Annotated in this window: 98 protein-coding genes, 3 pseudogenes and 1 riboswitch (2 of these 102 cut by a window edge); of the genes and pseudogenes, 41 read left to right on the top strand and 60 right to left on the bottom strand. The window is 52.4% G+C overall.

The genetic code is table 11. The features are described from left to right. The 4 genes from lpdA to pdhR form a co-directional block, all read right to left on the bottom strand. Positions 1–695: the 5' portion of a dihydrolipoyl dehydrogenase gene (gene lpdA / locus A1WG_RS08695; protein ID WP_000102487.1), read on the bottom strand. It extends 730 nt beyond the left edge of the window; 695 of the gene's 1425 nt are visible here — the first part of the coding sequence; it begins with the start codon at positions 693–695; the stop codon falls past the left edge of the window. A gap of 207 nt (positions 696–902) precedes the next feature. Further along, positions 903–2795, bottom strand: coding sequence for a pyruvate dehydrogenase complex dihydrolipoyllysine-residue acetyltransferase (gene aceF / locus A1WG_RS08700; protein WP_000963495.1), 1893 nt, complete (start codon positions 2793–2795; stop codon positions 903–905). Between the two features lie 14 nt (positions 2796–2809). Further along, positions 2810–5473, bottom strand: a complete 2664-nt coding sequence (gene aceE, locus A1WG_RS08705; RefSeq protein WP_000003835.1) for a pyruvate dehydrogenase (acetyl-transferring), homodimeric type — start codon at positions 5471–5473, stop codon at positions 2810–2812. A 160-nt stretch (positions 5474–5633) separates the two neighbouring features. Further along, positions 5634–6398 carry a pyruvate dehydrogenase complex transcriptional repressor PdhR gene (gene pdhR / locus A1WG_RS08710; protein ID WP_000331776.1) on the bottom strand — a complete coding sequence of 255 codons (765 nt, stop codon included), beginning with the start codon at positions 6396–6398 and terminating at the stop codon, positions 5634–5636. Between the two features lie 540 nt (positions 6399–6938). Here pdhR and aroP point away from each other — a divergent pair. Further along, on the top strand, positions 6939–8312 hold the full coding sequence (gene aroP / locus A1WG_RS08715) for an aromatic amino acid transporter AroP (RefSeq protein WP_077633378.1): 1374 nt from the start codon (positions 6939–6941) through the stop codon (positions 8310–8312). Between the two features lie 42 nt (positions 8313–8354). On the opposite strand, the gene ampE is transcribed toward aroP, so the two are convergent. Together ampE and ampD are read right to left on the bottom strand one after the other, a co-directional pair. Next, on the bottom strand, positions 8355–9209 hold the full coding sequence (ampE, locus tag A1WG_RS08720) for a beta-lactamase regulator AmpE (protein WP_000171988.1): 855 nt from the start codon (positions 9207–9209) through the stop codon (positions 8355–8357). Continuing rightward, positions 9206–9757: a 1,6-anhydro-N-acetylmuramyl-L-alanine amidase AmpD gene (gene ampD, locus A1WG_RS08725; RefSeq protein ID WP_000923708.1), complete on the bottom strand. Its 552-nt coding sequence runs from the start codon at positions 9755–9757 to the stop codon at positions 9206–9208. The genes ampE and ampD overlap by 4 nt, the downstream gene beginning before the upstream one ends. A gap of 87 nt (positions 9758–9844) precedes the next feature. Between ampD and nadC the strand changes: the two genes are divergently transcribed. From nadC to hofC, 4 genes are all read left to right on the top strand, one after another. After that, positions 9845–10738 (top strand): carboxylating nicotinate-nucleotide diphosphorylase, encoded by an 894-nt coding sequence (nadC, locus tag A1WG_RS08730; RefSeq protein ID WP_001135155.1) that lies wholly within the window; start codon positions 9845–9847, stop codon positions 10736–10738. A gap of 203 nt (positions 10739–10941) precedes the next feature. Further along, positions 10942–11382 (top strand): prepilin peptidase-dependent pilin, encoded by a 441-nt coding sequence (gene ppdD, locus A1WG_RS08735; RefSeq protein WP_000360899.1) that lies wholly within the window; start codon positions 10942–10944, stop codon positions 11380–11382. A 9-nt stretch (positions 11383–11391) separates the two neighbouring features. Next, positions 11392–12777, top strand: coding sequence for a type II secretion system protein GspE (gspE, locus tag A1WG_RS08740; protein WP_001517746.1), 1386 nt, complete (start codon positions 11392–11394; stop codon positions 12775–12777). Then, positions 12767–13969, top strand: a complete 1203-nt coding sequence (hofC, locus tag A1WG_RS08745) for a protein transport protein HofC (protein ID WP_001517745.1) — start codon at positions 12767–12769, stop codon at positions 13967–13969. Before gspE ends, hofC begins: the two co-directional genes overlap by 11 nt. 34 nt (positions 13970–14003) lie before the next feature. On the opposite strand, the gene guaC is transcribed toward hofC, so the two are convergent. Together guaC and A1WG_RS24880 are read right to left on the bottom strand one after the other, a co-directional pair. After that, complete coding sequence (gene guaC, locus A1WG_RS08750; protein WP_001217354.1) at positions 14004–15047, bottom strand: GMP reductase; 1044 nt, start codon at positions 15045–15047, stop codon at positions 14004–14006. Positions 15048–15202: 155 nt separating this feature from the next. Beyond that, positions 15203–15247, bottom strand: a complete 45-nt coding sequence (locus A1WG_RS24880; RefSeq protein ID WP_175419238.1) for a hypothetical protein — start codon at positions 15245–15247, stop codon at positions 15203–15205. Positions 15248–15271: 24 nt separating this feature from the next. Here A1WG_RS24880 and coaE point away from each other — a divergent pair, with 24 nt between their 5' ends. The 3 genes from coaE to yacG are packed head-to-tail and all read left to right on the top strand — an operon-like array spanning position 15272 to position 16839. Then, the gene (coaE, locus tag A1WG_RS08755) at positions 15272–15892 is read left to right on the top strand and encodes a dephospho-CoA kinase (protein ID WP_001270922.1); all 621 of its coding nucleotides are present in this window, start codon (positions 15272–15274) and stop codon (positions 15890–15892) included. Beyond that, positions 15892–16635, top strand: coding sequence for a cell division protein ZapD (gene zapD, locus A1WG_RS08760; protein WP_001194740.1), 744 nt, complete (start codon positions 15892–15894; stop codon positions 16633–16635). Before coaE ends, zapD begins: the two co-directional genes overlap by 1 nt. Positions 16636–16644: 9 nt before the next feature. Continuing rightward, positions 16645–16839, top strand: coding sequence for a DNA gyrase inhibitor YacG (gene yacG / locus A1WG_RS08765; protein ID WP_000005032.1), 195 nt, complete (start codon positions 16645–16647; stop codon positions 16837–16839). A gap of 168 nt (positions 16840–17007) precedes the next feature. On the opposite strand, the gene mutT is transcribed toward yacG, so the two are convergent. From mutT to leuO, 24 genes are all read right to left on the bottom strand, one after another. Next, entirely contained in the window at positions 17008–17397 is a 390-nt protein-coding gene (gene mutT, locus A1WG_RS08770; protein ID WP_001517744.1) for an 8-oxo-dGTP diphosphatase MutT, read from the bottom strand. A 59-nt stretch (positions 17398–17456) separates the two neighbouring features. Next, the gene (secA, locus tag A1WG_RS08775) at positions 17457–20162 is read right to left on the bottom strand and encodes a preprotein translocase subunit SecA (protein WP_000905806.1); all 2706 of its coding nucleotides are present in this window, start codon (positions 20160–20162) and stop codon (positions 17457–17459) included. A gap of 62 nt (positions 20163–20224) precedes the next feature. After that, positions 20225–20737 carry a secA translation cis-regulator SecM gene (gene secM, locus A1WG_RS08780; RefSeq protein ID WP_000014327.1) on the bottom strand — a complete coding sequence of 171 codons (513 nt, stop codon included), beginning with the start codon at positions 20735–20737 and terminating at the stop codon, positions 20225–20227. Between the two features lie 230 nt (positions 20738–20967). Beyond that, the gene (gene lpxC / locus A1WG_RS08785) at positions 20968–21885 is read right to left on the bottom strand and encodes a UDP-3-O-acyl-N-acetylglucosamine deacetylase (protein ID WP_000595484.1); all 918 of its coding nucleotides are present in this window, start codon (positions 21883–21885) and stop codon (positions 20968–20970) included. A 100-nt stretch (positions 21886–21985) separates the two neighbouring features. Then, positions 21986–23137 (bottom strand): cell division protein FtsZ, encoded by a 1152-nt coding sequence (gene ftsZ / locus A1WG_RS08790; protein WP_000462777.1) that lies wholly within the window; start codon positions 23135–23137, stop codon positions 21986–21988. A gap of 60 nt (positions 23138–23197) precedes the next feature. Continuing rightward, the gene (ftsA, locus tag A1WG_RS08795; RefSeq protein WP_000588474.1) at positions 23198–24460 is read right to left on the bottom strand and encodes a cell division protein FtsA; all 1263 of its coding nucleotides are present in this window, start codon (positions 24458–24460) and stop codon (positions 23198–23200) included. Then, a complete protein-coding gene (gene ftsQ / locus A1WG_RS08800) occupies positions 24457–25287 on the bottom strand; it encodes a cell division protein FtsQ (protein ID WP_000075732.1) in 831 nt (276 codons plus the stop codon). Before ftsQ ends, ftsA begins: the two co-directional genes overlap by 4 nt. 1 nt (position 25288) lies before the next feature. Further along, positions 25289–26209, bottom strand: coding sequence for a D-alanine--D-alanine ligase (gene ddlB / locus A1WG_RS08805; protein WP_000130029.1), 921 nt, complete (start codon positions 26207–26209; stop codon positions 25289–25291). Further along, a complete protein-coding gene (gene murC / locus A1WG_RS08810; protein ID WP_001096039.1) occupies positions 26202–27677 on the bottom strand; it encodes a UDP-N-acetylmuramate--L-alanine ligase in 1476 nt (491 codons plus the stop codon). Before murC ends, ddlB begins: the two co-directional genes overlap by 8 nt. Positions 27678–27730: 53 nt before the next feature. After that, positions 27731–28798, bottom strand: coding sequence for an undecaprenyldiphospho-muramoylpentapeptide beta-N-acetylglucosaminyltransferase (gene murG / locus A1WG_RS08815; protein WP_000016580.1), 1068 nt, complete (start codon positions 28796–28798; stop codon positions 27731–27733). Further along, the gene (gene ftsW / locus A1WG_RS08820; protein ID WP_001517743.1) at positions 28795–30039 is read right to left on the bottom strand and encodes a cell division protein FtsW; all 1245 of its coding nucleotides are present in this window, start codon (positions 30037–30039) and stop codon (positions 28795–28797) included. Before ftsW ends, murG begins: the two co-directional genes overlap by 4 nt. Next, positions 30039–31355: a UDP-N-acetylmuramoyl-L-alanine--D-glutamate ligase gene (gene murD / locus A1WG_RS08825; protein ID WP_000796427.1), complete on the bottom strand. Its 1317-nt coding sequence runs from the start codon at positions 31353–31355 to the stop codon at positions 30039–30041. Before murD ends, ftsW begins: the two co-directional genes overlap by 1 nt. 2 nt (positions 31356–31357) lie before the next feature. After that, a complete protein-coding gene (mraY, locus tag A1WG_RS08830; RefSeq protein WP_000964135.1) occupies positions 31358–32440 on the bottom strand; it encodes a phospho-N-acetylmuramoyl-pentapeptide-transferase in 1083 nt (360 codons plus the stop codon). Then, entirely contained in the window at positions 32434–33792 is a 1359-nt protein-coding gene (gene murF, locus A1WG_RS08835; RefSeq protein ID WP_001517742.1) for a UDP-N-acetylmuramoyl-tripeptide--D-alanyl-D-alanine ligase, read from the bottom strand. Before murF ends, mraY begins: the two co-directional genes overlap by 7 nt. After that, the gene (murE, locus tag A1WG_RS08840) at positions 33789–35276 is read right to left on the bottom strand and encodes a UDP-N-acetylmuramoyl-L-alanyl-D-glutamate--2,6-diaminopimelate ligase (RefSeq protein ID WP_000785156.1); all 1488 of its coding nucleotides are present in this window, start codon (positions 35274–35276) and stop codon (positions 33789–33791) included. The genes murF and murE overlap by 4 nt, the downstream gene beginning before the upstream one ends. Then, on the bottom strand, positions 35263–37029 hold the full coding sequence (ftsI, locus tag A1WG_RS08845) for a peptidoglycan glycosyltransferase FtsI (protein WP_000642204.1): 1767 nt from the start codon (positions 37027–37029) through the stop codon (positions 35263–35265). The genes murE and ftsI overlap by 14 nt, the downstream gene beginning before the upstream one ends. 15 nt (positions 37030–37044) lie before the next feature. Beyond that, the gene (gene ftsL / locus A1WG_RS08850) at positions 37045–37410 is read right to left on the bottom strand and encodes a cell division protein FtsL (protein ID WP_000625658.1); all 366 of its coding nucleotides are present in this window, start codon (positions 37408–37410) and stop codon (positions 37045–37047) included. Continuing rightward, positions 37407–38348 carry a 16S rRNA (cytosine(1402)-N(4))-methyltransferase RsmH gene (gene rsmH, locus A1WG_RS08855; protein WP_000970467.1) on the bottom strand — a complete coding sequence of 314 codons (942 nt, stop codon included), beginning with the start codon at positions 38346–38348 and terminating at the stop codon, positions 37407–37409. Before rsmH ends, ftsL begins: the two co-directional genes overlap by 4 nt. Position 38349: 1 nt before the next feature. Further along, on the bottom strand, positions 38350–38808 hold the full coding sequence (gene mraZ / locus A1WG_RS08860; RefSeq protein WP_000488289.1) for a division/cell wall cluster transcriptional repressor MraZ: 459 nt from the start codon (positions 38806–38808) through the stop codon (positions 38350–38352). 601 nt (positions 38809–39409) lie between these two features. Beyond that, entirely contained in the window at positions 39410–40414 is a 1005-nt protein-coding gene (gene cra / locus A1WG_RS08865) for a catabolite repressor/activator (RefSeq protein ID WP_001517741.1), read from the bottom strand. Between the two features lie 81 nt (positions 40415–40495). Further along, positions 40496–40582 carry a hypothetical protein gene (locus tag A1WG_RS24585; RefSeq protein ID WP_032141500.1) on the bottom strand — a complete coding sequence of 29 codons (87 nt, stop codon included), beginning with the start codon at positions 40580–40582 and terminating at the stop codon, positions 40496–40498. An 11-nt stretch (positions 40583–40593) separates the two neighbouring features. Further along, positions 40594–41085, bottom strand: a complete 492-nt coding sequence (ilvN, locus tag A1WG_RS08870; protein ID WP_001252744.1) for an acetolactate synthase small subunit — start codon at positions 41083–41085, stop codon at positions 40594–40596. Positions 41086–41087: 2 nt separating this feature from the next. Continuing rightward, a complete protein-coding gene (gene ilvI / locus A1WG_RS08875) occupies positions 41088–42812 on the bottom strand; it encodes an acetolactate synthase 3 large subunit (protein ID WP_000425629.1) in 1725 nt (574 codons plus the stop codon). Positions 42813–43128: 316 nt separating this feature from the next. Continuing rightward, positions 43129–44082: a transcriptional regulator LeuO gene (leuO, locus tag A1WG_RS08880; RefSeq protein ID WP_001517740.1), complete on the bottom strand. Its 954-nt coding sequence runs from the start codon at positions 44080–44082 to the stop codon at positions 43129–43131. 658 nt (positions 44083–44740) lie between these two features. On the opposite strand from leuO, the gene leuL reads away from it, so the two are divergent. From leuL to thiQ, 9 genes are all read left to right on the top strand, one after another. After that, on the top strand, positions 44741–44827 hold the full coding sequence (gene leuL, locus A1WG_RS0122025; protein ID WP_032159451.1) for a leu operon leader peptide: 87 nt from the start codon (positions 44741–44743) through the stop codon (positions 44825–44827). A gap of 91 nt (positions 44828–44918) precedes the next feature. Then, entirely contained in the window at positions 44919–46490 is a 1572-nt protein-coding gene (gene leuA, locus A1WG_RS08885; protein WP_001517739.1) for a 2-isopropylmalate synthase, read from the top strand. Further along, positions 46490–47581 (top strand): 3-isopropylmalate dehydrogenase, encoded by a 1092-nt coding sequence (leuB, locus tag A1WG_RS08890; RefSeq protein ID WP_000042367.1) that lies wholly within the window; start codon positions 46490–46492, stop codon positions 47579–47581. Before leuA ends, leuB begins: the two co-directional genes overlap by 1 nt. A gap of 2 nt (positions 47582–47583) precedes the next feature. Further along, entirely contained in the window at positions 47584–48984 is a 1401-nt protein-coding gene (gene leuC, locus A1WG_RS08895; RefSeq protein WP_001517738.1) for a 3-isopropylmalate dehydratase large subunit, read from the top strand. Positions 48985–48994: 10 nt separating this feature from the next. After that, on the top strand, positions 48995–49600 hold the full coding sequence (gene leuD, locus A1WG_RS08900) for a 3-isopropylmalate dehydratase small subunit (RefSeq protein ID WP_001517737.1): 606 nt from the start codon (positions 48995–48997) through the stop codon (positions 49598–49600). A gap of 348 nt (positions 49601–49948) precedes the next feature. Beyond that, positions 49949–51604 (top strand): DNA-binding transcriptional regulator SgrR, encoded by a 1656-nt coding sequence (sgrR, locus tag A1WG_RS08905; RefSeq protein WP_001517736.1) that lies wholly within the window; start codon positions 49949–49951, stop codon positions 51602–51604. Positions 51605–51637: 33 nt separating this feature from the next. Continuing rightward, a riboswitch (TPP riboswitch) is annotated at positions 51638–51737 on the top strand. 30 nt (positions 51738–51767) lie between these two features. Next, entirely contained in the window at positions 51768–52751 is a 984-nt protein-coding gene (gene thiB, locus A1WG_RS08910) for a thiamine ABC transporter substrate binding subunit (protein ID WP_001517735.1), read from the top strand. Beyond that, a complete protein-coding gene (gene thiP, locus A1WG_RS08915; protein ID WP_001517734.1) occupies positions 52727–54337 on the top strand; it encodes a thiamine/thiamine pyrophosphate ABC transporter permease ThiP in 1611 nt (536 codons plus the stop codon). Before thiB ends, thiP begins: the two co-directional genes overlap by 25 nt. Next, the gene (thiQ, locus tag A1WG_RS08920; RefSeq protein ID WP_000945249.1) at positions 54321–55019 is read left to right on the top strand and encodes a thiamine ABC transporter ATP-binding protein ThiQ; all 699 of its coding nucleotides are present in this window, start codon (positions 54321–54323) and stop codon (positions 55017–55019) included. The genes thiP and thiQ overlap by 17 nt, the downstream gene beginning before the upstream one ends. A 112-nt stretch (positions 55020–55131) precedes the next feature. On the opposite strand, the gene A1WG_RS08925 is transcribed toward thiQ, so the two are convergent. Both A1WG_RS08925 and araC read right to left on the bottom strand, forming a co-directional pair. Next, the gene (locus A1WG_RS08925) at positions 55132–55896 is read right to left on the bottom strand and encodes a DedA family protein (RefSeq protein ID WP_001148417.1); all 765 of its coding nucleotides are present in this window, start codon (positions 55894–55896) and stop codon (positions 55132–55134) included. An 85-nt stretch (positions 55897–55981) separates the two neighbouring features. After that, complete coding sequence (araC, locus tag A1WG_RS08930; RefSeq protein WP_001517733.1) at positions 55982–56860, bottom strand: arabinose operon transcriptional regulator AraC; 879 nt, start codon at positions 56858–56860, stop codon at positions 55982–55984. Between the two features lie 338 nt (positions 56861–57198). On the opposite strand from araC, the gene araB reads away from it, so the two are divergent. The 6 genes from araB (at position 57199) to rluA (ending at position 67400) form a co-directional block, all read left to right on the top strand. After that, a complete protein-coding gene (araB, locus tag A1WG_RS08935; protein ID WP_000951828.1) occupies positions 57199–58899 on the top strand; it encodes a ribulokinase in 1701 nt (566 codons plus the stop codon). Between the two features lie 10 nt (positions 58900–58909). Next, complete coding sequence (araA, locus tag A1WG_RS08940) at positions 58910–60412, top strand: L-arabinose isomerase (RefSeq protein ID WP_001517732.1); 1503 nt, start codon at positions 58910–58912, stop codon at positions 60410–60412. Positions 60413–60537: 125 nt separating this feature from the next. Beyond that, positions 60538–61233 (top strand): L-ribulose-5-phosphate 4-epimerase, encoded by a 696-nt coding sequence (gene araD, locus A1WG_RS08945; protein ID WP_000888659.1) that lies wholly within the window; start codon positions 60538–60540, stop codon positions 61231–61233. Between the two features lie 74 nt (positions 61234–61307). Further along, the gene (gene polB / locus A1WG_RS08950) at positions 61308–63659 is read left to right on the top strand and encodes a DNA polymerase II (protein ID WP_001517731.1); all 2352 of its coding nucleotides are present in this window, start codon (positions 61308–61310) and stop codon (positions 63657–63659) included. A 163-nt stretch (positions 63660–63822) separates the two neighbouring features. Continuing rightward, complete coding sequence (rapA, locus tag A1WG_RS08955) at positions 63823–66729, top strand: RNA polymerase-associated protein RapA (protein WP_001517730.1); 2907 nt, start codon at positions 63823–63825, stop codon at positions 66727–66729. A gap of 11 nt (positions 66730–66740) precedes the next feature. Next, positions 66741–67400: a bifunctional tRNA pseudouridine(32) synthase/23S rRNA pseudouridine(746) synthase RluA gene (gene rluA, locus A1WG_RS08960; RefSeq protein ID WP_000525208.1), complete on the top strand. Its 660-nt coding sequence runs from the start codon at positions 66741–66743 to the stop codon at positions 67398–67400. 117 nt (positions 67401–67517) lie between these two features. Here the strand turns inward: rluA and djlA are convergent, their stop codons facing one another. Next, positions 67518–68333 carry a co-chaperone DjlA gene (gene djlA / locus A1WG_RS08965; protein ID WP_001200563.1) on the bottom strand — a complete coding sequence of 272 codons (816 nt, stop codon included), beginning with the start codon at positions 68331–68333 and terminating at the stop codon, positions 67518–67520. 254 nt (positions 68334–68587) lie between these two features. Here djlA and lptD point away from each other — a divergent pair, with 254 nt between their 5' ends. From lptD to apaH, 6 genes are read left to right on the top strand one after another with little or no spacing between them, the layout of a single operon-like run. Continuing rightward, complete coding sequence (gene lptD, locus A1WG_RS08970; RefSeq protein WP_001517729.1) at positions 68588–70942, top strand: LPS assembly protein LptD; 2355 nt, start codon at positions 68588–68590, stop codon at positions 70940–70942. Positions 70943–70994: 52 nt separating this feature from the next. Beyond that, positions 70995–72281 (top strand): peptidylprolyl isomerase SurA, encoded by a 1287-nt coding sequence (gene surA / locus A1WG_RS08975; RefSeq protein ID WP_000800488.1) that lies wholly within the window; start codon positions 70995–70997, stop codon positions 72279–72281. Beyond that, complete coding sequence (pdxA, locus tag A1WG_RS08980; RefSeq protein ID WP_000241241.1) at positions 72281–73270, top strand: 4-hydroxythreonine-4-phosphate dehydrogenase PdxA; 990 nt, start codon at positions 72281–72283, stop codon at positions 73268–73270. The genes surA and pdxA overlap by 1 nt, the downstream gene beginning before the upstream one ends. Next, positions 73267–74088, top strand: coding sequence for a 16S rRNA (adenine(1518)-N(6)/adenine(1519)-N(6))-dimethyltransferase RsmA (rsmA, locus tag A1WG_RS08985; RefSeq protein ID WP_001042778.1), 822 nt, complete (start codon positions 73267–73269; stop codon positions 74086–74088). The genes pdxA and rsmA overlap by 4 nt, the downstream gene beginning before the upstream one ends. Positions 74089–74090: 2 nt before the next feature. Next, positions 74091–74468, top strand: a complete 378-nt coding sequence (gene apaG, locus A1WG_RS08990; RefSeq protein ID WP_000610905.1) for a Co2+/Mg2+ efflux protein ApaG — start codon at positions 74091–74093, stop codon at positions 74466–74468. A 6-nt stretch (positions 74469–74474) separates the two neighbouring features. Then, positions 74475–75317, top strand: a complete 843-nt coding sequence (apaH, locus tag A1WG_RS08995) for a bis(5'-nucleosyl)-tetraphosphatase (symmetrical) ApaH (RefSeq protein ID WP_000257165.1) — start codon at positions 74475–74477, stop codon at positions 75315–75317. 77 nt (positions 75318–75394) lie between these two features. Here the strand turns inward: apaH and folA are convergent, their stop codons facing one another. The 8 genes from folA to A1WG_RS09035 all read right to left on the bottom strand — a co-directional run bounded on the left by folA (position 75395) and on the right by A1WG_RS09035 (position 83293). Further along, positions 75395–75874: a type 3 dihydrofolate reductase gene (gene folA, locus A1WG_RS09000; protein WP_000624377.1), complete on the bottom strand. Its 480-nt coding sequence runs from the start codon at positions 75872–75874 to the stop codon at positions 75395–75397. Between the two features lie 193 nt (positions 75875–76067). Continuing rightward, on the bottom strand, positions 76068–77927 hold the full coding sequence (gene kefC, locus A1WG_RS09005; protein ID WP_001517728.1) for a glutathione-regulated potassium-efflux system protein KefC: 1860 nt from the start codon (positions 77925–77927) through the stop codon (positions 76068–76070). After that, entirely contained in the window at positions 77920–78450 is a 531-nt protein-coding gene (gene kefF / locus A1WG_RS09010) for a glutathione-regulated potassium-efflux system oxidoreductase KefF (RefSeq protein WP_000600731.1), read from the bottom strand. The genes kefC and kefF overlap by 8 nt, the downstream gene beginning before the upstream one ends. A 106-nt stretch (positions 78451–78556) precedes the next feature. Then, the gene (locus A1WG_RS09015; RefSeq protein WP_001183182.1) at positions 78557–79888 is read right to left on the bottom strand and encodes an MFS transporter; all 1332 of its coding nucleotides are present in this window, start codon (positions 79886–79888) and stop codon (positions 78557–78559) included. 58 nt (positions 79889–79946) lie between these two features. Next, the gene (gene fixX, locus A1WG_RS09020) at positions 79947–80234 is read right to left on the bottom strand and encodes a ferredoxin-like protein FixX (protein WP_000203750.1); all 288 of its coding nucleotides are present in this window, start codon (positions 80232–80234) and stop codon (positions 79947–79949) included. Next, complete coding sequence (locus tag A1WG_RS09025) at positions 80231–81517, bottom strand: FAD-dependent oxidoreductase (protein ID WP_001517727.1); 1287 nt, start codon at positions 81515–81517, stop codon at positions 80231–80233. The genes fixX and A1WG_RS09025 overlap by 4 nt, the downstream gene beginning before the upstream one ends. 49 nt (positions 81518–81566) lie before the next feature. Continuing rightward, positions 81567–82508, bottom strand: coding sequence for an electron transfer flavoprotein subunit alpha/FixB family protein (locus tag A1WG_RS09030; protein WP_001517726.1), 942 nt, complete (start codon positions 82506–82508; stop codon positions 81567–81569). Between the two features lie 14 nt (positions 82509–82522). Further along, on the bottom strand, positions 82523–83293 hold the full coding sequence (locus A1WG_RS09035) for an electron transfer flavoprotein FixA (protein ID WP_001517725.1): 771 nt from the start codon (positions 83291–83293) through the stop codon (positions 82523–82525). A gap of 472 nt (positions 83294–83765) precedes the next feature. Between A1WG_RS09035 and caiT the strand changes: the two genes are divergently transcribed. From caiT to caiE, 6 genes are all read left to right on the top strand, one after another. Further along, positions 83766–85280 (top strand): L-carnitine/gamma-butyrobetaine antiporter, encoded by a 1515-nt coding sequence (gene caiT / locus A1WG_RS09040; RefSeq protein ID WP_001517724.1) that lies wholly within the window; start codon positions 83766–83768, stop codon positions 85278–85280. A gap of 29 nt (positions 85281–85309) precedes the next feature. Then, positions 85310–86452, top strand: a complete 1143-nt coding sequence (gene caiA, locus A1WG_RS09045) for a crotonobetainyl-CoA dehydrogenase (RefSeq protein ID WP_000347138.1) — start codon at positions 85310–85312, stop codon at positions 86450–86452. 147 nt (positions 86453–86599) lie between these two features. Beyond that, a complete protein-coding gene (gene caiB, locus A1WG_RS09050; protein ID WP_000349948.1) occupies positions 86600–87817 on the top strand; it encodes an L-carnitine CoA-transferase in 1218 nt (405 codons plus the stop codon). Positions 87818–87889: 72 nt separating this feature from the next. Next, a complete protein-coding gene (gene caiC / locus A1WG_RS09055; RefSeq protein ID WP_001517723.1) occupies positions 87890–89443 on the top strand; it encodes a crotonobetaine/carnitine-CoA ligase in 1554 nt (517 codons plus the stop codon). 106 nt (positions 89444–89549) lie between these two features. Continuing rightward, positions 89550–90335, top strand: a complete 786-nt coding sequence (caiD, locus tag A1WG_RS09060; protein ID WP_000004392.1) for a crotonobetainyl-CoA hydratase — start codon at positions 89550–89552, stop codon at positions 90333–90335. Between the two features lie 5 nt (positions 90336–90340). Then, the gene (caiE, locus tag A1WG_RS09065; RefSeq protein WP_000122899.1) at positions 90341–90931 is read left to right on the top strand and encodes a carnitine operon protein CaiE; all 591 of its coding nucleotides are present in this window, start codon (positions 90341–90343) and stop codon (positions 90929–90931) included. 118 nt (positions 90932–91049) lie between these two features. On the opposite strand, the gene caiF is transcribed toward caiE, so the two are convergent. The 11 genes and pseudogenes from caiF to A1WG_RS24580 all read right to left on the bottom strand — a co-directional run bounded on the left by caiF (position 91050) and on the right by A1WG_RS24580 (position 104543). Further along, a complete protein-coding gene (gene caiF, locus A1WG_RS09070; RefSeq protein ID WP_000333133.1) occupies positions 91050–91445 on the bottom strand; it encodes a carnitine metabolism transcriptional regulator CaiF in 396 nt (131 codons plus the stop codon). 259 nt (positions 91446–91704) lie between these two features. Then, positions 91705–94923, bottom strand: coding sequence for a carbamoyl-phosphate synthase large subunit (gene carB, locus A1WG_RS09075; RefSeq protein WP_001126327.1), 3219 nt, complete (start codon positions 94921–94923; stop codon positions 91705–91707). Between the two features lie 17 nt (positions 94924–94940). After that, positions 94941–96089 carry a glutamine-hydrolyzing carbamoyl-phosphate synthase small subunit gene (carA, locus tag A1WG_RS09080; protein ID WP_001517722.1) on the bottom strand — a complete coding sequence of 383 codons (1149 nt, stop codon included), beginning with the start codon at positions 96087–96089 and terminating at the stop codon, positions 94941–94943. Positions 96090–96545: 456 nt separating this feature from the next. Continuing rightward, positions 96546–97367, bottom strand: coding sequence for a 4-hydroxy-tetrahydrodipicolinate reductase (dapB, locus tag A1WG_RS09085; RefSeq protein WP_000543592.1), 822 nt, complete (start codon positions 97365–97367; stop codon positions 96546–96548). A 166-nt stretch (positions 97368–97533) separates the two neighbouring features. Further along, positions 97534–98448, bottom strand: coding sequence for a ribonucleoside hydrolase RihC (rihC, locus tag A1WG_RS09090; protein ID WP_001517721.1), 915 nt, complete (start codon positions 98446–98448; stop codon positions 97534–97536). A 65-nt stretch (positions 98449–98513) separates the two neighbouring features. Beyond that, positions 98514–99464: a 4-hydroxy-3-methylbut-2-enyl diphosphate reductase gene (gene ispH / locus A1WG_RS09095; protein ID WP_001517720.1), complete on the bottom strand. Its 951-nt coding sequence runs from the start codon at positions 99462–99464 to the stop codon at positions 98514–98516. 1 nt (position 99465) lies between these two features. Further along, positions 99466–99915 (bottom strand): FKBP-type peptidyl-prolyl cis-trans isomerase, encoded by a 450-nt coding sequence (gene fkpB, locus A1WG_RS09100; RefSeq protein ID WP_000004655.1) that lies wholly within the window; start codon positions 99913–99915, stop codon positions 99466–99468. A gap of 107 nt (positions 99916–100022) precedes the next feature. Continuing rightward, positions 100023–100517, bottom strand: a complete 495-nt coding sequence (gene lspA, locus A1WG_RS09105; protein WP_000083379.1) for a signal peptidase II — start codon at positions 100515–100517, stop codon at positions 100023–100025. Then, entirely contained in the window at positions 100517–103333 is a 2817-nt protein-coding gene (gene ileS, locus A1WG_RS09110; RefSeq protein ID WP_001286811.1) for an isoleucine--tRNA ligase, read from the bottom strand. The genes lspA and ileS overlap by 1 nt, the downstream gene beginning before the upstream one ends. A gap of 42 nt (positions 103334–103375) precedes the next feature. Then, positions 103376–104317, bottom strand: a complete 942-nt coding sequence (gene ribF, locus A1WG_RS09115; protein WP_001517719.1) for a bifunctional riboflavin kinase/FAD synthetase — start codon at positions 104315–104317, stop codon at positions 103376–103378. Between the two features lie 7 nt (positions 104318–104324). Beyond that, positions 104325–104543: pseudogene (locus A1WG_RS24580) on the bottom strand (DUF2575 domain-containing protein). 102 nt (positions 104544–104645) lie between these two features. Between A1WG_RS24580 and rpsT the strand changes: the two are divergent. Continuing rightward, entirely contained in the window at positions 104646–104909 is a 264-nt protein-coding gene (rpsT, locus tag A1WG_RS09120) for a 30S ribosomal protein S20 (protein ID WP_001274018.1), read from the top strand. A gap of 102 nt (positions 104910–105011) precedes the next feature. Here the strand turns inward: rpsT and nhaR are convergent, their stop codons facing one another. Both nhaR and nhaA read right to left on the bottom strand, forming a co-directional pair. Next, positions 105012–105917, bottom strand: a complete 906-nt coding sequence (gene nhaR, locus A1WG_RS09125) for a transcriptional activator NhaR (protein ID WP_000062876.1) — start codon at positions 105915–105917, stop codon at positions 105012–105014. Between the two features lie 59 nt (positions 105918–105976). Next, positions 105977–107143 carry a Na+/H+ antiporter NhaA gene (nhaA, locus tag A1WG_RS09130; RefSeq protein WP_000681378.1) on the bottom strand — a complete coding sequence of 389 codons (1167 nt, stop codon included), beginning with the start codon at positions 107141–107143 and terminating at the stop codon, positions 105977–105979. A gap of 582 nt (positions 107144–107725) precedes the next feature. Between nhaA and mokC the strand changes: the two genes are divergently transcribed. Next, positions 107726–107878, top strand: a complete 153-nt coding sequence (mokC, locus tag A1WG_RS0122000; protein ID WP_000809168.1) for a type I toxin-antitoxin system toxin MokC — start codon at positions 107726–107728, stop codon at positions 107876–107878. A 104-nt stretch (positions 107879–107982) separates the two neighbouring features. Here mokC and dnaJ read toward each other — a convergent pair whose 3' ends face one another. Together dnaJ and dnaK are read right to left on the bottom strand one after the other, a co-directional pair. Then, positions 107983–109113 (bottom strand): molecular chaperone DnaJ, encoded by a 1131-nt coding sequence (gene dnaJ, locus A1WG_RS09135; RefSeq protein WP_001118463.1) that lies wholly within the window; start codon positions 109111–109113, stop codon positions 107983–107985. A gap of 88 nt (positions 109114–109201) precedes the next feature. Next, the gene (gene dnaK / locus A1WG_RS09140; protein WP_000516135.1) at positions 109202–111118 is read right to left on the bottom strand and encodes a molecular chaperone DnaK; all 1917 of its coding nucleotides are present in this window, start codon (positions 111116–111118) and stop codon (positions 109202–109204) included. Between the two features lie 376 nt (positions 111119–111494). Between dnaK and A1WG_RS09150 the strand changes: the two are divergent. The 3 genes and pseudogenes from A1WG_RS09150 to satP all read left to right on the top strand — a co-directional run. Then, positions 111495–111695, top strand: a pseudogene (locus A1WG_RS09150) (DUF2541 family protein); the annotation flags it as partial. A 29-nt stretch (positions 111696–111724) separates the two neighbouring features. Then, positions 111725–111838: pseudogene (locus A1WG_RS25115) on the top strand (hypothetical protein); the annotation flags it as partial. Positions 111839–111986: 148 nt separating this feature from the next. After that, entirely contained in the window at positions 111987–112553 is a 567-nt protein-coding gene (gene satP, locus A1WG_RS09155; protein ID WP_000528538.1) for an acetate uptake transporter, read from the top strand. A 193-nt stretch (positions 112554–112746) separates the two neighbouring features. Here satP and mog read toward each other — a convergent pair whose 3' ends face one another. Then, on the bottom strand, positions 112747–113334 hold the full coding sequence (gene mog, locus A1WG_RS09160) for a molybdopterin adenylyltransferase (RefSeq protein ID WP_001517716.1): 588 nt from the start codon (positions 113332–113334) through the stop codon (positions 112747–112749). A gap of 114 nt (positions 113335–113448) precedes the next feature. Further along, positions 113449–114402: a transaldolase gene (gene tal / locus A1WG_RS09165; protein ID WP_000130186.1), complete on the bottom strand. Its 954-nt coding sequence runs from the start codon at positions 114400–114402 to the stop codon at positions 113449–113451. Positions 114403–114681: 279 nt separating this feature from the next. Between tal and A1WG_RS09170 the strand changes: the two genes are divergently transcribed. After that, on the top strand, positions 114682–115343 hold the start of the coding sequence (locus A1WG_RS09170) for an alanine/glycine:cation symporter family protein (RefSeq protein ID WP_001517715.1). It continues 769 nt past the right edge of the window; 662 of the gene's 1431 nt are visible here — the first part of the coding sequence; its start codon is at positions 114682–114684; its stop codon lies off the right edge, out of view.

Here is a 115343-nt window from a genome sequence, read left to right as displayed (position 1 = left end):
AGGTTGAATTTCTTGCTGATACGCTTGGTGAAGACTTTAACGATGTCTTTATCTGCTGCCGGGATAACCTGGTCGAACATTTCAACCACGTCAATCTGTGAACCCAGCGCGTGGTATACCGTCCCCATTTCCAGACCGATGATACCGCCACCCATAACCAGCAGGCGTTCTGGCACTTCTTTCAATTCCAGAGCGTCAGTGGAGTCCCAGATACGCGGATCTTCATGCGGAATAAACGGCAGTTGGATCGGGCGAGAACCCGCCGCGATGATCGCATTGTCGAAGTTGATCACAGTCTTACCGTTCTCACCTTCAACTTCCAGGGTGTTCGCCCCGGTGAATTTACCCAGACCGTTGACCACTTTCACTTTACGGCCTTTCGCCATACCAGCCAGACCGCCGGTCAGTTGAGTGATAACTTTCTCTTTCCAGGTACGAATCTTGTCGATATCGGTTTTCGGCTCACCGAAAACGATACCGTGTTCAGCCAGTGCTTTGGCTTCTTCGATAACTTTTGCTACGTGCAGCAGTGCTTTAGAAGGGATACAGCCGACGTTCAGGCAAACACCGCCGAGGGTGTTGTAGCGTTCTACGATTACGGTTTCCAGACCTAAATCAGCGCAGCGGAAGGCAGCGGAGTAACCTGCGGGGCCTGCCCCAAGTACCACGACCTGAGTTTTGATTTCAGTACTCATCATGACCTCTATATATTTATCTCCGGCGGGTCTGACGTTTTTTTTATGACGCCCATTATCCACCGGGTCGTTCTATCCGTCGGTATTTTACAAAATTGTTAACAATTTTTAAACAACAAACGGCAACCGATTTGTCTATTACCTGATAACCTCAATATATTCATAAGATTACCAGAAAAAAGCCGGCCGTTGGGCCGGCTCTTTTATTTACATCACCAGACGGCGAATGTCAGACAGCGTGTTGTTAATGATGGTAATGAAACGCGCACCATCAGCACCGTCGATCACGCGGTGGTCAAAGGAGAGAGAAATCGGCAGCATCAGACGCGGCACGAACTCTTTACCATTCCACACAGGTTCCATCGCGGACTTGGAAACGCCGAGGATAGCCACTTCCGGTGCGTTCACAATCGGCGCGAAGTGGGTAGTACCCAGGCCGCCGATACTGGAGATGGTGAAGCAACCACCCTGCATTTCGCCCGCAGTCAGCTTACCGTCACGCGCTTTCTTGGAAATGGTCATCAGCTCGCGAGACAGCTCGATGATGCCTTTCTTGTTGACGTCTTTGAATACCGGAACAACCAGGCCGTTCGGAGTATCCACCGCCACACCGATGTTGATGTATTTCTTCAGGGTCAGACGCTGACCGTCTTCCGACAGCGAACTGTTGAAGCGAGGCATCTGCTCAAGTGCCGCAGCAACGGCTTTCATGATGAAGACAACCGGGGTGATCTTCACATCCAGCTTACGTTTCGCAGCTTCTTCGTTCTGCTGTTTACGGAACGCTTCCAGCTCGGTGATATCGGTCTTGTCGAAGTGGGTAACGTGCGGGATCATCACCCAGTTACGGCTCAGGTTAGCACCAGAGATTTTCTGAATGCGACCCAGTTCCACTTCTTCGATTTCACCAAACTTGCTGAAGTCCACCTTCGGCCACGGCAACATGCCTGGGATACCGCCGCCAGTCGCTGCCGGAGCCGCTTCTGCACGTTTGATGGCTTCTTTCACATAAGCCTGAACGTCTTCGCGCAGGATACGACCTTTACGGCCTGTGCCCTTCACTTTCGCCAGGTTAACGCCGAACTCGCGAGCCAGACGGCGGATCAGCGGAGTCGCGTGAACATAAGCGTCGTTTTCAGCAAATTCAGATTTGCCTTCCGCTTTTGCAGCCGGTGCTGCTGCCGGAGCTTCAGCTTTTGCAGCCGGAGCCGGAGCAGCCGCTTCCTGTTTCGCCGGAGCTGCCGCAGGCGCTGCGCCTTCAACTTCGAAGATCATAATCAGCGAGCCAGTTTTCACTTTGTCGCCAACATTCACTTTCAGTTCTTTCACCACGCCCGCGAACGGAGCCGGAACTTCCATAGAAGCTTTGTCGCCTTCTACGGTGATCAGTGACTGCTCAGCGGTAACTTTGTCGCCCACTTTCACCATCACTTCGGTCACTTCAACTTCGTCACCGCCGATATCCGGAACGTTAACTTCTTTCACGCCAGTCGCTGCCGCAGGTGCCGGAGCCGCTTCCTGTTTTGCCGCCGGAGCCGGAGCTGCCGCGCTGGCTGCCCCCGCAACTTCGAAGACCATAATCAGTGAGCCGGTAGACACTTTGTCGCCAACGTTCACTTTGATCTCTTTCACGATGCCCGCAAACGGAGCCGGAACTTCCATAGAAGCCTTGTCGCCTTCTACGGTGATCAGCGACTGTTCAGCTTCAACTTTGTCGCCCACTTTCACCAGGATTTCGGTCACTTCAACTTCGTCGCTGCCGATATCCGGAACGTTAACGTCTTTTGCCGCCGCAGCCGCTGGTGCTGCTGCCGGAGCTGCTTCTTTCTTCTCTTCTGCCTGAGCAGGTGCAGCGTCTGCTGCACCGTCGGCGGAATCGAAAATCATAATCAGTGCGCCGGTCTGGGTTTTATCGCCAACAGAGACTTTGATCTCTTTAACGATACCCGCCTGCGGAGACGGAACTTCCATAGAGGCTTTATCGCCTTCTACGGTGATCAGCGACTGTTCGGCTTCAACTTTGTCGCCCACTTTGACCAGGATCTCGGTGATTTCAACTTCATCAGCCCCGATGTCCGGTACTTTGATTTCGATAGCCATTATTCTTTTACCTCTTACGCCAGACGCGGGTTAACTTTATCTGCATCGATGTTGAATTTGGCGATTGCGTCAGCAACCACTTTCTTATCGATTTCGCCACGTTTAGCCAGTTCGCCCAGCGCCGCAACCACGACATAAGAAGCATCAACTTCAAAGTGGTGACGCAGGTTCTCACGGCTGTCGGAACGACCGAAGCCATCAGTACCCAGTACGCGGTAGTCGTCAGCCGGTACGTAAGTACGGACCTGCTCAGCGAACAGTTTCATATAGTCGGTAGATGCCACTGCCGGAGCGTCGTTCATCACCTGAGCGATGTACGGAACGCGCGGAGTTTCCAGCGGATGCAGCATGTTCCAGCGTTCACAATCCTGACCATCACGCGCCAGTTCGGTGAAGGAGGTCACGCTATAAACGTCAGAACCTACGCCGTAATCTTTCGCCAGGATCTGTGCTGCTTCACGGACGTGGCGCAGGATAGAACCGGAGCCCAGCAGTTGAACTTTACCTTTGCTACCTTCAATGGTTTCGAGTTTGTAGATACCTTTACGGATACCTTCCTCAGCACCTTCCGGCATTGCCGGCATGTGGTAGTTTTCGTTCAGCGTGGTGATGTAGTAGTAAACGTTCTCTTGTTTTTCACCGTACATACGCTCCAGACCATCATGCATGATGACAGCAACTTCGTAAGCGTAAGCCGGGTCGTAAGAGATACAGTTCGGGATAGTCAGCGACTGAATGTGGCTGTGACCATCTTCGTGCTGCAGACCTTCGCCGTTCAGGGTGGTACGACCGGAAGTACCGCCGATCAGGAAGCCACGCGCCTGCTGGTCGCCAGCCGCCCAGCACAGATCGCCAATACGCTGGAATCCGAACATCGAGTAATAGATGTAGAACGGAATCATCGGCAGATTGTTGGTGCTGTAAGAGGTCGCCGCAGCCAGCCAGGAACAACCTGCGCCCAGCTCGTTGATCCCTTCCTGCAGAATCTGACCTTTCTCGTCTTCTTTATAGTACGCAACCTGCTCGCGATCCTGCGGGGTGTACTGCTGACCGTTCGGGCTATAGATACCAATCTGACGGAACAGACCTTCCATACCGAAAGTACGCGCTTCGTCAGCGATGATCGGCACAAGTCGGTCTTTGATCGACTTGTTCTTCAGCATCACGTTCAGGGCACGAACAAAAGCGATAGTGGTGGAGATCTCTTTGCTCTGTTCTTCCAGCAGCGCACCGAAGTCTTGCAGGCTCGGCAGCTCCAGCTTCTCGGTAAAGTTCGGCTGGCGGCTTGGCAGATAACCGTGCAGTTTCTGACGCTGAGCGTGCAGATAGGTATGCTCTTCAGAACCTTCCGGGAAGGTGATGTACGGCAGTTTTTCGATATCTGCATCAGACACCGGCACATTGAAACGGTCGCGGATATGGCGCACGCCGTCCATGTTCATTTTCTTAACCTGGTGCGCAATGTTTTTACCTTCAGCCGCATCGCCCATGCCGTAACCTTTAATGGTATGAGCAAGGATTACTGTCGCTTTGCCTTTGGTTTCCTGCGCTTTCTTGAATGCAGCGTAGATTTTCTTCGGATCGTGACCGCCACGGTTCAATGCCCAGATCTGCTCGTCAGTCCAGTCTGCAACCAGTGCTGCGGTTTCCGGATATTTACCGAAGAAGTGTTCACGAACGTACGCACCATCTTTCGATTTGAAGGTCTGGTAGTCGCCGTCAACGGTTTCGTTCATCAGTTGGATCAGTTTACCGCTGGTATCTTTACGCAGCAGCTCATCCCAACGGCTACCCCACATCACTTTGATCACGTTCCAGCCAGCACCTTCGAAGATGCCTTCCAGTTCGTTGATGATCTTGCCGTTACCGGTGACCGGGCCGTCAAGACGCTGCAGGTTACAGTTGATAACGAAGACCAGGTTATCCAGTTTTTCACGGGTAGCGATGGTGATCGCACCTTTGGATTCTGGTTCGTCCATCTCGCCGTCACCAAGGAATGCGTAAACGGTCTGTTTAGAGGTATCTTTCAGGCCACGGTGTTCCAGATATTTCAGGAACTTCGCCTGGTAGATAGCACCGATTGGCCCCAGCCCCATAGATACGGTCGGGAACTGCCAGAATTCCGGCATCAGTTTCGGGTGCGGGTAGGAAGAGAGGCCATTACCGTGGACTTCCTGACGGAAATTATCCAGTTGCTCCTGAGTCAGACGACCTTCCAGGAAAGCTCGTGCGTAAACGCCCGGGGAGATGTGCCCCTGGAAGTAAACCAGGTCGCCGCCATCCTGCTCGTTGCGTGCACGGAAGAAGTGGTTAAAACACACATCATAAATGGTTGCGGAAGACTGGAAAGACGCCATGTGGCCGCCCAGTTCCAGATCTTTTTTGGATGCACGCAGAACCGTCATGATGGCGTTCCAGCGGATAGCTGAACGAATACGGCGTTCCAGTTCCAGATTACCCGGATACTCCGGCTGTTCTTCAACGGGGATGGTGTTGATGTAGTTGCTGACGCCGGTGCCTGCGGCTACGTTGACTCCGCCTTTGCGGGCTTCAGCAAGCAGTTGGTCGATCAGATACTGAGCACGCTCAACACCTTCTTCACGGATGACCGATTCGATCGCCTGGAGCCAGTCGCGAGTTTCGATCGGATCCACGTCATTTGGGAAACGTTCTGACATGGGTTATTCCTTATCTATCTAATAACGTTGAGTTTTCTGGAACCTGTCCCATTGAACTCTCGCTGGAAAGCTCAATAAGACAGGTTCTACGTTTAGTTGCTGCGCTTTTATATGCGCTTGATTTACAACATCTTCTGGCTAATTTTCACCAGAAAAATCACTAATTCTTTCGTTGCTCCAGACGGCGCAGAGAACGCTCACGGCGGCTCTCCTCACGGCTTCTGTCGAGCAAGATTTCTTCGATAAAGGCCAGATGGCGATGCGATGCTTCGCGCGCTTCTTCTGGCTTACCGGCCATAATTGCTTCGAATATGCGAGTGCGGTGACTACTCACCAGCGGCAGCATCTCTCGACGCGAATAGAGCAATTCGAAGTTTTGACGGACATTCTGGGCCAACATCGGCTCCATACACCTTAGCAGATGAAGCAAAACCACATTGTGGGCCGCTTCGGTGACGGCAATCTGATACTGGAGTACGGCGTTTGATTCCGCGTCCAGATCGCCAGACTGCTGCGCCAGCTCTATGGCGTGGTGGAGTTCACGAATGCGTTCCTTGTCTTCATCGGTACTACGCAACGCGGCGTAATAGGCGGCTATGCCTTCCAGGGCGTGTCGTGTTTCGAGCAAGTCGTATTGTGATTCAGGATGGTCGGAGAGCAGCTCCACCAGCGGATCGCTGAAGCTTTGCCAGAGGCTGCTCTGGACAAAAGTGCCGCCACCCTGGCGACGAAGCAACAAGCCCTTCGCTTCGAGACGTTGAATCGCCTCACGCAAGGAGGGACGGGAGACGTCGAACTGTTTCGCCAGTTCGCGTTCCGGTGGGAGTTTTTCACCAGGGCGAAGGGTGCCCTCGAGGATCAAAAACTCCAGTTGCTGCTCAATCACATCGGAAAGTTTTGGTTGGCGGATTTTGCTGTAGGCCATGAGTTCCTGTCTTAAGCCACTTGCCGAAGTCAATTGGTCTTACCAATTTCATGTCTGTGACGCTAAAGTAACAAAGTATTCACCTTATGTCTATACAGGTTTTGATTGAAATCATGAAACTGTGCACATTTTAACAACTTGACATATATAGCGTTTCAAAGTTGTAACTATGCACAAATGTAGGCTTTACGTGAGCAAGGTTTTTTTTAACGATTATTAAACTATAAAAATCCGAATTGAACCGATTCACTTACCAATTTTTCGATTTTTAATTCAATAAAAATGAATTTATATTCTTTGTTATGGGTGGGATTGTTTGAGACTGGTCTTTACAAATGGTTTCTTTTTAGACAACCCATCTTCAACCATGCATAAAGCGGGTGCATTCGCTGCCGCATACCATTATTCTTTATCTGACGGAAGTCTTTTTGTAACAATTCAAACTTCCAAGTTGTAAACAAATTAATACAACAAACGGAATTGCAAACTTACACACGCATCACTGCGTAGATCAAAAAAACAATCACCGCACGAGGTTTCATGATGGAAGGTCAACAGCACGGCGAGCAGCTAAAGCGCGGCCTTAAAAACCGCCATATTCAGCTTATCGCGCTGGGTGGCGCGATAGGGACCGGGCTATTCCTGGGAAGCGCCTCCGTAATACAGTCCGCAGGGCCAGGGATCATTCTGGGTTACGCCATTGCTGGTTTTATCGCCTTTCTGATCATGCGTCAGCTAGGTGAAATGGTGGTCGAAGAACCGGTAGCAGGCTCCTTCAGCCACTTTGCTTATAAATACTGGGGGAGCTTTGCTGGCTTCGCCTCAGGCTGGAACTACTGGGTATTGTACGTATTAGTTGCCATGGCGGAGCTTACTGCCGTCGGCAAATACATTCAGTTCTGGTATCCGGATATCCCAACCTGGGCTTCTGCCGCCGTGTTCTTTGTGGTGATCAACGCCATCAACCTGACCAACGTTAAAGTGTTTGGCGAGATGGAGTTCTGGTTTGCCATTATCAAAGTTATCGCGGTGGTGGCGATGATCATCTTCGGCGGCTGGCTGCTGTTCAGTGGCAACGGCGGTCCGCAAGCGACCGTCCGTAACCTCTGGGAACAGGGCGGATTCCTGCCGCACGGCTTCACCGGGCTGGTGATGATGATGGCGATTATCATGTTCTCGTTTGGTGGTCTGGAGCTAGTGGGGATCACCGCCGCAGAAGCCGATAACCCGGAGCAAAGCATCCCGAAAGCAACCAATCAGGTTATCTACCGCATCCTGATTTTCTACATTGGTTCGTTAGCCGTCCTGCTCTCACTGATGCCGTGGACGCGCGTTACCGCTGATACCAGTCCATTCGTGTTGATCTTCCATGAACTGGGCGACACCTTTGTGGCTAACGCCCTGAATATCGTGGTGTTGACGGCGGCACTTTCCGTGTACAACAGTTGCGTCTACTGCAACAGCCGTATGCTGTTTGGTCTGGCACAACAGGGAAATGCACCGAAAATGCTCGCTTCCGTCGATAAACGCGGCGTACCGGTCAACACCATTCTGGTATCTGCGCTGGTTACGGCATTGTGCGTACTGATTAACTACCTTGCCCCAGAGTCCGCATTCGGACTGTTAATGGCGCTGGTGGTTTCCGCTCTGGTAATCAACTGGGCGATGATAAGTCTTGCGCACATGAAATTCCGTCGTGCCAAACAAGCACAAGGTGTGGCTACCCGCTTCCCTGCCCTGCTCTATCCGCTGGGTAACTGGATCTGCCTGCTGTTTATGGCGGCGGTACTGGTAATTATGCTGATGACGCCGGGGATGGCGATTTCGGTTTACCTGATCCCGATATGGCTGGTGGTGTTAGGCATCGGCTATCTGTTTAAAGAGAAAACCGCAAAAGCAGTAAAAGCGCATTAATCTCTCTACGCCCTCACCCTGTCTGGGTGAGGGCAACAATCTTTACACCAATGTCCCGTAAATCGTCAGTAGCGCAATCACTACCACGACCACAAACGAGGTTTTCTTCGCCATTGAAACTGCTGCTTTCGGTGTCTCCACCTTATCGACATGCGGTTCACGCGCCAGAGAGAACTGCGCCAGACGCGTTAACACCTGATATTGCGAAGTATGGAAATCGGCCAGCGAAGCAAACCAGGCAGGTAACGCTTTCTCACCGTGGCCGATCAAGGCATAAACCACACCCGCAAGGCGAACCGGCACCCAATCCGCGACATGAAGCACTGCATCAATCCCCGACTGTAAACGATGATGCGGCGTCTGGTAACGCGCCAGCCAGTATTGCCATGCGCGCAAAAACGCATACCCCATCAGCGTAACTGGCCCCCAACTTCCCCCCACAATCAACCAGAACAGCGGTGCCAGGTAAAAACGAAAGTTAATCCACAGCAGTGCATTTTGCAGTTCCCGCAAGTATTCACGTTCATCGCAGCCTGCAGGGACGCCGTGAATCATAGTGAGTTCGCCAGCCATTGTGGAACGGGCATGGCTATCATTACGTGAAGCGGCTGCCAGATAAGCATGATAATGAAGACGAACTTTACCTGCGCCAATACACAGCAAACCAATCAGCAGCCACACCAGCAGCGTCGGAACGTTGAACAATAGCCCATGCAACGCGCGCAACAGCAAAAAAGTCACCCCCATCGCAATAATGGTCATACCTAACGTGCGCCCGAGTGAAAAATGTTTCACCCGCCGAAAGAACGCTTCAAGGCGGTGATCAAGCTGCCAGTGCTCGCCCAACTTAAACAGGCGCTCAAAAATTAACACCAGTAAGGTTGTGAATAGCGTCATGTTGTCTCCTTGCTGACCAGCGCGCGAAACCGTGCCCAATCAAATGCAGGACCAGGATCGGTTTTACGATCCGGCGCAATATCGCAATGCCCCGTCATGTTATTAGCAATAGCTGGATAGCGATCAATCAGCGCCCGAGTGACCGCCGCCAGTTGCTGATACTGCGCATCGGTGTAAGCCAGCGTATCGGTGCCTTCCAGCTCAATCCCAATAGAAAAATCATTACAGCGTTCACGACCTTGATACTGAGAGACACCCGCGTGCCAGGCGCGTTTATCGAAAGGAACATACTGGACAATTTCACCATCACGGCGAATCAAACAGTGAGCGGAAACGCGCAAATGAGCTATCTCAGCAAAGAAGGGATGCGCCTGCGGATCAATAGTTCCGGTGAATAATGCGTCGATCCACGGGCCGCCAAACTCACCTGGCGGCAGGCTAATATTGTGCACCACCAGCAGGGTGGGAACTTCGTCATCCGGGCGACAATCGTAATGAGGCGAGGGAACGCGGCGCGCGCCGGTCAGCCACCCCTGTTCTAACAACATGCAGGATCTCCTTATATGTGGTGCTAATATCCGGTTCAGAGTAGCATGTTTCTACCTTATGATTCGTTAGCTATCTGGAGTTTTAACATGCCGCCTCGCCGCTATAACCCTGACACCCGACGTGACGAGCTGCTGGAACGCATTAATCTCGATATACCCGGCGCGGTGGCCCAGGCGCTGCGGGAAGATTTAGGCGGAACAGTCGATGCCAACAATGATATTACGGCAAAACTTTTACCGGAAAATTCTCGCTCTCATGCAACAGTGATCACCCGCGAGAATGGCGTATTTTGCGGCAAACGCTGGGTTGAAGAGGTGTTTATTCAACTGGCTGGTGACGATGTCACCATTATCTGGCATGTGGATGACGGTGATGTCATCAACGCCAATCAACTCCTTTTCGAACTTGAAGGCCCCTCCCGCGTGCTGTTAACGGGTGAACGCACGGCGCTCAATTTTGTACAAACCCTTTCTGGGGTTGCCAGTAAGGTTCGCCACTATGTCAAACTGCTGGAAGGCACCAACACGCAGTTGCTGGATACTCGCAAAACCTTGCCCGGCCTGCGTTCGGCTCTGAAATATGCGGTACTTTGCGGCGGCGGAGCGAATCACCGCCTGGGACTTTCTGACGCCTTCCTGATTAAAGAAAACCATATTATTGCCTCTGGCTCAGTACGTCAGGCGGTCGAAAAAGCGTCCTGGCTGCACCCGGATGCGCCAGTAGAAGTCGAAGTCGAGGATCTGGAAGAACTTGATGAAGCCCTGAAAGCAGGTGCCGATATCATCATGCTGGATAACTTCGAAACAGAACAAATGCGCGAAGCTGTCAAACGTACCAATGGTAAGGCGCTGCTGGAAGTTTCGGGTAACGTCACCGACAAAACTCTGCGCGAATTTGCCGAAACAGGCGTGGACTTTATCTCTGTCGGCGCACTGACCAAACACGTACAGGCACTCGACCTTTCAATGCGTTTTCGCTAATTGCTGACAGATTCATCCGCTCCGTAGCGAGCGGATGAATCTTACCTTCTCCAACTTTCTTCGTAACGCCTCGCAAATATCTTGTCTTTCACTGCAACATAATAAAAAACCTCGGAACCCGCCTTCCCGTTTCGTTTTTTGCCCCTCGCCTGTGCCGATGGCGTTTGCCAAAGTAGCGCCAACGAAATCAAGGAGCGAAACAGATGGACAAACAACGCGGCTTTACACTCATCGAACTAATGGTAGTTATTGGCATTATTGCCATTTTAAGCGCCATTGGTATTCCCGCTTATCAGAACTACCTGCGCAAAGCAGCGCTCACCGACATGCTGCAAACCTTTGTGCCTTACCGCACCGCCGTAGAATTATGCGCACTGGAGCATGGCGGATTAGATACCTGCGACGGCGGCAGTAACGGCATCCCCTCGCCCACCACCACTCGCTATGTCTCTGCTATGAGTGTGGCAAAAGGCGTGGTGTCGCTGACAGGACAAGAGAGCCTCAATGGGTTAAGCGTCATCATGACACCAGGTTGGGATAACGCCAACGGCGTCACCGGCTGGACGCGCAACTGCAATATTCAAAGTGACAGCGCGTTGCAGCAAGCCTGCGAAGATGTCTTCCGCTTTGATGACGCCAACTAAGGAGCGGCAATGAATATTTCACAGCTCACCGCTCTGTGCCTGCGTTACCAGGGCGTCTTGCTGGATGCCAGCGAAGAGGTGGTTCATGTTGCGGTGGTCGATGCGCCCTCACATGAGTTACTTGACGCTTTGCATTTCGCTACTACCAAACGCATTGAGATCACCTGCTGGACGCGCCAGCAGATGGAAGGCCACGCCAGCCGGTCACAACATAGGTTGCCCGTAGCAGCCCCGGAAAAATATCAGCCCAAAACAGAATTGCTGACTCAAACGTTACAATCTGCACTCGAACAACGCGCTTCTGATATTCATATCGAACCAGCGGACAATAGCTACCGCATCCGCTTACGCATCGACGGCGTGTTGCATCCTTTACCAGATGTTCCACTGGATGCCGGAATAGCATTAACCGCCAGATTAAAAGTGCTGGGAAGCCTGGATATTGCGGAACATCGCCTGCCGCAGGATGGGCAATTCACTGTCGAACTGGCGGGTAACACAGTCTCATTTCGCATTGCTACCTTGCCATGTCGGGGCGGTGAAAAAGTGGTATTGCGGCTGTTACAGCAGGTGGACCAGGCGCTGGATGTCAACACGCTGGGAATGCAGCAGTTACAACTGGCGGACTTTGCTCATGCCCTACAGCAACCACAAGGGCTGGTGTTGGTTACCGGTCCTACCGGTAGCGGTAAAACGGTCACACTTTATAGCGCTCTGCAAACGCTGAATACCGCCGATATTAATATTTGCAGCGTCGAAGATCCGGTGGAGATCCCCATCGCAGGGCTTAACCAGACGCAAATCCATCCGCGTGCTGGTCTTACCTTTCAGGGGGTTTTGCGTGCGTTATTACGTCAGGATCCCGATGTCATCATGATCGGAGAGATCCGTGATGGTGAAACGGCAGAAATTGCCATTAAAGCCGCACAAACGGGTCACCTGGTGTTGTCCACGCTACACACCAACTCTACCTGCGAAACACTGGTGCGTTTACAGCAAATGGGTGTTGCCCGCTGGATGCTCTCATCAGCACTCACGCTGGTGGTAGCCCAACGTCTGGTTCGCAAACTTTGCCCGCATTGTCGCCTGCAGCAAGGGGAAGCAATCCGCCTTCCAGGCAATTTATGGTCATCGTCGTTGCCCCGCTGGCAAGCACCTGGTTGTAAACATTGCTACCACGGTTTTTATGGCCGCACGGCCTTATTTGAAGTTCTGCCCATAACACCTGTCATACGCCAGCTCATTTCCGCTAATACCGACGTTGAATCGCTGGAAGCGCACGCCCGACAAACTGGAATGCACACGCTTTTTGAAAACGGCTGCCTGGCCGTGGAACAAGGTTTAACCACCTTTGAAGAGTTAATCCGCGTATTGGGGATGCCACATGGCGAGTAAGCAACTCTGGCGCTGGCATGGCATAACCGGCGACGGCAATGCGCAAGATGGAGTACTGTGGGCAGAGAGCCGTTCTTTGCTACTTATCGCACTACAGCAACAAGCCGTTACCCCACTGCACCTGAAGCGGATATCTATTAATTCAGCCCAGTGGCACGCAGACAAAAGCGCGGAAGTCATTCATCAACTGGCAACATTACTCAAAGCCGGACTAACCCTTTCGGAAGGATTAGCCCTATTGGCAGAGCAACATCCGAGCAGGCAATGGCAGGCGTTATTGCAATCGCTGGCACACGATCTCGAACAGGGTATTACCTTTTCCAATGCCTTATTGCCCTGGTCAGAGGTTTTTCCGCCGCTTTATCAGGCGATGATCCGCACAGGCGAACTGACCGGTAAGCTGGATGAATGCTGCTTTGAACTGGCTCGTCAGCAAAAAGCCCAGCGCCAGTTAGCCGACAAAGTGAAATCAGCATTGCGTTATCCCATTATCATTTTAGCGATGGCGATAACGGTAGTTGTAGCAATGCTGCATTTTGTTCTGCCCGAGTTTGCCGCTATCTATAAAACCTTTAACACCCCGCTACCGACACTTACGCAGGGGATCATGACGCTGGCAGATTTCAGCGGTGAGTGGGGCTGGCTGCTGCTGTTGTTCGGCTTACTGCTGGCAATAGCCAATAAGTTGCTGATGCGCCGCCCGACCTGGCTTATCGTGAGGCAGAAATCGCTGTTACGCATCCCAATTATGGGTTCACTAATGCGGGGACAAAAGCTCACGCAGATCTTTACGATTCTGGCGCTGACACAAAGTGCAGGTATTACTTTTTTGCAAGGGGTAGAGAGCGTCAAAGAGACAATGGGCTGCCCGTACTGGGCACAACTTCTGACACAAATCCAGCACGATATCAGCAACGGTCAGCCCATCTGGCTGGCGTTAAAAAATGCCGGTGAGTTTAGCCCACTCTGTTTGCAGTTAGTGAGAACGGGAGAAGCCTCCGGGTCGCTGGATCTCATGCTGGAGAATCTCGCCCACCATCATCGGGATAACACGTTGGCGCTGGCAGATAATCTTGCTGCTTTACTGGAACCGGCCTTACTGGTCATTACCGGAGGAATTATCGGCACGCTGGTGGTGGCAATGTATTTGCCAATTTTTCATCTGGGCGACGCGATGAGTGGGATGGGGTAACGCTGGCGCAGTGATCCACGCCAGCATTGGGAGATTACAGGTTATTGAAGATGCGGTTTTCTTGTTCCAGTACGCGGATAAACGTGGTGCGCTTGGTCAGTTCTTTCAGGCGAGAAGCCCCAACATATGTACAAGCTGAACGCAGGCCACCCAAAATATCACGCGCCGTGTTTTCAACTGGGCCACGCAGCGGCAGCTTAACGGTTTTACCTTCCGCTGCACGATATTCTGCAACGCCGCCAACGTGACGTTTCATCGCAGACTCGGAGCTCATACCGTAGAACAACATAAATTTTTCGCCGTTCTCTTCGACGATACGACCGCCGCTCTCTTCGTGACCCGCCAGCATACCGCCGAGCATCACGAAATCAGCACCGCCACCAAAGGCTTTAGCTACATCGCCCGGCGTGGTGCAACCGCCATCGCTGACGATCATCCCGCCCAGACCGTGCGCGGCATCAGCACATTCGATTACTGCAGAAAGCTGCGGGTAACCGACGCCCGTCTTGACGCGAGTCGTACAAACAGAACCTGGGCCAATGCCAACTTTAACGATATCGGCACCGGAGAGGATAAGCTCCTCACACATTTCACCTGTCACTACGTTGCCAGCACAAATGGTTTTGGTCGGCCACGCTTCACGCGCTTTCGCAACGAACTGTACGAAGTGCTCGGAATAACCATTCGCCACGTCAATACAAACGAAGTTTAATGCCGGGTTCAGGTCGAGAATCTGTTTAGTTTTTTCGAAATCCGCATCTGACGTGCCGGTAGAAACCATCACATGTTTCAGCACATCAGCGGAAGAATTGTTGATAAACGCTTGCCACTCTTCAACAGAGTAATGTTTATGTACAGCAGTCAGAATATCGAAAGAAGCCAATGCCGTAGCCATGGTAAAAGTGCCTACGGTATCCATATTTGCGGCGATAATCGGCACGCCGGACCAGCTCTGACCTGAATGTTTGAAGGTGAATTGACGTTCCAGTTCAACATCGGAACGGCTTTTAAGAGTGGAGCGTTTAGGACGGATGAGAACGTCTTTAAAACCTAACTTCAGATCTTCTTCAATACGCATGTGCGGATTCCTGGGGTTAATGGCTATAAGGGTAAGAGCACAACTCCAGTGACGCTATCATACGCACTAATCTATGTGGCGCAAGACTGCGAAATTGTCTTTTTTTACGCTACAATCCCATAAATTTACCTGGTAAATAATGGGCGAACGTTTCATTAATCCCGCTTTCGCGTGCTCATTTTTAATGTTTTGATAATCATGATGAATTCCCGGGAATATAAAATATGAGGTATACGGTTGCCTTAACGGGTGGCATTGGCAGTGGCAAGAGTACCGTTGCAAATGCGTTTGCTGACCTCGGAATTAACGTCATTGATGCCGATATTATTGCGCGTCAGGTAGTTGAACCGGGTAGACCTGCACTGCGTGCCATTGCTGAACATTTCGGCGCTGATATGATTGCTGCTGATGGAACATTGCAGCGCCGGGCCTTACGCGAGCGGATCTTCGCCAACCCGGAAGAGAAAAACTGGCTTAATGCCCTGCTACATCCGTTGATTCAGCAGGAGACGCAACATCAGATCCAGCAAGCAACTTCCCCCTATGTACTTTGGGTTGTGCCATTGCTGGTAGAAAACTCGCTGTATAAAAAAGCGAATCGTGTGCTGGTGGTGGATGTCAGCCCAGAAACGCAACTTAAGCGCACCATGCAGCGCGATGATGTTACTCGCGAACATGTCGAACAAATTCTTGCTGCCCAGGCAACGCGCGAAGCCCGCCTTGCCGTGGCAGATGACGTCATTGATAATAACGGCGCACCGGATGCTATTGCATCGGATGTTGCCCGCCTGCACGCAAATTACTTGCAGCTTGCGTCGCAGTTTGTCTCACAGGAAAAACCTTAATGCAGACCCAGGTCCTTTTTGAACATCCACTAAATGAAAAAATGCGTACATGGCTACGCATTGAGTTTTTGATTCAGCAACTCACTGTAAATTTACCCATCGTTGACTACGCTGGCGCTCTGCATTTCTTCCGTAATGTCAGTGACTTGCTGGATGTTTTCGAGCGTGGGGAAGTACGCACCGAATTGTTGAAAGAGCTTGACCGCCAGCAGCGTAAACTCCAGACCTGGATTGACGTGCCAGGCGTGGACCAGAGCCGTATTGAAGCATTAATTCAGCAGTTAAAAGCGGCGGGCAGCGTGCTGATTTCCGCACCGCGTATCGGGCAATTTCTGCGTGAAGATCGTCTGATTGCTTTAGTGCGCCAGCGTCTGAGCATACCCGGCGGTTGTTGTAGCTTTGATTTGCCAACTTTGCATATCTGGCTGCATTTACCCCAGGCGCAGCGCGACAGCCAGGTAGAAACCTGGATTGCCAGCCTGAATCCGCTCACCCAGGCACTTACCATGGTGTTAGATTTAATTCGCCAGTCGGCACCGTTTCGCAAACAAACCAGTCTGAACGGTTTCTATCAGGATAATGGCGAAGACGCTGATCTTCTACGGCTGAATCTGGCCCTTGATTCACAGCTTTATCCGCAAATTTCCGGTCATAAGAGTCGTTTTGCGATTCGTTTTATGCCGCTGGACAGTGAAAATGGTCTGGTGCCAGAGCGCCTGGATTTTGAACTGGCGTGCTGCTAAGGAGTTACGATGTCAGAAACTATTACAGTGAACTGCCCAACTTGCGGGAAAACGGTGGTATGGGGTGAAATCAGCCCGTTTCGGCCATTTTGTTGCAAACGTTGTCAGTTGATCGACCTCGGAGAATGGGCTGCTGAAGAAAAACGCATCCCCAGCAGCGGCGATCTGTCCGAAAGCGATGACTGGAGCGAAGAGCTGAAGTAATTGGGTGTAAGAGGTGAGGCATTGTCGGATGTGGTGTAAACGCCTTATCCGACCTGCAAGATCTTGCATATCAACGGATTACAAAATCCCGCAGGCCTGATAAGACGCGCCTGCGTCGCATCAGGCATCAGGGCAAATGTCGGATGCGGCGTGAACGCCTTATTTGACCTACAGGCGCTTAAGCTTCGCAATTACCGGTTCGTTGGCTGGCGGAAAATCTTCTGCATTGAGGCTGGCCAGCGCCATCCACTCACCAGGTTGCCCTTCTTTCCCCCACGGTTCCCCTTCCCAGCCTTCGACCAGCCAGAACCACAGTGTGATATGCCTGTCAGGGAACTGATATTCCAGCTTTTCAAACAGCGAAAAACGTTGTGGCGTAATCCCGACTTCTTCCTGAAGCTCCCGCACCACCGCCTGTTCTGGCGTTTCGCCCGCTTCAATTTTACCGCCAGGAAACTCCAACTTATTCGCCATGTGCGCATCTGCGGCACGGCGGGTTATAAAGATTTCGTGGTTCTCGTTGCGAATAATACCTACCGCAATTTGCAGTTTTTTCATTGTCTTAAACCTATAAAAAAGGCGCAGATTTCTGCGCCTTTTGTCTTATTGATTAGCTTTTATTGCAGGCGACCATGGCACTGCTTGTATTTTTTACCGGAACCGCACGGGCAAGGATCGTTACGCCCAACTTTACGCTCGCCGGTTTGTGCAGCCAGCGCCGCTGCGGCTGCAGAGTCGTCATCCTGATGGCTAAGCTGCTGCATTTGCGCTAAACGCTCGGCTTCCATACGACGTTGTTGCTCCAGCTCTTCAACTTCTTCCGGCATACGAACCTGAACTTTGCTCAGCGTGCTAACCACTTCATATTTCAATGATTCCAGCATCGCCGCAAACATTGCGAAGGATTCACGTTTGTATTCCTGCTTCGGATCTTTCTGCGCGTAACCACGCAGGTGGATCCCCTGACGCAGGTAATCCATCGCCGCCAGGTGCTCTTTCCACAGGGAGTCCAGCGTTTGCAACATCACACCTTTCTCGAAGTGACGCATCATCTCGGCGCCAACCACTTCTTCTTTACGCTGATACACTTCGATGGACTGCGCCAGAATACGCTCACGCAGCGTCTCTTCATGCAGCTCTGGCTCTTTGTCCAGCCACTCGGCAATCGGCATATCGAGATCGAAATCGTTTTTCAGACGCTCTTGCAGCCCAGGAATGTCCCACATTTCTTCCAGTGATTGTGGCGGAATGTAGGCATCGATGGTCGCTTTGAACACATCTTCACGAATGCTGTTGATGGTTTCGCTCACATCGCTGACATCCAGCAGTTCGTTACGCTGGGAGTAAATGGCGCGACGCTGATCGTTAGCTACGTCATCGTATTCCAGCAACTGTTTACGAATGTCGAAGTTACGGCTTTCAACTTTACGCTGGGCGTTGGCAATTGCTTTGGTTACCCAAGGGTGTTCAATCGCTTCTCCAGGTTTCATACCCAGTTTACGCATCATGCCGGAAACACGGTCGGAGGCAAAAATACGCATCAGCGCATCTTCCATCGACAGGTAGAAACGGGAAGAACCGGCATCGCCCTGGCGACCCGAACGGCCACGCAACTGGTTATCGATACGACGAGATTCGTGACGTTCTGTACCGATGATATGCAAACCACCTGCTGCCAGAACCGCGTCGTGGCGTACCTGCCAGTCAGCTTTAATTTTTTCAATTTGCTCTGCGGTCGGGTTTTCCAGCGCGGCAACTTCTGCCTGCCAGCTACCGCCGAGCACAATGTCAGTACCACGACCCGCCATGTTGGTCGCGATAGTCACAGCCGCCGGATAACCCGCCTGGGCAACAATCGCAGCTTCGTTGGCGTGGAATTTGGCGTTCAGAACGTTATGCTTGATACCCGCTTTGGTCAGCTCGTTTGATACCAGTTCTGATTTTTCGATGGAGATGGTACCAACCAGCACCGGCTGGCCTTTCGCGGTACGCTCTTTGATATCTTCAATGATCGCCTGGATTTTTTCCGCTTCGGTCATGTAGACCAGATCCGGCAGATCTTTACGAATCATCGGACGGTTAGTCGGAACGACGACGGTATCCAGCTTGTAGATTGAGCTAAATTCGAATGCTTCGGTATCAGCCGTACCGGTCATCCCCGCCAGTTTTTCATACAAACGGAAGTAGTTCTGGAAGGTGATAGAAGCCAGCGTCTGGTTTTCGTTCTGGATCTGCACACCTTCTTTCGCTTCCACAGCCTGGTGCAGGCCATCGGACCAGCGACGCCCTTGCATGGTACGACCGGTATGTTCGTCAACGATGATAACTTCACCATCTTTAACGATGTAATCGACGTCGCGGGTAAATAGCGCGTGGGCACGCAGCGCCGCCGTTACGTGGTGCATCAGCATGATATTAGCCGGAGAATACAACGACTCGCCTTCGGCCATGATCCCTTCTTTCACCAACAGCTCTTCAATCAGCACCAAACCACGTTCGGTCAGGTTCACCTGACGAGATTTTTCATCAACCGAGAAGTGACCTTCGCCCTGGAAGGTTTCAGAGTCTTCTTTTTCCTGGCGGATCAGGTGTGGAATGATTTTGTTGACGCGCTTATACATTTCCGAACTGTCTTCTGCCGGACCAGAAATGATCAGCGGTGTACGCGCTTCATCGATCAGGATGGAGTCCACTTCGTCCACCAGCGCATAGTGCAGTTTACGCTGTACACGCTCTTCTGGGCTGAACGCCATGTTGTCGCGCAGGTAGTCGAAACCGTACTCGTTGTTAGTACCGTAAGTAATGTCGGCCGCATAGGCTTCACGTTTCGCTGGCGCAGGCATGCCCGGTAGGTTGATGCCGACGGTCATACCGAGGAATTCAAACAGCGGACGGTTGTTTTCGGCGTCACGCTGCGCCAGGTAATCGTTGACGGTAACAACGTGCACGCCCTTACCGGTTAATGCGTTCAGGTAAGCAGGCAGCGTTGCGGTCAGTGTTTTACCTTCACCAGTACGCATTTCCGCGATACAGCGTTCATTAAGAACCATGCCGCCGAGCAACTGAACGTCGAAGTGACGCATCCCAAAGACACGCTTACTTGCTTCACGCACAACGGCAAAGGCTTCCGGGATCAGGTTTTCCAGCACTTCGCCTTTTTCCAGACGTGCGCGAAACTCTGCAGTTTTTCCCTTCAGTTCTTCGTCGGAGAGTTTTTCCATCTCCGGTTCCATGGCATTGATGAGGTTGACGACTTTGCGCATCCGGCGCAGGGTGCGGTCGTTACGGCTACCGAAAACTTTTGTTAATAATTTGATTAGCATAATAAAATCTCAAACGCCCCGCAGTGCGGAGTTAATAAAATGAAATAAAGGTTTTGTCGTTATTAGCTAAGGCGTTGAGGGCCAGCACGGATACCTTGCGCCTGGCTGATCCAGACGGGCGTGCTGAATGCTGCTTGCGGAGTAAAATGCGCATAATCAATGCGATAACCATTTTCAGGCGGCGTGCCTTCCTGGGTCAGCAGCGCGCTGAGCGTATCCAGTAAAGCAAGATGTTGCGCCTGAAACGGTAAAGACTCTTCAGCAACGGGCAGCGTTTGCGGTGCCATTGCGAAGGAAAGATGACGGATTACCGTGCGAATTGCGTGTTGATGCCAGTAATCAACGGAATAGTTCGAGTTTGGGCGGCGCGTATTCGCTTCCAGCAAGGCCAACTGACTAAAGTTAACTTTGGCGGAAGGCTCGTGGTTGCGGGTTGTCGCTTTTGCGGGCGCATTTGGTTCGGCGGCGTTGCTGAGCGCAGGCAAACCTAAACTCGCCGCGACCATCCCTAATAAGAGATGCGGCCAGAAGTAGCGTTTACCAAACTGTCGCCAGCGCGTCAGTATTCCACTCACGTTATTGCCATCCCAATCGTATTCAAACGTTTTTAGCGCACAAATCTTATCATTAAAGGCCGAAGTCCACAGCAGGAATGAAGATAAGTTGTGCGTAAAAGTGCTTAAGAAAACAGCGTTCGCACCGTTTCTTACGGCCCTGATAACAACTCAAAAAAAACGACTGGTTCACCTGGCCGGAGAGAGTGCCAGATTTGCCAGTCGAATTTTATACGACAGTATAAATGTCGTTATGCCAGTACCGTCGAAGGCGCTTTGAAGGCCAACGGCAGTTCTGCGTCGTCCTGGAAGGTCACATATTCCCAGGCTTCCTGTTTTGCCAGGACAGCCTGCAACAGTTTGTTATTCAGTGCATGACCGGATTTATAGGCGGTAAATGCACCAATAATATTGTGACCACACATGAACAAGTCACCGATCGCGTCAAGCATTTTGTGACGCACAAATTCGTCTTCAAAACGCAAACCGTCTTCGTTCAGTACGCGATAATCGTCAACAACGATGGCACAATCGAAGCTGCCGCCCAGGCACAAACCACGAGACTGCAGATATTCAATATCGCGCATGAAACCGAATGTACGCGCACGGCTGATCTGACGCATAAACGCATCAGCAGAGAAGTTCATCGCATAGCGTTGATTGCTGGAATCGATAGCCGGATGGTTGAAATCGATGGTGAAATCCAGCGAAAAACCATTATATGGCTTAAATTCAGCCCACTTATCGCCATCTTCGACACGAACAGTCTCTTTGATGCGAACAAATTTCTTGGCGCAGTTGAGTTCGTCGATACCAGCATCAAGCAGCAGGTAAACAAACGGAGCAGCGCTGCCGTCCATAATCGGGATTTCCGGTGCGTTAACTTCGATAACGATGTTATCGATGCCTAAGCCCGCGAGCGCAGCGTTCAAGTGCTCAACGGTTGAAATCCGTACATCATGCTCGTTGACCAGACACGTACAGAGCATGGTATCACGCACAGATTTGGCATCGGCCGGGAAATCTACCGGTGGATTCAAGTCGGTGCGACGATAGATGACCCCGGTGTTGGCCGGCGCAGGGCGTAACGTCAGGGTGACTTTCTTGCCGGTATGTAAACCGACACCCGTCGCCTGAACGATACGTTTAAGTGTCCTTTGTTTGATCATCGTATTATCTCGCCAAATTATCTATCCAACCGAAGTGTACTATACATTCGGCAGGCCAGTTTAGCACAAAGAGCCTCGTAACCCAAATTCCAGCTTATTCTTAGTCAGCTTGCTTACGCAAGAATGCAGGGATATCCAGATAATCAGGTTCTTTCGCGGTTTGCGGCGTATTGTCGTTCACCACTTTAGCGACCGGTTTCTGTTCCTGAGTCAGCGGTGCCATACCGTGCTGTTGGTAACGATCCATCACCGGCTGCTGAACTTGTTTATTGGTCACGAGAGTGATTTCAGGACGTTTGTCCATGCCGATGCCTGTTGCAACCACGGTTACACGCAGTTCATCGTTCATATCCGGGTCAAGAGATGTACCGATAACCACAGTCGCGTTATCCGAAGCAAATGCACGGATGGTGTTACCTACGGTTTCGAATTCATCCAGACGCAGGTCGAAGCCCGCCGTGATGTTAACCAGCACGCCGCGCGCGCCAGACAGGTCGATGTCTTCCAGCAGCGGAGAAGAGATAGCCATTTCAGCCGCTTCTTCCGCACGGTCTTCGCCGCTTGCCACACCAGAACCCATCATCGCGTAGCCCATTTCAGACATCACGGTACGAACGTCTGCAAAGTCGACGTTCATCAGACCCGGACGAGTAATCAGTTCAGCGATACCCTGAACAGCACCTTTCAGCACATCATTCGCTGCGCCAAACGCATCAAGCAGGGAAATACCGCGACCGAGCACCTTCAGCAGTTTATCGTTCGGGATGGTAATCAGTGAGTCCACATGCTTGGACAATTCAGTGATCCCCTGCTCCGCGAAGGCCATACGCTTCTTGCCTTCAAAGTTGAAAGGCTTAGTCACGACAGCAACGGTCAGGATCCCCAAATCTTTTGCAACTTCAGCAACGACCGGCGCAGCACCTGTACCAGTACCGCCCCCCATACCTGCTGCAATAAATACCATGTCTGCACCTTCCAGCGCCGCACGCAGTGCATCGCGATCCTCATCAGCCGCATTACGGCCAACTTCTGGATTAGCGCCAGCTCCCAGTCCTTTGGTTATACCACTACCGATCTGAATCGTCTGCCCAACCGCTGTTTTACGCAGCGCCTGTGCATCGGTATTTACCGCGAAGAATTCAACACCTTCAATGCGCTCACGCACCATGTGCTCAACAGCATTACCGCCGCCGCCGCCGACGCCGATGACTTTAATCACCGCGTCGTTGGTAAGTTCCATTGGTTCAAACATAGTTTCTCTCCGATATGTGCCTGTCGCCTGAGGCCGTAATCACCGTCGACCTCATAAAAATTAAAACTCTTTTCGCAGCCAACTATTGAGTCGCTTGATCCACGAGCCAACTGATGCTGTAACACGTTTTTCTACTTCCGCTTCACCGTTAAGATGTGACTCTTTCCCGTAGTGAAGCAATCCCACAGCCGTCGAGTAATACGGCTCCTGAGCATAATCAGTTAAACCAGTGATATTCAGCGGCGCGCCAATACGCACCTGCGTATGAAACACTCGCTGAGCGCAGGCGGCAAGACCTTCGATCTGCGCCGCGCCACCGGTTAATACAATGCCCGCCGCCAGGTGATGTTTCACACCTTGTTGGCGAAGCTTTTCCTGCAACTGCAATATCTCTTCGTTGACCAGATTGAGCAGCTCGGTATACCGTGGCTCAATCACCTCCGCCAGCGTCTGACGTTGCAGACTACGCGGTGGTCGCCCACCTACGCTCGGCACTTCCACACTCTCATCTTTACCAACGATGGAGCCTAACGCGCAGCCATGGCGAACTTTAATCGCTTCGGCGTCGCTTGGCGGCGTGCCAAAGGCATAGGCGATATCACTGGTCACCACATTGCCAGCATAAGGAATTACCTTGGTGTGGCGCAATGCCCCACCGGTATAAACGGCGATATCCATTGTACCACCACCGATATCGACGACGCAGACTCCCAATTCACGTTCGTCTTCCGTCAATACCGAATAACTTGATGCCAGTCCGGCAAATATCAGTTGGTCAACTTTCAGGCCACAACGTTCAACCGCTTTAACAATGTTTTTCGCCATATCATTGTGACATGTGATCAGGTGCACTTTTGCCTGCATTCGCACGCCGGAAAGCCCCACCGGGTTCTTGATCCCTTCCTGATAGTCAATCGCGTACTCTTGCGGGATCACGTGCAACACACGATGTTCATCACGCACGCGCACCGATTTCGCGGTATGGACGACGTTTTCCACATCTTCTTGCGTCACTTCTTCTTCAGAAATGGGCACCATACCTATTTCATTCTGACAACTGATGTGCTTACCAGAAAGCGCCAGATATACTGAAGAGATCTGACAATCTGCCATCAATTCTGCCTGGTCAATAGCGCGTTGTACGCATTTGACCACGGATTCGAGGTCGTTAACCCCGCCTTTATCCATACCACGTGACGGGCAACTGCCCACACCAATGATATTGACCATACCGTCGGGCAGAACTTCCCCTACTAAAGCGGCAACCTTCGCGGTACCAATCTCCAGTCCTACTACCAGTTTTCTGTCCGTCGCCTTGATCATTGTTGTTCTGCCTGTGCCTGATTTTGTTGCTGAGTAGATTCCTCTGGCGGCAAGGGCGCCCAGCCTACTGCCGCACCAGAGTCATAACGCAAATCAACGTAGCTAATCCGTTTGCCATCGGTTTGCGCCTGCTGCTGTAAAACCGGATAAAGTTCTACAAAGCGAGCCAAACGTTTCATCGTATCGCCCCGGCCAAGGTTGAGCTTAATATCGTTATTCAGCGTCAACTGCCAGGAACGCCGCGCGGTCATCGCCGCTTCCTTCAGAGTAAATCTGTCCTTTGCCAGCATCTGCCCCATTTCGCGATAGCCCTGCAACACTTCATTTGCGCTGCCTTCCGGGCCATACAACATCGGGAGCACCTGCTTGCTGGTGCGATCTGGTGGCACGCTGAAGGTATTTCCTTCGGCGTCTACCATATGTTGATCATTCCACCGCGCAATCGGCACATATTCAACCAGATGAATCTTCAATTCATCAGGCCACTGCTTTCTGACGCTCACCTGCTTAATCCACGGCAGGCGTTGTTCTATTTGCGTCTGGATGATGTTGACATCCTGGGTCATAAAAGTACCCGGCTCACCCAACGCCAGGATCGACTGCCGGATATCGTCATTACGCGTGTAATGCCGTTCACCGGTCAACACCAGCTTTGAGAGCGGCAGGCGTTGCGCATCTTCCATCCAGCCCAACACGACCCAGCCGCTCACCAACACTGTCGTTAAAACCGTCAGCAGGAAAAGGATCCCCGCCAGACGTGTTCCATTATTGCGGCGAGAAGAAATCTCTTCCTCGCTGTTTCGCGTGTTCAGAGCAGCCTGCGACATATTAGTCCGCCAGTTCCAGAATTCGTACTACCAACTGCGAGAAGCTTAACCCCGCCTGACGCGCCGCCATCGGCACCAGACTATGGCTGGTCATACCCGGTGAGGTATTGGCTTCCAGCAGATAAAACTGTCCATCACTGTCCAGCATGACATCAATACGCCCCCATCCTTTGCAGCCTAAAGTCGTCCATGCTTTCAGCACTAATGCCTGCAAATTGGCCTCTTGTGACGCTTCCAGACCTGCGGGGCAGAAATACTGTGTCTCATCAGAGAGATACTTTGCCTCATAATCATAGAAGGTTCCGGCGGGTTGAATACGTATTGACGGTAAAATTTCTTCACCGAGTATCGCAACCGTGAACTCCGGCCCACTTAGCCATTTTTCAATCAATACTTCTTCATCGTGCTGAAATGCCAATCTTAATGCATCTTGTAGAGCATTTTCTGCTACTACTTTTGACATTCCAACGCTGGAACCTTCGCGACTCGGCTTGACAATAAGCGGCAAACCTAAGGCAGAAATTTCTGCTAACTGCTTATCACTAAGGCCTTTTTCAAATTCTGCGCGGGTTAATGCCACCCACGGCGCTACCGGTAAACCTGCTCCCTGCCACAGCAATTTGCTGCGTAGTTTATCCATTGAAAGCGCAGATGCCATCACCCCGCTGCCGGTATAAGGTAGCCCCATCAGCTCGAGCATGCCCTGCAATGTGCCGTCTTCACCGCCGCGCCCGTGCAGAGCGATAAATACTTTCTGAAAGCCCATCGCCTTCAGTTGCGTCACGTCGACTTCTTTCGGATCGACAGGATGCGCGTTGATACTGCCTTCACGCAGCCCGGCTAACACTGCAGCACCAGAATTCAAAGAAACTTCTCTCTCTGCGGAGTTCCCGCCCAACAGGACCGCGATTTTATCAGTCATGTTGCTCTTCCTCCGGAGTTTGCGGCTTCAGTTTGATTTCAGCTAAAGAACGAGCAATTTTTCCGATATTACCCGCCCCCTGCACAAGAATCAGGTCGTTACCAGTTAATACCGGTGCTAACATCTCGGCTACCTGCGCCGGATCAGGCACCAGAATGGGATCAATTTTCCCACGTCCACGAATTGTACGACACAACGAACGGCTGTCCGCTCCCGGAATCGGTGCTTCGCCAGCCGGATAAACGTCCAGCATCAATAAGGTATCGACCTGGGTCAGGACATTGGCAAAATCGTCATACAGATCACGAGTGCGGGTGAAACGGTGCGGCTGAAACAGCATCACCAGGTTTTTATCCGGCCAGCCAGCACGCGCCGCTTTAATCGTGGCATCCACTTCTGTCGGATGGTGGCCGTAGTCATCGACCAGCATTGCTGTACCGCTTTTACCGTTGACCGGCTCCAGCGGAAACTCACCGAGGAAATCAAAGCGACGACCGGTTCCCTGGAAGCTCTCCAGCGCACGCAGAATAGCGTCGTCGTCAATCCCCTCTTCCGTGGCGACCGCAACCGCAGCGGCAGCGTTCAGCGCATTATGACGGCCTGGCGCATTCAGAGTAACGCGCATCGGCTCTTTGTCCTGGCGCAGCAACGTAAAGTGCCCCTGCGGGCCAATCTGCTGATAATCTTCCACACGAACGTCAGCATCTTCACTGAAACCATAAGTGGTAATCTGACGGCCAACGCGCGGTAACAACTCACGGATCACCGGGTCGTCAACACACATCACCGCACGTCCGTAAAACGGCAGGTTGTGCAGAAAATTAATAAAAGTCTGTTTTAAATTCTCGAAGTCACCCTGGTAGGTATCCATGTGATCGGCTTCGATATTGGTGACAATCGCCACCATCGGTTGCAGATGCAGGAACGATGCGTCGCTCTCATCCGCTTCGGCAATCAGGTAACGCCCGTGACCTAAACGCGCATGAACACCCGCCGCTTTTACCAGCCCACCGTTAACGAAGGTCGGGTCGAGGCCCGCTTCTGCGTAGATGCTGGAAACCATCGCGGTGGTGGTGGTTTTACCGTGTGTCCCGGCAATGGCGATGCCATGACGAAAACGCATTAACTCAGCCAGCATTTCCGCACGACGAATTACCGGAATACGCGCTTCATGGGCAGCAACAATCTCTGGGTTGTCAGCAGAAATCGCGCTGGAAACAACGACCACGCTGGCGTCACGCACGTTTTCCGGGCGATGGTTGAAGTAAATCGTCGCCCCCAGATTCATTAACTGCTGCGTGACCGGATTTGGCGCTAAATCGGAACCACTGATCTGATACCCTTCATTGGCCAGAACTTCGGCAATACCGCCCATACCGGCACCACCGATGCCGACAAAGTGTATGTGCCGAACGCGACGCATTTCGGGCACGATGGAACGCAGTTTTGCCAATTGTTGTGTATTCATTCTTTACGCCATTAACTTCTCAAATTCATGCGATGCAAAAGGCATCGCCACAATTACGCCCGGGCAGCCCGGCTCACTTCATTTGCCACTCGCTCGGTGGCATCCGGAATGGATGCAGCACGGGCGCGTTCTGCCATGGTTAATAAGGTTTCTCGCGACCACCCGGCCAGGGTGTTGGCGACAGCGTCCACAGTAAGTTGCGGTTGCTCGATAATTTTGGCTGCGCCCGCTTTCTCCAGCGGCAGCGCATTCCAGTATTGCTGGCGGTCTTTATGCTGAAACGGCACAAACAATGCCGGTAGCCCCGCCGCGGCGATTTCACTCACCGTCAACGCGCCGGAGCGGCAAACAACGACATCCGCCCATGCATAGGCCGCCGCCATATCATCAATAAATTCTGTCACTTTATGCTGCGGTTGCCCCGCTTCGGCATAAGCCTGTTCAACAGATTGTTGCGAACCTTTGCCACTCTGATGCCAGATAGTTACCGTATCGCCCAGCTTTGCTGCGACCTGAGGCATTGTCTGGTTAAGAATACGCGCGCCCTGCGAACCACCCACCACCAACACACGAATCGGGCCTTCACGCCCGGCCAAACGTTGCTGCGGTAACGGCAGCGCCAGCACATCGGTACGCACCGGGTTACCAACCACTTCCGCATTGGGGAAAGCGCCTGGAAACGCCTGCATCACTTTGGTGGCAATTTTCGCCAGCCATTTATTGGTCAAGCCTGCAATGCCGTTTTGTTCGTGAAGTACAACCGGAATGCCTAACGACCATGCTGCCAGACCACCTGGCCCGGAAACGTAGCCGCCCATCCCGAGCACCACATCAGGCTTGTAAGCTTTCATAATTGCCCGCGCCTGCCGCCAGGCGTTAAAGATACGCAGCGGAGCCACGAGTAATGCTTTGATCCCCTTACCACGCAGGCCGGAGATACGAATAAAGTCGATCTCAATACCGTGCTTCGGCACTAAGTCCGCTTCCATACGATCGGCAGTACCCAGCCAGCGAACTTGCCACCCCTGGGTCATTAAATGGTGCGCAACCGCCAGCCCGGGGAACACATGTCCGCCAGTACCGCCAGCCATCACCATTAATCGCTTCCCTTGACCACTCATCGTGAACCTCGTGCAAACGCCTGCGCTTTCTCCAGACGCGTTTCATAATCAATACGCAACAGCATCATGATGGCTGTCGACATAATCAGTAAACTCGAACCACCGTAACTGATCAGCGGCAATGTCAAACCTTTGGTCGGTAGCATCCCCGCCGCCGCGCCTACGTTAACCAGCGCCTGGAAACTAAACCAGATGCCAATTGAACAGGCGAGAAAACCAGAAAAACGGTGGTCAATTTCTAACGCTTTACGGCCAATCGACATCGCACGAAAAGCGACGAAGAATACCATTAAAAGCGCCAGCACCACACCGATATACCCCAGTTCTTCTCCGATAATGGCGAAAATAAAGTCAGTATGCGCTTCCGGCAGATACTCCAGTTTTTGTACCGAGTTACCTAAACCTTGCCCCCACAATTCGCCACGACCAAACGCCATCAATGATTGCGTCAACTGATAGCCGCTGCCGAACGGGTCTTCCCACGGGTTCCAGAACGCGGTAACGCGGCGAATACGGTATGGTTCAGCGAGGATCAGCAACACAACCGCTGAAATCCCCATGCCGATAATGGCAATGAATTGCCATAATTTCGCCCCCGCCAGGAACAGCATCGCCAGCGTGGTCACAAACAACACCACCACCGTACCGAGGTCAGGCTGCGCCAGCAGCAACACTGCCAGTACCAGAATCACCCCCATCGGTTTCAGGAAGCCGCGCAAGTTATTACGCACTTCGTCACCTTTGCGCACCAGATAGTTGGCGATATAGCAAAACAGCGACAGCTTAGTCAGTTCCGCAGGCTGAATACGCAGCAGGCCGAGATCGATCCAACGCGATGCCCCTTTAACTGAGCTACCCACCACCAGCACGATCATCAGCAAGATGATTGACCCGAGCAGCATTGTGGCGCTGTAGCGCTGCCAGAACTCCATCGGCAGGCGCAGCGTAATGATCGCCAGAATGAACGCCAGGATCAGGTAAACACCATCACGCTTCGCGAAGAAGAACGGATCGTTGGTTAAGCGTTGCCCGATGGGCATTGACGCCGAGGTCACCATGATAAAGCCAATCGCCGCGAGGCCGAAGGTCAGCCACAGCAAGGTACGATCGTACATGATCAGGCTGTCGGTATCTTTTTCCCGCGAGCCCATCACCCAGCCCTTCAGCGCCGTGGAGATCCAGACCAGGATACTGAATCCCGGCAGACGCGGCATTTTCAGGCGAGGGAAAGATAAACGCATCAACCAAACTCCTTCGCCAGACGAGCAAATTCATTGCCCCGTTGTTCAAAGTTCTTGAACTGATCGAGGCTGGCACAGGCCGGAGAGAGCAGAACCATATCTCCCGGTCGCACGCGCGGAGCCAATAGACGCATCGCCTGCTCCATGGTTTCGGTTTGTTCAGCCACTTCCGGGCGTAAAGCCGCTAACTGCGCACCGTCGCGACCGAAGCAATACAGACGAACGTTATCGCCATTCAGATAGCGCGCCAGCGGACTAAAATCCGCCGATTTGCCATCGCCGCCTAACAACAAGTGCAGCGTACCGTCAACATGCAAGCCGTTTAGCGCGGCTTCCGTACTGCCGACGTTGGTAGCTTTCGAGTCGTTAATCCAGCGTACGCCATTGTGCTCAAGCACCACTTCAAAGCGATGCGGCAGACCGGTAAAAGTCGTTAGCGCTGTCAGGCTGCTGGCTCGCGGTAACCCTGCGGCATCCGCCAGCGCCAGTGCCGCCAGCGCATTGGTGTAGTTATGTTGCCCTGAAAGTTTCATCTCTTTCACGTTCAACACTTTCTCACCTTTCACCCGCAGCCAGGTTTCGCCCTGCTGATGATTCAGGTGATAGTCACCCATGTTGACGCCAAAGCTGACGCAACGTTCATCCGCACCGCGGATCGGCATCGTTAAGGCATCATCGGCATTAACCACGCAAACTTTCGCATTTTCGTAAATGCGCAGTTTTGCCGCACGATACTGTTGCAAACCAAACGGATAACGATCCATATGATCTTCAGTTACGTTCAGAATGGTCGCTGCCACCGCCTGTAAACTGGAGGTTGTTTCCAGTTGGAAGCTCGACAGTTCCAACACGTACAGTTCGCACTCATCATCAAGTAACATCAACGCTGGCAGACCAATGTTGCCACCTACGCCAACGTTAACACCTGCTGCTTTCGCCATTTCGCCCACTAAGGTTGTGACCGTACTTTTGCCGTTAGAACCCGTGATCGCCACAATCGGCGCTTGCGCTTCGCGGCAGAACAGTTCGATATCACCAACGATTTCGATTCCGGCATCGGCAGCGGCGCTTAAGGATGGATGCGCCAGCGCAATGCCGGGGCTGGCGACAATAAGATCTGCCGCCATCAGCCATTCATCATTAAGACCGCCAGTATGACGTTCTACCGTTTCGGGTAATTTATCCAGGCCAGGCGGTGTCATACGCGTATCCATAACGCGCGGCGTCACGCCGCGAGCAAGGAAAAAGTCTACGCAGGAAAGCCCGGTGAGGCCCAGGCCGATAATGACGACATTTTTACCCAGGTAATCAGCCATGATTAACGCACCTTCAGCGTTGCCAGACCAATCAGGACCAGCATCAGCGAAATAATCCAGAAACGCACGATGACACGCGGTTCCGGCCAGCCTTTAAGTTCATAGTGGTGATGGATCGGCGCCATGCGGAAAATACGTTGCCCGCGCAGTTTAAAGGAGCCGACCTGCAAAATAACCGACAGGGTTTCGACAACAAACACGCCCCCCATAATCACCAGCAGGAATTCCTGACGCAGCAGCACAGCGATAATGCCCAACGCGCCACCTAACGCCAGCGAACCAACGTCGCCCATAAAGACCTGCGCGGGATAGGTGTTAAACCACAGGAAGCCCAGCCCTGCCCCGACTATCGCGGTGCAGACGATAACCAGCTCCCCGGCGTGTCGCAGATACGGTATATGTAAGTAGCTGGCAAAGTTCATGTTGCCGGTAGCCCAGGCCACCAGTGCAAAACCACCTGCGACAAAGACGGTCGGCATAATGGCCAGACCGTCGAGGCCATCGGTCAGGTTTACCGCGTTGCCCGTACCGACAATCACAAAATACGCCAGCAGGATATAAAACAAGCCTAACTGCGGCATCACATCTTTAAAGAACGGCACCACCAGTTGCGTTGCTGGCGTGTCTTTTCCTGCAAGATAAAGTGCGAAAGCAACGCCCAACGCAATCACCGACATCCAGAAATACTTCCAGCGCGCGATCAAACCTTTGGTGTCTTTGCGCACGACTTTGCGATAGTCATCAACAAAACCAATAATGCCGTAACCGACCAGCACCACCAGTACGCACCAGACATACGGGTTGGAGGGATAAGCCCACAAGATCACGGAGACGACAATCGCAGTCAGGATCATGATCCCACCCATGGTCGGCGTGCCGCGCTTACTGAAGTGTGATTCAGGGCCATCGTTACGAACAACCTGCCCGAAGGAGAGTTTTTGCAAATGAGCAATCATGCGCGGGCCCATCCACAATGAGATGAACAGCGCAGTCAGCAGGCTGACGATGGCGCGAAACGTCAGATAGGAAAAGACGTTAAAGCCGGAATAATATTTGACCAAATGTTCGGCCAGCCAAACTAACATGTCCCATTCTCCTGTAAAGCGCGTACTACCTCTTCCATGGCAGCACTACGTGAACCCTTAACTAAAATCGTAATCACCTGTTGCTCTGCAATCAGTGATTTAAGACGCGTAATCAACGCGGATTTATCAGCAAAATGTTCGCCAGCACCGCTGGCGGTGCTGATAGCATGGCTTTGCTTGCCCACGCTTAACACGCGGTCAATACCAGCCGCCTTCGCCGCTTCCCCCACCTGGACATGACAGGCATCACTTTCAGCACCCAGCTCGGCCATATCACCAACCACCAGCACGCGATAACCCGGCATTTCAGCCAGTACCTGAACTGCGGCGGTCATTGAGCCAACATTGGCGTTGTAGGAGTCGTCGAGCAGCAACTGGTTTTCCGCCAGTTGAATGGGGAACAGACGACCAGGAACAGCTTGCAGATTTGCCAGTCCCGTTTTGATGGCATCAAGCGTTGCACCCACGGACATGGAGAGCGCCGCGGCAGCCAACGCATTTGCGATATTGTGACGCCCCGGCAGCGGCAGCAGAACATCGACGCTACCTGTTGGGGTTTGCAGCGTAAATTCAGTACCATGTGAAGTCACATGGATATTGGTTGCGGTAAAATCGCTGTTGGCGGCATTTGGCGAAAAACGCCACACTTTGCGTGAGCCAATCACACTCTGCCAGTTCAGCCAGTCGTTGTTATCGGCATTCATGATAGCGATACCGTTTTCTGGCAGGCCGGTAAAGATTTCGCCTTTCGCTTTCGCGACACCCGCAAGCGAGCCGAAACCTTCCAGATGCGCAGCCGCCAGATTGTTGACCAGTGCGGCTTCCGGACGGGTCAGGCTAACAGTCCAGGCAATTTCGCCCTGATGGTTAGCGCCAAGCTCAATGACCGCGTAATCGTATTCCGGCGTTAAACGCAGCAGCGTCATTGGCACGCCGATGTCGTTGTTGAGATTGCCAGCCGTATAAAGCGTGTTGCCACACTGACTTAAAATCGCCGCGGTCATCTCTTTCACGGAGGTTTTACCGGAGGAACCGGTCAGGGCAACCACACGAGCAGGAACTTGCTGACGAACCCATGCTGCCAGTTCACCAAATGCCAGACGCGTATCGTTAACGATTAACTGTGGCAGGTCGATATCCAGCGGACGGCTAACCAGCAGCGCGCCCGCCCCTCCAGCTTTCGCCTGGTCGGCAAAATCATGGGCATCGAAACGTTCGCCTTTCAGGGCGACGAACAGACAGCCAGGCGTCAATTTACGGGTATCGGTGGTTACGGCGTCAAGGGTGATATCAGCCCCTTTCAGTTCGCCGTTGAGAATATTCGCCAGTTGGCTAAGGGTTACACTAATCATGCGATTACCCCCAACAAACGCGCCACCGTGACGCGATCGGAGTAGTCCAGACGCTGATTACCGACAATCTGGTAATCTTCATGGCCTTTACCCGCGACCAACACGACATCATTTTCTTTCGCCTGCATAACGGCGCACGTTACCGCTTCGGCGCGCCCTTCCATCACTTTGGCATGTCCGGCGTCTAACATCCCCGCCAGAATATCGTTGATGATGGCACGCGGCTCTTCAGTACGCGGGTTGTCATCCGTTACCACCGCCACGTCGGCAAACTCTTCAGCAATCGCCCCCATCAGTGGGCGCTTGCCTTTATCGCGATCGCCGCCACAGCCGAAGACGCACCACAGCTTACCCGCACAGTGCAGGCGCGCAGCCTGCAAGGCTTTTTCCAGCGCATCCGGAGTGTGAGCATAATCCACAACAACCGTCGGTTTGCCTGGCGCAGTGAACACTTCCATACGTCCGCAAACCGGTTGCAGACGCGCGGCGGTTTTCAGCAGGTCAGCTAATGGGTAACCGAGCGCCAGCAGCGTCGCCAGCGCCAGCAGCAGGTTACTAACGTTGAATGCGCCCATCAGGCGGCTTTCTATTTCCCCATCGCCCCAGCTTGAGGTGAAGCGAATGGTCGCACCGCTGTCGTGATAGTTCACGCCAGTCGCTTTCAACCAGCGGCCATGACAGTTCGGATTGATATTTTCTTCCATCGACACGGCAACCGCGTCCGGCAATTTTGCCAGCCAGCGGCGGCCTACTTCGTCATCAGCGTTGACAATCGCCTGACCGCAATGATGTTCGGAGTAAAGCAACCATTTCGCCGCTTCGTAGTGTTCCATATCACCATGATAATCAAGGTGATCGCGACTTAAGTTAGTAAAGACCGACGCCGCAAATTTCAATGCCGCCACACGGTGCTGTACCAGCCCGTGTGAGGAAACTTCCATTGCGCAAAAAGTCGCGCCCTGATCCACCAGCCCCGCCAGCTCATGCTGAACGTCGACTGCCGAACCGGTGGTATTTTCCGTCGGGATCACTTTACCCAGCAGGCCGTTACCAACAGTGCCCATTACCGCGCTGGTTTCACCAAGCAGTTGGCTCCATTGCGCCAGAAGCTGAGTCGTTGTGGTTTTACCGTTGGTGCCCGTTACGCCCACGAGACGTAGATTGTCAGAGGGTTCATGGTAAAAGCGACCCGCCAGTGCTGATAAACGCTCGTTGAGCTGACTGAGATAGATGACTGGTACACCGTGCATTTCACGGATTTCACCGTCGGTCGCCTCATCTTTCGCCTCTGCAATAATGGCAGCCACACCTTGCGCTATCGCCTGCGGGATATATCGACGCCCGTCCGCCTGATGACCTACTACAGCTACAAAGAGATCGCCCGACGCAGCCACACGGCTGTCAAGCGTCATCTCTCGCAGTGCTCGCGAAGGTGCGTCTGGCACCCACGGAGCAAGAAGGTCGCGCAAATTACGATCTGCCACCTGTCCCCTCGCCTTGATTAATCACAAATTCATTTTTATCACCCGTTGTCAGCGCATCCGGCTCGATGTTCATGGTGCGCAATACGCCGCCCATGATTGCACCAAAGACCGGCGCGGAAACGGCACCGCCGTAGTATTTACCCGCCTGCGGATCGTTGATAACAACAACCAGCGCGAAGCGCGGCTGACTCGCAGGCGCAACGCCTGCGGTATAAGCAATATATTTATTGATGTAGCGGCCATCCGGCCCGACCTTTTTCGCAGTACCGGTTTTAATAGCAATGCGATAGCCTTTAATCGCCGCCTTCACACCGCCACCGCCTGGTAGCGCCACGCTTTCCATCATATGTACCACGGTGCGGACAATGGATTCCGGGAAGACGCGCTCACCGGGAACCGGGGGGTCAACCTTGGTAATCGACAGCGGGCGATAAATGCCGTAGCTGCCGATGGTTGCGTAGACTCGCGCTAACTGTAACGGTGTTACCATTAGCCCGTAGCCGAAAGAGAAGGTGGCCCTCTCTATGTCAGACCACCGTTGTTTTTGAGGATATAAGCCACTGCGTTCTCCGACCAACCCCAAATTGGTCGCTTTTCCCAGTCCAAAACGTGAGTAAGTATCTACTAACGCTGAGGACGGCATCGCTAACGCCAGCTTGGAAACACCGACGTTACTCGACTTCTGTAAAACCCCGGTCAGGGTCAATTCGCTGTAGCGCGCCACGTCTTTGATTTCGTGGCCGTTAATTCGATAAGGAACGGTATTCAATACTGAGTTTTCCCGCACCACACCACGTTGCAACGCGGTCATCACCACCATCGGTTTAACCGTTGAGCCAGGTTCAAACACGTCGGTGATGGTACGGTTACGCATCGCCTCTTTCGGCGTGCCACTCAGATTGTTTGGGTTGTAAGACGGGCTGTTAGCCATCGCCAGCACTTCGCCGGTATTGACATCCACCAGCACGGCACTACCGGATTCTGCCTTGTTAAAGGCCACCGCGTTGTTCAGTTCGCGATAAACCAGCGCCTGCAGGCGTTCATCAATACTCAACGCAAGGTTGTGCGCCGCCTGGCTGTCGGTGGAAGAAATATCTTCAATTACGCGGCCGTAGCGGTCTTTACGCACAATACGCTCGCCCGGTTGCCCAGTGAGCCATTTATCAAAACTCTTCTCAACACCTTCAATCCCCTGGCTATCGACGTTGGTAAAGCCAATGAGGTGAGCGGTCACTTCGCCGGACGGATAGTAACGGCGGGATTCCTCACGCAGATGAATCCCCGGTAGTTTTAGTTTTTTGATGTAGTCAGCCATGTCAGGGTTAACCTGACGCGCCAGATAGATAAAACGTCCTTTCGGGTTGGCGTTAATGCGGGCTGAGAGCTGATCCAGCGGAATGTTAAGTGCGTTAGCGAGCGCCTTCCAGCGGTCACCGACGCTGATGCCGCCAGCGTCATGCACTTCTTTCGGGTCAGCCCAAATCGCTTTTACCGGTACGCTCACCGCTAACGGACGACCAGAGCGGTCGGTAATCATGCCGCGGGAGGTGGAGACTTGCTGAACGCGAAGAGAGCGCATATCGCCCTCTTTCACCAACATGTCCGGGGAGATAACCTGTAACCACGCTACGCGTCCCAGCAGAAAAGCCAGTGCCAGCAAAATACAGCCGCATAACAACGCAAAACGCCAACTGATAAAGTTGGCATGTTCTTCCTGACGTTTTGGTTTCTGCGTTTTCGCCGCTGCTTTCATGCGTCGCGTTTATCCTTATTTTTGCACTACAATATTTTCTTGTGATGGATCAACATGCTGCATCTGCAGCTTCTCTGTGGCGATCCTTTCCACCCGGCTATGGTCACCGAGCGCATTCTCTTCAAGAATCAGGTTGCGCCATTCAATGTCTAAAGCGTCTCGCTCCAGCACCAGTTGTTCGCGCTGAGCGGTCAGCAAACGGGTATGGTGCGCCGTGGTCACCACGGTCACCGCCGTCAAGATAATGCAAATGAACAGACAGAGTGGCAGCTTCCCGAACCGCAAAAGATCGTCACCGATAACGCCAGGCAAGGCATGGCGCTCGTGGCTTCCCATCGATCCTTTAACTTTGCTTAGAGCTTCTGTCACTCTGCTGATCATGCGTTCGTCCTCTCTGCAATACGCAGAACTGAACTTCGGGCACGAGGGTTCTCAGCCACCTCTTCTTCGCCCGGCATCAACTTGCCTAGTGCTCGCAACTGACGGCCACCCAATTTTTTGAGCTGCTCTTCGGTCATCGGTAACCCTGCCGGAACCTGCGGACCGCGACTGTTTTCACGCATAAAGCGTTTCACTATACGATCTTCCAGCGAATGAAAACTGATGATCGAAAGCCGCCCACCCGGGGCCAGTACGCTGAGCGAGCTTTTTAGCGCCTGCTCTATCTCCTCCAGTTCACTGTTCACCCAAATGCGCACCGCCTGGAAGGTACGGGTCGCGGGATGTTTGAATTTGTCCTTCACCGGGGTTGCCGCAGCAACGACTTCCGCCAGTTCTTTGGTACGGGTCATCGGCTGTTCGCGGTTACGCTCAACAATGGCGCGCGCAATGCGTTTGGCAAAACGCTCTTCGCCATAAGTTTTTAATACCCAGGCAATATCAGCTTCTTCTGCGCTTTGTAGCCACTCGGCGGCAGACTGGCCGCGTGTCGGATCCATACGCATGTCCAGCGGACCGTCGCGCATAAAGGAAAAACCGCGTTCTGCATCATCGAGTTGCGGTGAAGAGACACCAAGATCGAGAAGAATTCCGTCAATCTTGCCGATAAGATCACGCTCAGCGACGTATTCGCCCAGCGCGGAGAAAGGTCCATGTATGATGGAGAAGCGCGGATCATCAATAGTCTTTGCGACGGCGATAGCCTGCGGATCGCGATCGATTGCCAACAAACGCCCCTCTTCGCCAAGTTGCGAAAGGATCAGACGTGAGTGACCACCGCGACCGAAAGTCCCATCAATGTAAATGCCATCAGGACGGATATTGAGGCCGTTTACGGCTTCGTCCAGCAGCACCGTGGTGTGTTTATAGTTTTCCATCATTTTATAGAGACAAGTCCTGCAGTCGTTCCGACAAGCTTTCGGTAACAGACTGTTCAGCGTCGATATCTTCCCTGACCTGTTGATGCCAGGTTGTTTCATCCCACAGTTCAAACTTGTTGAACTGTCCAACCAACATCACTTCTTTTGTCAGCCCGGCATGTTGCCGCAGTACTGGCGCGATTAATAATCGACCTGCGCCATCCATCTGACATTCACTGGCATGGCCTAACAGAAGGCGCTGCACACGGCGCTCAACCGGGTTCATGCTCGACAGACGCGATAATTTTTGCTCGATAATTTCCCATTCAGGAAGGGGGTAAAGCAGCAGGCATGGGTGATGAATGTCAATGGTACATACCATTTGACCGGCAGCGTTCCCGAGCAGCTCTTCCCGATAACGGGTGGGCACCGATAAGCGCCCTTTACTGTCGAGATTGACTAACGTTGCTCCCCGGAACATGCCAGTCTTCCCCCAATTACCACTTTATCCCACAAATTCCCACTAAAAGGAGTTTACGGAGCGGAGGAAAAGCTTGTCAAGCCAGGAACATTCTTTACCGAAGCAAAAAACCCAATGTTTACGACTAATATCTGCATTGTTTAAAAATCGCCCAACGAACGAAGCAAATTAACGTCATGAATAGTTGTAAGAAAAATTCCCACTCATCATTACCATTTTAAAAACGACTCCATTTTCCTTAATGAAAATATAAAGTGTCAGTTTGCGACGCGAGCGGCATTTTAGGACATATCGCCCCCGGATAACAGTCCCTGTTGCGCGTGCACCGCGCCTGACACCAGTGGCTTTGTGTAAAAGTTTAGAAAAGTGTTTGTTTAATCGGCAATTGACGATTTGCATGTAACAAAATAATGCAATCGCAACCTGGCGTTACGCCTTAATTATCATTAGGCACAAAGAATGAAGTTAATTGGGGAGATATTTCGAAGGTCTTATGGATAATTGTCAGGAATAGTCTTATTTACATAAAGGATATTGATGTCCAATTACGTACTCAATGCGCCAGCGACAATCCGCTGACGCATCATTTTCTGTTTAACGCTTAGCTACGGCTGAGGATGCCACGGCGATAGAGATTTCGTTTGATGCGCGTTAAGCCCGGTTTTGGCTTACGCGGCTCATCCAGGCTCGCCAGGACAATCTCCAGCACGCGTTCTGCGACATCACGATGACGCTGAGCCACCGCCAGCACTGGGCATTGTAAGAAGTCGAGCAATTCGTTATCGCCAAAGGTCGCAATCGCCAGATCGGAAGGAAGTTTGCCATCGCGGCGCAACGTAACATCCATAACCCCCTGCAACAATGCAAAAGAGGTAGTAAACAGCGCCTGCGGCATCGGATGCGTTTCCAGCCATTTTTCGAATAGCTGGGCAGCGGCTTCCCGCTCATAGCTGTTGGCATAAAGAAAATGCACTTCGCGCGGATCATCTTTCCAGGCCGTGCGGAAACCCTGTTCACGCAGGAAGCTGACAGAAAGCTCCGGCAGTGCACCAAGATAAAGCACTGTCTCGGCCGGAAACTTACGTAACTCTTCCGCCAACATTTCAGCATCATCCTGGTCAGCGCCAACGACGCTGGTAAAGTGTTCACGATCAAGCGCACGATCCAGCGCGACAATCGGGAACGGGTCGTTAGCCCAGCGTTGATAGAAAGGATGCTCTGGCGGCAGCGACGTCGAAACAATGATGGCATCGACCTGACGCTGTAAAAGATGCTCAATACAACGCATTTCGTTGTCTGGCTGATCTTCGGAACAGGCAATTAATAGCTGATAACCACGTTGCCGCGCCTGGCGTTCAAGATAGTTAGCAATACGGGTGTAACTTGTGTTCTCCAGATCGGGGATCACAAGACCAATAGAACGTGTGCGTCCAGCACGAAGCCCAGCCGCCACGGCATTCGGGTGGTAATTGTGCTCACGCACCACAGCCATGACTTTTTCAACGGTTTTGTCGCTCACACGGTATTGCTTCGCTTTGCCGTTAATAACATAGCTTGCAGTGGTCCGCGATACTCCCGCCAGCCGAGCGATTTCATCCAGTTTCACAATTGCCCCTTGCGTAAAATGTAAAAACCATAACCATTGTACTGGTATGGATTAAATTCATTAACATCTAAGCGCAGAAAATTAACTGCGGCAACTGCTTTTATTCCAGGTTCCTACTGAATTCGCAAAAAAAGCCCAACGTGACATGCTGGGCTGTAAATTGCGCATTGAGATCATTCTTAACGCATTATTTTATCGCCGCGTGAAAGTCCGACAACGCCGGAGCGGGCAACTTCAACAATTTTCGCCACATCGCGAATCGATGCTAAAAATGCATCGAGTTTATCGCTGGTTCCCGCCAGTTGAACGGTATAAAGCGACGGTGTGACATCGATAATTTGCCCACGGAATATTTCCGTATTGCGTTTCACTTCGTCACGTCCGTAGCCGCTGGCCTGAATTTTCACCAGCATAATTTCCCGCTCAACGTGCGCGCCCTGCCCCAGTTCGCTCACGCGCAAGACATCGACCAGCTTGTGTAATTGCTTTTCGATCTGCTCAAGCACTTTTTCATCGCCCACGGTCTGGATAGTCATGCGCGATAATGTCGGATCGTCGGTTGGCGCAACGGTCAGACTTTCAATGTTATAGCCACGCTGGGAAAAAAGGCCGATCACACGGGATAACGCGCCTGATTCATTTTCGAGTAATACTGATAATATCCGGCGCATAATCAGGTTCTCTCCGTTTTGCTTAACCACATTTCATCCATTCCCCCCCCGCGAATATGCATCGGGTAGACATGCTCACTGCCATCAACGGTGACATCAACAAACACCAGACGGTTATTACCTACCTGCTCAAGTGCCTCGCTCAGTTTGCTTTCCAGCTCATCCGGACGTGAAATTTGGATACCCACATGGCCATAGGCTTCTGCCAGACGGACGAAATCTGGTAGCGACTGCATATAAGATTGTGAATGACGGCCGGAATAGATCATGTCCTGCCATTGCTTCACCATCCCCAGGTAGCGGTTATTGAGATTCACCACCAGCACCGGCAGTTCATATTGCAAGGCTGTAGACAGTTCCTGAATGTTCATCTGAATACTGCCATCGCCAGTGACGCAGACCACAGTTTCTCCCGGCAGTGCCATTTTGACGCCCAGCGCCGCAGGTAAACCAAAGCCCATAGTGCCGAGGCCGCCGGAGTTGATCCAGCGACGCGGTTTATCGAAAGGATAATAAAGCGCGGCGAACATCTGGTGTTGCCCGACATCGGACGTCACATAAGCGTCCCCCTTCGTCAGTCGCCAGAGCGTCTCGATCACCGCCTGCGGTTTAATGCTTTCACTGTGGGTATCATATTTCAGGCACTGGCGAGCGCGCCACTGTTCAATTTGCTGCCACCAGTCGCGGATCTCATCCAGAGGTTGCGAAGAGGTTTCTTGCGGTAACAATTCCAGCATTTGCTCCAACACCAGACGCGCATCGCCAACGATCGGGATGTCGGCGGTCACGGTTTTTGAGATCGAGGTAGGATCGATATCAATATGTAACACTGTCGCATTTGGGCAGTACTTTGCCAGATTGTTAGTGGTGCGATCATCAAAGCGTACACCAACCGCAAAAATGACATCGGCATTATGCATCGTCATATTAGCTTCGTAAGTGCCGTGCATTCCCAGCATTCCCAAGGCCTGACGATGCGTTGCCGGAAACACACCTAATCCCATTAATGACGAGACGACAGGAAGATTAAGTTGCTCAATAATCTGTTTGAGTTGTTGATGGCAACCCGCAGTCACTGCGCCACCGCCAACGTAAATTACCGGTTTTTTCGCCGCCACCAGCGTTTGCAGCGCGCGTTTAATCTGCCCCTTATGGCCCAGCGTTGTTGGGTTATAAGAGCGCATACTGACCGACTCCGGCCAGACGTACGGTAATTTGTTCGCCGGATTAAGAATGTCTTTCGGTAAATCAACCACCACAGGCCCAGGACGACCGCTTGCCGCCAGCCAGAATGCCTTTTTCAGCACCTGCGGTATATCTTCCGTTTGCTTAACCAGAAAACTGTGTTTAACCACCGGCCGGGAAATTCCCACCATGTCACACTCCTGAAAGGCATCGTAACCTATCAGCGAGGTTGCTACCTGCCCGGAAAGGATAACCAGCGGAATGGAGTCCATATAGGCAGTGGCGATACCAGTAATTGCGTTGGTGGCCCCAGGGCCCGATGTCACCAGCACAACGCCCACTTCTCCGGTCGCGCGCGCCAGACCATCGGCCATATGCACTGCCGCCTGTTCATGACGAACTAATACGTGATCAATACCGCCCACGGTATGCAATGCATCGTAAATATCAAGGACTGCGCCTCCGGGGTAACCGAATACTTGTTTAACGCCCTGATCGATAAGCGATCGGACGACCATCTCGGCTCCAGACAACATCTCCATGGCTTGCCTCACTGTTTGGCGGAAAAAATGTGTAAAACACATTAACCGTCCGATCTTGCTTAAGCAATTGACAGGCAGAGTCACAAGCGTGAATAAATAAGAATAAACAGGAGGAAAGGAGAAAATAAACGATAAAATACTCCAGAATGGCGGACAGAATTGATAATAAATCGGCTAAATCTGCCTCGTTACAGCAATTTCTCTATTTTTTTATTATTTCTAATATCAGGGGAACATGCATTCAGAATAAAATTCTACATTGAATAAAAAATGCAGAATAAACCAGAGATGCACACCTGATTTACTCTGCCTCTGCTTAACGTTTACAAATAGAGACTAATTGCTCTTCCATCCATTGATGACCTTTATCACGCCCGGCTGCCTCATGCCAGGAGAGGTAACAGGTTCTGCTATTTTGTTTTAATGGCAGCGGTAATATCTGCAATTCTAAGGATTCAGCAAACTCCTCAGCCAGCCAACGAGGCGCAATAGCGACAAGATGCGTTTGTGACACCACGCTAAGGACGCTCATCATTGCCATTCCCTGATAAGCGATACTGGCTTGTTTATCTACTGTGTCGTACCACGGTTGACTAAACGACGCGAAACGGTCGAGCGAAACTGCCGCATGTTGTTCGTTATAAACATCATGTTTCAGTAATGGGCCGTTAATCGTCGGATGCTTCTTACTGGCTACCAGTACCATTTCATCTTTAAATAATGGAACGCTGGTAAATTCAGGACGATGGAAGTCTTCATAACTAATAACGAACTCTGTTTCCTGATAACGGAGTTGATGTTCGGTGTTCTGATTTAATGAAGACTTGAATATCACATGAATATTTGGCGCAATTTGCTCAATGTGATTATAAATCTGCGAGGTCAGAATGCTATCTAACGGGCTGCAAACGCAGAGATGGAATACGCGCTCGCTGCTGGAAGGCTCAAACCCTGAACCCGGTAACTCGTTTTGTACTAATTGCAGCGCCTGACGCACAGAGCCAAAAAGCTGAAATGCGCGGGCAGTCGGTTGGATGCCACGACCATAACGAACAAACAACTCGTCATTAAACATCACCTTCAGGCGTGCAACAGCATTACTGACCGCAGGTTGCGACATTCCCAGAACATGCGCGGCACGAGTAATATTCTGCTCCTGCATCACAGCATCGAAAACGGTTAATAAGTTTAAATCGACCATACGCAACTGTGGCTTGCTTAACTCCACAATCTCCGCAATCTCTGGATGATCTGTTTTTACCTCTGACATACTTAACTCCACTGTCACACTTAACTCCCTTTCCCTTATTGGAATGCAGAGAAATAATCCTGAAAAATATGATTTACCATGCATATAAAATAAGAAGAAGGAAAATGAGTAAAATTAGGAAAACATAAAGATAAGGGTTCTGATAAAAACAGAATCCATTGCCGTGCGAAGAGTCATTCATCACAGCTTAATAATCCATAATGTTTTTGTTGCGAAAACATTCTAATCATAACCACCGCGAATACTCAATCATCTAAAAAATGGATTAATTGTGCTAATTTAATGCTTATTTTATGCGTTTAATATATTAATCCTTAACATTAATCGATCAATAATATTCACTAAATCAATATAAAAACATTCGTACAGCATATAATTCAATACAAATCATCAGGATAGTTGCGGTAGCGAGCAAGTTTTACTCTTTCTTACCTCGTTGATTAAATGCAATAAATTATTCTGAAGTATGTCTACCAATGAAAAGTATGAGCGGTTAAACAGAAATTAATATCGACTGTTTTTACTCTTGCAGCACAATTAGCTAATTTGACGCATACAGAACTCTCGCTGGTGAACCGTTTTTGTTGCATCAGGGTTGACATCCGTTTTTGTATCCAGTAACTCTAAAAGCATATCGCATTCATCCGGAGCTGATTTAATGACTCACATCGTTCGCTTTAACGGTCTACTACTACTAAACGCATCTTCTTTGCGCGGTAGACGAGTGAACGGCATCCAGCATTAAGCCAGCACGCAGTCAGACAAAAAACCCGCGCATTGCGCGGGTTTTTTTATGCCCGAAGCGAAGCGCCCTAAAAGAGACAAGGATCCAAACTATGAGCCAGCAAGTCATTATTTTCGATACCACATTGCGCGACGGTGAACAGGCGTTACAGGCAAGCTTGAGTGCGAAAGAAAAACTGCAAATTGCGCTGGGCCTTGAGCGAATGGGGGTTGACGTGATGGAAGTCGGTTTCCCCGTCTCTTCGCCGGGCGATTTCGAATCGGTGCAAACCATTGCTCGCCAGGTCAAAAATAGCCGCGTTTGTGCGTTAGCCCGTTGCGTGGAAAAAGATATCGACGTGGCGGCAGAATCCCTGAAAGTTGCCGAAGCCTTCCGTATTCATACCTTTATTGCCACCTCCCCAATGCACATTGCCACCAAGCTGCGCAGCACGCTGGATGAGGTGATCGAACGCGCCATCTATATGGTGAAACGTGCACGCAATTACACCGATGATGTTGAATTTTCTTGCGAAGACGCCGGACGCACACCGATTGCCGATCTGGCGCGAGTGGTCGAAGCAGCAATTAACGCCGGTGCCACTACCATCAACATCCCGGACACCGTGGGCTATACCATGCCATTTGAGTTCGCCGGAATCATCAGCGGTCTGTATGAACGCGTACCAAACATCGATAAAGCCATTATTTCCGTACACACTCACGATGATTTAGGCCTGGCGGTCGGCAACTCGCTGTCGGCGGTACATGCCGGAGCACGGCAGGTAGAAGGTGCGATGAACGGGATCGGTGAACGCGCGGGTAACTGTTCGCTGGAAGAAGTGATCATGGCGATCAAAGTGCGTAAGGATATTCTCAACGTCCACACCGCCATTAATCACCAGGAGATATGGCGCACCAGTCAGTTAGTTAGCCAGATTTGCAATATGCCGATCCCGGCAAACAAAGCCATTGTTGGCAGCGGCGCGTTCGCACACTCCTCCGGTATTCATCAGGATGGCGTGCTGAAAAATCGCGAAAACTACGAAATCATGACACCAGAATCTATTGGTCTGAACCAAATCCAGTTAAATCTGACCTCTCGTTCTGGTCGTGCGGCAGTAAAACACCGCATGGATGAGATGGGATATAAAGAAAGTGAATATAATTTAGACAATCTGTACGACGCTTTCCTGAAACTGGCAGATAAAAAAGGCCAGGTATTTGATTACGACCTGGAGGCTCTGGCCTTTATTGGTAAACAGCAAGAAGAACCGGAACACTTCCGTCTGGATTACTTCAGTGTGCAGTCGGGTTCTAACGATATCGCCACTGCCGCCGTCAAACTGGCCTGTGGCGAGGAAGTCAAAGCAGAAGCCGCCAACGGTAATGGCCCGGTCGATGCCGTCTACCAGGCGATTAACCGTATCACTGACTACAACGTCGAACTGGTGAAATACAGCCTGACCGCCAAAGGCCACGGTAAAGATGCGCTGGGTCAGGTGGATATCGTCGCTAACTACAACGGTCGCCGCTTCCACGGCGTCGGCCTGGCCACCGATATTGTCGAGTCCTCCGCCAAAGCAATGGTGCACGTGCTGAACAATATCTGGCGCGCCGCAGAAGTCGAAAAAGAGTTACAACGCAAAGCTCAACACAACGAAAACAACAAGGAAACCGTGTGATGTCGAAGAATTACCATATTGCTGTTTTACCTGGGGATGGGATCGGGCCGGAAGTCATGACCCAGGCCCTGAAAGTACTGGATGCCGTGCGTAACCGCTTTGCGATGCGTATCACCACCAGCCATTACGATGTTGGCGGCGCAGCCATTGATAACCACGGGCAGCCGTTGCCGCCAGCGACGGTTGAAGGCTGTGAACAAGCCGATGCCGTACTGTTTGGCTCGGTAGGTGGCCCGAAGTGGGAGCATTTGCCGCCAGACCAACAACCAGAACGCGGCGCGCTGTTACCTCTGCGTAAACATTTCAAATTATTCAGCAATCTGCGCCCGGCAAAACTGTATCAGGGGCTGGAAGCATTCTGTCCGCTGCGTGCTGATATTGCCGCTAACGGCTTCGACATCCTGTGCGTGCGTGAGTTAACCGGCGGCATCTATTTCGGTCAACCGAAAGGCCGTGAAGGTAGCGGTCAGTATGAAAAAGCGTTTGATACCGAGGTGTATCACCGTTTTGAGATCGAGCGCATTGCCCGCATCGCGTTTGAATCTGCCCGCAAACGTCGCCGCAAAGTCACGTCAATCGACAAAGCCAACGTGCTGCAATCCTCTATTTTATGGCGGGAGATCGTTAACGAGATCGCCATTGAATATCCGGATGTTGAACTGGCACATATGTACATCGACAACGCCACCATGCAGTTGATTAAAGATCCGTCGCAATTTGACGTGCTGCTGTGCTCCAACCTGTTTGGTGACATTCTTTCTGACGAATGCGCGATGATTACCGGTTCGATGGGGATGTTGCCTTCCGCCAGCCTGAACGAACAAGGTTTTGGTCTGTATGAACCGGCAGGCGGCTCTGCGCCGGATATCGCAGGCAAAAACATCGCTAACCCAATTGCGCAAATTCTGTCGCTGGCGCTGCTGTTGCGCTACAGCCTGGATGCCGATGATGCGGCTTCCGCTATTGAACGCGCCATTAACCGCGCATTAGAAGAAGGCATTCGCACCGGAGATTTGGCCCGTGGCGCTGCCGCCGTAAGTACCGATGAAATGGGCGATATCATTGCCCGCTATGTGGCAGAAGGGGTGTAATTATGGCTAAGACGTTATACGAAAAATTGTTCGACGCTCATGTAGTTTACGAAGCTGAAAACGAAACCCCGCTGTTATATATCGACCGCCATCTGGTGCATGAAGTGACGTCACCGCAGGCGTTTGATGGTCTGCGCACCCACGGACGCCCGGTACGTCAGCCAGCTAAAACTTTCGCCACTATGGACCACAACGTCTCGACCCAGACCAAAGACATTAATGCCTGCGGAGAAATGGCGCGCATCCAGATGCAGGAGCTGATCAAAAACTGCAAAGATTTTGGCGTCGAGCTGTATGACCTGAATCACCCGTATCAGGGAATTGTCCACGTGATGGGGCCAGAACAAGGCGTCACCTTACCGGGAATGACCATTGTTTGCGGCGACTCGCATACCGCCACCCACGGCGCGTTTGGCGCACTGGCGTTTGGCATCGGTACTTCCGAAGTTGAACACGTGCTGGCAACGCAAACCCTGAAGCAGGGTCGTGCGAAGACCATGAAAATTGAAGTCCAGGGTAAAGCCGCACCAGGAATTACTGCGAAAGATATCGTGCTGGCAATTATCGGTAAAACCGGCAGTGCAGGCGGCACCGGGCATGTGGTGGAGTTTTGCGGTGAAGCAATCCGTGATTTAAGCATGGAAGGTCGCATGACCCTGTGCAATATGGCAATCGAAATGGGCGCAAAAGCCGGTCTGGTTGCGCCGGACGAAACCACCTTTAACTATGTCAAAGGCCGTCTTCATGCGCCGAAAGGCAAAGATTTCGACGACGCCGTCGCCTACTGGAAAACACTGCAAACCGACGAAGGTGCAACTTTCGATACCGTTGTCACTCTGCAAGCAGAAGAGATTGCGCCGCAAGTCACCTGGGGCACCAACCCAGGCCAGGTGATCTCCGTGAACGACAATATTCCCGATCCCGCTTCGTTTGCCGATCCGGTTGAGCGCGCGTCAGCAGAAAAAGCGTTGGCCTATATGGGGCTGAAACCGGGTATTCCGCTGACCGAAGTCGCTATCGATAAAGTGTTTATCGGTTCCTGCACCAACTCACGTATTGAAGATTTACGTGCAGCGGCGGAAATCGCCAAAGGGCGGAAAGTTGCGCCAGGCGTTCAGGCACTGGTCGTTCCCGGCTCTGGCCCGGTAAAAGCGCAGGCAGAAGCAGAAGGGCTGGACAAAATTTTTATTGAAGCGGGTTTTGAATGGCGCTTGCCTGGCTGCTCAATGTGTCTGGCGATGAACAACGATCGCCTGAATCCGGGCGAGCGTTGTGCCTCCACCAGCAACCGTAACTTTGAAGGCCGCCAGGGGCGCGGCGGGCGCACGCATCTGGTTAGCCCGGCAATGGCGGCCGCCGCTGCCGTCACCGGTCATTTCGCTGACATTCGCAACATTAAATAAGGAGCACACCATGGCAGAGAAATTTATCAAACACACAGGCCTGGTTGTTCCATTGGATGCCGCCAATGTCGACACTGATGCCATTATCCCGAAACAGTTTTTGCAGAAAGTGACGCGCACTGGTTTTGGCGCGCATCTGTTTAACGACTGGCGTTTTCTGGATGAAAAAGGCCAACAGCCAAACCCGGACTTCGTGCTGAATTTCCCACAATATCAGGGCGCTTCCATTTTACTGGCGCGGGAAAACTTCGGCTGTGGCTCCTCGCGTGAGCACGCTCCCTGGGCGCTGACCGATTACGGATTTAAGGTGGTGATTGCGCCCAGTTTCGCGGACATCTTCTACGGCAACAGCTTTAACAACCAGTTGCTGCCGGTGAAATTAAGCGATGCCGAAGTGGACGAGCTGTTTACACTGGTGCAGGCTAATCCGGGAATTCACTTCGACGTGGATCTGGAAGCGCAAGAGGTGAAAGCGGGGAATAAAACTTATCGTTTTACCATCGATGCCTTCCGCCGCCACTGCATGATGAACGGTCTCGATAGCATCGGTCTGACGTTGCAGCACGGCGATGCCATTGCTGATTATGAAGAGAAGCAACCGGCGTTTATGCGCTAGTTTTATGAGTCGGATAAGGCATTCACGCCGCATCCGGCACTCAATCGCCAAAAAGAAAAAAGCCAGCAGGTATTCACTGCTGGCGTGGCGATTAACACCAATACTCAGTCACACATGATGTCTGCAGATCAGTAGTCAGAATGACTCCCCTCCCACTGCATCAGTTATTCAAGCATGGCTAATCGTTGTGGAACGCTTAACCAACTCAGTCAGCACATCATTGCTGTCATTGCAAAATAGTGCCGATAAAACTGACGAATGGGATACCTCCTTGCTTCATCGTTAAGAATTATTGACTTAATATAGGGATAATAAAATTGCTGACTTTTGCGCAGGAGTTCCCCTTTTATGCCTTCAGGTCGTCTGCAACAACAGTTCATCCGGCTGTGGCAATGCTGCGAGGGTAAATCGCAGAACACGACGCTCAACGAACTGGCAGAGTTATTGAGCTGTTCCCGCCGTCATATGCGCACCCTGCTAAACACCATGCAGGATCGTGGCTGGCTGACGTGGGAGGCGGAGGTTGGCCGCGGTAAACGCTCGCGTTTGACCTTCCTCTACACCGGACTTGCGCTTCAGCAACAGCGGGCGGAGGATCTGCTGGAACAGGATCGTATCGATCAACTGGTGCAACTCGTCGGTGATAAAACCGCTGTGCGGCAAATGTTGGTTTCCCATCTGGGGCGTAGCTTCCGCCAGGGGCGGCACATTCTGCGCGTGCTCTACTATCGTCCGTTGCGTAATCTGCTACCTGGCAGCGCATTACGCCGTTCCGAAACGCATATCGCCCGGCAAATCTTCAGTGCGTTAACCCGCATAAATGAGGAAAATGGGGAACTGGAGGCGGACATTGCCCACCACTGGCAACAAATTTCCCCACTTCACTGGCGTTTCTTTTTACGTCCCGGTATCCAATTTCATCATGGCCGTGAGCTGGAAATGGACGATGTCATCGCCTCTTTGAAACGGCTCAATACGCAGCCGCTCTATTCCCACATTGCTGAAATTGTTTCGCCAACGCCCTGGACGCTGGATATCCATCTTACGCAGCCCGATCGTTGGTTGCCGTTACTACTGGGGCAAGTTCCGGCGATGATCCTGCCGCGGGAATGGGAAACCATCAGCAACTTTGCCAGTCATCCGATCGGCACCGGTCCGTATGCGGTAATGCGTAACAGCGCCAATCAGTTGAAAATTCAGGCATTCGATGACTTCTTCGGTTATCGGGCACTCATCGATGAAGTTAACGTCTGGGTTCTGCCGGAAATTGCCGACGAGCCAGCCGGAGGGCTAATGCTGAAAGGGCCGCAGGGTGAGGAAAAAGAGATTGAAAGCCGCCTGGAAGAAGGTTGCTACTATTTACTGTTCGACAGCCGCACCCATCGCGGGGCGAATCAGCAAGTCAGAGACTGGGTAAGCTACGTTCTTTCTCCGAGCAATCTGGTCTACTTCGCGGAAGAACAGTACCAGCAACTCTGGTTCCCGGCCTACGGACTGCTCCCCCGTTGGCACCATGCCCGCCCCACGCATTGCGAAAAACCCGCCGGGCTGGAAAGCCTTACCCTGACCTTTTATCAGGATCATATTGAACATCGGGTAATTGCCAGGATCATGCAGCAAATTCTGGCGAGCCATCAGGTAACGCTTAACATCAACGAGATCAGCTACGATCAGTGGCATGCGGGAGAGATCGAAAGCGATATCTGGCTTAACAGCGCCAACTTTACGCTGCCGCTGGATTTTTCGCTGTTCGCGCATTTGTGCGAAGTGCCGCTGCTACAACACTGTATTCCGATCGACTGGCAAGCCGATGCCGCGCGCTGGCGCAATGGCGAGATGAACCTGGCGAACTGGTGCCAGCAGTTAGTGACCAGCAAAGCGATGGTGCCATTGATCCATCACTGGCTGATCATTCAGGGGCAACGCAGTATGCGCGGCCTGCGCATGAATACCCTTGGATGGTTCGATTTTAAATCAGCGTGGTTTGCACCGCCGGATCCATGATTGCTGGTTGATAACAAACTCACTACACTAACGCCGTTCTCAACGGGGTGCCACGCAAATGCGTGCGCTGAGAAAATACCCGTCGAACCTGATCCGGATAACGCCGGCGAAGGGATTTGAGGCTCCTTCTCAAGTCCTTTGCCACTCTTCTTTGAGGTGCAAAGTGTTAAAAAAATGTCTTCCTTTGCTGTTGCTGTGCACAGCGCCCGTTTTTGCGAAACCTGTTCTGACCGTCTATACCTACGACTCCTTCGCTGCCGACTGGGGGCCAGGTCCGGTAGTCAAAAAAGCCTTTGAAGCCGACTGTCATTGCGAACTGAAACTGGTGGCGCTGGAAGATGGCGTCTCGCTGCTCAACCGTCTGCGGATGGAAGGTAAAAACAGCAAAGCCGATGTGGTGCTGGGTCTGGATAACAATCTGTTAGATGCCGCCAGCAAAACCGGGCTGTTTACCAAAAGCGGCGTGTCAGCGGATGCGATCAATGTACCCGGCGGCTGGAATAATGACACTTTCGTACCATTTGATTACGGCTACTTCGCCTTCGTCTATGACAAGAACAAACTGAAAAATCCGCCGCAAAGCCTGAAAGAACTGGTTGAGAGCGATCAAAACTGGCGGGTGATTTATGAAGATCCACGCACCAGTACGCCAGGTCTGGGTCTGCTGCTGTGGATGCAAAAAGTCTATGGCGATGACGCCCCGCAAGCCTGGCAGAAACTGGCGAAGAAAACCGTCACCGTCACCAAAGGCTGGAGCGAAGCCTATGGCCTGTTTTTAAAAGGCGAAAGCGATCTGGTATTGAGCTACACCACTTCTCCGGCTTATCACATTCTCGAAGAGAAGAAAGATAACTACGCCGCCGCCAACTTTAGCGAAGGTCACTATCTGCAAGTGGAAGTCGCCGCCCGCACCGCTGCCAGCAAGCAGCCGGAGCTGGCACAAAAATTCCTCCAGTTTATGGTTTCTCCGGCTTTCCAGAATGCGATCCCAACCGGCAACTGGATGTATCCGGTAGCAAACGTCGCACTACCTGCCGGTTTTGAACAACTGACCAAACCGGCCACCACGCTGGAATTCACGCCAGCCGAAGTGGCGGCACAACGTCAGGCATGGATTAGCGAATGGCAACGCGCCGTCAGCCGTTAATTCCTGGCTGGTTAATTCCAGGTGTAAGCGCCGCCACGCTGGTGGTGGTGGTTGCACTGGCGGCGTTTCTCGCGCTGTGGTGGAACGCGCCGCAGGGGGACTGGGCAACAATATGGCAGGACAGCTACCTGTGGCATGTGGTGCGCTTCTCCTTCTGGCAGGCGTTTCTCTCTGCGCTGCTCTCTGTCGTGCCCGCAATATTCCTCGCCCGCGCCCTCTACCGCAGGCGCTTTCCGGGGCGGCAGGCGCTGTTGCGTCTGTGCGCCATGACCTTAATCCTGCCTGTGCTGGTCGCTGTTTTCGGCATTCTTAGCGTTTATGGTCGCCGGGGCTGGCTGGCATCGCTCTGGCAATCGCTTGGGCTGGAGTGGACTTTTTCGCCCTACGGCCTGCAAGGCATTTTGCTGGCGCACGTATTTTTTAATCTGCCGATGGCGAGCCGCTTATTACTCCAGGCACTGGAAAACATCCCCGGTGAACAACGTCAACTTGCCGCCCAGCTTGGGATGCGCGGCTGGCATTTTTTCCGCTTCGTCGAATGGCCGTGGTTACGGCGACAAATCCCGCCGGTTGCTGCGCTTATCTTTATGCTCTGTTTCGCCAGCTTCGCCACCGTGCTGGCGCTGGGCGGCGGGCCACAGGCGACGACTATCGAACTGGCAATCTATCAGGCGCTGAGTTACGACTACGATCCCGCCCGCGCAGCAATGCTGGCGCTGATCCAGATGGTGTGCTGTCTGGGACTGGTGTTGTTGAGCCAACGATTAAGTAAGGCCATCGCCCCCGGCACTACGCTGCTGCACGGTTGGCGCGACCCGGACGATCGTCTGCACAGCCGCATTTGCGATACGGTGCTGATCGTGCTGGCGCTGCTGCTGTTGTTGCCACCGTTACTGGCGGTGATCGTTGATGGCGTGAATTACCAGTTACCAGAAGTGCTGGCGCAACCGGTACTGTGGCAGGCACTGTGGACCTCATTGCGCATCGCGCTGGCGGCAGGCGTATTGTGCGTAGTGCTGACCATGATGCTGCTGTGGAGCAGTCGCGAACTGCGGGCGCGGCAGAAAATGCTGGCTGGTCAGACACTGGAGATGAGCGGAATGCTGATCCTCGCCATGCCCGGCATTGTGCTGGCAACGGGCTTCTTTTTATTGCTCAACAACACTACTGGCCTGCCACAATCTGCTGACGGCATTGTGATTTTCACCAATGCGCTAATGGCGATCCCTTACGCGCTGAAAGTGCTGGAAAACCCGATGCGCGATATCACCGCCCGCTACAGCATGTTGTGTCAGTCGTTGGGCATTGAAGGCTGGTCGCGTTTAAAAGTGGTCGAGCTGCGCGCCCTGAAACGTCCGCTGGCGCAGGCACTGGCTTTTGCCTGCGTGCTGTCGATTGGTGATTTTGGTGTGGTGGCATTGTTCGGTAACGATGATTTCCGCACCCTGCCGTTTTATCTCTACCAGCAAATTGGCTCTTACCGCAGCCAGGACGGCGCGGTCACCGCATTAATTCTGCTGCTGCTCTGTTTTCTGCTGTTTACCATGATTGAAAAACTACCGGGGCGAAATGTTAAGACTGACTGATATCACCTGGCTTTATCACCATTTGCCAATGCGTTTTAGCTTAACGGTGGAACGCGGCGAGCAAGTGGCGATCCTCGGGCCAAGCGGCGCAGGTAAAAGTACCCTGCTGAATTTGATCGCCGGTTTTCTGACGCCAGCCAGCGGTTCGCTGACTATCGACGGTATTGATCACACGACGACACCGCCGTCACGCCGTCCGGTATCAATGCTGTTTCAGGAGAACAACCTGTTCAGCCACCTGACGGTAGCGCAGAACATCGGGCTGGGATTGAATCCGGGATTGAAGTTGAACGCAATACAGCAGGAGAAAATGCACGCAATCGCCCGTCAGATGGGGATTGATAATTTAATGGCGCGGTTACCGGGTGAGCTTTCCGGCGGCCAGCGGCAGCGCGTGGCGTTAGCGCGCTGTCTGGTACGTGAACAGCCCATTTTATTGCTTGATGAACCGTTCTCCGCACTCGATCCGGCGCTGCGTCAGGAGATGTTGACGCTGGTGAGCACGAGCTGCCAGCAGCAAAAAATGACGCTATTGATGGTGTCACATAGCGTAGAAGATGCCGCGCGGATCGCCACGCGCTCGGTGGTGGTTGCCGACGGGCGCATCGCCTGGCAGGGGAAGACAAATGAGTTATTGAGCGGTAAGGCGAGTGCTTCGGCGCTGTTGGGAATTAAAGGCTAATATGCACTGTCGGATGCGGCGTGAACGCCTTATCCGACCTACGGGGGGCGTATTGTGGGCCTGATAAGACGCGGCAAGCGTCGCATCAGGCGCCCCGTACAAGACTATGCCCCTAAACCCCAACCACTTTACGCAAAATATCAATATACACCGGCATCAACGGATGGCGAATCAACACCACCAGCGCCACTACCCCAACGCCAGAAATTAGCGGCGTCAGCCACAGCAGATGACCACGCGACAAATAATGGCTTAAGCGATCGGTTACTTTGCCACTGCGCCATAACCGCCAGCACAACCAGCCGCCAACCCACAAAAACACCGCCGTTACCAGCAATAACCACTTAAATTCACCGCTCTGCATCCCGGCAGGAATATCAATCGCCGCCCCCGCCAGAATCCCCGGCAGGAAGTAAAACGGTGGCCACAGCAGGCAGCCGATAATATTTGGCGTAATAAATTTTGCTACGGGCAGATCCAACATCCCTGCCACCATTGGCACCAGCGGACGCGTCGGGCCGACAAAACGACCGACCAGAATGGTAAACATGCTGTGTTGATGCAACGCATGTTCGGTTTTATCGAGCAACGCTTTGTTTTTCTTCAGAAACGACCAACGATGGAGCGGCTTTTTAAAACGCCAGCCCAGCCAGAAAGAGATCCAGTCCCCCATCAGGCAGCCAACAATCCCCGCCAGCCAGGCGTGCCAGAAACTTAACTCGCCGCTGCCAATCAGCGCTCCCAGCCCCGCCATCAGTACCGTACCGGGCAAAATCAAACCGACCAGCGCCAGCGACTCCAGAAAAGCCACCAATACCACCGCCATCAGCGAATAAACGGTGGATTGGGTAATAAAGTGTTCCAGCAATGCTTGCATAATGTGCCTGTCAAATGGACGAAGCAGGGATTCTGCAAACCCAATGCTACTCCGTCAAGCCGTCAATTCTCTGATTCGTTACCAGTTATGACAACCTGACAGCTACATCATTCACTTTTTCTTCACAACCAGCACGGAACTCGCTTGGGCTGGCCCCAGTACATTTTTTAAATACCCGCGAGAAATAGAGTTGATCATCAAAGCCAACATTGCGCCCGACCGTCGCGATAGGCATCCGGGTTGTACTCAATAGCAGCTTCGCCTGGCTAATGCGTTGATCCTCACGCCAGCTTAAGACGCTAATCCCTAACTGCTGACGGAACAAATGCGACAAACGCGACGGCGACAGGCAGACATGCTGTGCAACGCTGGCGATATCAAAATTGCTGTCTGCCAGGTGGTCGCTGATGTACTGACAAGCCTCGCGTACCCGATTATCCATTGGCGGATGCATCGACTCATTGATCGCTTCCATCCGCCGCAGTAACAATTGCTCAAGAAGATTTATCGCCAGCAGTTCCGAATAGCGCCCTTCTCCTTGTCCGGCGTTAATAATTTGCCCAAACAACTCGCTGAAATGCGGCTGGTGCGCTTCGTCCGGGCGAAAGAAACCGGTATTGGCAAATATCGACGGCCAGTTAAGCCATTCGTGCCAGTAGGCGCGAGGACGAAAGTAAACCCACTGGTGATACCATTCACGAGCCTCCGGATGACGACCGTAGTGATGAATTTCTCCCGGCGGGAACAACAAAATATCCCCCGGTCGGCAAACAAATTCTCGTCCCTGATTTTTCACCACACCCTGTCCACGAATGGTGAGATTGAGAATATAGCCTTTCATTCCCAGCGGTCGGTCGATAAAAAAATCGAGATAACCGTTGGCCTCAATCGGTGTTAAACCCGCCACCAGATGGGCGTTAAACGAGTAACCCGGCAGCAAGGGATCATTTTGCGCTTCAGCCATACTTTTCATACTCCCGCCGTTCAGAGAAGAAACCAATTGTCCATATTGCATCAGACATTACCGTCACTGCGTCTTTTACTGGCTCTTCTCGCTAATCCAACCGGCAACCCCGCTTGTGAAAAGCATTTTGTAACAAAGGGGGCCGAAAGCCATGACAAAAACGCGTAACAAAAGTGTCTATAATGACGGCAGAAAAGTCCACATTGATTATTTGCACGGCGTCACACTTTGCTATGCCATAGCATTTTTATCCATAAGATTAGCGAATACTGCCTGACTGTTTTTATCGCAACTCTCTACTGTTTCTCCATACCCGTTTTTTTGGATGGAGTGAAACGATGGCGATTGCAATTGGCCTCGATTTTGGCAGTGATTCTGTGCGAGCTTTGGCGGTGGACTGCGCCACCGGTGAAGAGATCGCCACCAGCGTAGAGTGGTATCCCCGTTGGCAGGAAGGGCAATTTTGTGATGCCCCAAATAACCAGTTCCGTCATCATCCACGTGACTACATTGAGTCAATGGAAGCGGCGCTAAAAACTGTGCTTGCAGAGCTTAACGCCGAACAACGCGCGGATGTGGTCGGCATTGGTGTGGATAGCACGGGCTCCACGCCTGCACCAATCGACGCCGACGGCAACGTGCTGGCGCTACGCCCGGAGTTTGCTGAAAACCCGAACGCGATGTTCGTCTTGTGGAAAGACCACACAGCGGTTGAAGAAGCGGAAGAGATCACCCGCTTGTGTCACGCACCCGGCAAAGTTGACTATTCTCGTTATATTGGCGGTATTTATTCCAGCGAATGGTTCTGGGCGAAAATACTCCACGTTACCCGCCAGGACAGCGCCGTGGCGCAATCAGCCGCGTCGTGGATTGAGCTATGTGACTGGGTGCCAGCCCTGCTCTCTGGCACCACTCGCCCGCAAGATATCCGTCGCGGGCGTTGCAGCGCCGGACACAAATCACTGTGGCATGAAAGCTGGGGCGGTCTTCCACCAGCCAGTTTCTTTGATGAGTTGGACCCGCTCCTCAATCGACATTTGCCCTCCCCGCTGTTTACTGACACCTGGACTGCCGATATTCCAGTTGGCACTTTATGCCCGGAATGGGCGCAGCGTCTCGGTCTGCCTGAAAGCGTAGTGATTTCTGGTGGCGCGTTTGACTGCCATATGGGCGCGGTCGGCGCGGGCGCACAGCCTAACGCACTGGTAAAAGTGATCGGTACTTCTACCTGCGACATTCTCATTGCCGACAAACACAGCGTTGGCGAGCGCGCAGTGAAAGGTATTTGCGGTCAGGTTGATGGCAGTGTAGTGCCTGGGTTTATCGGCCTGGAGGCCGGTCAGTCAGCATTTGGTGATATCTACGCCTGGTTTGGTCGCGTACTCGGCTGGCCGCTGGAACAACTTGCCGCCCGGCATCCGGAACTGAAAGAACAAATCAACGCCAGCCAGAAACAACTGTTACCTGCGCTGACCGAGGCGTGGGCCAAAAATCCGTCTCTGGATCACCTGCCGGTGGTACTCGACTGGTTTAACGGTCGCCGCACGCCAAACGCTAACCAACGCCTGAAAGGGGTGATTACCGATCTGAACCTCGCTACCGATGCTCCTCTGCTGTTTGGCGGTTTGATTGCCGCTACCGCCTTTGGCGCGCGCGCAATTATGGAGTGCTTCACCGGGCAGGGGATCGCCGTCAATAACGTGATGGCGCTGGGCGGCATCGCCCGCAAAAACCAGGTCATTATGCAGGCCTGCTGCGACGTGCTGAATCGCCCGCTACAAATTGTCGCTTCTGACCAGTGCTGCGCGCTCGGCGCAGCGATTTTCGCCGCCGTTGCTGCAAAAGTGCACTCAGATATCCCATCAGCACAACAAAAAATGGCCAGCGCGGTCGAGAAAACGCTGCAACCGCGCAGCGAACAGGCACAACACTTTGAACAGCTTTATCGCCGCTATCAGCAGTGGGCGATGAGCGCCGAACAACACTATCTTCCAACTTCTGCCCCGGCACAGGCTGCCCAGGCCGTTCCGACTCTATAAGGACACGATAATGACGATTTTTGATAATTATGAAGTGTGGTTTGTCATTGGCAGCCAGCATCTGTATGGCCCGGAAACCCTGCGTCAGGTCACCCAACATGCCGAGCACGTCGTTAAGGCGCTGAATACGGAAGCGAAACTGCCCTGTAAACTGGTGCTGAAACCACTGGGCACCACGCCGGATGAAATCACCGCGATTTGCCGTGACGCCAATTATGACGATCGTTGCGCGGGTCTGGTGGTGTGGCTGCACACTTTCTCCCCGGCCAAAATGTGGATCAACGGATTGACCATCCTCAACAAACCACTGCTGCAATTCCACACCCAGTTTAACGCTGCATTACCGTGGGACAGCATCGATATGGACTTTATGAACCTGAACCAGACCGCACACGGCGGCCGCGAGTTCGGCTTCATCGGCGCTCGTATGCGCCAGCAACATGCCGTGGTCACCGGTCACTGGCAGGATAAACAAGCTCATGAACGTATCGGCTCCTGGATGCGCCAGGCTGTGTCTAAACAGGATACCCGTCATCTGAAAGTCTGCCGCTTTGGCGACAATATGCGTGAAGTGGCGGTCACTGACGGCGATAAAGTTGCCGCGCAGATCAAGTTCGGTTTCTCCGTTAATACCTGGGCAGTTGGCGACCTGGTGCAGGTGGTTAACTCAATCAGCGATGGCGATGTCAACGCGCTGGTTGATGAGTACGAAAGCAGCTACACCATGACGCCTGCCACACAGATCCACGGTGAAAAACGGCAGAACGTGCTGGAAGCGGCACGGATTGAGCTGGGAATGAAGCGTTTCCTGGAACAAGGTGGCTTCCACGCGTTCACTACCACCTTTGAAGATCTGCACGGTCTGAAACAACTCCCTGGTCTCGCCGTACAACGTCTGATGCAACAGGGCTATGGCTTTGCGGGCGAAGGCGACTGGAAAACTGCCGCCCTGCTTCGCATCATGAAGGTGATGTCAACCGGTCTGCAGGGCGGCACCTCCTTTATGGAGGACTATACCTATCATTTCGAGAAAGGTAATGACCTGGTGCTCGGCTCCCACATGCTGGAAGTCTGTCCGTCGATCGCGGCGGAAGAGAAACCGATCCTCGACGTTCAGCACCTTGGTATTGGCGGTAAAGATGATCCTGCCCGCCTAATCTTCAACACTCAAACTGGCCCGGCCATCGTCGCCAGCCTGATTGATCTCGGTGATCGTTATCGTCTGCTGGTTAATTGCATCGATACGGTGAAAACGCCGCACTCCCTGCCGAAACTGCCGGTGGCGAATGCACTGTGGAAAGCGCAACCGGATCTGCCAACCGCTTCCGAAGCGTGGATCCTCGCTGGTGGCGCACACCATACCGTCTTCAGTCATGCGCTGAACCTGAACGATATGCGCCAGTTTGCCGAGATGCACGACATTGAAATCACGGTGATTGATAACGACACCCGCCTGCCTGCGTTTAAAGACGCGCTGCGCTGGAACGAAGTGTATTACGGATTTCGTCGCTAATTAGCGGCATCAAGTAAGCAACGCCTGATGCAACGCTGGCGCGTCTTATCAGGCCTGCGATTGCGAGCCGAAGGCTGATTTTGTAGGCCGGATAAGCAAAGCGCATCCGGCACGAAGGAGTCAACATGTTAGAAGATCTCAAACGTCAGGTATTAGAAGCCAACCTGGCGCTCCCAAAACACAACCTGGTCACACTGACCTGGGGCAACGTCAGCGCCGTTGATCGCGAGCGCGGCGTCTTTGTGATCAAACCTTCCGGCGTCGATTACAGCATCATGACCGCCGACGATATGGTCGTGGTCAGCATCGAAACCGGTGAAGTGGTTGAAGGAACGAAAAAGCCCTCCTCCGACACGCCAACTCACCGGCTGCTCTATCAGGCATTCCCGTCCATCGGCGGCATTGTGCACACCCACTCCCGCCATGCCACGATCTGGGCACAGGCAGGCCAGTCAATCCCGGCAACTGGCACTACCCACGCCGACTATTTCTACGGCACCATTCCCTGCACCCGCAAAATGACCGATGCGGAAATCAACGGCGAATATGAGTGGGAAACCGGTAATGTCATCGTCGAAACCTTCGAAAAACAGGGTATCGATGCGGCGCAAATGCCTGGCGTGCTGGTGCATTCTCACGGCCCGTTTGCGTGGGGTAAAAACGCCGAAGATGCGGTACACAACGCCATCGTGCTGGAAGAAGTCGCTTATATGGGGATTTTCTGCCGCCAGTTAGCGCCACGGTTACCGGATATGCAGCAAACGCTGCTGGACAAGCACTACCTGCGTAAACATGGCGCGAAGGCGTATTACGGGCAGTGATGACTGTATAAAACCACAGCCAATCGACCGAAACCAGGCTATACTCAAGCCTGGTTTTTTGATGGATTTTCAGCGTGGCGCAGGCAGGTTTTATCTTAACCCGACACTGGCGGGATACCCCGCAAGGAACCGAAGTTTCCTTTTGGTTAGCGACGGACAACGGGCCGTTGCACGTTACGCTTGCGCCGCAAGAATCCGTGGCGTTTATTCCCACCGATCAGGTTCCCCGCGCCCAGCTCATTTTGCAAAGTGAGCAAGGATTTCGTCTGACGCCGCTGGCGTTAAAGGATTTTCACCGCCAGCCAGTGCATGGCCTTTACTGTCGCGCCCATCGCCAGTTGATGAATTACGAAAAGCGCCTGCGTGAAGCTGGCGTCACCGTTTACGAGGCCGATGTGCGTCCGCCAGAACGTTATCTGATGGAGCGTTTTATCACCGCTCCGGTGTGGGTCGACGGTGATTTCCGTGATGGCGCTATCGTCAACGCCCGTCTGAAACCTAATCCCGACTATCGTCCGCCGCTCAAGTGGGTTTCTATTGATATTGAAACCACCCGCCACGGTGAGCTGTACTGTATCGGCCTGGAAGGTTGCGGGCAGCGCATCGTTTATATGCTGGGGCCAGAGAATGGCGACGCCTCCGCGCTCAATTTCGATCTGGAGTATGTTGCCAGCCGTCCGCAACTACTGGAAAAACTCAACGCCTGGTTTGCAACTCACGATCCGGATGTGATCATCGGCTGGAACGTAGTGCAGTTCGATCTACGGATGCTGCAAAAACATGCCGAGCGTTATCGCATTCCCCTGCGTCTGGGGCGCGATAACAGTGAGCTGGAGTGGCGCGAGCACGGCTTTAAAAACGGTGTCTTTTTCGCCCAGGCCAAAGGTCGGCTGATTATCGATGGTATTGAAGCGCTGAAATCTGCGTTCTGGAATTTCTCTTCGTTTTCGCTGGAAACCGTTGCCCAGGAATTGTTAGGCGAAGGCAAATCTATCGATAACCCGTGGGATCGCATGGACGAAATTGACCGCCGTTTCACCGAAGATAAGCCTGCACTGGCGACTTATAACCTGAAAGATTGCGAACTGGTCACACAGATCTTCCATAAAACCGAGATCATGCCATTTTTACTCGAACGAGCGACGGTGAACGGCCTGCCGGTTGACAGGCACGGCGGTTCGGTGGCTGCGTTTGGTCATCTCTATTTTCCGCGTATGCATCGCGCCGGATATGTCGCCCCCAATCTCGGTGAAGTGCCGCCTCACGCCAGCCCTGGCGGCTATGTGATGGATTCACGACCCGGACTTTATGATTCGGTGTTGGTGCTGGACTACAAAAGCCTGTACCCGTCGATCATCCGCACCTTTCTGATTGATCCCGTCGGGTTGGTGGAAGGCATGGCGCAGCCTGATCCAGAGCACAGCACAGAAGGTTTTCTCGATGCGTGGTTTTCGCGGGAGAAACATTGCCTGCCGGAGATTGTGACTAACATCTGGCACGGGCGTGATGAAGCCAAACGCCAGGGCAATAAGCCGCTGTCGCAGGCGCTGAAGATCATTATGAATGCCTTTTATGGCGTGCTCGGCACCACCGCCTGTCGATTCTTCGATCCGCGCCTGGCGTCGTCGATCACCATGCGCGGCCATCAGATCATGCGACAAACCAAAGCGTTAATTGAAGCACAGGGTTATGACGTGATCTACGGTGACACCGACTCAACATTTGTCTGGCTGAAAGGCGCACATTGCGAAGAAGAGGCGGCGAAAATCGGTCGCGCACTGGTACAGCACGTTAACGCCTGGTGGGCGGAAACGCTGCAAAAACAACGGCTGACCAGCGCACTGGAACTGGAGTATGAAACTCATTTCTGCCGTTTTCTGATGCCTACCATTCGCGGAGCTGATACCGGCAGTAAAAAGCGTTATGCCGGGCTGATTCAGGAAGGCGACAAGCAACGGATGGTGTTTAAAGGACTGGAAACCGTGCGTACCGACTGGACACCGCTGGCTCAGCAGTTTCAGCAGGAGCTGTATTTGCGTGTCTTTCGCAATGAACCGTATCAGGAATACGTGCGCGAAACTATCGACAAACTGATGGCGGGCGAACTGGATGCCCGACTGGTTTACCGTAAACGGCTCCGCCGCCCGCTAAGCGAATATCAACGAAATGTGCCGCCTCACGTACGCGCTGCTCGCCTTGCCGATGAAGAAAACCAAAAGCGCGGCCGCCCCTTGCAATACCAGAACCGCGGCACCATTAAGTACGTATGGACCACCAACGGCCCGGAGCCGCTGGACTATCAACGTTCGCCGCTGGATTACGAACACTATCTGACCCGCCAGCTTCAACCTGTGGCGGAAGGAATACTCCCCTTTATTGAGGATAATTTTGCTACACTTATGACCGGGCAACTTGGGCTATTTTGAGCAAAAAAAGAGTTCGTCAGATGCCATTTTGATGCGTGACGAAAGCGCCGCCATCCAGTACCATAGCGCCCTTTCCATTCCTGGACCTGAATAACACCACTACCGCATTAGCCTGGTAGCGGGTAGTTATTGCCTGCAATTAAAGATATAGAGCCAAACACATATGCCTTTTACACTTGGTCAACGCTGGATCAGCGATACAGAAAGCGAATTAGGACTTGGAACCGTTGTCGCGGTGGATGCGCGAACTGTCACTTTACTTTTCCCATCTACTGGTGAAAACCGTCTGTATGCACGCAGTGATTCTCCCGTGACCCGCGTGATGTTCAACCCTGGTGATACCATTACCAGCCATGACGGCTGGCAGATGCAAGTCGAAGAAGTAAAAGAAGAAAATGGCTTGCTGACCTATATCGGTACTCGCCTGGATACCGAAGAGTCCGGCGTGGCTCTGCGTGAAGTTTTCCTTGATAGCAAGCTGGTGTTCAGCAAACCGCAGGATCGTCTGTTTGCCGGGCAGATTGACCGTATGGACCGCTTTGCGTTGCGTTATCGCGCGCGTAAGTATTCCAGCGAACAGTTCCGTATGCCGTACAGCGGCCTGCGCGGTCAGCGTACCAGCCTGATCCCGCATCAGCTCAACATCGCGCATGATGTCGGCCGCCGCCATGCGCCGCGTGTCCTGCTGGCTGACGAAGTCGGTTTAGGGAAAACCATTGAAGCCGGGATGATCCTGCATCAGCAACTACTGTCTGGCGCTGCCGAGCGTGTGCTGATTATCGTGCCGGAAACCTTGCAACATCAGTGGCTGGTAGAAATGCTGCGCCGCTTCAACCTGCGTTTTGCGCTGTTTGATGACGAGCGTTACGCCGAAGCCCAGCACGACGCCTACAACCCGTTCGATACCGAACAACTGGTGATTTGCTCGCTAGATTTTGCCCGCCGCAGCAAACAGCGTCTGGAACATCTGTGCGAAGCCGAATGGGATCTTCTGGTTGTCGATGAAGCGCACCACCTGGTGTGGAGCGAAGATGCGCCGAGCCGTGAATATCAGGCCATTGAACAACTGGCAGAGCATGTGCCTGGCGTTCTGCTGCTGACCGCAACCCCGGAACAACTGGGGATGGAAAGCCACTTTGCCCGCCTGCGTCTGCTGGACCCGAACCGTTTCCACGATTTCGCGCAATTCGTTGAAGAGCAAAAAAATTATCGTCCGGTGGCCGATGCCGTTGCCATGCTGCTGGCTGGTAACAAACTGAGCAACGACGAGCTGAACATGTTAGGTGAAATGATTGGCGAGCAGGACATCGAACCGCTATTGCAGGCCGCAAACAGCGACAGTGAAGATGCCCAGAGCGCCCGTCAGGAGCTGGTTTCCATGCTGATGGATCGCCACGGCACCAGCCGCGTGCTGTTCCGTAACACGCGTAATGGCGTAAAAGGCTTCCCGAAACGCGAACTGCACACCATTAAGCTGCCGCTGCCGACGCAGTATCAGACGGCAATTAAAGTGTCCGGCATTATGGGCGCACGTAAGAGTGCGGAAGATCGCGCTCGCGATATGCTCTACCCGGAACGTATTTATCAGGAATTTGAAGGCGATAACGCCACCTGGTGGAACTTCGATCCGCGCGTTGAGTGGTTGATGGGCTACCTGACCAGCCACCGCTCGCAGAAAGTGCTGGTGATCTGCGCCAAAGCTGCCACCGCGCTGCAACTGGAGCAGGTACTGCGCGAGCGTGAAGGTATCCGCGCAGCCGTGTTCCACGAAGGCATGTCGATTATCGAACGTGACCGCGCTGCCGCCTGGTTTGCAGAAGAAGACACCGGCGCGCAGGTACTGCTGTGCTCAGAAATCGGTTCTGAAGGGCGTAACTTCCAGTTCGCCAGCCACATGGTGATGTTCGATCTGCCGTTCAACCCGGATCTGCTGGAACAGCGTATTGGTCGTCTGGATCGTATCGGTCAGGCGCACGATATTCAGATCCACGTACCTTATCTGGAGAAAACAGCCCAGTCGGTACTGGTGCGCTGGTATCACGAAGGTCTGGATGCATTCGAGCACACCTGCCCGACCGGACGCGCTATCTACGATAGTGTGTACAACGATCTGATTAACTACCTGGCTTCACCGGATCAAACCGAAGGCTTTGATGAGTTGATCAAAAATTGCCGCGAGCAACATGAAGCCCTGAAAGCGCAACTGGAGCAGGGCCGTGACCGTCTGCTGGAGATCCATTCCAACGGCGGCGAAAAAGCCCAGGCGCTGGCTGAAAGCATTGAAGAACAGGATGACGATACCAACCTGATCGCCTTCGCCATGAACCTGTTCGATATTATTGGTATCAACCAGGACGATCGTGGCGACAACCTGATCGTACTGACGCCTTCCGATCATATGCTGGTGCCGGACTTCCCGGGTTTGTCGGAAGACGGTATTACCATCACCTTCGACCGTGAAGTAGCGCTGGCGCGTGAAGATGCACAGTTTATTACCTGGGAGCATCCGCTGATCCGCAACGGTCTGGATCTGATCCTTTCTGGCGATACCGGCAGTAGCACGATTTCGCTGCTAAAAAACAAAGCGCTGCCTGTAGGCACGCTGTTGCTGGAGCTGATTTACGTGGTTGAAGCACAGGCACCGAAGCAGTTGCAACTCAACCGCTTCCTGCCGCCGATACCAGTGCGTATGCTGCTGGATAAAAACGGCAACAACCTGGCGGCGCAGGTAGAGTTTGAAACCTTCAACCGTCAGCTTAACGCAGTGAATCGCCACACCGGTAGCAAGCTGGTTAACGCTGTGCAGCAAGAGGTTCACGCCATTCTGCAACTGGGCGAAGCGCAGATTGAGAAGTCTGCCCGTGCATTGATTGATGCGGCACGTAACGAAGCCGACGAAAAACTGTCTGCGGAACTGTCGCGTCTGGAAGCACTGCGCGCGGTTAACCCGAACATTCGTGACGACGAACTGGCTGCCATTGAGAGCAACCGTCAGCAGGTTATGGAAAGTCTGGATCAGGCAGGCTGGCGTCTGGATGCCCTGCGTTTGATCGTTGTAACGCATCAGTAACGGAGCCGAAGATGGGGATGGAAAACTACAATCCGCCGCAGGAACCCTGGCTGGTTGTCCTGTATCAGGATGATCACATTATGGTGGTCAACAAGCCGAGTGGGTTGTTGTCTGTGCCGGGGCGTCTGGAGGAGCACAAAGACAGCGTGATGACGCGCATTCAGCGTGATTATCCGCAGGCGGAATCGGTACATCGCCTGGATATGGCCACCAGCGGCGTGATTGTAGTGGCGCTAACTAAAGCCGCAGAGCGAGAATTAAAACGTCAGTTCCGCGAGCGCGAGCCGAAAAAGCAGTATGTGGCTCGCGTCTGGGGGCATCCATCCCCCGCCGAAGGTCTGGTCGATCTGCCACTGATTTGCGACTGGCCAAACCGCCCGAAACAGAAAGTCTGTTACGAAACGGGTAAGCCTGCGCAGACGGAATATGAAGTGGTGGAGTATGCGGCGGATAACACCGCAAGAGTGGTGTTAAAGCCGATTACCGGACGTTCTCATCAGCTACGTGTGCATATGCTGGCGCTGGGTCATCCGATTCTTGGCGATCGTTTTTATGCTTCACCAGAAGCGAGAGCGATGGCACCGCGGTTATTGTTACATGCAGAGATGTTGACGATTACCCATCCGGCATATGGCAATAGTATGACGTTTAAAGCGCCAGCGGATTTTTAATCGTCACGCTGGCGAAGTTCGGTAGGCCGGAGAAGGCGTTCACGCCGCATCCGGCAATTTTGCGCCGATTGCCTGATGCGACGCGGGCAGCGTCTTATCAGGCCTACAATTTGAAACTTATTTAAATCCTTTCTGCTGCTTAATCAGCTCATACGCTTGCTGAATTTCCTGTGCTTTCTGTTTCGCCATCTCCATCATCTCCGGCGGTAGACCTTTCGCCACCAGCTTATCCGGATGATGTTCGCTCATTAGCTTACGGTAGGCACGTTTAATGGTGGTCGCCTCATCCGTCGGCTTCACACCCAGCACATTACAGGCATCTTCCAGCGTCGGGCCTCGTTGCGCCTGCTGCCAGTTGCCACCGCCAGACTGTTGCTGATAACCGCCACCAAACTGCGCACCGCCCTGCATCATACGCAAGAACTGGTCAAACTGGGCGCGGGAGATCCCTAACTCTTCGGCAATCACATACAGCACTGCGCGTTCATTTGGATGCAGCGAACCATCGGCAAACGCCGCCTGAATCTGGATCTCCAGAAACATACGAATTAAGTCAAAACGACCAAAACAGACACTGCGAAACTGTCGCATCTTTTCGCGCAGTGGGTAATTGTCTGATTTTCCGACCCGGAACGCATTTTGCGCCGCTGTACGGGAAGCGCCGTGTAAATTCATCCGATCCATGAGCAATGTGGCGACATGAATATCAGCCTCAGTAACACGTCCTTTGGATTTGGTTAAATGCCCCATCACTTCAAACGTGGTGGCAAAAAACAGCGCCTGACGCTCACGCTGGTTGGCGAACCACGCCATTTTGCGGCCACGGGCTTTATCAAACATATGGCCGATTAACAGACCTAATATAACGCCCCAAAAGCCGCCGCCCATCAGTAAGGCCACGGCCACGCCAATGATTTTTCCCCAATACTGCATATATTCCCCAAATCGACAGACGGATATCAGGGCTATCTCCCACAATATAAAGGTGCTTTTACCGTTTTCCGGCTGCGGTCAATTGTGGGACATCGCCTATAATTTGCATTATCATACCTGTCATTCAATGCCGTGCCTAACACCACTGACGCTATTCGGACAGGATTAACACTAGCGTAGAGATGACGAGTACGTTAGTCTCTGACCGTTTGTCACGCGCAACGTTACCGATGATGGAACAATAAAATCAACGTATGAAAAAACGTATCCCCACTCTCCTGGCCACCATGATTGCCACCGCCCTTTATAGTCAACAGGGACTGGCAGCCGACCTCGCCTCACAGTGTATGTTGGGCGTGCCAAGCTATGACCGTCCTCTGGTACAGGGCGATACTAACGACTTACCCGTGACGATTAATGCTGACCATGCAAAGGGGAATTACCCCGATGACGCCGTGTTTACTGGCAGCGTGGATATCATGCAGGGTAACAGCCGTCTGCAGGCCGACGAAGTGCAGCTCCATCAAAAAGAGGCACCAGGACAACCGGAACCTGTACGTACCGTTGATGCGCTCGGTAACGTCCATTACGACGATAACCAGGTGATCCTCAAGGGGCCGAAAGGTTGGACGAATCTGAACACCAAAGATACCAACGTCTGGGAAGGTGATTACCAGATGGTGGGTCGCCAGGGGCGCGGTAAAGCGGACCTGATGAAACAGCGTGGCGAAAACCGCTACACCATTCTGGATAACGGTAGCTTTACCTCCTGTCTGCCTGGTTCTGATACATGGAGCGTGGTAGGTAGCGAAATTATTCATGACCGCGAAGAACAAGTCGCAGAGATCTGGAACGCCCGCTTTAAAGTGGGTCCGGTTCCGATCTTTTATAGCCCGTATCTGCAGTTACCGGTGGGTGACAAACGCCGCTCAGGTTTCTTGATCCCGAACGCCAAGTACACATCTACCAACTATTTTGAGTTCTACCTGCCATATTACTGGAACATCGCGCCAAATATGGATGCCACCATCACGCCGCATTATATGCATCGTCGTGGCAACATTATGTGGGAAAACGAATTCCGTTATCTCACCCAGGCGGGTGCTGGCTTGATGGAGCTGGACTATCTACCTTCGGATAAAGTCTATGAAGATGAACATCCAGAAGATAGCAATTCACGTCGTTGGTTGTTCTACTGGCAACACTCCGGGGTCATGGATCAGGTGTGGCGCTTTAACATCGACTACACCAAAGTTAGCGACCCTACCTATTTCAATGATTTCGATAACAAGTACGGTTCCAGTACTGATGGTTACGCAACGCAAAAATTCAGCGTTGGCTATGCGGTGCAAAACTTCAATGCCACCGTTTCAACCAAGCAGTTCCAGGTCTTCAGCGAGCAAAACACCAGTAGCTACTCGGCAGAGCCGCAGTTAGACGTTAACTACTACCAGAATGATGTTGGTCCGTTTGATACGCGTATTTACGGCCAGGCAGTGCACTTTGTTAACACCAGAGACGACATGCCTGAAGCAACCCGTGTTCACCTGGAACCGACCATCAATTTGCCGCTCTCTAATAACTGGGGCAGCATCAATACCGAAGCGAAGTTGCTGGCAACCCATTATCAGCAAACCAATCTTGACTGGTATAACTCCAGAAACACGACCAAGCTGGACGAATCCGTTAACCGTGTGATGCCGCAATTCAAAGTTGACGGCAAAATGGTCTTTGAACGCGATATGGAAATGCTGGCACCGGGTTACACCCAAACGCTGGAACCGCGCGCGCAATACCTGTACGTGCCGTATCGCGATCAGAGCGATATCTACAACTACGATTCTGCTTTGTTGCAATCCGACTACTCGGGCCTGTTCCGGGACCGGACTTACGGCGGTCTTGACCGTATTTCTTCCGCTAACCAGGTGACGACCGGTGTCACATCTCGCATATATGATGACGCAGCCGTTGAACGTTTTAATATTTCCGTTGGTCAAATCTACTATTTCACGGAGTCTCGCACCGGCGATGACAACATAAAATGGGAGAATGACGACAAAACTGGCTCACTGGTATGGGCAGGCGATACTTACTGGCGCATCTCCGAGCGTTGGGGGCTGCGTGGCGGGATTCAGTACGATACTCGTCTGGATAACGTAGCAACCAGTAGCTCCAGCATTGAATACCGTCGGGATGAAGACCGTCTGGTGCAGTTCAACTACCGTTACGCCAGCCCGGAATATATTCAGGCTACATTGCCTAAATACTATTCCACTGCCGAACAGTATAAGAACGGTATTTCGCAGGTAGGTGCCGTCGCCAGTTGGCCGATTGCCGATCGTTGGTCAATCGTTGGAGCCTACTACTACGATACCAATGCGAACAAGCAGGCCGACTCAATGTTAGGTGTGCAATACAGCTCCTGCTGCTATGCGATTCGCGTCGGTTACGAGCGGAAGCTGAACGGTTGGGATAACGATAAACAACATGCGGTATATGACAACGCAATCGGCTTTAACATCGAACTGCGCGGCCTGAGTTCCAACTACGGTCTGGGTACGCAAGAGATGCTACGTTCGAACATTCTGCCGTATCAAAACTCTTTGTGATTTGTTGATTTACCACGTAATCCGCAGTGCGGTTAATTGAAATGGAAAAAGTATGAAGAACTGGAAAACGCTGCTTCTCGGTATCGCGATGATCGCGAATACCAGTTTCGCTGCCCCCCAGGTAGTCGATAAAGTCGCAGCCGTCGTCAATAACGGCGTCGTGCTGGAAAGCGACGTTGATGGATTAATGCAGTCGGTAAAAATGAATGCCGCCCAGGCAAGGCAGCAACTTCCTGATGACGCGACACTGCGCCACCAAATCATGGAGCGTTTGATCATGGATCAAATCCTCCTGCAGATGGGGCAGAAAATGGGAGTAAAAATCTCCGATGAGCAGCTCGATCAGGCGATTGCTAACATTGCCAAACAGAACAACATGACGCTGGATCAGATGCGCAGCCGTCTGGCCTACGATGGACTGAACTACAACACCTATCGTAACCAGATCCGCAAAGAGATGATTATCTCTGAAGTGCGTAACAACGAAGTACGTCGTCGCATCACTATCCTGCCGCAGGAAGTTGAAGCTCTGGCGCAGCAGGTCGGTAATCAGAATGATGCCAGCACTGAACTGAACTTGAGCCACATCCTGATCCCGCTGCCGGAAAATCCGTCTTCTGAGCAGGTGAACGAAGCGGAAACGCAGGCGCGCGCCATTGTCGATCAGGCTCGTAACGGCGCTGATTTCGGTAAGCTGGCGATCGCTCACTCTGCCGATCAGCAGGCGCTGAACGGTGGCCAGATGGGCTGGGGCCGCATTCAGGAACTGCCAGGGATTTTCGCCCAGGCATTAAGTACCGCGAAGAAAGGCGATATTGTTGGTCCGATTCGTTCCGGCGTCGGCTTCCACATTCTGAAAGTTAACGACCTGCGCGGCGAAAGCAAAAATATCTCGGTGACCGAAGTACACGCTCGCCATATTCTGCTGAAACCATCTCCGATCATGACTGACGAACAGGCCCGCGTGAAACTGGAACAGATTGCTGCCGATATCAAGAGTGGCAAAACCACGTTTGCCGCTGCGGCGAAAGAGTTCTCCCAGGATCCCGGCTCTGCTAACCAGGGCGGCGATCTCGGCTGGGCTACGCCAGATATTTTTGATCCGGCCTTCCGTGACGCGCTGACCCGTCTGAACAAAGGTCAAATGAGCGCACCGGTTCACTCTTCATTCGGCTGGCATTTAATCGAACTGCTGGATACCCGTAATGTTGATAAAACCGATGCGGCGCAGAAAGATCGTGCTTACCGGATGCTGATGAACCGTAAGTTCTCGGAAGAAGCAGCAAGCTGGATGCAGGAACAACGCGCCAGCGCCTATGTGAAAATTTTGAGCAACTAATGGTTAAAACCCAACGTGTTGTGATCACTCCCGGCGAGCCAGCCGGGATTGGCCCGGACTTAGTTGTCCAGCTTGCACAACGTGAGTGGCCGGTCGAACTGGTTGTTTGTGCCGATGCCACTCTCCTTACCGACCGGGCAGCGATGCTCGGTTTGCCGCTTACCCTCCGCCCTTATTCCCCCAACTCCCCTGCGCAACCGCAAACTGCGGGCACATTAACGCTGCTTCCTGTCGCGCTACGAGCATCTGTAACTGTGGGTCAATTAGCGGTTGAAAATGGGCATTATGTGGTGGAGACGCTGGCGCGAGCGTGCGATGGCTGCCTGAACGGTGAATTTGCCGCGCTGATCACCGGGCCGGTGCATAAAGGCGTCATTAACGACGCCGGTATTCCGTTTACCGGTCATACCGAGTTTTTCGAAGAACGCTCGCAGGCGAAAAAAGTGGTGATGATGCTGGCGACCGAAGAACTTCGCGTCGCGCTGGCAACCACGCATTTACCGCTGCGCGATATTGCTGACGCCATCACCCCACAACTTCTGCACGAAGTGATTGCTATTTTACATCACGATTTGCGTACGAAATTTGGCATTGCCGAACCGCGGATTCTGGTCTGTGGCCTGAATCCGCACGCGGGCGAAGGCGGTCATATGGGCACGGAAGAGATAGACACCATCATTCCAGTGCTCGACGAGTTACGGGCGCAGGGGATGAAACTCAACGGGCCGCTGCCTGCCGATACCCTGTTTCAGCCTAAATATCTCGACAACGCCGACGCGGTGCTGGCGATGTACCACGATCAGGGTCTTCCCGTGCTAAAATACCAGGGCTTCGGGCGCGGTGTGAACATTACGCTGGGCCTGCCCTTTATTCGCACATCTGTTGACCACGGCACCGCGCTGGAACTGGCGGGACGTGGCAAAGCTGATGTCGGCAGTTTTATTACGGCGCTTAATCTCGCCATCAAAATGATTGTTAATACCCAATGAATAAACGAGTCCACCAGGGCCACTTAGCCCGTAAACGCTTCGGGCAAAACTTTCTCAACGATCAGTTCGTGATCGACAGCATTGTTTCTGCCATTAACCCGCAGAAGGGTCAGGCGATGGTCGAAATCGGCCCCGGTCTGGCAGCGTTGACCGAGCCTGTCGGTGAGCGTCTGGATCAACTGACGGTCATCGAACTTGACCGCGATCTGGCGGCACGTCTGCAAACGCATCCGTTCTTAGGCCCGAAACTGACGATTTATCAGCAGGATGCAATGACCTTTAACTTCGGTGAACTGGCCGAGAAAATGGGTCAGCCGCTACGTGTTTTCGGTAACCTGCCATATAACATCTCCACACCGTTGATGTTCCATCTGTTTAGCTATACTGATGCCATTGCCGACATGCACTTTATGTTGCAAAAAGAGGTGGTGAATCGTCTGGTTGCAGGACCGAACAGCAAAGCGTATGGTCGATTAAGCGTCATGGCGCAATATTATTGCAACGTGATCCCGGTGCTGGAAGTACCGCCATCAGCCTTTACACCACCACCAAAAGTGGATTCCGCCGTCGTGCGCCTGGTTCCTCATGCAACGATGCCTTACCCGGTTAAAGATGTTCGCGTGTTAAGCCGTATCACCACCGAAGCCTTTAACCAGCGTCGTAAAACCATTCGTAACAGTCTCGGCAATCTGTTTAGCGTCGAGGTGTTAACAGGAATGGGCATCGACCCGGCGATGCGAGCGGAAAACATCTCTGTCGCGCAATATTGCCAGATGGCGAACTATCTGGCGGAGAACGCGCCTTTGCAGGAGAGTTAACGATGATCAATTCGCCCCGAGTGTGTATTCAGGTTCAAAGTGTTTACATTGAAGCGCAGTCTTCACCTGATAATGAGCGTTACGTTTTTTCTTATACTGTAACCATACGCAACCTGGGGCGAGCGCCAGTGCAGTTGTTGGGACGTTACTGGCTGATCACTAACGGCAATGGCCGTGAAACCGAAGTCCAGGGCGAAGGTGTGGTGGGCGTCCAGCCACATATCGCCCCTGGCGAAGAGTACCAGTACACCAGCGGTGCGATTATCGAAACACCGATGGGCACCATGCAGGGTCACTACGAAATGATCGATGAAAACGGCGTTCCGTTCAGCATCGATATTCCCGTATTCCGACTCTCCGTTCCAATACTCATTCATTAAAATAATATGGCGACATACCTTATTGGCGATGTTCATGGCTGTTACGATGAACTGATCGCATTGCTACACAAAATAGAATTTACCCCTGGGAAAGATACCCTCTGGCTGACGGGCGACCTGGTCGCGCGCGGCCCTGGTTCGCTGGATGTCCTGCGCTACGTGAAATCATTAGGTGACAGCGTGCGTCTGGTACTGGGCAATCACGATTTACACCTTCTGGCGGTATTCGCCGGAATCAGCCGCAACAAGCCGAAAGATCGCCTGACTCCTTTACTGGAAGCACCTGACGCCGACGAGTTACTTAACTGGCTACGCCGTCAGCCTTTACTGCAAATCGACGAAGAGAAAAAACTGGTGATGGCCCATGCGGGGATCACGCCGCAATGGGACTTAGAGACCGCCAAAGAGTGTGCTCACGACGTAGAAGCGGTGTTGTCGAGTGACTCCTATCCTTTCTTCCTTGACGCCATGTACGGCGACATGCCGAACAACTGGACGCCAGAGTTACGTGGTCTGGCGCGACTGCGTTTTATCACCAACGCATTTACCCGGATGCGTTTTTGCTTCCCGAACGGTCAACTGGATATGTACAGCAAAGAGTCGCCGGAAGACGCACCTGCACCGTTGAAACCGTGGTTTACCATTCCTGGGCCAGTTAGCGAAGAGTACAACATTGTGTTTGGTCACTGGGCATCGCTGGAAGGAAAAGGCACACCGGAAGGCATTTACGCGCTGGATACCGGTTGCTGCTGGGGCGGTTCATTAACCTGCCTGCGCTGGGAAGATAAGCAGTATTTTGTCCAGCCGTCGAACCGGCACAAGGATATGGGGGAAGCGGCGGCGTCTTAAACACAGCCTGATACAGGAAGGCCGGATAAGACGCGACCGGCGTCGCATCCGGCACTAGCCGTCAATTCTATACAAACTTACCGCCGTTCCAGAATCTCAAAGCAATAGCTGTGAGAGTTCTGCGCATCGGCGTCGTGGAACTCGCTGAACACCGATTCCCAGTCATCCGGCTCGTAATCCGGGAAATGGGTGTCGCCTTCTACTTCCGCATCGATATGCGTCAGATACAGTTTTTGCGCTTTCGGCAGAAACTGCTCGTATACGCGACCGCCGCCAATCACCATAATCTCCGGTACGTCACCACAGGCAGCGATGGCTTCATCAACCGATTTCACCCACATTACGCGATCATCCGTACCCGGCTGGCTGCTAATGACAATATTCTTGCGTCCAGGTAACGGGCGACCAATGGATTCCCAGGTATGGCGACCCATAATCACAGGTTTATTTAAGGTGTTACGTTTAAACCAGGCGAGATCGGCAGGCAGATTCCACGGCATGGCGTTTTCCATGCCGATAACGCGATCTACCGCTAGCGCCGCAATCAAACTGATCATTGAGATTTCCCGATAAAAAAAATTGTCGTCACTATACGTAAAGCGTAAACCTTCGTCGACTGGCGAGAGGATGATGTTGAGGAAAATTTTTATTTTGCTGGCGAGTCCACGCTATGCCCCTGGACTCGCCGCATTACAGTTGCGCAAAAACAAACAGTTAGTTGTAAAGCATGCGACACATCACACTTTTTGATTACAACGGCTTAGTTTCTGGCTCATCCGCCATGTTGCCGGTATGTTTCCCTTCTTCGGTTCCCTGCCAGCCATGCCGTTGAATTAATGACAGATGTTCCCGGTCTTCAGTAATGATTTCGCTTAACATCGCGCTGGTGCGTTTATAGACTGCCGCGCGGGCTTTGGTGTCGTTTTCGCCCATCGCCATCTCTTCCACCATTTGAATATTAAAGCGGCGGAACACATCAGCACGTTCTCGCGCTTCATATGGCCCCAGGCCTAAACTTTCCAGCGCCAGACGCCCGGTTTTGAGCGCTCCCTCAAAGGTTTCACGCTCTGGCCTTTCCACGCCAGCCTGGCGCAAACGAATGTAGTGATCGACATCACGGGCGCGGGCAATAATCTGCAGATGCGGAAAATGTTCTTTCACCATCTCCGTCAGTTGCAGGTTGGTTTGCGGATCGTCAATGGCATTAATCAGCACTTCCGCTTTCGCCGCTCCGGCAGATTCCAGCAAATCCATCCGCGTGGCATCGCCGTAAAACACCTTCATGCCAAATTTGCGCAACGTTTCTATATGGTCAGGATCATGATCGAGCACAACCATTTTCACTCCGCTGGAGAGCAGCAAACGTCCGGTGATCTGACCAAAACGCCCGAATCCGGCAACAATCACCCGCGGCTGTTCTTCGTCGATCTCATCAGCTTCGCGCGCCTCTTCAGTGCCGGATTGCTCAAGACGGTTGAGGATCACCAGCAAAATCGGCGTTGCTGCCATCGACAGCGCCACCGCCAGGGTCAATGATTTCGCCCACTCCGGCTCCAGCACATTCGCCATTTGCGCCGCGCCAAACACCACAAAGGCAAACTCACTGCCCTGCCCTAACAGCACCGCAAACCAGCGACGCTGTTTATTCGGCACCTGCAACGGTCTGGCAATCAGCCACAGCATGGCAATCTTGATGATGAGGAAACCGAACAGCAGAATGACAATGCGCAACGGGTTTTCAATCAGCGTGCCAAAGTCTATCGACATCCCAACGCCGATAAAAAACAACCCTAACAACAAGCCTTTGAACGGTTCGATATCGCTTTCCAGCGCATGACGATATTCCGAGCTTGCCAGCAGCACGCCCGCCAGAAACGCGCCCATCGCCATCGACAGACCAACCTCTTCCAGCAGCAAACCGAAGCCAAACACGAGGAATAAAGCCACTGCACTAAACACTTCCCGCAAGCCAGAGCGGGCAACAAAACGCAGCGCCGGACGCGTAACATAGCGCCCCAGTAATACCACCAGCACCAGCGCGCCCGCCACTTTTAACGCTGACAAGGCAAATGCACCTAGCGTAGTCGAGGCACTGCTCGCCGCCAGCAAGGGGATCATCGCCACCAGCGGGATCGCCGCGATATCCTGGAACAGCAGCACCGCAAAGGCACTGCGCCCCATTTGCGTCACCGTCAGGTTGCGTTCATTCATCGCCTGCATGGCAATCGCCGTTGATGAGAGCGCCAGCGTCATGCCAATCAGTTCTGCCACCTGCCAGCGCATACCGAGTAACATGCAGAACAGCCCCAGCAGGCCGCCGCAAACCACCATCTGCAATGCGCCACCGCCGAATACTGCCGCCCGCAGCTTCCACAGCCTTTGTGGGTCGAGTTCGAGACCGATGATAAACAGCATCAGCACCACGCCGATTTCGGCAAAGTGCAGAATAGATTCAGCATCGGTCACCAGCCGCAGCCCCCACGGGCCAATAATGCAACCTGCAATCAGGTAGCCAAGTACCGAACCAAGACCGAGACGTACTGCAATCGGCACAATCAGCGCCGCCGAACCGAGATAAATCAGCGCCTGAATCAGCGTATGACTATCCATGATGTGCCTCCTGCCATTCCAGCAGACGTTGTTTATAGTGGCGCGCCTGCCCTTCGAGAGTTTCGTCGTCACAAATAAAGGTACAGTGCATGGCAAACGGCGGCAGCCATTTCAGCCCGCAGTAGATTGCCGTCGCCTGTAGCGGCTGCGACAACACATCAAAGCCCGGATGAGTACCAATCTCAAAATGACTTTCCCCACCGCCAGTCGTCACCGCCCACAGCAAATGTTTGCCATGCAACGCCGTACCGCCGTGTCCGTAAGCCCAGCCGTGTGAGAAGACTTTATCGATCCACAATTTGAGCAACGGCGGAATGCTGTACCACTGCATTGGGTGCTGCCAGACGATCAGATCGGCACGAGAGAGCGCCTCCTGCTCGGCCGCTATATCGATATTGAAGTCAGGATAGAGTTGATAAAGAGAGCGGATTTCGACGCCTTCCAGCGTCCTTGCCTGTTCAAGCATCCGTTTATTCGCATGGGAATGATGCGGATACGGATGCGCATAAATGATTAGAATCATAGTTAGCCTGCGCGTTTACACCTTTGTTTTCCACAAAGTGTAGTCACATATTCACGCGGCTTATAGTCAATAATATTGATTCAGAAAAGAGAGAAATCTGAATAAGTTATCCTGCACGCTGCCTGCGAATTGTCATATTACTGGTCTGCGCCAACGACATCCCACGCGTCTCCGGAGCAAACGCCACAGAAATCAGCAGGCCAAACAGCGAGATCCCCGCCCCCATCAGCATAGTATTGCTGATACCGTAATTATTAATAAAGATCGGCAGCGCCCAGGTTGAGATAATTGTACCGATACGACTCAGAGACATAATGACGCCCACGGCTGAGGCGCGAATATCCGTCGGGAAGAGTTCATTAGGATAAAGCCACTGCAAATTGCCTGGCCCGCCGGAGAAAAACGCGTACACCGCAAACGCCATGACCACCAGCCAGATCCCCATATCCGGGATCAGCCCCAAAACCGCCAATGCCAGCGTCATCATGGCAAAGCTGCCGATCAACAATGGACGTCGTCCGGCAGTGTTCAGCCAGAGCATCGGCGGAATACAGCCGAGCATAAAGAACAGGCTAATCACCACGTTTCCCAGCGCCGCGTTTTTGCCGACGCCTAACCCCAGAAGACCGACGATTTGTGGGCCAAAGGTGTAAATGGCGAACATCGGGATCACCTGGCAGGTCCAGATGGCGGCCACAAACAGGACAAAAGGAAAATGGCGGCGGTTAAACAGATCGCGAAAACGAGTTTGTTGCGGCTGCTCTTCATCGAAAACCACCGGTTCGCCAAACAATTTGATCATCATCTCTTCGCACTCTTTCACTCGCCCTTTGCGCAACAGCCAGCGGGGAGATTCGGGCAGTTCGAATCGACCAATCAAAATCAACAAACACGGGATCGCCGCACTGCCCAGCATCCAGCGCCAGCCGCCTTCCACATCATAAAGCCAGTAGCCGACCAGATCGGCACAGGTCGCGCCGACATACCACATAGCGGCGATAAAGCTGATGGAGAACGCCCGCTGACGGGTGCTGGAGAACTCGGTGATCATCGAGGTGGCGATGGGATAATCCGCGCCGATAACAATGCCGATGAGCACCCGCATCACCAGCAGTTCGACAGGTGATGAGACAAACATCGTCGCAACAGAAATCCCCCCGATAGCAATGATATCGATGAGAAACATTTTGCGTCGTCCGACTTTATCGGAGATATAGCCAAACAGCGATGTGCCAACGAACAGCCCGGCGAGGGTTCCCGCGCCCAGCAGGCCGATCCAGTCAGCGTCCAGTTTTAGCGCCGGAGTCAGTTGCTCCAGCGCCACGCCGATCATTACCAGCACATAGCCATCCAGAAACGGGCCACCGCTTCCCCACAGCAAAATACGGCGGTGAATAGAGGAGAATTTGAGATCGTCAAAGTTTCTGGACGGTTGCATGGGTTGATCCTGTTTTTTAGCAATGGGGGTCAGTACGGCGTTACGTATCAGACCAACATCAGCCGTAACGAAACTCCACGCCAAAGGTGCCGCGCGGGTATTCCCACTGCTCCAGCGCCGACCCCAGCCCAAGAATGCGGCAGGTTCCACACTCCAGACATCCGGCGTAATCGAAGCGTACGCTGCCGTCATCCTGTTTTTTGTACAGACCCGCCGGGCACGCTTTCACCAGCAGTTCCAACGCCTGTTTATCGGCATCAGACTTCACAACAATGTGCGGATGCTCTTCATCAACATTGAATTTATTGACGCCCAGTTTGACGTCCACATTGACGGGAGAAGTCATAAAACGGTCACTCCTTTCATGCCATCCTTGATCAGATTGATGAAACCCACTTTCTTGCTGTGGCGGAGGATTTTCTTGCGCATCAGTTCCGGCGCACTGCCATCAATGGTGAACAGGTCACGCGCCACACCCACCGCCAGTTCCGGATAGCCGCTAAACATACGTGGGTTATCAAGAAAAGCCGGTAGCTTCTGGTACATACGCATATCGCGCAGCGGGCCACTCTCCAGATGCTGACGATACTCCGCCAGTTTCTGCTTACTGAAATCGTCGTTTTTCATCGCTGAAAGCACGGTTTTCGCTGCTGCTTCTCCGGCGGCAATCGCCAGATCCATACCACGAATGGTAAAGCCGAGATTCATACACATTCCGGCGGCATCACCGGCAATCAGCACGCCGTCACCAACCAGTTCCGGCAACATGTTGATACCCGCTTCTGGCACTACGTGAGCAGAGTATTCCACCAGCTTGCCACCCGCGATCAGCGGTGCAACCGCCGGATGCTGTTTGAAATCTTCCAGCATTTGTGGCACCGATTTCTTCGCGTTATGCAGATGATGCAGGCCGCAAACCAGCCCCAGTGACAGGGTGTTTTCATTGGTATAAAGGAAGCCACCGCCCATCAGGCCATCGGTGGGTGTCCCCGCAAACAGGCAGGCCGCGCCCTGATTACCCTGCAACTGAAAACGGTCTTCGAGAACCAACTTCGGTAACTCGATCAATTCCTTCACGCCAACCGCCACATCCGTCGGTTTGACGCGTTTCGCCATTCCCAGCTTTTCGGCAAGAATGGAGTTCACACCATCAGCGAGGATCACCGTTTTCGCTTCAATCACATCGCCATCGGCTTCTACGCCGACAACTTTGCCATCGCGCTGCACAAGGTTATCGACGCGAATTCCGGTAATTAACTGCGCGCCCGCTTCTTCGGCCTGCTCCATCAGCCAGGCATCAAATTTGCTGCGTAAAACGGAGTAAGAGCGCTGGGATGGCGAGGTTTCGTCGCCATTGCAGTAGTCCATAGTCATCGCTGACTTTTCGGTCATAAACGCAAGTTTTTCATGAGTGATCAGGCGTTCAACGGGGGCGCTTTCGGCAAAACCAGGAATGATGTGTTCCAGACTGTGGGCATAGAGACGCCCGCCGGTAACATTCTTAGCGCCAGCGGAATTGCCACGCTCGATAACTAACACTTGTGCCCCTTCGCGGGCGAGCACCAGCGCGGCAACCGAACCGGCCAGCCCTGCACCAACGATGATGGCATCAAAGATATCTTCGGACATAAGAACTCCCTGTCAGCGGCAGGGCCAAAAGCAGCCCTGCCAGAGTAGATCAACGCGCTAAAGCCGCCGTCAGCGCCGGAAGGATCTTCACGGCGTCGCCAACAATGCCGTAATCCGCGTACTGGAAGATCGGCGCATTTTTATCTTTGTTGATAGCGAAAATGGTTTGTGACGCATTAGCGCCAACCATGTGCTGGATCTGCCCGGAGATCCCCACGGCCAGGTACAGTTCAGGTTTCAGCATCAGGTTGGAGATACCAACATAGCGCTCGTGCTCCATCCATTTTTCGTTTTCCGCCACCGGACGAGAACAGGCCAACTCCGCGCCAATCACCTGGCAAAGTTGCTCTGCCAACGCAATGTTCTCTTTACAGCCAATGCCGCGACCGACGCTAACCACCAGACGGGCTTTGTCGAGATCGACACTGTTGCTCTGGCGCGCCTGCGTTGCCGTGCGGGTAACCGCCACAGCCGGAGACTGCCACTCCACGGTGTGCGTTTCACCTGTACTTGACGTGTCCGGCTGAGCCGCATCGAACGTGCCGCTGCTGATGGTCAGTACCGCATACTGCGTGGCAATGCGTTCTTCGCCAATCGCCAGGCCGCCGTAAACCATGTGTTTCACCGTCGCTTTACCATCCTGCACGCTGACGGCGCTGGCATCGTTAGAAACCGCCGCTTTCAGGCGATAACCCAGTTTCGCCGCCAGTAATTTGCCGCGACGGGTGTTCGGCAGTAGTACCAGGCCGTCTGTGCCGTGCTGGCGAATGGTGTCTGCCATCACTCCGGCGTAATCTTCGATCATCCGATCGTCCGGTTTGCCGCTTAATTTCCAGACATGATTAGCACCAAACTGGATTGCCTGTGCGCCGTCGTCGTCACTCAGAACAAACGCATTGATTTGATGAGCTAAAGCCTGCGCGCCGTTCATCAGTTCCGGCAGACGAGAAGGGGTATCGCTGAATACCCAGACTTGAGAAAACGTGTTCATAGCATCCCCTGTAATTAAATGACTTTGCGAAGATTTTCAGCAAATGCGGCGATCTGTTCTTCGCCGTCGCCTTCAATCACGATGCGCTGACGCTCGCGCTGTTTCGGTGCGGCAACCCGTTGTTCAGACCAGGCTTCCACGGCGTTAAAACCGATATCTGCCGCCGACCACACCTGGACTGGCTTTTTCGCCGCGCCGAGAATGGCTTTCATCGAAGGAATTTGTGGGGCATTGATATCAGTGGAAACAGCAACGACCGCAGGCAGCGGGATGCTTAAAGTTTCTGTTTCATCTTCCAGTTCGCGCTCAACGGTGAGGGTATCTGCCGTCAGGGAGAGGATTTTGCTGACACCGTTAACTGCCGGAATGTTGAGGATTTCACCCACCAGCAGACCAACCTGCTGGGCATAAAGGTCGGAAGAACCGTCACCACAGAGGATCAGATCAAAGCCTGCTTTCTGCGCCGCGGCAGCCAGTGCAGTCGCCGTTTGTTGCGGCAGTGCCTGCTCGAACTGGTCATCAATCACCACAATCAGTTCATCCGGGCCGCGAGACAGCACATCTTTACGTCCTTTGGCATTAGTCAGGGCTTTGCCGCCCACACTTAAAGCCGTCACCTGCGCCTCAGTCGCCTGCTGTTTTAACTGGCAAGCCGCTTCAATAGCGTTCAGATCATATTGGCTTATTTTCGCATCGGCTTTGCTGAGATCTAATGAACCATCAGCATTATTGATCGCAATATCCTGTTCATCAGGCACGCACTTATAGCAAGTAATAATCTTCATTGCATCTCCAGAAATCATGAAGGAAACGTCGTTCATATCGGTGGTGTTAATTACAGATATCACGTCATTTAATTCTGGAATAAAACTTTAATCACCAATATTGAAAATGTCACACGTAGATAAATCCAACTTTCAATATTGTTAAGCGCCTCACCAATATTGAAAACACGGTGTTGAAAGAAGAAATTTTCAATATTGTTTTATGGATCACCAATATTGAAAGTCAGATGCTGGATTTTCACTCAAAACCAAACTCATTTAGTTGATTAATAACGAATATTTAAATTAAAACACTCTGTTTTTATCCGATGAAAACCTGTGATTACCATCACAGAATACAGCCAATTGAATACCCATTATGAGTTAGCCATTAACGCGTTCACGAGGTTAATAATAATTATATTAAATGTTAACAAAAATAAAACAAACGGGAACGTAAAATAAATATTTATTTTTACAGTGGAATTAACTCATGAAAGATGAAAAAAGAAAAACGGGAATAGAACCGAAGGTATTCTTTCCGCCGTTAATAATCGTTGGCATACTTTGCTGGCTTACAGTCAGAGATTTGGATGCGGCGAATGTCGTTATTAATGCCGTATTCAGTTACGTCACCAATATATGGGGATGGGCATTTGAATGGTATATGGTGGTCATGCTTTTCGGCTGGTTCTGGCTGGTGTTTGGCCCGTATGCCAAAAAGCGTTTAGGTAACGAACCACCCGAGTTCAGTACCGCCAGTTGGATCTTTATGATGTTCGCCTCCTGTACGTCAGCCGCCGTGCTGTTCTGGGGATCGATTGAGATCTACTACTACATCTCCACGCCGCCATTTGCTTTAGAGCCAAACTCCACTGGCGCGAAAGAGCTGGGGCTGGCCTACAGTTTGTTCCACTGGGGGCCGTTACCGTGGGCGACTTACAGTTTCCTTTCCGTCGCCTTCGCGTACTTCTTCTTCGTTCGCAAAATGGATGTGATTCGCCCCAGTTCCACCCTGGTGCCGCTGGTGGGTGAAAAACACGCCAAAGGGTTGTTTGGTACTATCGTCGATAACTTCTACCTGGTGGCGCTGATCTTCGCAATGGGCACCAGTCTCGGCCTTGCCACACCGCTGGTGACCGAGTGTATGCAGTATCTGTTTGGTATTCCGCATACCCTGCAACTGGATGCCATTATCATTACCTGCTGGATCATCCTCAACGCTATCTGCGTGGCCTGTGGTCTGCAAAAAGGGGTAAAAATCGCCAGCGATGTGCGCAGCTATTTGAGTTTCCTGATGCTCGGCTGGGTGTTCATCGTCAGCGGTGCCAGCTTCATCATGAACTACTTCACCGACTCGGTGGGGATGTTGCTGATGTATCTGCCGCGCATGCTGTTCTATACCGATGCCGTTGGCAAAGGCGGCTTCCCGCAGGGATGGACCGTATTCTACTGGGCATGGTGGGTGATTTACGCCATCCAGATGAGCATCTTCCTGGCGCGTATCTCCCGTGGTCGAACCGTGCGTGAACTGTGCTTCGGTATGGTGATGGGGCTGACAGCATCCACCTGGATCCTGTGGACTGTACTCGGTAGTAATACTCTGCTGTTGATGGATAAAAACATCATCAACATTCCGAATCTGATCGAACAGTACGGCGTGGCGCGCGCCATCATCGAAACCTGGGCCGCTCTGCCTCTCAGCACCGCCACCATGTGGGGCTTCTTTATTCTCTGCTTTATTGCCACTGTCACCCTGATTAACGCCTGCTCTTACACCCTGGCGATGTCCACCTGTCGTGAAGTGCGCGACGGCGAAGAACCACCGCTGCTGGTGCGCATTGGCTGGTCAATTCTGGTTGGCATTATCGGCATTGTTCTGCTGGCGCTCGGCGGCCTGAAACCGATTCAAACCGCCATTATCGCCGGAGGATGCCCGCTGTTCTTCGTCAACATTATGGTGACGCTCTCCTTTATTAAAGACGCGAAACAGAACTGGAAAGATTAATTACCCCCAAAATATCAAGAGGTTGAAAGATGGATTTTAATTTAAATGATGAGCAGGAACTGTTTGTCGCCGGTATCCGAGAACTGATGGCCAGCGAAAACTGGGAAGCCTATTTTGCCCAGTGTGACCGTGACAGCGTCTACCCGGAGCGTTTTGTCAAAGCCCTGGCGGATATGGGTATCGACAGTCTGCTGATCCCGGAAGAGCACGGTGGTCTGGACGCGGGATTCGTTACCCTCGCCGCAGTGTGGATGGAACTGGGTCGTTTGGGGGCACCAACTTATGTGCTGTACCAGTTGCCGGGCGGGTTCAACACTTTCCTGCGTGAAGGTACGCAGGAGCAGATCGACAAGATCATGGCTTTCCGCGGCACCGGTAAGCAGATGTGGAACTCAGCGATTACCGAACCGGGCGCTGGTTCCGATGTGGGTAGCCTGAAAACGACTTATACCCGTAGAGATGGTAAGATTTATCTTAATGGTAGTAAGTGTTTTATTACCAGTAGCGCCTACACCCCATATATCGTGGTGATGGCGCGCGACGGCGCTTCTCCGGACAAACCTGTCTACACCGAATGGTTTGTCGATATGAGCAAACCAGGAATCAAAGTGACCAAACTTGAGAAGCTCGGTCTGCGTATGGATAGCTGCTGTGAAATCACCTTTGACGATGTGGAACTGGACGAGAGAGACATGTTCGGTCGCGAAGGTAACGGCTTTAACCGCGTAAAAGAAGAGTTCGACCACGAACGTTTCCTGGTAGCCCTCACCAACTACGGTACTGCGATGTGCGCCTTTGAAGATGCGGCGCGCTACGCCAACCAGCGCGTGCAGTTTGGTGAAGCGATCGGTCGTTTTCAGTTGATTCAGGAAAAATTCGCCCATATGGCGATCAAATTAAACTCCATGAAAAACATGCTCTATGAAGCAGCGTGGAAAGCGGATAACGGCACCATTACTTCTGGCGATGCGGCAATGTGCAAATACTTCTGCGCCAATGCGGCATTTGAAGTGGTGGACAGCGCAATGCAGGTGCTGGGCGGTGTCGGGATTGCGGGCAACCACCGCATCAGCCGCTTCTGGCGTGACCTGCGTGTAGACCGCGTCTCCGGAGGATCTGACGAAATGCAGATCCTGACGCTGGGTCGTGCGGTGCTGAAGCAATACCGCTAAATCCGTGCGCTGCCTTATCAGGCCTACAGGAGCACAAATGTAGGCCGGATAAGGCGGTTACGCCGCATCCGGCAACCGTGCGGCGATGCCTGATGCGCTTTGCTTATCAGGCTTACAAAGGCTACACACATTTTTCAGGAGCTAATAATGGATCATCTACCGATGCCGAAATTCGGGCCGCTGGCCGGATTACGGGTTGTCTTCTCCGGTATCGAAATCGCCGGGCCGTTCGCCGGACAAATGTTCGCAGAATGGGGCGCAGAAGTTATCTGGATCGAAAACGTCGCCTGGGCCGACACCATCCGCGTTCAACCAAATTACCCGCAGCTTTCCCGCCGCAATTTGCACGCGCTGTCGTTAAATATCTTCAAAGATGAAGGCCGCGAAGCGTTTCTGAAATTAATGGAAACCACCGATATCTTCATCGAAGCCAGTAAAGGCCCGGCCTTTGCTCGCCGTGGCATTACTGATGAAGTGCTATGGCAGCACAACCCGAAACTGGTTATCGCTCACCTGTCCGGTTTTGGTCAGTATGGCACCGAGGAGTACACCAATCTTCCAGCCTATAACACCATTGCACAGGCCTTCAGTGGCTACCTGATTCAGAACGGTGATGTTGACCAGCCAATGCCTGCTTTCCCGTACACCGCTGACTACTTCTCCGGCCTGACCGCCACCACCGCGGCGCTGGCAGCACTGCATAAAGTGCGCGAAACCGGCAAAGGCGAAAGCATCGACATCGCCATGTATGAAGTGATGCTGCGCATGGGTCAGTACTTCATGATGGACTACTTCAACGGCGGCGAAATGTGCCCGCGCATGACCAAAGGGAAAGATCCCTACTACGCCGGTTGCGGTCTGTACAAATGTGCCGATGGCTACATCGTGATGGAACTGGTGGGCATTACCCAGATTGCAGAGTGCTTTAAAGATATTGGCCTCGAGCATCTGCTCGGTACACCGGAAATTCCGCAAGGCACTCAGCTTATCCACCGTATCGAATGCCCTTACGGCCCTCTGGTAGAAGAGAAACTCGATGCCTGGCTGGCGGCACACACGATAGCAGAAGTAAAAGAACGCTTTGCCGAACTGAATATCGCCTGCGCCAAAGTGCTGACCGTGCCGGAGCTGGAAAGCAATCCACAGTACGTTGCCCGCGAATCAATCACCCAGTGGCAAACGATGGATGGCCGTACCTGCAAAGGGCCGAACGTTATGCCGAAATTCAAAAATAACCCAGGCCAAATCTGGCGCGGAATGCCGTCGCACGGCATGGACACCGCTGCCATTTTGAAAACCATCGGCTACAGCGAAAACGACATTCAGGAGTTGGTCAGCAAAGGTCTGGCCAAAGTTGAGGACTAAACGCGTGGTGCTAGTTGGCTTGCCTGACTAGCGCCCGCCCAATAACAAACGAACAAAATGGATAGAGGTGCAATGGATATCATTGGCGGACAACATCTACGTCAAATGTGGGACGATCTGGCGGACGTTTACGGTCATAAAACGGCGCTAATTTGTGAATCCAGCGGCGGGAACGTCAACCGGTATAGTTATCTTGAGTTAAATCAAGAAATTAACCGCACGGCAAACCTGTTTTATACGTTGGGAATTCGCAAAGGCGACAAGGTCGCGCTGCATCTCGACAACTGCCCGGAATTTATCTTTTGCTGGTTCGGGTTGGCAAAAATTGGCGCGATTATGGTGCCGATTAATGCCCGACTGCTGCGTGAAGAGAGCGCGTGGATCCTGCAAAACAGCCAGGCGTGTCTGTTGGTGACCAGTGCACAATTTTATCCTATGTATCGGCAGATTCAGCAGGAAGATGCCACGCAACTACGGCATATTTGCCTGACCGATGTGGCGCTTCCCGCTGGTGATGGTGCCAGTTCGTTTGCACAACTAAAAACTCAGCAACCTGCAACCTTGTGCTATGCACCGCCGTTATCGACCGACGATACGGCGGAAATTCTTTTTACCTCCGGTACAACCTCCCGCCCGAAAGGGGTGGTAATTACCCATTACAATCTGCGCTTCGCCGGATATTACTCCGCCTGGCAGTGTGCAGTGCGTGACGATGATGTCTACCTGACGGTGATGCCTGCGTTTCATATCGATTGCCAGTGTACTGCGGCGATGGCGGCATTTTCGGCGGGTGCGACCTTTGTGCTGGTGGAAAAATACAGCGCCCGCGCCTTCTGGGGGCAAGTACAAAAGTATCGCGCCACCGTCACCGAATGTATTCCGATGATGATCCGCACCCTGATGGTACAACCACCTTCTGCGAACGATAGGCAACACTGCCTGCGGGAAGTGATGTTTTACCTCAACCTGTCAGAGCAGGAAAAAGACGCGTTTTGTGAACGCTTCGGCGTCCGCTTGCTGACGTCTTACGGGATGACAGAAACCATCGTCGGCATTATCGGCGATCGCCCCGGCGATAAGCGTCGCTGGCCGTCGATTGGTCGTGCAGGATTTTGCTACGAAGCGGAGATCCGCGACGATCACAATCGCCCACTCCCCGCGGGGGAGATTGGCGAAATCTGCATTAAAGGCGAACCAGGGAAAACCATCTTCAAAGAATATTTTCTCAATCCGCAGGCCACCGCCAGAGTCCTGGAAGCCGATGGCTGGTTGCATACCGGCGATACGGGATACCGCGACGAAGAGGGCTTTTTTTACTTCGTCGATCGTCGCTGCAATATGATCAAACGCGGTGGCGAGAATGTCTCTTGTGTAGAGCTGGAAAATATTATCTCCGCGCATCCAAAAATTCAGGACATTGTGGTCGTTGGTATTAAAGATTCTATTCGTGATGAAGCCATCAAAGCGTTTGTGGTGCTGAATGAAGGCGAAACATTGAGCGAAGAAGAATTTTTCTTCTTCTGTGAGCAGAATATGGCGAAATTTAAAGTGCCATCTTATCTGGAAATCAGAAAAGATCTGCCGCGTAACTGTTCGGGGAAAATAATCAGAAAGAATCTTAAATAAATGAAACCGCGGGAATTATCTCGCCAGCTAATAATCACACCATAAAATAATATGCATTTTTTGCAGGGCATTGTCGTCCCTGAAAAAGCAAAAATGGAGAAAAGGAATGAGTGAATCATTACATCTGACCCGCAATGGATCAATTCTGGAAATTACCCTTGACCGTCCAAAAGCTAATGCAATTGATGCTAAAACCAGCTTTGAAATGGGCGAAGCATTTCTTAATTTCCGTGACGATCCGCAATTACGCGTCGCCATTATTACCGGTGCCGGAGAAAAATTCTTTTCCGCTGGCTGGGATTTAAAAGCGGCAGCAGAAGGCGAAGCACCAGATGCTGACTTCGGCCCAGGCGGTTTTGCCGGATTAACTGAAATTTTCAATCTCGATAAACCGGTCATCGCAGCCGTGAACGGCTACGCCTTTGGCGGTGGCTTTGAACTGGCGCTGGCAGCAGATTTTATTGTTTGTGCCGATAACGCCAGTTTTGCCCTACCGGAAGCTAAACTGGGCATCGTTCCGGACAGCGGCGGCGTGCTGCGTCTGCCGAAGATCCTGCCGCCTGCTATCGTCAATGAAATGGTGATGACTGGCAGACGGATGGGCGCAGAAGAGGCGCTGCGTTGGGGGATTGTCAACCGCGTGGTTAGCCAGGCGGAGCTAATGGATAACGCCCGCGAACTGGCACAGCAACTGGTTAATAGCGCCCCGCTGGCGATTGCGGCGCTAAAAGAGATCTACCGCACCACCAGCGAAATGCCGGTCGAAGAGGCGTATCGTTTTATTCGCAGCGGCGTGTTGCAACATTACCCTGCAGTGCTGCATTCGGAAGATGCCATTGAAGGGCCACTGGCGTTTGCTGAGAAGCGTGATCCAGTGTGGAAAGGGCGTTAACAACCGTGAGCTATTACGCCTTTGAAGGGTTAATTCCGGTGGTTCACCCGACGGCGTTTGTTCATCCCAGTGCAGTATTGATTGGCGATGTAATTGTGGGAGCCGGCGTTTACATCGGCCCCCTCTCCTCGCTACGCGGTGATTACGGACGGCTGATTGTACAAGCAGGAGCCAATATTCAGGATGGCTGCATCATGCACGGCTACTGCGACACTGACACCATTGTGGGGGAAAACGGTCATATCGGTCATGGTGCTATCCTGCATGGCTGTATGATTGGCCGTGATGCCCTGGTCGGGATGAACAGTGTGATTATGGATGGCGCGGTCATTGGCGAAGAAAGCATTGTTGCCGCCATGAGTTTTGTCAAAGCGGGCTTTAGCGGCGAGAAACGTCAGTTGTTGATGGGCACGCCAGCCCGTGCGGTGCGCAGCGTCAGCGATGAAGAGTTGCACTGGAAGCGGTTGAATACCAAAGAATATCAGGATTTGGTCGGGCGCTGCCATGCATCGTTACGAGAAACACAACCGTTGAGGCAAATGGAGGAAAATCGCCCCCGTTTACAGGGGACGACGAATGTGACGCCAAAGCGGTAACATCGTCAGACGTGGCGTAAATGCCTTATCCGACCTGGCCGGAGAGCCCCCGTAGGCCAGATAAGATGCACCAGCATCGCATCCGGCAACCAGGTCTCGCGATATCCACAAGATTAAATTAACGACGCATACTCTTTGATAACATCATCTGCCACTTCTGCTCGCGGTTAAGCTCCGTGAGCGGAACGGTCGGAATACGCGGCGTCTTTCTTACGCCGACTAATTTTTCCCGGCTATTATTCCGCAGACGCGCATAAATTTGTGCATCAATCTCAACCACTTTTACTAACCGCTGACACTGACATCCCCGCCCTTCTAGCTTATTAGGGATCATCTTAACTTCGCAGCTTATTTCTGCGACCTCCGACAGAATATAAGTCAGGGTATTAATCGCCTTGCTGTGTTCAATATCGAAATGAATAGAGATCTCTCTTGCCGTCACCCACCGGTTTTCAACCATCATCCATTCGGCAATTAACAAATAGAGTGGTTTTTCAACATATCCTTCACACATACAAACTCCAGTTTCACAAATTAAAAATCTGGCTATGACTCGTTTTAAGCAATTAAACAAGGCCATATTAAAATTGTAGTTATATCGATAATATGCAACTTCACTGTTGATAAGTGTGAGCTAAATCCTGCTTACATCATCAAAAATATAGATTTCAGGAAAGATTTTCCTTATTGGTAAAAAAAACGGTTCTCATCAGAGAACCGTATTAGATATTTGATCAAAATGGCGGATAAAACATATCCGCCATGACACTCCATTATTTGATCTGCGCGTGCATTTCCTGTACCGAAATCACTTTTTCGGTCGCATCGGCATTCAGCGCCATTGCGGTAGCGAAACCGCCATTCAGGGTGGTGTCGTAATGCACTTTATATTGCAGCGCACTGCGACGAATCACGCGGGAGTCTTCAATCGCGCGACGGCCTGAAGTGGTGTTGATGATATAGGTATATTCGCCATTCTTAATACGATCCTGAATGTGCGGACGACCTTCATGCACCTTGTTAACCAGACGTGGGTTGATGCCCGCTTCACCCAGCACAATCGCTGTACCGTGGGTTGCATCCAGCTCGAAGCCCTGCTTCAGCAGTTTTGCTGCCAGGTCCACTACACGCTCTTTGTCGCCTTCGCGCACGGAGAGCAGCGCACGGCCCTGTTTCTTCATCGTGGAGTTGCTGCCCAACTGTGCTTTAGCAAACGCTTCAGCGAAGGTGCGACCAACACCCATCACTTCCCCGGTAGAGCGCATTTCTGGCCCTAACAGCGGGTCAACGCCCGGGAATTTGTTGAACGGCAGTACCACTTCTTTCACCGAGTAGTACGGCGGGATAACTTCTTTAGTCACGCCCTGCTCAGCCAGCGATTTACCTGCCATCACGCGTGCCGCCACTTTCGCCAACGGAACACCGGTGGCTTTGGAGACGAACGGAACGGTACGCGCCGCACGCGGGTTAACTTCAATCAGGTAGACTTCGTTGTTTTTCACTGCAAACTGCACGTTCATCAGGCCGCGCACCTGCAATTCGAAGGCCAGTTTCTGCACCTGCTGGCGCATTACATCCTGAATTTCCTGACTTAACGTGTATGCAGGCAGAGAACACGCTGAGTCACCAGAGTGCACACCAGCCTGCTCAATATGTTCCATAATGCCGCCAATCAGCACCATTTCGCCGTCGCAGATAGCGTCCACATCGACTTCTACCGCATCATCGAGGAAGTGATCCAGCAGCACGGGGGCATCATTGGACACGCTCACCGCGGTCTGGAAGTAACGACGCAGGTCGGCTTCGTCGTAGACGATCTCCATCGCCCGACCGCCAAGAACATAAGACGGACGCACCACCAGCGGGTAACCAATCTCTTTCGCCTTCTCAACTGCCATCTCAATAGCAGTAACGGTGGCGTTCGCCGGTTGCTTCAGTTTCAGACGGTCAACCGCGTGCTGGAAGCGTTCACGGTCTTCCGCACGGTCGATGGCATCCGGACTGGTGCCAATAACCGGTACACCAGCGGCTTCCAGCGCGCGCGCCAGTTTCAGCGGGGTCTGACCGCCGTACTGGACGATAACGCCTTTCGGTTTCTCGATGCGCACAATTTCCAGCACATCTTCCAGGGTTACCGGCTCAAAATAGAGACGGTCGGAAGTGTCGTAGTCGGTGGAGACGGTTTCCGGGTTACAGTTAACCATAATGGTCTCAAAACCGTCTTCGCGTAGCGCCAGCGAGGCGTGTACGCAGCAGTAGTCAAACTCGATACCCTGGCCGATACGGTTCGGGCCGCCGCCGAGCACCATGATTTTGTCACGCGTGGACGGATTCGCTTCGCACTCATCTTCATAGGTGGAGTACATGTACGCAGTGTCAGTCGCAAATTCTGCGGCACAGGTATCAACGCGTTTGTAGACCGGGTGCAGGTTGTACTGGTCGCGCAGTTTGCGGATTTCCGCTTCGCGCACACCTGCCAGTTTAGCCAGACGCGCATCGGCAAAACCTTTGCGTTTCAACTGGCGCAGGAAGTCAGCGTTCAGGCCAGTGATACCCACTTCTGCCACTTTCTCTTCCAGACGCACCAGCTCTTCAATTTGTACCAGGAACCAGCGGTCAATGTTGGTCAGGTTAAAGACGCCGTCTACAGACAGGCCCGCACGGAAGGCATCTGCGATGTACCAGATACGCTCTGCGCCTGCGTCTTTCAGTTCACGGCGGATTTTAGTCAGGGCTTCCGGATCATCGAGGCTCACTTTCGGATCGAAACCGGTCGCGCCCACTTCCAGGCCGCGCAGGGCTTTTTGCAGCGATTCCTGCTGCGTGCGACCAATCGCCATCACTTCACCAACCGATTTCATCTGGGTGGTCAGACGGTCGTTAGCCCCGGCAAATTTCTCGAAGTTAAAGCGAGGAATTTTGGTGACCACGTAGTCAATGGACGGCTCGAAAGAGGCCGGAGTACGACCACCGGTGATGTCGTTCATCAGTTCGTCGAGGGTGTAACCGACCGCCAGTTTCGCCGCCACTTTGGCAATCGGGAAGCCAGTGGCTTTCGACGCCAGCGCCGAAGAGCGGGATACACGCGGGTTCATTTCGATAACAATCAGACGACCGTTTTTCGGGTTAACCGCAAACTGGACGTTGGAACCGCCCGTTTCAACACCGATTTCACGCAGTACCGCCATCGAGGCGTTACGCATGATTTGATATTCTTTGTCGGTCAGCGTCTGGGCTGGCGCTACGGTAATGGAGTCACCGGTGTGGATGCCCATCGCATCGAAGTTTTCGATAGAGCAGACGATGATGCAGTTGTCGTTTTTATCACGCACCACTTCCATCTCGTACTCTTTCCAGCCAATCAGCGACTCGTCAATCAGCAGCTCTTTGGTTGGGGAGAGATCCAGACCGCGAGCGCAAATTTCTTCAAACTCTTCGCGGTTATAAGCGATACCGCCACCACTACCGCCCATAGTGAAGCTGGGGCGGATGATGCACGGGAAGCCCACGTCAGCAGCAACCGCCAGTGCTTCTTCCATTGAGTGCGCGATACCGGAACGCGCGGTTTCCAGACCGATTTTCTTCATCGCCACGTCGAAACGGCGACGGTCTTCTGCTTTATCAATCGCGTCGGCGGTGGCACCAATCATGGTTACGCCGAACTCTTCCAGTACGCCCTGGCGCTCCAGTTCCAGTGCACAGTTCAGCGCTGTCTGGCCGCCCATCGTTGGCAGAACTGCATCCGGGCGCTCTTTTTCGATAATTTTGCGTACTACTTCCCAGTGAATCGGCTCAATGTAGGTCGCATCGGCCATTTCCGGATCGGTCATAATGGTCGCCGGGTTGGAGTTCACCAGAATGACGCGGTAACCCTCTTCACGCAGGGCTTTACATGCTTGCGCGCCAGAGTAGTCAAACTCACACGCCTGGCCGATAACAATCGGGCCAGCACCCAGAATCAGGATACTTTTTATATCTGTACGTTTTGGCATGGCTCTTTTACTCCTGATTACTTAGCGGTTTTACGGTACTGCTCAATTAACTCGATAAAGTGGTCGAACAACATAGCTGCGTCGTGCGGCCCCGGGCTGGCTTCAGGGTGCCCCTGGAAGCTGAATGCCGGTTTATCGGTGCGATGAATGCCCTGTAACGTACCGTCGAACAGGGATTTATGCGTCACGCGCAGATTTGCAGGTAATGTTGCTTCGTCCACCGCAAAACCGTGGTTCTGGGCGGTAATCATCACCACATTTTTCTCAATATCTTTAACCGGATGGTTGCCGCCATGATGACCAAATTTCATTTTGACCGTCTTCGCGCCACTGGCCAGCGCCAGCAACTGATGACCGAGGCAGATGCCAAATACCGGGATGTCAGTTTCGAGGAATTTCTGGATGGCGGTAATCGCGTAATCGCATGGAGCCGGGTCGCCAGGACCGTTCGAGAGGAAGATGCCGTCCGGATTCATTTTCAGCACGTCTTCAGCAGACGTTTGCGCCGGAACGATAGTCAGGCGGCAGCCTCTGTCCACCAGCATCCGCAGGATGTTGCGCTTAGCACCGAAATCGTAGGCCACCACATGGAACGGCAGCTCGTCTTCTTTTTTCGCTTCCGGCAGGCCGCCAGCCAGCGTCCAGCTCCCTTGTGTCCAGCTATAGGCTTCAGCGGTAGTCACTTCTTTTGCCAGATCCATGCCGTTCAGCCCAGGGAACGCGCGGGCTTTTTCTAACGCCAGCGCCGCATCCGGGTTATCGCCCGCGATGATGCAACCATTCTGTGCGCCTTTCTCACGCAGTAAACGCGTCAGCTTACGGGTATCGATATCGGCAATCGCCACAATGTTATGGCGTTTCAGGTAAGAAGAGAGGTCTTCGGTATTACGAAAGTTGCTGGCAATCAGCGGCAGATCGCGAATCACCAGACCTTGTGCATGTACCTGGGAGGATTCTTCATCGGCGTCATTAGTGCCGACATTACCAATATGGGGATAAGTAAGAGTAACGATTTGGCGAGAATAGGAAGGATCAGTGAGGATTTCTTGATAACCGGTCATTGAAGTATTGAAAACGACTTCCCCAACCGCCGAACCTGTTGCCCCTATGGCCCGACCGTGAAACTGGGTTCCGTCTTCCAGAACCAATAGCGCTGACTTAATCAAAACACCCTCCAGAGAATATTCACTCACTTTATTTGCATATTAATTCACAATGATGACATGAATCAATGCAAATCTGCTTACCGACGAATTTCTGGCAAACGGCGGCATTCTGGAGATATGGAAGCTAAAAGTCAACTCAATCGCGGTATTTATTATATGATTTTATGCATCACACATATTTTGATGGCATTAAGCGGCAAAAATATCATCTAACATAGTCTGGAAAACGCTTGCGCAGAGAGAAGAATGTATAAAACCAATTTCGTCAGATAAAAAGTGGACCAAACGGTCAAAATTTACATTAAAACAACAAAAACCACCAACAAAACATGATATTTTTAGCAACTCACACCAATTAATAATAAGAACAATCAAAATAAAAGGGCTAAAATTTAAAGCCCTTTATAATTATAAAGTTAGATGTGTTATTTTTGCATCAACACTAATGTTTTGTTGTTATAACGCATTGAGATTAAGCACATCTCGCATGTCAAAAAGCCCACTTTCTTTGCCATTCAGCCACAAAGCCGATCTTACCGCGCCGTTAGCAAAGGTCATGCGGCTGGAAGCCTTATGCGTGATCTCCAGACGTTCGCCAATATCGGCAAACATGGCGGTATGTTCGCCAACGATGTCGCCGGCACGGACGGTGGCAAAACCAATGGTGCCTGGCACTCGTTCACCGGTATGACCTTCACGGCTGTAAACTGCGCAATCTTTCAGATCTTTGTTCAGTGCATGGGCAATCGCCTCTCCCATCGCCAGCGCAGTGCCCGACGGCGCATCCACTTTATGCCTGTGATGTGCTTCAATAATCTCGATATCCGTGTAGTCACCCATTACCTGAGCGGCTTTCTCCAGCAGCTTAAGCATCACATTAACGCCGACACTAAAGTTGGCGGCAAAGACAATCGCAATATCCCCGGCGGCATCACGAATCGCCTGCTTGCCTGCGTCATCAAAACCCGTCGTGCCAATCACCATCCCTTTGCCATGCTGGCGACAAAATGCCAGATGGTTCAGCGTGCCTTCCGGACGGGTAAAATCAATAAATACATCAAAATCATCTTTTACCGCATCCAGACTGCTTTGTACGGTAACGCCGGTTTTTCCGGCTCCAGCCAGTTCACCGGCGTCACTGCCCAGTAAAGAAGATCCTTCACGCTCCAGCGCCGCGCCAAGCTGCACGCCCTCTAACGCCAGCGCCGCCTGAATCAACTGGCGGCCCATACGCCCACCGGCTCCCGCGATGGCAACGCGGATGTTTGCATCATGCATAGCTATTCTCTTTTGTTAATTTGCATAGACCGTTTTCAGAGTAACCAGCGCATCGCTACGCCGCCAGCCAAAAACGCCGATAATTAGAAATTAATGATAAACAGGGAGGGATATCAGTGAAAGGCATGAGTCAGTAAATGACTGCATGCCGATAATATGTGACAGGTTATGGTGCCAGGGCCAGCACCTCAGCCACCCACTGTTGGAAACCTTTCACATCCAGATCCAGCGCCACCTGTACATTGGCAGGTTTACCCAGGCAACCGTCAATATCAACGACCGTAGTGCCCGAAGTAAATTCCCCCTGAGTTTCCACCGCCACAAAACAGGGTTTGAGGGTGAACAAATCCGGACGCACCAGCCAGGCGATAGCGCAGAGATCGTGCATACGCAGACCACTTTGCATACTGCCGCTGCGATAGTGGCTAAACAGGGCGTGAAGCATTTTCCCGGTACGATTCAACTCCGGCAACGTGGCGAGATAGTCTGGGGTTAATATCGCCTGATTGGTGACATCCAGACCACACATGACAATTTCAATGTCACTACGGAAGACACATGCCGCTGCTTCCGGATCGGCTGCGATATTAAACTCGGCGTTTGGCGTACAGTTGCCGCGTCCGGCGGAACCGCCCATGATCACCAGACGGCGAATATGCGGTTTACATTCCGGGCATTGTGAAAGTAACAGCGCGATATTGGTCAACGGGCCGATAGCCACCAGAGTAACGGGTTCTGGCGCACGTATCAGAGCATCACGAATAGCCAGAAATGCCGGTTTATCCAGCGGGCTTCTGTTGTGTTCAACAAAGTCGTAGCCAGCCATTCCCGATTCGCCGTGCACAGATGCCGCATTACGCGGCGCGCGTACCAGCGGTACAGCAGCGCCCTGGGCGAGCGGAATATCCACATTCCAGAAATGCAGCAGTTGCAGGGCGTTACGCGTGGTTTTCTCAACTGAGACATTACCCGCAACGGTGGTCATCAGTTGCAGGTCGAGTTCGGGAGCAAAAATCGCGGCGGCAATGGCAACGGCATCATCGATGCCGGGATCAGTATCGAGGAAAATAGGTAATCGCATGTTTTCTCCATAAAAAATGCCGGTAACAAGACCGGCATTTTCGCATAACTTAGGCTGCTAATGACTTAATCAACTTCACGAATATCCACACGCAACTCTTTCGGCACTTCGAAAACAATGTTTTCTTCGCGGCCTTCCAGCGGAATGGCTTCGCCGCCGCCAAGCTGCTGTAAACGTGCAACCACATTCTGCACCAAAATATCCGGAGCCGATGCCCCCGCAGTCACGCCGACACATTTAACGTCTTTCACCCACTCTTCCTGGATATCTGTCGCATCATCAATCAAAAACGCGCGTTTGCCCATACGCTGTGCCAGTTCCGCCAGACGATTGGAGTTGGATGAGTTTTTCGAACCAACGACCAGTACCACTTCCGCCTGCTCTGCCAGAGCGCGTACCGCTTCCTGGCGGTTGGTGGTGGCGTAACAGATGTCATCTTTGCGCGGCCCGACAATCTTCGGAAAGCGTTTACGCAGCGCATCGATAACATCCGAAGTGTCATCCACCGACAGCGTGGTCTGGGTCATAAAGGAGAGTTTATCTTCGTCTTTGACCGTCAGTTTCCACACGTCGTCCGGTGACTCGACCAGATACATTCCCCCTTCCGGGTTACTGTACTGCCCCATCGTACCTTCCACTTCCGGGTGCCCGGCATGGCCAATGAGAATAGATTCTTCGCCACGACGGCTGGCGCGGGCGACTTCCATATGCACTTTGGTCACCAGCGGACAAGTTGCGTCGAATACCGTCAGATCGCGGCTTTTCGCTTCGTTGCGTACAGCCTGGGAAACACCGTGCGCGGAGAAAATCAGGATTGCGCCATCCGGCACTTCGCTGATCTGCTCAATAAAGATAGCGCCACGCTCGCGCAGGCTATCGACCACGTAGCGGTTATGCACCACTTCGTGGCGGACATAAATCGGTGCGCCGTAAATGGCCAGCGCGTTTTCAACAATGCTGATAGCGCGGTCTACCCCGGCACAAAAACCACGTGGGTTGGCCAACAGGATCTGCATGTTACGCCTCCAGTGCCGGATCGATTTCCAGCACTTCAATATCAAAATGAACGGTCTGCCCGGCCAGCGGATGGTTGAAATCAACGGTAATAGAGTCGCCGTTAATCTCGCGGATCACGCCAGGCATCTCACTGCCATCCATTGCGGTAAAAAGCATTATTGCGCCAATTTCTGGCTCGCCTGCATCCATAAACTCACGGCGGGAGAAGTACTGAATCAGGTCCGGTGACGGTACGCCAAACGCCGCATCAGGCTCCAGCGAGAAGGTGGTTTTATCGCCCACTTTCAGCCCCAGCAGGTGTTGCTCCAGCCCTTCGGAAAGAGAAGCGTCACCAAGGCGGAACAGCGCCGGTTTACCGTTGTTGCGGGTAGACTCAGCGGTGGTGCCATCGTCGAGTTTTAGCGTGAAGTGCACCAGGACGGCGCTATTGCTCTGTACAGATTCAGACATGCAGGTTTGCTCTTGTATTTTGAGGATGTTTGCCGGATGCGGCCTACGATTTCGCAGCAATCTGTAGGCCGGATAAGATGCGTCAGCATCGCATCCGGCAGGGTTTATTATTGTTTTTTCGCTTTCGAAGGCAAAAAACCTTCCAGCACAATCAGTGCCGCGCCGACACAGATGGCAGTATCAGCGAGGTTGAAGGTGGCGAAGTGCCAGTCGCCAACGTAGAAGTCGATCATATCGACCACAAAGCCGTGCCACAGGCGGTCGAACAGGTTGCCCAGCGCACCGCCAATAATCAGCGCGTAAGCAATGTTGTTCAGTTTCTGCGTGGCCTTCGAGCGATACATCATCACCGTCAGGATCACGCTAATACCAATTGCAATACCGGCAAAGAACCAACGCTGCCAGCCGCCGCTATCGGCAAGGAAACTAAACGCCGCGCCATAGTTACGCGCATAATGCAGATTAAGCGACGGGAACAGCGGAACCGTATCCCCCAGAGCAAAATTCTGGAGGATAAGGTATTTGCTGCCCAGATCGATAATCAGCACGACTACTACCAGCCACAACCAGCGTAGCCCTGTTGAACAGATCGATTGACTCATCAGGCAAACTTACGTTTTTCACCGTCACCGGCGACGTTGCTGACACAGCGGCCGCAGATTTCTGCATGCTCCGCCACCTTGCCGACATCCTGGGTGTAGTGCCAGCAGCGTGGGCACTTCTCACCTTCGGCTTTACTCAACGCGACTTTCAGCCCTTTGAGTACTTCGCTCTGCTGAGCATCAGCAGGTGCGTTGTTATAGTCTGCAACGGTAGCGCCGGAGGTCAACAGGACAAATCGTAATTCATCGCCCAACGCGTTCAGTTTCGCTGCCAGTTCCGGTTCTGCGTACAAGGTTACTGCCGCTTCCAGCGAGCCACCCACTTTCTTGTCAGCACGCGCTTGCTCAATGACTTTGTTCACTTCGCCACGCACTTGCAGCAACTCGTCCCAGAACGCATCGTTCATCGCTTCGCTGTCAGCCAGACCAAACAGACCTTCGTACCACTCACCGGTAAAGACGTATTTTTCACGTTCGCCCGGCAGGTAACCCCACACTTCATCCGCGGTGAAGGAGAGGATCGGTGCCATCCAGCGAACCAGCGCTTCTGCGATGTGATACAGCGCAGTCTGGCAGCTACGACGCGCCACGCTATCTGCTTTGGCGGTGTACTGACGGTCTTTGATGATGTCGAGGTAGAAAGAGCCCATCTCAACGGAGCAGAAGCGCATCAGACGCTGTACCACTTCGTGGAAATCGTATGCTTCGTAAGCCTTGATGATGTCTTCCTGAGCCGCTTTCGCACAACCCACGGCCCATCTGTCCAGTACCACCATCTCTTCCGGTTTCACCATATCTTTTGCCGGATCGAAACCATTGAGGTTTGCCAGCAGGAAGCGTGCTGTGTTACGGATACGACGATAGCTGTCAGCAGCACGTTTCAGGATCTCGTCAGAAACGGCCATTTCGCCGGTGTAGTCAGTTGATGCCACCCACAGACGCAGAATATCCGCGCCAAGTTTGTTCATCACATCCTGCGGCGAAACGGTGTTGCCGATGGATTTAGACATCTTGCGACCCTGACCATCCACGGTAAAGCCGTGAGTCAGTACCTGACGATATGGCGCTTTGCCTTTCATCGCAGTGGAGATCATCAGGGAAGACATGAACCAGCCACGGTGTTGGTCAGAACCTTCCAGATACATGTCCGCAGCGTGACCGGCAAATTCCGGACGCACGTCAACAACGGAAGAGTGCGTAGATCCGGAGTCAAACCATACGTCCAGCGTATCCGGCACTTTCACGTACTGGTCAGCGTCGTCACCGAGGATCTCTTTTGCATCGAGATCCCACCACGCCTGGATGCCGTCAACTTCAACGCGTTTTGCCACTTCTTCCATCAGTTCAAGGGTACGCGGATGCAGCTCTTCAGTGTCTTTGTGCACGAACAGTGACATCGGTACGCCCCAGGTACGCTGACGGGAGATACACCAGTCAGGACGGTTAGCGACCATCGACTCAATACGCGCCTGGCCCCAGTCCGGGATCCACTGCACGCCTTTGATCTCTTTCAGTGACTGCGCACGCAGACCTTTCTGATCCATGCTGACGAACCACTGTGGCGTCGCACGGAAGATGATTGGGGTTTTGTGACGCCAGCAGCACGGATAACTGTGCTGCAGCTTCTCAACATGCAGCAGCGCGCCTTTTTCCTGCAACAGTGCAACGACAATATCGTTCGCTTTGAAGACGTTCACACCGTCTAACGTCGGGTAAGTTCCCGGCAGATAAGTACCGTCCGGGCCAACCGGGTTAGCGGTTTCCAGACCGTATTTCTGACCGATAACATAGTCGTCAGGGCCGTGGCCAGGCGCGGTGTGAACAGCACCAGTACCGGCATCCAGCGTGACGTGATCGCCAAGAATTGCCGGAACATCGAAGCCCATAAACGGATGGGTAAAGCGCAGCAGTTCCAGCTCCGCACCTTTCACCGTGCCGAGGATGGTGTATTCGGTAACGCCGATACGCTGCATCACACTTTCAACCAAATCTTTCGCAAGGATCACGGCCTGACCGTCGATCTGCACCAGCGCATAGTCGAAATCCGGTGCAATAGAGATTGCGCGGTTCGCAGGCAGGGTCCACGGCGTTGTGGTCCAGATAACCAGAGAGATCGGACCATTAACGTCAGAAACGCCAAATTTCGCTTTCAGCGCATCCTGATCGGCGGCGTGGAACGCGACGTCGATGGACGGGGAGGTTTTGTCGTAATACTCAACTTCCGCTTCCGCCAGCGCGGAACGACAGTCTACGCACCAGTGCACCGGTTTAGCACCTTTGTGCAGATGGCCGTTGCCGATAATTTTGCCCAGCGCACGGATGATGTTGGCTTCGGTTTTGAAGTCCATAGTCAGGTACGGATGTGACCAGTCGCCCAGCACCCCCAGACGGATAAAGTCTTTGCGCTGACCATCAACCTGGGTCGCTGCATATTCGCGACACTTGGCGCGAAACTCGGCTGCGGTGAATTTCTCACCCGGCTTACCGAACTCTTGCTCTACTTTCAGCTCGATCGGCAGACCGTGACAGTCCCAACCAGGCACATACGGCGAGTCATATCCAGAAAGCCCTTTGGACTTGATGATTATGTCTTTCAGAATCTTGTTAACCGAGTGACCAATATGAATGCTGCCATTCGCATAAGGAGGGCCATCATGCAGAATGAAGGTTTTTTTGCCTTTTTTAGCCGCACGGATGATGCCGTACAGATCATCATCAGTCCAACGCGCCAGCATTCCCGGTTCGCGCTTGGCGAGGTCGCCACGCATCGGGAACCCTGTTTCCGGCAAATTCAGGGTTGATTTATAGTCACTCATCAGATTCTCGGTTCCGTATTTCGGTTTGATTACATAACAGGCTTAAGCCGGTTTTGTTAGCCCAAAAAATTCGCGGGCGGTTAATTCATCACGCGCAATCTGCGCTTTCAGTTCGTCCAGCGACGCAAATCGCTGCTCACTGCGTATTTTTTTACGCAGCACTACTTGTATATGGCGACCGTAAAGGTCCATTGCAACATCCAGAACATGCACTTCCAGTTGCTGGCGAATGCCTGCTACCGTTGGGCGCGTGCCGATGTTCGCGACGCCAGGCAACGGTTTTTCACCGAGGCCCAGCACTTCCACCGCATAAACCCCTTTCACCGGGGAAACCTGACGACGCAGCGGTACATTCGCCGTCGGGAAACCAATAGTGCGCCCTAACTCATCACCGTGGACAACACGCCCGGAGATGGCAAACGGGTGCCCCAGTAAACTTTCAGCCAGAGCCAGGTTGTCATCCGCCAGGGCCTGACGCACGGCAGTACTACTGATACGCACGCCACCTTCACAGAAAGTTTGCGTACTGGTGATGTCGAAGCCGTATTCTGCGCCAGCTTTCTGTAATAACAAGAAATCGCCTTCACGACCAGCGCCAAAGCGGAAATCATCACCCACAGCAAGAAATTTTACCCGCAACTGCTTCACCAGTAGTTCGCTGATAAAATTTTGCGCCGTCAGCGCCGCAAAGCGCCTGTCAAAACGCACGCACAGCACGTAATCTACGCCACACTCGGCAAGATAACGCAGTTTTTCCCGCAGCCGGGTCAGGCGTGCCGGGGCTTTGTCGGTGGCAAACAGTTCCAGTGGTTGAGGCTCAAAAATCATCACCATCACCGGTAAGTTGCGCCTGCGCCCTTCTTCCTGCAAGCCCTGCAACAGCGCGCGATGACCGCGATGCACGCCGTCGAAATTACCAATAGTCAGCACACACCCTTCTTGCGGGGCCTGGCTGAGATTATGTATGCCGCGTATCAGCTTCATGTCTGGCTCAAAACAGTGAAAATCGTCCGAGTATACCTTGTACAGCGGTCAAGGTTAACCGGCGATTGAGTACTGAAATTAGAAAGAAGTGGCTTTTCATTGCCATGGCGCAAATCACGGTAAGAAACTAACGACCTGCTGCAATTTTTCTCGCGGAAAAGCTGTATTCACACCCTGCAAGCTGGTAGAATCCTGCGCCATCACTACGCAACGAGCGCTGCCATATTAACGGCGCTTATTTGCACAAATCCATTGACAAAAGAAGGCTAAAAGGGCATATTCCTCGGCCTTTGAATTGTCCATATAGAACACATTTGGGAGTTGGACCTTGGCTAATATCAAATCAGCTAAGAAGCGCGCCATTCAGTCTGAAAAGGCTCGTAAGCACAACGCAAGCCGTCGCTCTATGATGCGTACTTTCATCAAGAAAGTATACGCAGCTATCGAAGCTGGCGACAAAGCTGCTGCACTGAAAGCATTTAACGAAATGCAACCGATCGTGGACCGTCAGGCTGCTAAAGGTCTGATCCACAAAAACAAAGCTGCACGTCATAAGGCTAACCTGGCTGCACAGATCAACAAACTGGCTTAATCGCCTTTTGTTGTCAGCTTTGTAAAAAAACCCGCGCAAGCGGGTTTTTTTATGCCAACGAGCAAAAGCAGGCCAACACTGTAGCCTGCAAAGTACGAATGGCTATTTCGCGGCTGAAGTAAACAGCGCAGAGTAATCTGTATTGCAAATACGCTGTACCGCAGGGTGCTGGATCATCCTTTCGGCAAAAATCGCATGGTACTCTTCCATGACGTTCTCAACGCGACCAATCTCCACAACCGAGTTATCGGTATAAAAATCATTGGCGTAAAGTGAAGGTGCAACAAAAATAGCATTGTGCGTCGCACCAAAGGCTTTCATCAACGCCGCATCATCAAACTCCCCCAGAATTTCAACATTCAATCCCTGGGAGTTAAACCAGTTTAATAGCTTGCGTCCCAACATTGAGCGCCGCCCCGGTATAAGTAAGCGACGTTGCTCCAGACAGGCTGGAAACGGTTTTTCTGGCAGCGGGTTAGTGCACCAGAAACTGACACCACACTCGCCAATTTTTATGGAAAATAGCCCCTCCTGCTGGGTGGAGTCGATCGGACAGTCAGAGATGATCATATCCAACTTATGCTGACTCAGTTGCTCCAACAGCATCTCGTGCGTCGATTCAAAGCAGCGTAGATGGATCTGCTCGTCTTCTACAACTGCGGCATCCAGAACACTGCTGACCAGGCGTTTCGAAAGTGCATCTGCAACGCCAACATCAAACAATAAGTTAGACTCTTTGCGATAGTTGACGATATCCAGCATTTCCTGGCTTAACGTGAACATTTTATCGGCATAGCGATAAACCAGTTCCCCCAGTTCACTGGGTTCCAGGCCACGTCCTTTGCGCTTAAATAGTTTCCCTTGCAGGCGCTCTTCCAGCGCCCTGATCTGCCCGGTAATCGTTTGTGGTGTTAAATAAAGCGCCTCCGCTGCGCCAACCACAGAACCTTCTTTGTAGACATGCCAGAAGTAATACAAGTGGTTGTAATTGATATGAGACATGCTCATTTCTCTCCCTGATAACAATGAAAAGGGAGCCATTTATGGCTCCCCGGTACATCGCCCGATCAAACAGATGGACGTAGACGAATGCGTAGCCAGCTATATCCAATTACCGCCGAAGAGATTGAACCGACCAGAATGCCTAATTTCGCCCAGTTAATCAGTTCTGGATCTACGCTACCAAAGGCCAGGCTGGCGATAAAAATAGACATAGTAAAACCGATACCGCACAGGATCCCAACAGCCATAATTTGCTGATAAGTCGTTCCCTCTGGCAGATGTGCCAGCTTCAAACGCAGCGCCAGCCAGCAGAACAGACTAATACCCAGCGGCTTGCCAATCAGCAAACCGGCGATGATCCCTAATGGCAGAATGGAGGTCAGGCCATCCAGCGTCACGCCTTGCAGAGAAACACCAGCATTGGCAAAAGCAAATAGCGGCAAGATCAGATAAGCCACCCACGGATGCAATACATGCTCCAGGCGCTTCGCCGGAGAACGCCCATGTTTCTCTTTTAACGGAATAAAGAAGCCAACAATAACCCCAGCCAGCGTTGCGTGGACGCCTGATTTCAGCACGGCCGTCCACAGCACCACACCAACCAGAATATAAACCCCTGTACGGCGCACGCCACACATGTTCAACACAGCGAGTACAGCAATCGCCACTGCAGCAACGCCAAGAGAAGCCATCGACAAGTCATTGGTGTAAAACAAGGCGATGATAATGATGGCACCAAGATCATCGATAATAGCCAGCGCCATCAAAAAGATCTTCAGCGCTAACGGCACACGGCTTCCCAATAACGCCAGTACACCAAGCGCAAAGGCAATGTCAGTAGCCGCCGGGATCGCCCACCCTTCACGAGTGATAGGATCAGCATAGTTAAAAGCCAGATAGAGCAATGCCGGGACAATCATCCCGCCGATAGCGGCAATGACCGGAAACGCAGCCTGCCGCAGGCTGGCCAGCGATCCTTGCATCAGTTCGCGTTTAACTTCCAGACCAACTAACAGGAAAAATATCGCCATCAGTGCGTCATTTATCCATAACAGCATGTTTTTGTTGATCTCAAGTGAACCAACCCGAAGCTGAACCGGCGTTTCAAGAAAGTCGTGATACCATCCACTGGTTGCGCCGCTGTTGGCCATAATCATCGCCAGAACAGCGGCAATAATGAGAATAATGCCTCCCGAGGCATCACTACTAAAGAATCGATGCAGATGTTTCACTTTTTATTTCTCTTTCAGGTGAATAGATCGTTTTTACTATTTTACCCCGCAAGAATCATCGTTAAAATCAGATTATAATGTAGGAATAGTTCGCTTTTTACGATCTATAAAGGAGGTTGCGTCACCAGCGGAGGAAGATTTTTTGACGCCCGAAAGCGGTGGCTGATGACCTCAAAACTCAATAATCATAGCTTAAGGTCACGATTTCTGAAGGATTTATTCGGAAAAGTAATAATTAATTTGTGGTAAGCCAGAGCTGTTTGTTAGGGCGATATTTCAAATATATCCAACTTGTCCTCAATAATTGCAATAAAGGGACAAATCAACGTTAACTAATTGAATCCTTAAAAATTACGCCATAAAAATGCGAGGCGTCTTCAGGATTGGGGTTGATATAATCAAATGGATTAAAGTGAATAGTATAATAGCGGCGGGTGCTTGAGGCTGTCTGTCTCAGGCATTAGCTGGATGGCAGATAGAGAAAAGCCCCGAGTGATATTTTACCATCAACCCGAGGCCCCCTATATGCTGAACACATGTAGAGTGCCTCTTACTGACCGTAAGGTCAAGGAGAAGAGAGCAATGAAGCAGCATAAGGCGATGATTGTCGCCCTGATCGTCATCTGTATCACCGCCGTAGTGGCGGCGCTGGTAACGAGAAAAGACCTCTGTGAGGTTCACATCCGAACTGGCCAGACGGAGGTTGCTGTTTTCACGGCTTACGAATCCGAGTAAGAGCAACGGCGGGGAGTAATCCCCGCCACTTTACAGGTGCTCGCATATCTTCAACGCACCCTTGTTTTTACCCAAGCCTGCCCACGGGTAGGCTTTTCAGGAAATTAGCGAGTCAGGTCGTCAAAAAACTTCTTCACGCCGTCGAAGAAACTCTTCGAACGCGGGCTGTTGTGCTCGCCGGTTGGGCCTCCGAAGCTTTCTTGCAGATCTTGCAGCAGTTGTTTCTGCTTCTCGTTCAGACCTACCGGTGTTTCGACCACGACGCGGCACAGTAAATCCCCCTGCGCACCGCCGCGGACAGACTTCACGCCTTTACCACGCATGCGGAACAGCTTACCGGTCTGGGTTTCTCCAGGCACTTTCAGTTTGACGCGACCATCGAGGGTCGGCACTTCGATTTCACCACCAAGTGCGGCCATCGCGAAGTTGATCGGCACTTCGCAATACAGGTTGTTACCTTCACGTTCGAAAATCGGGTGCTGTTTAACCTGAACCTGGACGTACAGATCGCCTGCTGGTGCGCCGTGCTCGCCCGCTTCACCTTCGCCCGCAAGACGGATGCGGTCTCCAGTGTCCACCCCTGCCGGGATTTTAACGGACAGCGTTTTGCTACGCTCAACACGACCATGACCATGACATTTGTTGCACGGATCTTTGATCAGCGTACCTCGGCCCTGACAGTGTGGACAGGTCTGCTGCACGGCAAAGAACCCCTGGCGCATCTGCACTTGACCAGAACCATGACAGGTCGGACAGGTCTGCGGTTGCGTACCCGGTTTTGCACCGCTACCGTGGCAAACGTCACACTCTTCCAGAGTCGGAATGCGGATCTCTTTGGTCACGCCACGTACAGCTTCTTCGAGGGTGAGCTCCATGTTATAGCGTAAATCAGCACCACGCGCCGCACGTTGACGACCACGTCCGCCGCCAAAAATATCGCCAAAAACGTCACCAAAAATATCGCTGAAGTCTGCGCCGCCGCCAAAACCGCCGCCGCCCATGCCGCCTTGCTCAAACGCCGCATGACCATACTGATCGTATGCCGCACGTTTTTGCGAATCGGTCAGAACTTCATAAGCTTCCTTGATCTCTTTAAATTTCGCCTCGGCCTCTTTGTCACCCTGGTTACGGTCCGGGTGATATTTCATGGCCAGGCGTTTATAGGCCTTTTTGATTTCACGCTCTTCCGCAGTTTTGGAAACGCCTAAAATCTCGTAATAATCTTGCTTAGCCATCTTTTTTAATTTGCCCCTAGATGAATGCACGGGCGGAGAGGAAAATCCCCTTCGCCCGTGTCAGTATAATTACCCGTTTATAGGGCGATTATTTTTTGTCTTTGACTTCTTCGAATTCAGCGTCGACAACATCGTCATCTTTCGCGTTGTTTGCAGAAGCATCAGCACCGGCAGTCTGCTGCTGGGCATGTTGCTGCTGGGCGATTTCCATCAGTTTCTGGGAAACCTGTGCCAGTTCCTGCATTTTCGCTTCGATAGCGGCTTTGTCTTCACCTTTCAGAGCAGTTTCCAGCGCAGTCAGCGCAGACTCGATGGCAGTTTTGTCGTCAGCCGGCAGTTTGTCGCCTGCTTCTTCAACCTGCTTACGGGTGCTGTGCAGCAGATGGTCGCCCTGGTTGCGAGTCTGTACCAGCTCTTCAAACTTACGGTCTGCTTCGGCGTTAGCTTCAGCGTCGCGTACCATTTTCTGGATTTCATCTTCGTTCAGACCAGAAGAAGCCTTAATGGTGATCTTCTGCTCTTTACCGCTGTTTTTGTCTTTCGCAGAAACGTGCAGGATACCGTCAGCATCGATATCGAAGGTAACTTCGATCTGCGGCATACCGCGCGGTGCCGGGTTGATACCATCCAGGTTGAACTGACCCAGAGATTTGTTATCAGCCGCACGTTTACGTTCACCCTGCAGCACGTGGATGGTTACTGCAGACTGGTTGTCTTCAGCGGTAGAGAACACCTGGCTGTGCTTGGTCGGGATAGTGGTGTTTTTCGCGATCAGCGTCGTCATCACACCGCCCATGGTTTCGATACCCAGAGACAGCGGGGTAACGTCCAGCAGCAGTACGTCTTTCACGTCGCCAGTCAGTACACCACCCTGAACGGCAGCACCGATTGCCACAGCTTCGTCCGGGTTAACGTCTTTACGCGGCTCTTTACCAAAGAATTCAGCAACTTTCTTCTGAACCATTGGCATACGAGTCTGACCACCAACGAGGATAACATCGTCGATATCAGATACGGACAGGCCAGCGTCCTGCAGAGCAACTTTCAGCGGCTCGATGGAACGGTTCACCAGGTCTTCTACCAGGCTTTCCAGTTTTGCACGAGTCACTTTGATGTTCATGTGTTTCGGACCGGTCGCGTCTGCAGTGATGTACGGCAGGTTAACGTCGGTCTGCTGAGCAGAAGACAGCTCGATTTTCGCTTTTTCTGCCGCTTCTTTCAGACGCTGCATTGCCAGCGGATCGTTACGCAGGTCAATGCCCTGATCTTTCTTGAATTCTTCAACCAGGTAGTTGATCAGGCGGCTGTCGAAGTCTTCACCACCCAGGTGGGTATCACCGTTGGTTGCCAGAACTTCGAAGGTTTTTTCACCGTCAACTTCGTCGATTTCGATAATGGAAATATCGAAAGTACCACCACCAAGGTCATAAACAGCGATAGTACGGTTGCCTGTACCTTTGTCCAGACCGTAAGCCAGTGCAGCGGCGGTCGGTTCGTTGATGATACGTTTTACTTCCAGACCAGCGATACGGCCTGCGTCTTTCGTTGCCTGACGCTGAGCATCGTTAAAGTATGCCGGTACGGTGATAACTGCTTCAGTTACCGGTTCACCCAGGTAATCTTCTGCAGTTTTCTTCATTTTTTTCAGCACTTCGGCAGAAATCTGCGGCGGTGCCATTTTCTGGCCTTTAACTTCGACCCATGCGTCGCCGTTATCAGCAGCAATAATTTTGAACGGCATGATGGAAACATCACGCTGTACTTCTTCGTCCTGGAAGCGGCGGCCAATCAGGCGTTTAATCGCAAACAGGGTGTTTTGCGGGTTCGTCACTGCCTGACGTTTAGCCGGCTGACCAACCAGAGTTTCACCATCCTGGGTATAGGCAATGATAGAAGGCGTGGTGCGATCGCCTTCGGCGTTCTCCAGCACACGAGGAGTGGTGCCATCCATAATCGCTACACAAGAGTTGGTAGTACCCAGGTCGATACCAATTATTTTACCCATCTAAACGTCTCCACTATATATTCGGTCATCATGTGGTTGTGAGTCTGTAATAGGGGCGAAACGTCTGGTTTCAACTGCCCAATTTCATTTTTTTGCAGACTCACTCACTGCGGTTGACTACTAAATGGGGTCGTAACCCACGTCATCAAGGGGGAGATGCAAAAATTTTTTGTGCTTTTGCGCAGAAATTTCGCGATATGGCGGAAGAAGACGAGAAACGGACTGGAATTTAATTCCTATAAAGGATGAATTCAACACAAAATTATCACCAAAAAATTGTAATAAAAATAACATATTACGTTCATGCGTCATGTTTTCCCTGCCAACAAACCAGTCGCTATTTGTCCTCCTGGTGCTCCCCACAAGGAGAATCCTTATGAAATCTGTTTTTACGATTTCTGTCAGCCTGGCTATTGGCCTTATGTTGTGCTGTGCCGCGCAGGCTAACGACCATAAAATCCTCGACGTCATTGCCATGACGCGTAATGAAACTAACGATCCCGCACTGCAATGCCCCGTTTGCCGCGTTGTAAAACACATACAACTCACCGCCGATCATGGCGATTTACAGTTAAGCGACTTTTAAAGCGAGTCAGGGAGGCCTGTGGCGCAGCATTAAATGGGGTTAAAGCCGTCAGCGGTAGCGTCCTTCGCGTCACGATCCCGGCACTACTACAAATCGCCTTCCTGCGGCGAATAGTTAACACCACTCAAGTGTGATACCTGATACCGGGGAAAATTTTCATTTTCCCATCAAAAGATCATAGACACTGCCCCACTGGCTGATTATTATGCCGCGCCCCGAAAACACTACAGTTATTCAGGGAAATTATTTCACCATTCATTCGATGATGATTTTTGAGGAATTATGGGCAACACTAAGTTGGCTAACCCGGCACCGCTGGGCCTGATGGGCTTCGGCATGACCACCATTCTGCTTAACCTGCACAACGTGGGTTATTTCGCTCTGGACGGTATTATTCTCGCCATGGGCATCTTCTACGGCGGTATCGCGCAAATTTTTGCCGGTCTGCTGGAGTATAAAAAAGGCAACACTTTCGGCTTAACTGCCTTCACTTCTTACGGCTCTTTTTGGTTGACGCTGGTTGCGATTCTGCTGATGCCGAAACTGGGTCTGACCGACGCGCCGAATGCGCAGTTCCTCGGTGTTTATCTGGGGCTGTGGGGCGTGTTTACGCTGTTTATGTTCTTCGGCACGCTGAAAGGTGCACGCGTTCTGCAATTCGTTTTCTTCAGCCTGACCGTGCTGTTTGCCCTACTGGCTATCGGTAACATTGCCGGTAACGCTGCGATCATCCACTTCGCGGGCTGGATAGGTCTGATCTGCGGTGCCAGCGCGATCTACCTGGCAATGGGTGAAGTGCTGAACGAGCAGTTTGGTCGCACCGTTCTGCCAATTGGTGAATCCCACTAATTGCTTGATATCCCCCGCACGGGGGATATCAGCGTGCGCTTTATTCATGCCGGATGCGGCGTGAACGCCTTATCCGGCCTACATAATCATGCAAATTCAATATATTGCAGGAAGATCGTAGGCCTGATAAGCGTAGCGCATCAGGCAGTTTTGCGTTTGTCATCAGTCTGATCCCCCCGCCTGGGGGGATTTTTTATTCGCTAACTTCACGTCTTGCACTCTTCGGTCTGAATGCCGCTACCACTTCAGGTGCCGTTTCAACGTATGGTCCTTCCAGCAACTGAATGCAGTACGGCACACTGGCAAAAATACCGTGCACCACGACATTGCCCTCGCCATCCTTCACGCCTTCCAGCGTCTCTTTGATGGACTTCGGCTGACCAGGCAAATTAAGAATCAATGCCTGTTTACGAATCACGCCCACCTGCCGCGAAAGGATCGCGGTTGGTACAAAATGCAGGCTAATCTGGCGCATCTGTTCGCCAAAACCCGGCATCTCGCGATCGGCTACTGCCAACGTTGCATCGGGTGTCACGTCACGGCGCGCGGGGCCAGTACCGCCGGTTGTCAGCACCAGATGGCAACTCATTTCGTCCACCAGCTCACACAAGGTTTGCTCAATGATCGCCTGCTCATCAGGGATTAAACGGGTTTCCAGCTCAAATGGCGTCGTCAGCGCCGATGCCAGCCACTCTTCCAGTGCAGGAATGCCTTTATCCTGATAAACGCCGCTGGACGCGCGATCAGAAATGGAAACTAAGCCGATACGTAAAGTATTCATCAAGATTTTTCCGTTTAAACAGTCTCGTTAAACAGAATGATACACTGCGAAGGGAGTGACAGACAGGCTTCAGAAGAGGTAGCGTGACCGACTTCCCGGCCACGCTAAGAATGATTACAGCAGAGCGCCGATCATTTTTTCCAGTTTTTCCTGGTCAACAGCAAACTTACGGATACCTTCCGCCAGTTTATCTACAGCCATTGGATCCTGGTTGTGCTGCCACAGGAACTCGGACTCAGTGATACGTGCCGGACGCGCTTTCACTTCGCCAGTGTAGGACAGTTTACGTTCAATAGCCCCTTCGCTCTCTGCCAGTTCTTTCAGCAGTGCCGGAGCAATGGTCAGACGGTCGCAACCTGCCAGTTCCAGAATTTCACCGATGTTACGGAAGCTTGCGCCCATAACCACGGTTTCATAACCATGCTCTTTGTAGTACTGGTAGATTTCCGATACAGAAACCACGCCAGGATCTTCTGCCGGAGCGTACTCTTTCTTGTCGGTATTGGCTTTGTACCAGTCAAGAATACGGCCAACAAACGGAGAGATCAGGAATACGCCAGCTTCTGCACAAGCACGCGCCTGTGCGAAGGAAAACAGCAGAGTCAGGTTACAGTTGATACCTTCTTTTTCTAGCTGTTCAGCAGCACGGATACCCTGCCAGGTAGACGCCAGTTTGATCAGAATACGATCGTTGCTGATACCCGCATCGTTGTAGAGCTTGATCAGACGTTTTGCTTTTGCAATTGACGCTTCGGTGTCATAGGAAAGACGCGCATCAACTTCAGTTGAGATACGGCCAGGAACCAGTTTCAGGATTTCCAGACCAATGTTTACTGCCAGTTTGTCAGTCGCGTCCACGATTTGCTGTGCGCGATCGTTGCTCTGCTGTTTCGCCCATGCGACAGCATCATCAATCAACTTGCGGTATTCCGGAATCTGCGCTGCGTTAAGAATGAGAGAAGGGTTGGTTGTGGCATCCTGCGGTTGATACAGCTTCATTGCCGCGATGTCCCCAGTGTCGGCCACTACAGTGGTGTACTGACGAAGGGAGGTCAATTTGTCCGTCATGATAGTATTTCTCTTTAAACAGCTTGTTAGGGGGATGTAACCGGTCTGCCCTGATGATATCACGACGCAACGACAGCGCAACCGCAGACGAGAGGGTTATCGCCAGGCGAGACTGTTTAGGTTTTCTGACACTGCGTTGATATCGCTCGCCATTTTTAAGCAAAAACTCAAGTATGCTACACAAGCGTTATCTACCAATGCACATCGTATATAATTCTTAATCAATTGGTAACGTTTACACAGGAATGTAACCGCGTGCCGGCGACAAGAGGGATACGAATGCCTGACTTTTTCTCTTTTATTAACAGTGTTCTATGGGGATCAGTGATGATCTACCTGCTCTTCGGCGCAGGTTGCTGGTTCACTTTTCGCACCAGATTCGTTCAGTTTCGCTACATTCGCCAGTTTGGCAAAAGTCTCAAAAATAGCGTTCATCCACAACCGGGGGGCTTAACGTCTTTTCAGTCACTGTGTACCAGTCTTGCCGCGCGCGTCGGCAGCGGTAACCTCGCCGGTGTTGCGCTGGCCATTACTGCCGGTGGACCCGGTGCCATCTTCTGGATGTGGATTGCCGCGTTTATCGGCATGGCGACCTCTTTTGCCGAATGTTCCCTTGCCCAACTTTATAAAGAACGTGACGCTAATGGGCAGTTTCGCGGTGGTCCGGCATGGTATATGGCGCGTGGATTGGGGATGCGCTGGATGGGCGTGCTATTCGCTATCTTTTTGCTCATCGCCTACGGATTGATTTTCAGCGGTGTTCAGGCAAACGCCGTCGCCCGCGCGATGCATTTTGCGTTTGATGTTCCACCATTAGTAACGGGCATCATACTCGCTGTCTTTGCCCTGTTGACGATAACCCACGGTATTTATGGTGTCGCCCGACTGATGCAATGGTTTGTCCCTGTAATGGCATTAATTTGGGTACTCGCCAGTCTGAT

Origin of the sequence: Escherichia sp. KTE96 (genome assembly GCF_000408525.1) — a bacterium.
GTDB classification, from domain to species: Bacteria; Pseudomonadota; Gammaproteobacteria; order Enterobacterales; family Enterobacteriaceae; genus Escherichia; species Escherichia marmotae.
This window is presented reverse-complemented; position numbering and strand designations above follow the sequence as displayed.

Coding starts and splice junctions, on each gene's coding strand:
- ampD (WP_000923708.1), bottom strand. CDS start 9,757: ATGTTGTTAGAACAGGGGTGGCTGACCGGCGCGCGCCGCGTTCCCTCG.
- apaG (WP_000610905.1), top strand. CDS start 74,091: ATGATCAATTCGCCCCGAGTGTGTATTCAGGTTCAAAGTGTTTACATT.
- rluA (WP_000525208.1), top strand. CDS start 66,741: ATGGGGATGGAAAACTACAATCCGCCGCAGGAACCCTGGCTGGTTGTC.
- sgrR (WP_001517736.1), top strand. CDS start 49,949: ATGCCTTCAGGTCGTCTGCAACAACAGTTCATCCGGCTGTGGCAATGC.
- lptD (WP_001517729.1), top strand. CDS start 68,588: ATGAAAAAACGTATCCCCACTCTCCTGGCCACCATGATTGCCACCGCC.
- fixX (WP_000203750.1), bottom strand. CDS start 80,234: ATGACTTCTCCCGTCAATGTGGACGTCAAACTGGGCGTCAATAAATTC.
- caiT (WP_001517724.1), top strand. CDS start 83,766: ATGAAAGATGAAAAAAGAAAAACGGGAATAGAACCGAAGGTATTCTTT.
- araD (WP_000888659.1), top strand. CDS start 60,538: ATGTTAGAAGATCTCAAACGTCAGGTATTAGAAGCCAACCTGGCGCTC.
- apaH (WP_000257165.1), top strand. CDS start 74,475: ATGGCGACATACCTTATTGGCGATGTTCATGGCTGTTACGATGAACTG.
- leuB (WP_000042367.1), top strand. CDS start 46,490: ATGTCGAAGAATTACCATATTGCTGTTTTACCTGGGGATGGGATCGGG.
- leuC (WP_001517738.1), top strand. CDS start 47,584: ATGGCTAAGACGTTATACGAAAAATTGTTCGACGCTCATGTAGTTTAC.
- tal (WP_000130186.1), bottom strand. CDS start 114,402: ATGACGGACAAATTGACCTCCCTTCGTCAGTACACCACTGTAGTGGCC.
- pdhR (WP_000331776.1), bottom strand. CDS start 6,398: ATGGCCTACAGCAAAATCCGCCAACCAAAACTTTCCGATGTGATTGAG.
- dnaJ (WP_001118463.1), bottom strand. CDS start 109,113: ATGGCTAAGCAAGATTATTACGAGATTTTAGGCGTTTCCAAAACTGCG.
- ftsW (WP_001517743.1), bottom strand. CDS start 30,039: ATGCGTTTATCTTTCCCTCGCCTGAAAATGCCGCGTCTGCCGGGATTC.
- caiB (WP_000349948.1), top strand. CDS start 86,600: ATGGATCATCTACCGATGCCGAAATTCGGGCCGCTGGCCGGATTACGG.
- caiA (WP_000347138.1), top strand. CDS start 85,310: ATGGATTTTAATTTAAATGATGAGCAGGAACTGTTTGTCGCCGGTATC.
- leuD (WP_001517737.1), top strand. CDS start 48,995: ATGGCAGAGAAATTTATCAAACACACAGGCCTGGTTGTTCCATTGGAT.
- nhaR (WP_000062876.1), bottom strand. CDS start 105,917: ATGAGCATGTCTCATATCAATTACAACCACTTGTATTACTTCTGGCAT.
- mokC (WP_000809168.1), top strand. CDS start 107,726: ATGAAGCAGCATAAGGCGATGATTGTCGCCCTGATCGTCATCTGTATC.
- caiC (WP_001517723.1), top strand. CDS start 87,890: ATGGATATCATTGGCGGACAACATCTACGTCAAATGTGGGACGATCTG.
- ileS (WP_001286811.1), bottom strand. CDS start 103,333: ATGAGTGACTATAAATCAACCCTGAATTTGCCGGAAACAGGGTTCCCG.
- carB (WP_001126327.1), bottom strand. CDS start 94,923: ATGCCAAAACGTACAGATATAAAAAGTATCCTGATTCTGGGTGCTGGC.
- lpxC (WP_000595484.1), bottom strand. CDS start 21,885: ATGATCAAACAAAGGACACTTAAACGTATCGTTCAGGCGACGGGTGTC.
- djlA (WP_001200563.1), bottom strand. CDS start 68,333: ATGCAGTATTGGGGAAAAATCATTGGCGTGGCCGTGGCCTTACTGATG.
- murF (WP_001517742.1), bottom strand. CDS start 33,792: ATGATTAGTGTAACCCTTAGCCAACTGGCGAATATTCTCAACGGCGAA.
- hofC (WP_001517745.1), top strand. CDS start 12,767: ATGGCGAGTAAGCAACTCTGGCGCTGGCATGGCATAACCGGCGACGGC.
- A1WG_RS09035 (WP_001517725.1), bottom strand. CDS start 83,293: ATGAAGATTATTACTTGCTATAAGTGCGTGCCTGATGAACAGGATATT.
- ftsI (WP_000642204.1), bottom strand. CDS start 37,029: ATGAAAGCAGCGGCGAAAACGCAGAAACCAAAACGTCAGGAAGAACAT.
- rapA (WP_001517730.1), top strand. CDS start 63,823: ATGCCTTTTACACTTGGTCAACGCTGGATCAGCGATACAGAAAGCGAA.
- ftsZ (WP_000462777.1), bottom strand. CDS start 23,137: ATGTTTGAACCAATGGAACTTACCAACGACGCGGTGATTAAAGTCATC.
- folA (WP_000624377.1), bottom strand. CDS start 75,874: ATGATCAGTTTGATTGCGGCGCTAGCGGTAGATCGCGTTATCGGCATG.
- araC (WP_001517733.1), bottom strand. CDS start 56,860: ATGGCTGAAGCGCAAAATGATCCCTTGCTGCCGGGTTACTCGTTTAAC.
- mutT (WP_001517744.1), bottom strand. CDS start 17,397: ATGAAAAAACTGCAAATTGCGGTAGGTATTATTCGCAACGAGAACCAC.
- ftsA (WP_000588474.1), bottom strand. CDS start 24,460: ATGATCAAGGCGACGGACAGAAAACTGGTAGTAGGACTGGAGATTGGT.
- secA (WP_000905806.1), bottom strand. CDS start 20,162: ATGCTAATCAAATTATTAACAAAAGTTTTCGGTAGCCGTAACGACCGC.
- kefC (WP_001517728.1), bottom strand. CDS start 77,927: ATGGATAGTCATACGCTGATTCAGGCGCTGATTTATCTCGGTTCGGCG.
- thiP (WP_001517734.1), top strand. CDS start 52,727: ATGGCAACGCGCCGTCAGCCGTTAATTCCTGGCTGGTTAATTCCAGGT.
- aroP (WP_077633378.1), top strand. CDS start 6,939: ATGATGGAAGGTCAACAGCACGGCGAGCAGCTAAAGCGCGGCCTTAAA.
- ilvI (WP_000425629.1), bottom strand. CDS start 42,812: ATGGAGATGTTGTCTGGAGCCGAGATGGTCGTCCGATCGCTTATCGAT.
- A1WG_RS24585 (WP_032141500.1), bottom strand. CDS start 40,582: ATGCGCAATTTACAGCCCAGCATGTCACGTTGGGCTTTTTTTGCGAAT.
- yacG (WP_000005032.1), top strand. CDS start 16,645: ATGTCAGAAACTATTACAGTGAACTGCCCAACTTGCGGGAAAACGGTG.
- araB (WP_000951828.1), top strand. CDS start 57,199: ATGGCGATTGCAATTGGCCTCGATTTTGGCAGTGATTCTGTGCGAGCT.
- murC (WP_001096039.1), bottom strand. CDS start 27,677: ATGAATACACAACAATTGGCAAAACTGCGTTCCATCGTGCCCGAAATG.
- A1WG_RS08925 (WP_001148417.1), bottom strand. CDS start 55,896: ATGCAAGCATTGCTGGAACACTTTATTACCCAATCCACCGTTTATTCG.
- fkpB (WP_000004655.1), bottom strand. CDS start 99,915: ATGTCTGAATCTGTACAGAGCAATAGCGCCGTCCTGGTGCACTTCACG.
- pdxA (WP_000241241.1), top strand. CDS start 72,281: ATGGTTAAAACCCAACGTGTTGTGATCACTCCCGGCGAGCCAGCCGGG.
- A1WG_RS09015 (WP_001183182.1), bottom strand. CDS start 79,888: ATGCAACCGTCCAGAAACTTTGACGATCTCAAATTCTCCTCTATTCAC.
- murD (WP_000796427.1), bottom strand. CDS start 31,355: ATGGCTGATTACCTGGGTAAAAATGTCGTCATTATCGGCCTGGGCCTC.
- A1WG_RS09030 (WP_001517726.1), bottom strand. CDS start 82,508: ATGAACACGTTTTCTCAAGTCTGGGTATTCAGCGATACCCCTTCTCGT.
- ftsQ (WP_000075732.1), bottom strand. CDS start 25,287: ATGTCGCAGGCTGCTCTGAACACGCGAAACAGCGAGGAAGAGATTTCT.
- thiQ (WP_000945249.1), top strand. CDS start 54,321: ATGTTAAGACTGACTGATATCACCTGGCTTTATCACCATTTGCCAATG.
- murG (WP_000016580.1), bottom strand. CDS start 28,798: ATGAGTGGTCAAGGGAAGCGATTAATGGTGATGGCTGGCGGTACTGGC.
- ddlB (WP_000130029.1), bottom strand. CDS start 26,209: ATGACTGATAAAATCGCGGTCCTGTTGGGCGGGAACTCCGCAGAGAGA.
- ampE (WP_000171988.1), bottom strand. CDS start 9,209: ATGACGCTATTCACAACCTTACTGGTGTTAATTTTTGAGCGCCTGTTT.
- dapB (WP_000543592.1), bottom strand. CDS start 97,367: ATGCATGATGCAAACATCCGCGTTGCCATCGCGGGAGCCGGTGGGCGT.
- ribF (WP_001517719.1), bottom strand. CDS start 104,317: ATGAAGCTGATACGCGGCATACATAATCTCAGCCAGGCCCCGCAAGAA.
- araA (WP_001517732.1), top strand. CDS start 58,910: ATGACGATTTTTGATAATTATGAAGTGTGGTTTGTCATTGGCAGCCAG.
- satP (WP_000528538.1), top strand. CDS start 111,987: ATGGGCAACACTAAGTTGGCTAACCCGGCACCGCTGGGCCTGATGGGC.
- zapD (WP_001194740.1), top strand. CDS start 15,892: ATGCAGACCCAGGTCCTTTTTGAACATCCACTAAATGAAAAAATGCGT.
- A1WG_RS09025 (WP_001517727.1), bottom strand. CDS start 81,517: ATGTCCGAAGATATCTTTGATGCCATCATCGTTGGTGCAGGGCTGGCC.
- nadC (WP_001135155.1), top strand. CDS start 9,845: ATGCCGCCTCGCCGCTATAACCCTGACACCCGACGTGACGAGCTGCTG.
- ilvN (WP_001252744.1), bottom strand. CDS start 41,085: ATGCGCCGGATATTATCAGTATTACTCGAAAATGAATCAGGCGCGTTA.
- mraY (WP_000964135.1), bottom strand. CDS start 32,440: ATGTTAGTTTGGCTGGCCGAACATTTGGTCAAATATTATTCCGGCTTT.
- guaC (WP_001217354.1), bottom strand. CDS start 15,047: ATGCGTATTGAAGAAGATCTGAAGTTAGGTTTTAAAGACGTTCTCATC.
- ispH (WP_001517720.1), bottom strand. CDS start 99,464: ATGCAGATCCTGTTGGCCAACCCACGTGGTTTTTGTGCCGGGGTAGAC.
- gspE (WP_001517746.1), top strand. CDS start 11,392: ATGAATATTTCACAGCTCACCGCTCTGTGCCTGCGTTACCAGGGCGTC.
- aceF (WP_000963495.1), bottom strand. CDS start 2,795: ATGGCTATCGAAATCAAAGTACCGGACATCGGGGCTGATGAAGTTGAA.
- lspA (WP_000083379.1), bottom strand. CDS start 100,517: ATGAGTCAATCGATCTGTTCAACAGGGCTACGCTGGTTGTGGCTGGTA.
- ppdD (WP_000360899.1), top strand. CDS start 10,942: ATGGACAAACAACGCGGCTTTACACTCATCGAACTAATGGTAGTTATT.
- ftsL (WP_000625658.1), bottom strand. CDS start 37,410: ATGATCAGCAGAGTGACAGAAGCTCTAAGCAAAGTTAAAGGATCGATG.
- kefF (WP_000600731.1), bottom strand. CDS start 78,450: ATGATTCTAATCATTTATGCGCATCCGTATCCGCATCATTCCCATGCG.
- leuL (WP_032159451.1), top strand. CDS start 44,741: ATGACTCACATCGTTCGCTTTAACGGTCTACTACTACTAAACGCATCT.
- rsmA (WP_001042778.1), top strand. CDS start 73,267: ATGAATAAACGAGTCCACCAGGGCCACTTAGCCCGTAAACGCTTCGGG.
- aceE (WP_000003835.1), bottom strand. CDS start 5,473: ATGTCAGAACGTTTCCCAAATGACGTGGATCCGATCGAAACTCGCGAC.
- dnaK (WP_000516135.1), bottom strand. CDS start 111,118: ATGGGTAAAATAATTGGTATCGACCTGGGTACTACCAACTCTTGTGTA.
- rsmH (WP_000970467.1), bottom strand. CDS start 38,348: ATGATGGAAAACTATAAACACACCACGGTGCTGCTGGACGAAGCCGTA.
- leuO (WP_001517740.1), bottom strand. CDS start 44,082: ATGTCAGAGGTAAAAACAGATCATCCAGAGATTGCGGAGATTGTGGAG.
- rihC (WP_001517721.1), bottom strand. CDS start 98,448: ATGCGATTACCTATTTTCCTCGATACTGATCCCGGCATCGATGATGCC.
- caiF (WP_000333133.1), bottom strand. CDS start 91,445: ATGTGTGAAGGATATGTTGAAAAACCACTCTATTTGTTAATTGCCGAA.
- surA (WP_000800488.1), top strand. CDS start 70,995: ATGAAGAACTGGAAAACGCTGCTTCTCGGTATCGCGATGATCGCGAAT.
- leuA (WP_001517739.1), top strand. CDS start 44,919: ATGAGCCAGCAAGTCATTATTTTCGATACCACATTGCGCGACGGTGAA.
- caiD (WP_000004392.1), top strand. CDS start 89,550: ATGAGTGAATCATTACATCTGACCCGCAATGGATCAATTCTGGAAATT.
- coaE (WP_001270922.1), top strand. CDS start 15,272: ATGAGGTATACGGTTGCCTTAACGGGTGGCATTGGCAGTGGCAAGAGT.
- mraZ (WP_000488289.1), bottom strand. CDS start 38,808: ATGTTCCGGGGAGCAACGTTAGTCAATCTCGACAGTAAAGGGCGCTTA.
- mog (WP_001517716.1), bottom strand. CDS start 113,334: ATGAATACTTTACGTATCGGCTTAGTTTCCATTTCTGATCGCGCGTCC.